General features: G+C 33.1%; 98 protein-coding genes, 1 tRNA gene and 1 riboswitch (2 of these 100 running past the window's edge). Of the genes, 65 read left to right on the forward strand and 34 right to left on the reverse strand.

The annotated features are described in order from the left end of the window. The 4 genes in view from mutY to gldD are tightly spaced (at most 46 nt apart) and all read left to right on the forward strand, a layout consistent with a single transcriptional unit that may run on beyond the window. Positions 1–424 carry the final stretch of an A/G-specific adenine glycosylase gene (gene mutY / locus ACM55H_RS07490; protein ID WP_416835927.1) on the forward strand. Its footprint begins 614 nt before the window's first position, so the window shows 424 of its 1,038 coding nt (coding positions 615–1,038); its start codon lies beyond the left edge, outside the window; the stop codon is at positions 422–424. Between the two features lie 46 nt (positions 425–470). Then, positions 471–911, forward strand: coding sequence for a single-stranded DNA-binding protein (locus ACM55H_RS07495; RefSeq protein WP_039108672.1), 441 nt, complete (start codon positions 471–473; stop codon positions 909–911). 23 nt (positions 912–934) lie between these two features. Next, a complete protein-coding gene (locus ACM55H_RS07500) occupies positions 935–2,230 on the forward strand; it encodes a gliding motility-associated protein GldE (RefSeq protein ID WP_416835928.1) in 1,296 nt (431 codons plus the stop codon). 6 nt (positions 2,231–2,236) lie between these two features. Next, positions 2,237–2,797 carry a gliding motility lipoprotein GldD gene (gene gldD, locus ACM55H_RS07505; RefSeq protein ID WP_416835929.1) on the forward strand — a complete coding sequence of 187 codons (561 nt, stop codon included), beginning with the start codon at positions 2,237–2,239 and terminating at the stop codon, positions 2,795–2,797. A gap of 100 nt (positions 2,798–2,897) precedes the next feature. On the opposite strand, the gene ACM55H_RS07510 is transcribed toward gldD, so the two are convergent. Next, the gene (locus tag ACM55H_RS07510; protein WP_416835930.1) at positions 2,898–3,281 is read right to left on the reverse strand and encodes a heavy-metal-associated domain-containing protein; all 384 of its coding nucleotides are present in this window, start codon (positions 3,279–3,281) and stop codon (positions 2,898–2,900) included. A gap of 106 nt (positions 3,282–3,387) precedes the next feature. Between ACM55H_RS07510 and ACM55H_RS07515 the strand changes: the two genes are divergently transcribed. After that, positions 3,388–4,254: a DMT family transporter gene (locus ACM55H_RS07515; RefSeq protein WP_416835931.1), complete on the forward strand. Its 867-nt coding sequence runs from the start codon at positions 3,388–3,390 to the stop codon at positions 4,252–4,254. Positions 4,255–4,349: 95 nt separating this feature from the next. Here the strand turns inward: ACM55H_RS07515 and ACM55H_RS07520 are convergent, their stop codons facing one another. Together ACM55H_RS07520 and ACM55H_RS07525 are read right to left on the reverse strand one after the other, a co-directional pair. Beyond that, positions 4,350–5,765 (reverse strand): M16 family metallopeptidase, encoded by a 1,416-nt coding sequence (locus ACM55H_RS07520; RefSeq protein ID WP_416835932.1) that lies wholly within the window; start codon positions 5,763–5,765, stop codon positions 4,350–4,352. Between the two features lie 13 nt (positions 5,766–5,778). Beyond that, on the reverse strand, positions 5,779–7,104 hold the full coding sequence (locus ACM55H_RS07525; protein ID WP_416835933.1) for a M16 family metallopeptidase: 1,326 nt from the start codon (positions 7,102–7,104) through the stop codon (positions 5,779–5,781). 264 nt (positions 7,105–7,368) lie between these two features. Here ACM55H_RS07525 and rplU point away from each other — a divergent pair, with 264 nt between their 5' ends. Both rplU and rpmA read left to right on the forward strand, forming a co-directional pair. Next, positions 7,369–7,794 carry a 50S ribosomal protein L21 gene (gene rplU, locus ACM55H_RS07530; RefSeq protein ID WP_039108679.1) on the forward strand — a complete coding sequence of 142 codons (426 nt, stop codon included), beginning with the start codon at positions 7,369–7,371 and terminating at the stop codon, positions 7,792–7,794. A gap of 23 nt (positions 7,795–7,817) precedes the next feature. Further along, the gene (gene rpmA / locus ACM55H_RS07535) at positions 7,818–8,084 is read left to right on the forward strand and encodes a 50S ribosomal protein L27 (RefSeq protein ID WP_035669638.1); all 267 of its coding nucleotides are present in this window, start codon (positions 7,818–7,820) and stop codon (positions 8,082–8,084) included. A gap of 300 nt (positions 8,085–8,384) precedes the next feature. On the opposite strand, the gene ahcY is transcribed toward rpmA, so the two are convergent. Next, positions 8,385–9,701 carry an adenosylhomocysteinase gene (ahcY, locus tag ACM55H_RS07540; RefSeq protein ID WP_039108681.1) on the reverse strand — a complete coding sequence of 439 codons (1,317 nt, stop codon included), beginning with the start codon at positions 9,699–9,701 and terminating at the stop codon, positions 8,385–8,387. A 252-nt stretch (positions 9,702–9,953) separates the two neighbouring features. Here ahcY and ACM55H_RS07545 point away from each other — a divergent pair, with 252 nt between their 5' ends. Continuing rightward, positions 9,954–10,625, forward strand: coding sequence for a 4'-phosphopantetheinyl transferase family protein (locus tag ACM55H_RS07545; RefSeq protein ID WP_416835934.1), 672 nt, complete (start codon positions 9,954–9,956; stop codon positions 10,623–10,625). Between the two features lie 38 nt (positions 10,626–10,663). Here ACM55H_RS07545 and ACM55H_RS07550 read toward each other — a convergent pair whose 3' ends face one another. From ACM55H_RS07550 to ACM55H_RS07560, 3 genes are all read right to left on the reverse strand, one after another. Beyond that, a complete protein-coding gene (locus ACM55H_RS07550) occupies positions 10,664–11,053 on the reverse strand; it encodes a group III truncated hemoglobin (RefSeq protein ID WP_416835935.1) in 390 nt (129 codons plus the stop codon). Continuing rightward, a complete protein-coding gene (locus tag ACM55H_RS07555; RefSeq protein WP_416835936.1) occupies positions 11,050–11,337 on the reverse strand; it encodes a hypothetical protein in 288 nt (95 codons plus the stop codon). The genes ACM55H_RS07550 and ACM55H_RS07555 overlap by 4 nt, the downstream gene beginning before the upstream one ends. A gap of 75 nt (positions 11,338–11,412) precedes the next feature. Further along, positions 11,413–12,009, reverse strand: coding sequence for a Crp/Fnr family transcriptional regulator (locus ACM55H_RS07560; protein ID WP_416835937.1), 597 nt, complete (start codon positions 12,007–12,009; stop codon positions 11,413–11,415). Positions 12,010–12,103: 94 nt separating this feature from the next. On the opposite strand from ACM55H_RS07560, the gene ACM55H_RS07565 reads away from it, so the two are divergent. The 5 genes from ACM55H_RS07565 (at position 12,104) to ACM55H_RS07585 (ending at position 18,348) form a co-directional block, all read left to right on the forward strand. Beyond that, positions 12,104–12,823 carry a phosphoglycerol geranylgeranyltransferase gene (locus tag ACM55H_RS07565; protein WP_416835938.1) on the forward strand — a complete coding sequence of 240 codons (720 nt, stop codon included), beginning with the start codon at positions 12,104–12,106 and terminating at the stop codon, positions 12,821–12,823. Between the two features lie 14 nt (positions 12,824–12,837). Further along, positions 12,838–13,473 carry a nicotinamide riboside transporter PnuC gene (gene pnuC, locus ACM55H_RS07570; RefSeq protein WP_416835939.1) on the forward strand — a complete coding sequence of 212 codons (636 nt, stop codon included), beginning with the start codon at positions 12,838–12,840 and terminating at the stop codon, positions 13,471–13,473. Then, entirely contained in the window at positions 13,422–15,548 is a 2,127-nt protein-coding gene (locus ACM55H_RS07575; protein ID WP_416835940.1) for a DUF4301 family protein, read from the forward strand. The genes pnuC and ACM55H_RS07575 overlap by 52 nt, the downstream gene beginning before the upstream one ends. Before the next feature lie 2 nt (positions 15,549–15,550). After that, entirely contained in the window at positions 15,551–15,955 is a 405-nt protein-coding gene (arfB, locus tag ACM55H_RS07580) for an alternative ribosome rescue aminoacyl-tRNA hydrolase ArfB (protein WP_416835941.1), read from the forward strand. A 239-nt stretch (positions 15,956–16,194) separates the two neighbouring features. Next, entirely contained in the window at positions 16,195–18,348 is a 2,154-nt protein-coding gene (locus ACM55H_RS07585; RefSeq protein WP_416835942.1) for a TonB-dependent receptor, read from the forward strand. 59 nt (positions 18,349–18,407) lie between these two features. On the opposite strand, the gene ACM55H_RS07590 is transcribed toward ACM55H_RS07585, so the two are convergent. Beyond that, a complete protein-coding gene (locus tag ACM55H_RS07590) occupies positions 18,408–18,827 on the reverse strand; it encodes a Rieske (2Fe-2S) protein (protein ID WP_416835943.1) in 420 nt (139 codons plus the stop codon). Between the two features lie 163 nt (positions 18,828–18,990). On the opposite strand from ACM55H_RS07590, the gene greA reads away from it, so the two are divergent. From greA to ACM55H_RS07605, 3 genes are all read left to right on the forward strand, one after another. Next, a complete protein-coding gene (gene greA, locus ACM55H_RS07595; protein ID WP_039108693.1) occupies positions 18,991–19,467 on the forward strand; it encodes a transcription elongation factor GreA in 477 nt (158 codons plus the stop codon). 66 nt (positions 19,468–19,533) lie between these two features. Next, entirely contained in the window at positions 19,534–19,923 is a 390-nt protein-coding gene (locus tag ACM55H_RS07600; protein ID WP_039108694.1) for an HIT family protein, read from the forward strand. A 95-nt stretch (positions 19,924–20,018) separates the two neighbouring features. Beyond that, positions 20,019–21,191: a transglutaminase domain-containing protein gene (locus tag ACM55H_RS07605; protein ID WP_416835944.1), complete on the forward strand. Its 1,173-nt coding sequence runs from the start codon at positions 20,019–20,021 to the stop codon at positions 21,189–21,191. Here the strand turns inward: ACM55H_RS07605 and ACM55H_RS07610 are convergent. Beyond that, positions 21,183–22,337: a sensor histidine kinase gene (locus ACM55H_RS07610; RefSeq protein ID WP_416835945.1), complete on the reverse strand. Its 1,155-nt coding sequence runs from the start codon at positions 22,335–22,337 to the stop codon at positions 21,183–21,185. The two genes, ACM55H_RS07605 and ACM55H_RS07610, sit on opposite strands and share 9 nt — an antisense overlap. Before the next feature lie 175 nt (positions 22,338–22,512). On the opposite strand from ACM55H_RS07610, the gene ACM55H_RS07615 reads away from it, so the two are divergent. The 5 genes from ACM55H_RS07615 to ACM55H_RS07635 all read left to right on the forward strand — a co-directional run bounded on the left by ACM55H_RS07615 (position 22,513) and on the right by ACM55H_RS07635 (position 25,387). Then, the gene (locus tag ACM55H_RS07615; RefSeq protein ID WP_416835946.1) at positions 22,513–23,394 is read left to right on the forward strand and encodes a flavin reductase family protein; all 882 of its coding nucleotides are present in this window, start codon (positions 22,513–22,515) and stop codon (positions 23,392–23,394) included. A 24-nt stretch (positions 23,395–23,418) separates the two neighbouring features. Continuing rightward, a complete protein-coding gene (locus ACM55H_RS07620) occupies positions 23,419–23,796 on the forward strand; it encodes a DUF3127 domain-containing protein (RefSeq protein ID WP_039108700.1) in 378 nt (125 codons plus the stop codon). Between the two features lie 79 nt (positions 23,797–23,875). Further along, entirely contained in the window at positions 23,876–24,520 is a 645-nt protein-coding gene (gene aat / locus ACM55H_RS07625; protein ID WP_416835947.1) for a leucyl/phenylalanyl-tRNA--protein transferase, read from the forward strand. Positions 24,521–24,593: 73 nt separating this feature from the next. Next, entirely contained in the window at positions 24,594–25,094 is a 501-nt protein-coding gene (locus tag ACM55H_RS07630; protein ID WP_416835948.1) for an MOSC N-terminal beta barrel domain-containing protein, read from the forward strand. Positions 25,095–25,135: 41 nt separating this feature from the next. Further along, positions 25,136–25,387 carry an MOSC domain-containing protein gene (locus ACM55H_RS07635; RefSeq protein ID WP_416836083.1) on the forward strand — a complete coding sequence of 84 codons (252 nt, stop codon included), beginning with the start codon at positions 25,136–25,138 and terminating at the stop codon, positions 25,385–25,387. Here the strand turns inward: ACM55H_RS07635 and ACM55H_RS07640 are convergent. The 14 genes from ACM55H_RS07640 to rplM all read right to left on the reverse strand — a co-directional run bounded on the left by ACM55H_RS07640 (position 25,384) and on the right by rplM (position 36,626). After that, on the reverse strand, positions 25,384–26,094 hold the full coding sequence (locus tag ACM55H_RS07640) for a HesA/MoeB/ThiF family protein (RefSeq protein WP_416835949.1): 711 nt from the start codon (positions 26,092–26,094) through the stop codon (positions 25,384–25,386). The genes ACM55H_RS07635 and ACM55H_RS07640 overlap by 4 nt on opposite strands. A gap of 18 nt (positions 26,095–26,112) precedes the next feature. Further along, entirely contained in the window at positions 26,113–27,234 is a 1,122-nt protein-coding gene (thiH, locus tag ACM55H_RS07645; protein ID WP_416835950.1) for a 2-iminoacetate synthase ThiH, read from the reverse strand. Positions 27,235–27,326: 92 nt separating this feature from the next. Beyond that, positions 27,327–28,097 carry a thiazole synthase gene (locus ACM55H_RS07650; RefSeq protein WP_416835951.1) on the reverse strand — a complete coding sequence of 257 codons (771 nt, stop codon included), beginning with the start codon at positions 28,095–28,097 and terminating at the stop codon, positions 27,327–27,329. Beyond that, on the reverse strand, positions 28,084–28,716 hold the full coding sequence (locus ACM55H_RS07655) for a thiamine phosphate synthase (protein ID WP_416835952.1): 633 nt from the start codon (positions 28,714–28,716) through the stop codon (positions 28,084–28,086). Before ACM55H_RS07655 ends, ACM55H_RS07650 begins: the two co-directional genes overlap by 14 nt. Further along, a complete protein-coding gene (locus tag ACM55H_RS07660) occupies positions 28,709–29,464 on the reverse strand; it encodes a hydroxymethylpyrimidine/phosphomethylpyrimidine kinase (RefSeq protein WP_416835953.1) in 756 nt (251 codons plus the stop codon). The genes ACM55H_RS07655 and ACM55H_RS07660 overlap by 8 nt, the downstream gene beginning before the upstream one ends. After that, positions 29,437–30,036 (reverse strand): thiamine phosphate synthase, encoded by a 600-nt coding sequence (locus ACM55H_RS07665; protein ID WP_416835954.1) that lies wholly within the window; start codon positions 30,034–30,036, stop codon positions 29,437–29,439. The genes ACM55H_RS07660 and ACM55H_RS07665 overlap by 28 nt, the downstream gene beginning before the upstream one ends. Before the next feature lie 74 nt (positions 30,037–30,110). Further along, positions 30,111–31,934: a phosphomethylpyrimidine synthase ThiC gene (gene thiC / locus ACM55H_RS07670; RefSeq protein ID WP_416835956.1), complete on the reverse strand. Its 1,824-nt coding sequence runs from the start codon at positions 31,932–31,934 to the stop codon at positions 30,111–30,113. Between the two features lie 103 nt (positions 31,935–32,037). Then, the gene (thiS, locus tag ACM55H_RS07675) at positions 32,038–32,244 is read right to left on the reverse strand and encodes a sulfur carrier protein ThiS (protein ID WP_039108711.1); all 207 of its coding nucleotides are present in this window, start codon (positions 32,242–32,244) and stop codon (positions 32,038–32,040) included. 63 nt (positions 32,245–32,307) lie between these two features. Further along, positions 32,308–32,404, reverse strand: a riboswitch (TPP riboswitch). An 83-nt stretch (positions 32,405–32,487) separates the two neighbouring features. Then, on the reverse strand, positions 32,488–33,057 hold the full coding sequence (locus ACM55H_RS07680) for a DNA-3-methyladenine glycosylase I (RefSeq protein WP_416835957.1): 570 nt from the start codon (positions 33,055–33,057) through the stop codon (positions 32,488–32,490). 2 nt (positions 33,058–33,059) lie between these two features. Next, on the reverse strand, positions 33,060–33,713 hold the full coding sequence (locus ACM55H_RS07685; RefSeq protein ID WP_039108713.1) for a queuosine precursor transporter: 654 nt from the start codon (positions 33,711–33,713) through the stop codon (positions 33,060–33,062). A gap of 164 nt (positions 33,714–33,877) precedes the next feature. Further along, entirely contained in the window at positions 33,878–34,702 is an 825-nt protein-coding gene (tsf, locus tag ACM55H_RS07690; RefSeq protein WP_416835958.1) for a translation elongation factor Ts, read from the reverse strand. Positions 34,703–34,834: 132 nt separating this feature from the next. Further along, on the reverse strand, positions 34,835–35,611 hold the full coding sequence (rpsB, locus tag ACM55H_RS07695; RefSeq protein ID WP_416835959.1) for a 30S ribosomal protein S2: 777 nt from the start codon (positions 35,609–35,611) through the stop codon (positions 34,835–34,837). Between the two features lie 173 nt (positions 35,612–35,784). Continuing rightward, positions 35,785–36,171, reverse strand: coding sequence for a 30S ribosomal protein S9 (gene rpsI, locus ACM55H_RS07700; RefSeq protein WP_035669712.1), 387 nt, complete (start codon positions 36,169–36,171; stop codon positions 35,785–35,787). Beyond that, positions 36,171–36,626: a 50S ribosomal protein L13 gene (rplM, locus tag ACM55H_RS07705; protein ID WP_035669714.1), complete on the reverse strand. Its 456-nt coding sequence runs from the start codon at positions 36,624–36,626 to the stop codon at positions 36,171–36,173. Before rplM ends, rpsI begins: the two co-directional genes overlap by 1 nt. A gap of 326 nt (positions 36,627–36,952) precedes the next feature. Between rplM and ACM55H_RS07710 the strand changes: the two genes are divergently transcribed. The 3 genes from ACM55H_RS07710 to ACM55H_RS07720 all read left to right on the forward strand — a co-directional run bounded on the left by ACM55H_RS07710 (position 36,953) and on the right by ACM55H_RS07720 (position 39,356). Next, positions 36,953–37,978 (forward strand): LacI family DNA-binding transcriptional regulator, encoded by a 1,026-nt coding sequence (locus ACM55H_RS07710; protein WP_416835960.1) that lies wholly within the window; start codon positions 36,953–36,955, stop codon positions 37,976–37,978. A gap of 86 nt (positions 37,979–38,064) precedes the next feature. Continuing rightward, a complete protein-coding gene (locus ACM55H_RS07715) occupies positions 38,065–38,592 on the forward strand; it encodes an ankyrin repeat domain-containing protein (RefSeq protein WP_416835961.1) in 528 nt (175 codons plus the stop codon). Positions 38,593–38,594: 2 nt separating this feature from the next. Next, positions 38,595–39,356 (forward strand): T9SS type A sorting domain-containing protein, encoded by a 762-nt coding sequence (locus tag ACM55H_RS07720; RefSeq protein WP_416835962.1) that lies wholly within the window; start codon positions 38,595–38,597, stop codon positions 39,354–39,356. 65 nt (positions 39,357–39,421) lie between these two features. On the opposite strand, the gene polA is transcribed toward ACM55H_RS07720, so the two are convergent. Further along, positions 39,422–42,262 carry a DNA polymerase I gene (gene polA, locus ACM55H_RS07725; RefSeq protein ID WP_416835963.1) on the reverse strand — a complete coding sequence of 947 codons (2,841 nt, stop codon included), beginning with the start codon at positions 42,260–42,262 and terminating at the stop codon, positions 39,422–39,424. Between the two features lie 360 nt (positions 42,263–42,622). Between polA and ACM55H_RS07730 the strand changes: the two genes are divergently transcribed. From ACM55H_RS07730 to ACM55H_RS07760, 7 genes are all read left to right on the forward strand, one after another. Beyond that, entirely contained in the window at positions 42,623–44,146 is a 1,524-nt protein-coding gene (locus ACM55H_RS07730; RefSeq protein WP_416835964.1) for a hypothetical protein, read from the forward strand. 192 nt (positions 44,147–44,338) lie between these two features. Then, the gene (locus ACM55H_RS07735) at positions 44,339–44,527 is read left to right on the forward strand and encodes a hypothetical protein (RefSeq protein ID WP_416835965.1); all 189 of its coding nucleotides are present in this window, start codon (positions 44,339–44,341) and stop codon (positions 44,525–44,527) included. Positions 44,528–44,726: 199 nt separating this feature from the next. Then, positions 44,727–45,401, forward strand: a complete 675-nt coding sequence (locus ACM55H_RS07740) for a response regulator transcription factor (RefSeq protein WP_416835966.1) — start codon at positions 44,727–44,729, stop codon at positions 45,399–45,401. 8 nt (positions 45,402–45,409) lie between these two features. Further along, a complete protein-coding gene (locus tag ACM55H_RS07745; protein ID WP_416835967.1) occupies positions 45,410–46,747 on the forward strand; it encodes a sensor histidine kinase in 1,338 nt (445 codons plus the stop codon). Between the two features lie 101 nt (positions 46,748–46,848). After that, positions 46,849–47,040: a hypothetical protein gene (locus ACM55H_RS07750; RefSeq protein ID WP_416835968.1), complete on the forward strand. Its 192-nt coding sequence runs from the start codon at positions 46,849–46,851 to the stop codon at positions 47,038–47,040. Positions 47,041–47,265: 225 nt separating this feature from the next. Further along, complete coding sequence (locus ACM55H_RS07755) at positions 47,266–48,501, forward strand: metallophosphoesterase (protein ID WP_416835969.1); 1,236 nt, start codon at positions 47,266–47,268, stop codon at positions 48,499–48,501. Positions 48,502–48,574: 73 nt separating this feature from the next. Then, the gene (locus ACM55H_RS07760; protein WP_039108730.1) at positions 48,575–48,871 is read left to right on the forward strand and encodes a thioredoxin family protein; all 297 of its coding nucleotides are present in this window, start codon (positions 48,575–48,577) and stop codon (positions 48,869–48,871) included. An 11-nt stretch (positions 48,872–48,882) separates the two neighbouring features. On the opposite strand, the gene ACM55H_RS07765 is transcribed toward ACM55H_RS07760, so the two are convergent. Together ACM55H_RS07765 and ACM55H_RS07770 are read right to left on the reverse strand one after the other, a co-directional pair. Further along, complete coding sequence (locus ACM55H_RS07765; protein ID WP_416835970.1) at positions 48,883–49,524, reverse strand: polysaccharide deacetylase family protein; 642 nt, start codon at positions 49,522–49,524, stop codon at positions 48,883–48,885. A gap of 81 nt (positions 49,525–49,605) precedes the next feature. After that, complete coding sequence (locus ACM55H_RS07770) at positions 49,606–52,881, reverse strand: glycosyltransferase family 117 protein (RefSeq protein WP_416835971.1); 3,276 nt, start codon at positions 52,879–52,881, stop codon at positions 49,606–49,608. 252 nt (positions 52,882–53,133) lie between these two features. On the opposite strand from ACM55H_RS07770, the gene ACM55H_RS07775 reads away from it, so the two are divergent. Continuing rightward, positions 53,134–53,204 (forward strand) — tRNA-Gln (locus ACM55H_RS07775). Between the two features lie 115 nt (positions 53,205–53,319). On the opposite strand, the gene ACM55H_RS07780 is transcribed toward ACM55H_RS07775, so the two are convergent. Further along, entirely contained in the window at positions 53,320–54,144 is an 825-nt protein-coding gene (locus ACM55H_RS07780; RefSeq protein WP_416835972.1) for a universal stress protein, read from the reverse strand. 175 nt (positions 54,145–54,319) lie between these two features. Between ACM55H_RS07780 and rimP the strand changes: the two genes are divergently transcribed. The 7 genes from rimP to ACM55H_RS07815 all read left to right on the forward strand — a co-directional run bounded on the left by rimP (position 54,320) and on the right by ACM55H_RS07815 (position 60,325). Then, positions 54,320–54,784: a ribosome assembly cofactor RimP gene (rimP, locus tag ACM55H_RS07785; protein ID WP_039109423.1), complete on the forward strand. Its 465-nt coding sequence runs from the start codon at positions 54,320–54,322 to the stop codon at positions 54,782–54,784. A gap of 13 nt (positions 54,785–54,797) precedes the next feature. Further along, positions 54,798–56,051: a transcription termination factor NusA gene (gene nusA, locus ACM55H_RS07790; protein ID WP_039108733.1), complete on the forward strand. Its 1,254-nt coding sequence runs from the start codon at positions 54,798–54,800 to the stop codon at positions 56,049–56,051. A 112-nt stretch (positions 56,052–56,163) separates the two neighbouring features. After that, entirely contained in the window at positions 56,164–59,052 is a 2,889-nt protein-coding gene (gene infB, locus ACM55H_RS07795; protein ID WP_416835973.1) for a translation initiation factor IF-2, read from the forward strand. 75 nt (positions 59,053–59,127) lie between these two features. Beyond that, complete coding sequence (locus tag ACM55H_RS07800) at positions 59,128–59,334, forward strand: hypothetical protein (RefSeq protein ID WP_416835974.1); 207 nt, start codon at positions 59,128–59,130, stop codon at positions 59,332–59,334. A gap of 128 nt (positions 59,335–59,462) precedes the next feature. After that, a complete protein-coding gene (locus tag ACM55H_RS07805) occupies positions 59,463–59,681 on the forward strand; it encodes a hypothetical protein (RefSeq protein ID WP_416835975.1) in 219 nt (72 codons plus the stop codon). Between the two features lie 132 nt (positions 59,682–59,813). Continuing rightward, complete coding sequence (locus tag ACM55H_RS07810; protein WP_416835976.1) at positions 59,814–60,002, forward strand: hypothetical protein; 189 nt, start codon at positions 59,814–59,816, stop codon at positions 60,000–60,002. Continuing rightward, positions 59,999–60,325 carry a hypothetical protein gene (locus tag ACM55H_RS07815; protein ID WP_416835977.1) on the forward strand — a complete coding sequence of 109 codons (327 nt, stop codon included), beginning with the start codon at positions 59,999–60,001 and terminating at the stop codon, positions 60,323–60,325. The genes ACM55H_RS07810 and ACM55H_RS07815 overlap by 4 nt, the downstream gene beginning before the upstream one ends. A gap of 256 nt (positions 60,326–60,581) precedes the next feature. On the opposite strand, the gene ACM55H_RS07820 is transcribed toward ACM55H_RS07815, so the two are convergent. Continuing rightward, positions 60,582–60,971 carry an SPOR domain-containing protein gene (locus tag ACM55H_RS07820; protein WP_416835978.1) on the reverse strand — a complete coding sequence of 130 codons (390 nt, stop codon included), beginning with the start codon at positions 60,969–60,971 and terminating at the stop codon, positions 60,582–60,584. 217 nt (positions 60,972–61,188) lie between these two features. On the opposite strand from ACM55H_RS07820, the gene ACM55H_RS07825 reads away from it, so the two are divergent. The 10 genes from ACM55H_RS07825 to queG all read left to right on the forward strand — a co-directional run bounded on the left by ACM55H_RS07825 (position 61,189) and on the right by queG (position 74,808). Continuing rightward, positions 61,189–62,523, forward strand: a complete 1,335-nt coding sequence (locus ACM55H_RS07825) for a cytochrome c3 family protein (RefSeq protein WP_416835979.1) — start codon at positions 61,189–61,191, stop codon at positions 62,521–62,523. 29 nt (positions 62,524–62,552) lie between these two features. After that, on the forward strand, positions 62,553–65,609 hold the full coding sequence (locus tag ACM55H_RS07830; protein ID WP_416835980.1) for a TAT-variant-translocated molybdopterin oxidoreductase: 3,057 nt from the start codon (positions 62,553–62,555) through the stop codon (positions 65,607–65,609). Positions 65,610–65,647: 38 nt separating this feature from the next. After that, positions 65,648–67,051, forward strand: coding sequence for an NrfD/PsrC family molybdoenzyme membrane anchor subunit (gene nrfD / locus ACM55H_RS07835; RefSeq protein ID WP_035669766.1), 1,404 nt, complete (start codon positions 65,648–65,650; stop codon positions 67,049–67,051). Beyond that, entirely contained in the window at positions 67,044–67,568 is a 525-nt protein-coding gene (locus ACM55H_RS07840; protein WP_039108742.1) for a DUF3341 domain-containing protein, read from the forward strand. Before nrfD ends, ACM55H_RS07840 begins: the two co-directional genes overlap by 8 nt. Positions 67,569–67,576: 8 nt before the next feature. Next, positions 67,577–68,125 (forward strand): c-type cytochrome, encoded by a 549-nt coding sequence (locus ACM55H_RS07845; RefSeq protein WP_416835981.1) that lies wholly within the window; start codon positions 67,577–67,579, stop codon positions 68,123–68,125. Positions 68,126–68,152: 27 nt separating this feature from the next. Next, entirely contained in the window at positions 68,153–69,505 is a 1,353-nt protein-coding gene (locus ACM55H_RS07850; protein WP_416835982.1) for a quinol:cytochrome C oxidoreductase, read from the forward strand. Between the two features lie 19 nt (positions 69,506–69,524). After that, positions 69,525–70,679 (forward strand): cytochrome c oxidase subunit II, encoded by a 1,155-nt coding sequence (locus ACM55H_RS07855; RefSeq protein WP_416835983.1) that lies wholly within the window; start codon positions 69,525–69,527, stop codon positions 70,677–70,679. A 31-nt stretch (positions 70,680–70,710) separates the two neighbouring features. Continuing rightward, positions 70,711–72,507: a cytochrome c oxidase subunit I gene (locus ACM55H_RS07860; protein WP_039108749.1), complete on the forward strand. Its 1,797-nt coding sequence runs from the start codon at positions 70,711–70,713 to the stop codon at positions 72,505–72,507. A gap of 176 nt (positions 72,508–72,683) precedes the next feature. Continuing rightward, positions 72,684–73,706, forward strand: a complete 1,023-nt coding sequence (gene ruvB, locus ACM55H_RS07865; RefSeq protein ID WP_039108750.1) for a Holliday junction branch migration DNA helicase RuvB — start codon at positions 72,684–72,686, stop codon at positions 73,704–73,706. A 181-nt stretch (positions 73,707–73,887) separates the two neighbouring features. Next, complete coding sequence (queG, locus tag ACM55H_RS07870) at positions 73,888–74,808, forward strand: tRNA epoxyqueuosine(34) reductase QueG (RefSeq protein WP_416836084.1); 921 nt, start codon at positions 73,888–73,890, stop codon at positions 74,806–74,808. Between the two features lie 23 nt (positions 74,809–74,831). On the opposite strand, the gene ACM55H_RS07875 is transcribed toward queG, so the two are convergent. The 6 genes from ACM55H_RS07875 to ACM55H_RS07900 form a co-directional block, all read right to left on the reverse strand. Continuing rightward, positions 74,832–75,866, reverse strand: coding sequence for a LacI family DNA-binding transcriptional regulator (locus ACM55H_RS07875; protein WP_416835984.1), 1,035 nt, complete (start codon positions 75,864–75,866; stop codon positions 74,832–74,834). 239 nt (positions 75,867–76,105) lie between these two features. Further along, positions 76,106–77,125 carry a LacI family DNA-binding transcriptional regulator gene (locus ACM55H_RS07880; protein ID WP_416835985.1) on the reverse strand — a complete coding sequence of 340 codons (1,020 nt, stop codon included), beginning with the start codon at positions 77,123–77,125 and terminating at the stop codon, positions 76,106–76,108. Positions 77,126–77,258: 133 nt separating this feature from the next. After that, positions 77,259–78,929 carry a glycoside hydrolase family 13 protein gene (locus ACM55H_RS07885; protein WP_416835986.1) on the reverse strand — a complete coding sequence of 557 codons (1,671 nt, stop codon included), beginning with the start codon at positions 78,927–78,929 and terminating at the stop codon, positions 77,259–77,261. A gap of 111 nt (positions 78,930–79,040) precedes the next feature. Further along, positions 79,041–79,949, reverse strand: a complete 909-nt coding sequence (locus ACM55H_RS07890; protein ID WP_416835987.1) for a carbohydrate kinase family protein — start codon at positions 79,947–79,949, stop codon at positions 79,041–79,043. Further along, positions 79,942–81,273, reverse strand: a complete 1,332-nt coding sequence (locus ACM55H_RS07895; RefSeq protein WP_416835988.1) for a sugar porter family MFS transporter — start codon at positions 81,271–81,273, stop codon at positions 79,942–79,944. The genes ACM55H_RS07890 and ACM55H_RS07895 overlap by 8 nt, the downstream gene beginning before the upstream one ends. A gap of 53 nt (positions 81,274–81,326) precedes the next feature. After that, entirely contained in the window at positions 81,327–82,922 is a 1,596-nt protein-coding gene (locus ACM55H_RS07900) for a glycoside hydrolase family 32 protein (RefSeq protein ID WP_416835989.1), read from the reverse strand. A 196-nt stretch (positions 82,923–83,118) separates the two neighbouring features. On the opposite strand from ACM55H_RS07900, the gene ACM55H_RS07905 reads away from it, so the two are divergent. The 16 genes from ACM55H_RS07905 to sov form a co-directional block, all read left to right on the forward strand. Next, complete coding sequence (locus ACM55H_RS07905) at positions 83,119–85,125, forward strand: glycosyl hydrolase family 95 catalytic domain-containing protein (protein ID WP_416835990.1); 2,007 nt, start codon at positions 83,119–83,121, stop codon at positions 85,123–85,125. Positions 85,126–85,683: 558 nt separating this feature from the next. Then, a complete protein-coding gene (locus ACM55H_RS07910) occupies positions 85,684–88,656 on the forward strand; it encodes a SusC/RagA family TonB-linked outer membrane protein (RefSeq protein WP_416835992.1) in 2,973 nt (990 codons plus the stop codon). Positions 88,657–88,666: 10 nt separating this feature from the next. After that, on the forward strand, positions 88,667–90,181 hold the full coding sequence (locus tag ACM55H_RS07915; RefSeq protein WP_416835994.1) for a RagB/SusD family nutrient uptake outer membrane protein: 1,515 nt from the start codon (positions 88,667–88,669) through the stop codon (positions 90,179–90,181). A gap of 273 nt (positions 90,182–90,454) precedes the next feature. Then, entirely contained in the window at positions 90,455–93,772 is a 3,318-nt protein-coding gene (locus ACM55H_RS07920; RefSeq protein WP_416835996.1) for a VCBS repeat-containing protein, read from the forward strand. Continuing rightward, a complete protein-coding gene (locus tag ACM55H_RS07925) occupies positions 93,765–97,025 on the forward strand; it encodes a VCBS repeat-containing protein (protein WP_416835997.1) in 3,261 nt (1,086 codons plus the stop codon). Before ACM55H_RS07920 ends, ACM55H_RS07925 begins: the two co-directional genes overlap by 8 nt. A 40-nt stretch (positions 97,026–97,065) precedes the next feature. Further along, positions 97,066–98,421 (forward strand): vanadium-dependent haloperoxidase, encoded by a 1,356-nt coding sequence (locus tag ACM55H_RS07930; RefSeq protein WP_416835998.1) that lies wholly within the window; start codon positions 97,066–97,068, stop codon positions 98,419–98,421. After that, a complete protein-coding gene (locus ACM55H_RS07935) occupies positions 98,421–99,338 on the forward strand; it encodes a GyrI-like domain-containing protein (RefSeq protein WP_416835999.1) in 918 nt (305 codons plus the stop codon). The genes ACM55H_RS07930 and ACM55H_RS07935 overlap by 1 nt, the downstream gene beginning before the upstream one ends. A gap of 141 nt (positions 99,339–99,479) precedes the next feature. Then, on the forward strand, positions 99,480–100,787 hold the full coding sequence (locus tag ACM55H_RS07940; RefSeq protein ID WP_416836000.1) for an MFS transporter: 1,308 nt from the start codon (positions 99,480–99,482) through the stop codon (positions 100,785–100,787). Then, positions 100,780–101,955 (forward strand): glycoside hydrolase 100 family protein, encoded by a 1,176-nt coding sequence (locus ACM55H_RS07945; protein WP_416836001.1) that lies wholly within the window; start codon positions 100,780–100,782, stop codon positions 101,953–101,955. Before ACM55H_RS07940 ends, ACM55H_RS07945 begins: the two co-directional genes overlap by 8 nt. A gap of 1 nt (position 101,956) precedes the next feature. Continuing rightward, complete coding sequence (locus ACM55H_RS07950; RefSeq protein ID WP_416836002.1) at positions 101,957–102,895, forward strand: carbohydrate kinase family protein; 939 nt, start codon at positions 101,957–101,959, stop codon at positions 102,893–102,895. A 33-nt stretch (positions 102,896–102,928) separates the two neighbouring features. Then, complete coding sequence (locus ACM55H_RS07955) at positions 102,929–104,143, forward strand: MFS transporter (protein WP_416836003.1); 1,215 nt, start codon at positions 102,929–102,931, stop codon at positions 104,141–104,143. Next, positions 104,140–106,005 (forward strand): trehalase family glycosidase, encoded by a 1,866-nt coding sequence (locus tag ACM55H_RS07960; protein WP_416836004.1) that lies wholly within the window; start codon positions 104,140–104,142, stop codon positions 106,003–106,005. Before ACM55H_RS07955 ends, ACM55H_RS07960 begins: the two co-directional genes overlap by 4 nt. Positions 106,006–106,079: 74 nt before the next feature. Continuing rightward, positions 106,080–106,505, forward strand: coding sequence for a CBS domain-containing protein (locus tag ACM55H_RS07965; protein WP_416836005.1), 426 nt, complete (start codon positions 106,080–106,082; stop codon positions 106,503–106,505). A gap of 159 nt (positions 106,506–106,664) precedes the next feature. Further along, positions 106,665–108,953, forward strand: a complete 2,289-nt coding sequence (locus ACM55H_RS07970) for an NADP-dependent malic enzyme (RefSeq protein ID WP_416836006.1) — start codon at positions 106,665–106,667, stop codon at positions 108,951–108,953. Between the two features lie 90 nt (positions 108,954–109,043). Continuing rightward, positions 109,044–109,625: a Holliday junction branch migration protein RuvA gene (gene ruvA, locus ACM55H_RS07975; RefSeq protein WP_039108785.1), complete on the forward strand. Its 582-nt coding sequence runs from the start codon at positions 109,044–109,046 to the stop codon at positions 109,623–109,625. 21 nt (positions 109,626–109,646) lie between these two features. Then, positions 109,647–115,343, forward strand: partial view of a T9SS outer membrane translocon Sov/SprA gene (sov, locus tag ACM55H_RS07980; RefSeq protein WP_416836007.1) — the 5' portion only. The gene runs 1,464 nt beyond the window's last position; 5,697 of the gene's 7,161 nt are visible here — the first part of the coding sequence; the start codon lies at positions 109,647–109,649; its stop codon lies beyond the right edge, outside the window.

The following is a 115,343-nucleotide window of genomic DNA, read 5'->3' on the forward strand; positions in this document are numbered from 1 at the left end:
CGCTTTGCAGAAAAACAAAGTAGATCAATTGCCTGTAAAATCTAAGAAACTGAAAGTAAGGAATCGTTTTTTTAATTATTTGGTTGTCAATGATGAGAATGAAAACACAATAATTCAAAAGCGAACTGATAAAGGAATTTGGCATAATCTATATGAGTTTCCTTTGATAGAAACTGAAAAAGAGGAATGCTTTGGTTTTATTACGGAACGTATTCAAAAAGAATTTTTTACTAATAATGGGATTGTTAGTATAATGGAGTGTAATGAAAAGAGTATCATTCATAAACTGTCGCACCAACACTTGCATATCAAGTTTTGGAAAGTAAATATAAAAGGTACAATTGAAAACGGAATAGATGTTGCGTCTTTAATTACATTTCCTTTCCCAATTGTGATTCATAATTTTATTGAAAAGGATTTATAAAGTTTCTAAAAAAATGTATCTTTGAGAGAAATACGATTTAAATACCATGAACGGAACATTAAATAAGGTTATGCTAATTGGTCATCTGGGAGATGATGTTAAAATGCATTATTTTGATGGAGGAAATTGTATCGGTAGATTTCAATTGGCGACAAATGAAGTTTACATCAATAAAACAACCAACGAAAAAATTACTTCTACTGAATGGCATAATTTGGTTGTCCGTAATAAAGCAGCCGAGCTTTGTGAAAAGTACCTTTCAAAAGGAGATAAAATATATGTAGAAGGTCGATTGAAATCGCGTCAGTGGCAAGCGGAAGACGGTTCTACAAAACACACTGTCGAAATTCAGGTTACCGAGTTTACTTTTTTATCTACCAAAAAAGGAAATGAAGACAACAAATCTATTCAAAGTCCAGAATCCGTAAAAAATACTAACTTTGACCCGCAAAATAACGGTTTGCCAGTCAATGATTTACCGTTTTGATTGTTTAACTAATCTTTTTTAATTTGGACCCAGAGCCCAGTTTATTTTTTGCTTACGCCATAGACACTGACTTAGTGTTTGGTTTTGTTGGGATATTTGCCTTACTTTTTTGTTCTGCAATTGTTTCAGGAGCAGAAGTAGCATTGTTTTCGTTATCTCAAAAAGACATCGACGAAACGTTGAACGAAAATGTTTCAAAAGGAAAAATTATCTCGAATCTTTTAGAAAAACCCAAAAAGCTTTTAGCTACACTTCTTGTCGCTAATAATTTCATCAACATTGGAGTTGTAATCTTATTTTCATTTGTTGGAAAAAACCTGTTTGCAGCGGTAACTTCACCTATTTTAAAATTCATTCTTGAAGTAATTGTGGTTACTTTTCTATTGTTGCTTTTTGGAGAGGTTTTGCCAAAAGTGTATGCGAGTAGAAACAATATTAAGTTTGCCAAGTTGATTGCGTATCCTGTAGCGGCGCTTGATAAATTGCTTTCGCCAATAAGTTTGCCGATGCGCAAAATCACTATTTATTTGCACAATAAACTAGGGAAACAAAAGACAAATTTCTCTGTAAATCAATTATCACAAGCACTTGAACTGACAGATTCGGATGAAACAACTTCAGATGAGCAAAAAATATTAGAAGGAATTGTAAGTTTTGGGAATACGGATACGAAACAGGTGATGAGTCCCAGAATTGATATTTTTGCTTTGGAAATTGACGAGTCGTTTTCAGTTATTTGTCCAAAAATTATAGAAAAAGGATATTCCAGAATTCCTGTTTACCGTGACAATATAGATCAGATAGAAGGCGTTTTGTTTGTGAAAGATTTATTACCACACATAAATACGAGTGAATTTGATTGGAAGTCATTAGTAAGAGAACCGTTTTTTGTTCCTGAAAATAAAAAATTAGACAATTTGTTGAAGGATTTCCAAAGTATGAAAAGTCACTTGGCAATTGTAGTTGATGAATATGGAGGGACTTCTGGTTTGGTTTCTTTGGAAGATGTAATCGAAGAAATCGTTGGTGATATCAGTGATGAATTTGATGATGATAATATCAATTTTTCTCAAATTGATGATAAAAATTATCTTTTTGAAGGGAAAATAAATCTCAAAGATTTCTACAGAATTATTGATGTAGACGAAGAATTATTCGAAATTAAAAAAGGTGAAGCCGAAACATTAGCTGGATTTATTCTTGAGATTTTAGGAAATTTTCCAAAAAAAGATCAGAAAATCTCATTTGAAAACTGCCAATTCACGGTAGAAGCGGTAGATAAGAAACGAATTAAACAAATAAAAGTAACGATTGAATAATTAAAAATGTTTAAAAAAATAATCACTTTTTCAACTATACTACTGTCATTATTGAGCATTAGCTGCAAAGACGATGTTGTACCAAAACCATCCAGTTATTTGCGATTGGATTATCCGGAAGCAAAATATGTGAATTTCGAAAATGAATGTCCATTTGCTTTCGAAATGAATTCGGAGGCTGTTATCAAAGGGGAGAAAGATTGTGGATTTACTATTACGTATCCAAAAATGAAAGCCACTATTTATCTGACTTATAAGCCAGTAAATAATAATATCGCGAAATTATTGAAAGACGCTCAAAAATTGACTTATGAGCATGTGATAAAAGCAGATGATATATTAGAGCAGCCGTATTTAAATCCTCAAAAAAAGGTATATGGCATGTTTTATCAAGTGGATGGGAATGCGGCGACAAACTCTCAATTCTACGCAACAGATAGTACAAAACATTTTGTAACTGGTTCTGTTTATTTCTATGCAAAACCTAATTTTGACTCTATTATGCCAGCCGCAAGCTATGTCAAAAATGATATGCAAAGGTTAATGGAAACCTTAAAATGGAAATGATTTTTATAGAAAGTTTCAATAAAAACAATTTCTTATATGGTTCAATAAAAAAAGCTTCTCAATTGAGAAGCTTTTTTTTTATGAAATGAAATAATTTCGATTAGGACTTCATATTCGAAACCTTGTATGTTTTACCATCAGCAGTTGCCTCAACAACTTTAGTCAGGCTTTCAGGATTTTGAACCGTTTTGTCAAAAGTTACAGTTGCCAGTTTTTTATCAAAATCGACGGTAGCTTTTTGTACACCATCCAAATCAGATAATTCGCTTTCTATTGTTTTTGCACAACCAATCGCACAAGTCATCCCGTCTACTTTGAAACTGGCTGTTTGCAAATTAGCGGCTGCAATTTCTTTTTTAACTTTCGGAGCGGTAGTTTCTTTTGAAGCTGTTAGAGTTGTAGTGGCTTCTTCAGTGTTTTTTTTGCAACTTACAAATAATAGACCTGCAAGGGCTATCGCTGCTATTGATTTTGTGAAATTCATTTTTATTTGGATTTAAATTAAAGGTCTAATTATCAGCTGCAAAATTAATGAAAAAAAGAAGCCCTATTTCATAAAATTATTACAATTTTGGGGCAAAATTAGATTTATGAATGCAAGACAATTGAAATGGGTTTACTTGATGATTCTTGCCTTAATCTGGGGAAGTTCATTTATATTAATAAAAAAGGGATTAGTAGGTTTAACTGCTTTGCAATTAGGTTCTTTGCGAATCTTGTTTGCAGCGATTTTTTTGTTATTGATAGGGTTTAAAAGTTTAGTAAAAATTCCAAAAGAAAAATGGAAATATATTGCACTTACTTCGTTGTTTGGAACATTCACTCCTGCATATCTTTTTGCCATTGCCGAAACTGAAATTGACAGTTCCATAACCGCGATTCTTAATTCCCTGACTCCATTAAATACTTTGATTTTGGGAGCAATGGCTTTTGGGATAAATTTCAAAAGAAGTCAGGTTTGGGGCGTTTTTATAGGACTTGTAGGGAGTATGCTTTTGGTTTTTAATGGAGCAATAAACCATCCCGAACAAAATTATTATTACGCTATTTTGGTTATAGTCGCTTCTGTTTGCTATGCCATAAACGTCAATTTATTGAAAAAATATTTGCATGATTTGAGCCCGTTGAGTATTACTACCGGGAATTTCGCATTTCTGTTGTTGCCAACATTACTTATTTTATTTTTCTCTGGTTTTTTTGATGTAATTCATGTTAAAACGGTACAGCATTCGGTTTTGTTTATTATGATTTTGGGAGTAGTGGGAACTGGAATTGCTAATATTCTTTTCTTTAAGCTGATTCAAATGTCCTCGCCGGTTTTTGCTACTTCGGTAACGTATCTAATTCCAATAGTTGCTTTCTTTTGGGGATTATTAGACAATGAAATGTTGACACCAGTTCAGTTTTTTGGCGCTTTTATTATTTTGATTGGAGTTTACTTATCGGCAAAAAAGTAGTTTTCAGATTGCGGATTGCGGGTGATACAATAGTAAAAAAACAAAGGCTATCTTAAAGACAGCCTTTGTTGGTTTTTAAAATAAAACTATTGATTTTATTTGTAAACGGGTTTTTCTACCGAATTTCCATAATTATCAAAGTAAAATATTGGAATTTTTAGTTTTTCCAATCCTGGAATCACTTCTGATCCTTTTCCTGCAATAATTATTCGGGTATTGTCTAAAAGGAAATACTTGTTGGCAGCACGAAGAATATCATCTGGCGTTACAGCGTTTATGGTTTTGATGTAATTTTCATAAAAATCAGCGGGAAGATCTTCGGTTTCTATGTTTAAGGCATACCGTGCAATTGCCTGAGGTTTTTCTACCTGCATTACAAAGCGTCCTATATATCCTGCTTTTACACTTTTAAGTAATTCAGGAGATACCTTCTCGGTTCTTATTTTTTTAATTTCTTTGATGAATTCAACAACTGCACTATCGGTAACGGTACTTTTTACAGCAGATGTTGCTCTCAATTTAGTAACGTATTTTCCAGAGCCGATGATTGCATTTGCGCCATAAGTCCAACCATTTTTTTCTCTTAAATTCATATTGAGGTAACTATTGAAATCTCCGCCAAGAATATAAGTAGCAATAACTGCAGGGAAGAAGTCTTTGTCGCTCATTTTTAAATTCACCGTATTTACTAATGAAATCTCTGATTGAACTGCATTAGGGACATCAACAAAATTGATTTGGGTAAAAGGTACATTTTGGGGAGCGGCATAGGTTAGTTTTGGAGCGCTTCTTTTTTCCCATGAACCAAAAAGTTTTTCAACAATAGGTTTAACATCGTCATATTTAATATCTCCAATAATTACCAAATATCCATTTTCGGGAACGAAGTAGTTTTGATAATTGGATTCCACATCAGCAAGCGTTACGTTTTTAAGTGTTTCTTCGGTCATGTATTCGCCCGAAGGATGATTTTTTCCAAAGGCAAGCGCATCAACCACTCTGTTAGCAATTGCAGGAACGCTTTTTTCCTGAGCTTTGAGTCCTTCTAATAATTTGGCTTTTTCTTTGTCAAATTCTTCTTGGGTAAATTTTGGATGCAATGCTCCTGAAGCCATAAGTTCTAAGATTCTTCCTGAATATTTAGAAAGGGAACTGGCATAAGCGCCTTGCGAACTAAAATTGATGTTGGCGCCCAAAAAATCAATTTCTTCGTTGAAAGCATCTTTTGCAATTTTTACACTTCCGTTTCCTATTAGGTTATTGCATAATTCATCGACACCTTTTTTATTGCCTTCTGCAAATGGAGCGTTGTCTAATGCAAGATTAAAAGTTACTCTGGGTAATTTGTGATTTTCTACAATCATTACTTTTAAACCATTGTCTAAAGTAAAGGTTTGCGGTTTTTTTATATTTACGACTGGAGAAGTTCCAGGTTTTGGTTGTGGACGATTTTGTGCTTGCATGATTCCTGTTATGAACAAAATGAATAATAGAATAGTTGTTTTTTTCATGATTGAAAAGGTCTTAATTTCGAGCCTCCGCTTTTGAAGGAACATAATCCAAAATAAGTCTTTGATTTGGATTTAAATATTTGTTGGCTACATCTCTAATTTCTTCACGTGTTATGGAATGAAATAAATCAATCTCTGTGTTAATCAAATTCACATCGCCATAAAGCAAATAGTAAGTCGCTAGATTTTCGGCAATTCCTTCCAGGTTTCCATTCTTATTCACAAAACGATTGTCAAATGTATTTTTTAATTTTTGAAAATCTTTCTCCGAAATCAATTCGGTCTGGATTTTTACAATTTCCTCGTCAACTTCTTTTATTAAATCAGCAGAAGTGTGTGTTCCCATTGGTAGGCCATACAAAATATACATACCGTAATCTTCCTGACTAAAACCAACAGCATCAATTTGTAAAGCCATTTTTTTCTCGTCAACAATTTTCTTGTATAGTTTAGAACTTTTCCCGTCGCTTAAATAAGAGGATATTAAGTCCAATACTCTGGCGTCTCTCGTTTTCATCGAAGGAGTTCTGTAAGTAGCTACAACCATTGGAATCTGAATATTTGAATCCTCGTAGGTTGCTCTTATAGTTTGTGTAATAGGTTCTTCGGTGAAAATTTGTTTTTTTATTTCCTTCCCTTTTTGGATTGATCCAAAATAGCTCTGAATCCATTCTTTAGCTTTGTTTTTTTCGAAATCTCCTGCCACTACCAAAACTGCGTTGTTTGGAATGTAAAACTTCTTATTAAAAGCCTGGAATTCTTCTAAAGTGGCGGCATCCAGATGTTCCATCGAACCAATTGTTGTCCATCGATAGGGATGGTTCTTAAACATATTTTCTTTTACAGCGCCAATAATATTTCCATAAGGTTGATTATCGTAGCGACTTCTTTTTTCTTCTTTTATCACTCCGTTTTGAGTGTCAACGCCTATTTTATTGATTACGGGATGCATTAATCTTTCGGATTCCATCCAAAGTGCCAATTCTAAATTGTTTGATGGGAATACTTCATAATAATAGGTACGATCATCAGAGGTGTTGGCATTATTTATTCCGCCATTTGAAGTGACGATTTTGAACCATTCACCACGTTTAATATTTTCAGTTCCTTCGAATAAAAGATGTTCAAAAAAATGGGCAAATCCAGTTCTGTCCGGTGTTTCATCTTTAGAGCCAACATGGTACATGACAGAAGTTACTACCACTGGTGCTGATGGATCGTTATGTAATATGACATGCATGCCATTGTCTAAATCATATTCTTCGAAAGCTATTTTTTGAGCCGAAGCTATTCCTCCAAGCATAAGTGCAGTACTTAACATTATTATTAATTTTTTCATACGGATTAATACATTTCTATTTACAATAGATAAAAACGAAAAATATTTATACCTCAAAAATACCTTTTTTTAATCATGATTGTCTGATGATTTAAAGTTTCAGTTAATTTTAACAAATTTTGACTGGATAAATACTGTTTAGGAATATATAAAGTGTTGAAAAACAAACTTTAAAACAGATGAAGTATTTTTTTGCTTGAGGGATTGCAGGATAAATATTTAATTGTATATTTGCAACCTTAAAAATTATTAAAACAATTCAGTATGTATGCAATCGTAGAGATAGCAGGGCAACAGTTCAAAGTAAGCAAAGACCTAAAGGTTTACGTTAACCGTTTGACAAATGAAGAAGGTTCGAAAGTTTCTTTCGACAAAGTTTATTTGTTAGATGATAACGGTACAATCACAATAGGCGCCCCAGCTATAGAAGGTGCTTCAGTAGAAGCTAAAGTGTTACAACACTTAAAAGGAGATAAAGTTATCGTTTTCAAAAAGAAAAGAAGAAAAGGATACAAAAAGAGAAACGGTCACAGACAATATCTTACTCAAATTGTAATTGAAGGTATTACTGGTGTTGGTGCTAAGAAAGCAGCTCCTAAAAAAGCAGCAGTTGAAGCAACTACAGAAGAAGAAGTAGAAGCTCCTAAGAAAAAAGTAGCTAAAGCTAAAAAAGAAGATACACAAGAATAATAACAAAATAAAACTAATACGTCATGGCTCACAAGAAAGGTGTCGGTAGTTCTAAGAATGGTAGAGAATCAGAATCAAAACGTTTAGGTGTTAAGATTTTTGGTGGTCAAGCTGCTATTGCTGGGAACATCATCGTAAGACAAAGAGGTTCAAAACATAATCCAGGTGAAAACGTTTACATCAGTAAAGATCACACACTACACGCAAGAGTAGATGGAGTTGTTTTCTTCCAAAAGAAAAGAGATAACAAATCTTATGTTTCTATACTTCCATTCGAAGTTGAAGCATAATTGATTTTCTCAATTATTAAAAAACCCGTTTCGAAAGAAACGGGTTTTTTGTTTCCTCACCCCGGCCCTCTCCAAAGGAGAGGGAGGTGATAGACGAAATTGATAGGTTTTATTTTTTAGAATTTTTTGTTTTTATTCCTTTTCGAGTACTTCGTTTATTTGTTTGTGAAGTTCTGGGATTTTATTTTTAACAGCATCCCGACCCGTAGTTTTTACGAAGGGTCACGCCCAAAACCAAAAAACCCTCACATTTCTGCAAGGGTTTTATAAATCTGAAATCGCTAATCAGCAATCTAAAATCTAGTATCTGTAATATTCTGGTTTGAAAGGACCTTCAACTGGAACACCAATATAATCAGCTTGATCAACACGTAAAGTCTCTAATTCAACACCTAATTTAGCTAAGTGTAACATTGCTACTTTTTCATCTAAATGTTTTGGTAACATATACACGTCATTGTTGTATGCCGCGCTGTTTTTCCACAATTCGATTTGAGCTAAAGTTTGGTTAGTAAATGAGTTACTCATTACAAAACTTGGGTGACCTGTTGCACAACCAAGGTTTACCAAACGACCTTCGGCAAGGATAAGAATGTCTTTTCCAGCGATAGTATATTTGTCAACTTGTGGTTTGATTTCGATTTTTGATGCACCGTGGTTTGTGTTCAACCAAGCCATATCAATTTCGTTATCAAAATGTCCAATGTTACAAACAACAGTTTTGTCTTTCATTTTTTCGAAATGACTTCCCAAAACGATATCTTTATTTCCAGTAGTTGTGATGATAATATCAGCAGTTGCGATAACTGTATCTAATTTCTTAACTTCAAAACCGTCCATTGCAGCTTGTAAAGCACAAATTGGGTCAATTTCAGTAACGGTAACAATAGAACCAGCACCTCTAAAAGAAGCAGCAGTTCCTTTACCTACGTCACCATAACCACAAACAATTACTCTTTTTCCAGCTAGCATCAAGTCAGTTGCACGACGAACCGCATCAACTGCAGATTCTTTACAACCGTATTTGTTATCAAATTTCGATTTAGTAACCGAGTCATTTACGTTGATAGCCGGCATTGGCAATGTTCCAGCTTTTACTCTTTCGTACAATCTGTGAACACCAGTGGTAGTTTCTTCAGATAATCCTTTGATACCAGCAACCAATTCCGGGAAACGGTCAATAACCATATTCGTCAAATCTCCACCGTCATCAAGAATCATGTTCAATGGTTTTCTGTCTTCACCAAAGAATAATGTTTGCTCAATACACCAGTCAAAATCAACTTCGTTCAAACCTTTCCAAGCATAAACTTGAATTCCTGCAGCAGCAATTGCAGCAGCAGCTTGATCTTGAGTAGAGAAAATGTTACAAGAACTCCAAGTCACTTCAGCACCAAGAGCGATTAAAGTTTCAATCAAAACCGCAGTTTGGATTGTCATGTGCAAACATCCTGCAATACGAGCACCAGCAAGTGGTTGTTCGTTTTTGTATTCAGCACGAAGCGCCATTAAACCTGGCATTTCAGCTTCTGCTAGTTCAATTTCTTTTCTTCCCCAAGCCGCTAGAGAAATGTCTTTAACTTTGAAAGCCACAAAAGGCATAGTTGTAGTACTCATTTATAGTATATTTGTAATTGTAAAATTTTTTGCAAATTTACGTAATAACTTTAGAATTTTACTGTTTTCTAAAAGATTTATGAATTGTTTAATTCGCTAATCTTTTGAACATTAACGAAATAATTTCTTTAAGCTGAACTTGTTTCAGTTTCTGGAGCTATTTCCCGTTATTCGCTATATCTTTTTACACGCAAAAAAGCGTGAAAAAAGGATGCCGCTGCTACCGGGGCTAAAAAACAAAACCTGAACACGATGCCGCTTTTCAAAACCATAAACTTCAATTCCACCACCCAAATTCTCGTTTGGGAAGTAGCCGAATCCTATGCGGAGTTATTAGAGCAAGTGGTCTTAAATGATAGCAACCGCATACGGCTCGACGGAATGAAATCTGAAATGCACCAACGCGCTTTCCTTAGTGTTCGTAAATTATTGCAGGAAACGGGGCACACGGATTTAGATTTGTATTATGATGAATTTGGCAAACCACATCTTAATGGGGAGAAACATATTTCTATTACACATTCCCATAATTTTTCGGCAATAATCATCAGCGACAAGACCGTAGGAATCGACATCGAATTGCAAAGGGACAAAATCATTCGAATCGCAGATAAATTCTGTGACTCGGAATTTCAATTCTTATCCCGAAGTTTGGGTGTCGAAAATAAAGAGGAGTACATCAGGAAATTGACCGTGATTTGGGGTGCCAAAGAAGCCATTTTCAAAATCCGTAACGAAAAAGGAATCAGTTTCAAAGATCATATCAAAGTCAACTCTTTCGAACTAAACGTTAAACAAACTATTGCCGAACTTCACTTTGATAGTTTGGTCAAAAATTTCAAAATTCATTTTGAAGAAATAGACCCGAGCGATAGCGAACAGGAGAAGCAAAATTTCACCTTAGTTTATGCGTTTGAAAACTAGTGTTCTGAGTTCGTTTTTTTAGCCAAAAACTAAATAATTTACACTTTACTTCTGCTTTCAAAAATATTCATATAAAGAAAAGTACCCATTTTTCGGGCTCTTCGTTTCAGTATCTCGACATTTTCACCTTCAAAAAGTTCATCTAAAGTTTCAAACCATAAGTTCAGCCAAATGCCAAATTCATTAGGCGAAATCCGATGGTCAAAATGTTTGTCCACTTCGTTATGAGCCGCAATGGGATTTCCTTGGTATTTCTTTATCGCAAATAAATTCATTTCCCAAAAATCCGTCAGCTTTTCTAAATGTTCATCCCAATTGGTGATAGTTTCATTAAAAAAGAAACCGATTTCTTTGTCGGCTCTTATTTTAGCGTAAAATGAATGGACGAGAAGGGTTAAGTCGTCTCGGTTTTCAATTGTTTTTTTCATAATGCAACATTATTCAAAAAGATAAACAAAACGCTACAAAGCACGCTTGTAATGATGAGATTGAATACTAATTTATGGCTCATTTGTGATAATATAGAAGTGTTTACTAACATGCAAATTAAAACAATAATGGCTAATTGTGTCATTTGTAAAATAGAAGTGCCGTTAGAAAGAATGAACATTGCAGCTGCTGCACCAAGACAACTTTGTCCAATAACTGCCATTGTTGAAGAGCCAATAAAATTTTGTTCAAAATTTTCGAATGTTTTTTTATAGAGTGTCATAATATGTGAATTTTATATAGCAAATTTAGCGACACTTCTATCCAGTTTTTTATGACTTAAATCATAAAGCGAAAATTAACGGTACACTTTTCGGTTAATGATTTTCAAAGTTCCTTTTTTTTCTAATGATTTAATGGCTCTAATGACGGTTTCTACACGTAGTCCGGTTAAATCACCAATTTGCTGGCGGGTTAAATCAATTCGGTATCCGTTTTTATCTTCTTTGAAATTAAAATAAGCAATGGAATAATCAATTAATCGCAATACTCTATGTTCCGGTTCGTGAGTGGAAATCTCAGCCGCCATAACCGATTTATAATGCAAACGCTGCGCTAAATTTTCAATCACCTTTATAGATTCTGATGGATTTTCGTTTAGCAATTTCATAAAACCATCTTTTGAAATACTAAGGATTTCGGTATCTTCAACAGCTATTGCATTGGCTGGATAGGGCCGATTTAAAAATAAAGGTGGTTCTCCAAAACTTTGATTTTCATTAAAAAAACCTTGAATGAATTCACGACCATCATCGTTATAATTATTCATTTTTACTTCTCCGGAAAGTATTTGATAATAATGTATCGCTTGATTGCCTTCTTTGAAAATGGTTTCTGTTTTTTTATACGATTTTCTAATGGCGCCATATTTTTCCAATAATTCAGTAGCTATCATAATTGCAGTTGTTTTTTGTTCAGAATCCTGTAACAAATATAATTGATTCAAAATAGTTCTTAGACTTCAAAAAAACTTTTACTTTTACAGCTATATGAAACAAAAGATTTACAATCAACTACTCCAAGCCAAGTTGGAAAATAAAAAAATGTTGGCCATTCTTCTGGATCCTGATAAAGTGGTTTTGGAAAACCTGGATCTTTTAATTTCAAAAATCAATCATTCGCCAGCAACGCATATTTTTATTGGTGGAAGTCTGGTTACAACTAATATTCTAGAGGAGTTAATTGTAAAGATTAAACAAAATTGTGATTTGCCAATCGTTCTTTTTCCAGGAAATCCTTCCCAAATTTCAGATAAAGCAAATGCGATTTTATTTCTGTCGCTAATTTCAGGAAGAAATTCCGATTATTTAATTGAGCATCAGGTAAAAGCGGTTCCCATTTTGAAACAAACCCAACTCGAAATTATTTCTACCGGATATATTTTGATCGAAAGTGGCAATGAAACCGCCGTAGAACGCGTTAGTAAAACCAAACCATTAGACCGCAATAATATTGATTATGTAATTCAAACCGCACAAGCAGGTGAAATGTTGGGAAATAAATTGATTTATCTGGAAGCTGGAAGCGGTGCAAAACAAGCTGTTCCTCTCGAAATGATTAAAAAAGTAGCTCAAAATATTGAAATTCCATTAGTTGTTGGAGGCGGAATTGTAAATTTGCAAGGAATTCAAAAGACGTATGATGCAGGAGCTGATTTGGTGGTTATAGGAACCGCTTTTGAAAATGACTTGAATTTTTTTAATGAATAATTTAAAATATCCTAATGATAGAATACTTTTTTTCTCAATATGCAACATATTCAACATTAGATATTATTCTGGAAATTGTGGCAGTAATTTTTGGTTTATTCAGTGTTTGGTACGCAAAAAAGGATGATATTTTGGTTTTTCCAACAGGACTGGTAAGCACATTTATTTATGTATACCTATTATGGAAATGGACTTTATGGGGTGATATGATGATTAATGGCTACTATTTCATAATGAGTATTTATGGTTGGTACCATTGGACAAGGAAAAAAGGCGACACAGTCGAATTTCCAATTTCAGTAATTTCTAATCATGAAAAACGAATTGCCATAATTATCTTTATATTTACGGTCGCATTTGTGGTTTCTGTTTATCACTATTTTGATAAATTCACTACTTGGTATGCTTATGTTGATACCTTTATAACAGGTATTTTCTTTATAGGAATGTGGCTTATGGCCAAAAGGAAAATCGAGAATTGGATATTTTGGATTATTGGAGATGTCATTTCCATTCCTTTATATTTTGCAAAAGGTTTTACCTTTACAAGTTTTCAATATATAATATTTACAATTGTTGCCGTTTATGGCTATTTAGAATGGAAGAAAACCTTAAACAGCTCCAGCAAACTGGAACTATACAAATCATAAAAATTGCCCTTTTTGGCCCAGAAAGTACAGGTAAAACTACATTAGCAAAGCAACTCGCCGAATATTACAAAACGGAATGGGTTCCTGAATTTGCACGGGACTATCTTCAAGAGAAATGGGATGAAAATCACGGCATTTGCAATGTTAGTGACATGCTACCTATTGCTTACGGTCAAACAAAACTAGAAAACGAACGGTTATTGTCCGCCAATAAGTACCTTTTTTGTGATACTAATTTAATGGTTACTAAGGTTTTTTCAGAAGTTTATTATGACTATTGCGATCCATTATTAGACCAAGCGGCTCTTACCCACGAATATGATTTATTTTTCCTGACTGATATTGACGTTCCTTGGGAAAAAGATGATTTAAGAGATAGTCCTGAAGAAAGAGAATCAGTGTTTGCCGTTTTTAAGCAAGCTTTAATTGATAATAAGAAACCATTTATTACGCTTTCCGGAGATAAGGATTTACGATTAAACAAAGCTATTTCTATCATTGATGATTTGACAGAAGCTAGGAAAATGGGTTTTTCTTCTGTTGATTTCGTTCAAATTTATGAAAAGGAAATTCCATTGAAAAACATCAAAAAACAATTGAATTTTTTTAGAAACGGAATAGCAAAGAGTAATCTGGTAGGACCTGCAACCTTATTAAACGGAATTTTAAAAGTATCTGAAAGTGATTTTAAAGAAAAGGCAACTTTTTTTGATAAAAACAAATCAAATTTTAAACTGGAGAAATTTGTTCCTGCTTCTGGAGCGGCAAGTAGAATGTTTAAATTTTTGATTGCTTTTTTGAATGATTTTGATATTGAAAATGAAAGTATCAATGCCTATATAAACAAGAAAAAAGATACTGAGTTGTCTATTTTTATAGTTGGTTTAGAAAAATTTCCATTTTTTAAGACAATTGATAAGAAATTAAGAGAAGAATTCTCTGATTTTGAATCTCTTGACAAGGATAGTAAAAACTATTATTTCATAAAATTACTTTTAGCAAAAGATTTTTTTGATTTTGCCAATAAACCTAAAGGAGCACTTCCTTTTCATAAATATCAAAAGCGTATTGTAACCCCTGTTGAAGAGCATCTTCATGAGTGCATTTATTATGCAAGTTCGAATAACAGTTCAAATATGCATTTTACAGTGTCAGAGGCGCATTTGGGTCAATTTGAAACCATAATTAATGCCATTAAAAGTGAAGCCGAAAGAAAATCAGAAACAGCAATAAATGTAAGCTATTCGTATCAAAATAAGAATACGGATACCATTGCAGTAGATTTTGAGAACAATCCATTCAGAGATGAAAATGGAAGATTGTTTTTTAGACCGGGAGGTCATGGTGCTTTGATAGAAAATTTAAATCAACTAGATGCCGATATTGTATTTATCAAAAATATCGATAATGTAATTCAAAACAATATCGAAAAAACCGCAAGGTATAAAAAAGCATTAGCAGGAATCTTAATGGAATTGCAAGAACAAATTTTTAAGTATTTGCACGCAATCGATACTAAAGAAATCCAAGAAGAATCTATTGATGAAATATTGCTTTTTTTGGAGGAAAAATTAAATATTAGAATCCCATTCGATTTTTATAAACTTAGTTTTGAAAATAAAATAATCGAAATAAAGTCACTTTTAGACAAACCTATACGAGTTTGTGGAATGGTAAAAAATGAAGGAGAAGCTGGAGGTGGACCATTTTGGGTAAAAGATGATGAAGGGACTATTTCGTTACAAATTGTAGAAAGTTCTCAAGTTGATTTATCGGATGAAAATCAAAAAAATATTCTTAATGCTTCCACTTATTTTAACCCTGTAGACTTAGTTTGTGGAATTAAAAATTACAAAAAGGAGAAGTTTGATTTGACTCAATTTGTAGATCACAATAGTGGTTTTATTGTGGAGAAAACTACTTTTGGAAGAGCAGTTAAATCATATGAATTACCTGGTTTATGGAATGGAGCTATGGCAAATTGGATTACCATATTTGTCCAAGTTCCTTTAATTACCTTTAATCCGGTAAAAAGTGTAAATGATTTATTAAAATCAGCACACCAACCGCAATAAAATTGGAAAAAGAAAAAATCATATCAGAATTAAGTTTCAAAGCTGTTCGTAGTAGTGGTGCCGGCGGACAAAATGTAAACAAGGTTTCTTCTAAAGTAGTTTTGACTTTTGATTTGAAAAACTCACAAGCATTGACTGAAGAGGAGAAATTGCTACTGGAAACTAAATTGTCTTCAAGGTTAACAACGGATTTAGTTTTGATTTTAAACTGTGATGAAGATCGCAGTCAACTTAAAAACAAAGAAATTGTAATCAAACGATTTTTGGAAATTATAAAAAATGGCTTAATTGTTCCCAAAGAACGTAAACCCACTAAAATCCCAAAATCAGTTATTAGAAAGAGAATAAAAGATAAAAAGAGTGTGTCTGAAGTTAAGAAAAATAGGAAAAAACCAAATTTAGATTAGGTCATTTTTACTTTTATTTTCTAAAGTTTTAAACTTTAAACAAAAAAAACTACTTTTGCATCGTCTCAAAGGGGTGCTCTAAATAACGAGCTGAGATTATACCCAAAGAACCTGGACAAGTAATGTTGTCAAGGGAAAAAATGACAAAAAATAGCGTCTACACTATCATTTGTCATAGGAAACAATCATTTTAATTTAACAAAAGAATAATTCCCCCTTTTATTCGTAATTTTTTACGGATGAACACTTTATTTTATTTTATTGGCCACAAAGGCGCAAAGGCACAGAATCCAAGATTTTTGATGTCTGTTATCTTTTCTCTATTATCTATTTATTCCTTTTCTCAGGTCAAAGACACCACCAAGGTAAACCAACTCGATGAGGTCTTGGTTTCTGCAGTTCGTGTTACTTCAAAAACTCCGGTTAGTTTTAGTAATTTAGATAAAAAAGAACTCAAGTTCCGAAACTTAGGACAAGACATTCCTATTTTGATGAATTATTTACCGTCTGTTGTTACTACTTCTGATGCTGGAAATGGAGTAGGATACACTGGAATCCGTGTTCGTGGTAGCGATGCGACAAGAGTAAATGTCACTATCAATGGAATTCCTTATAATGATTCTGAAAGTCATGGAACCTATTGGGTAAATATGCCAGATTTTGCTTCTTCTGTAGAGAGTTTGCAACTGCAACGCGGGGTAGGAACTTCAACAAATGGAGCAGGTGCTTTTGGAGCGAGCTTAAACATGTTGACGGATTCCTATTCTGATAAAGCAACGGGAGAAATTTCTAATTCTTTTGGAAGTTTTAATACTCAAAAACATACCGTGAAATTCAGCACAGGATTAATGAATGACCATTTTGAAATTGCGGGGCGTTTGTCAGCATTAAAATCAGATGGTTATGTTGATAGAGGAGCTTCTGACTTGAAATCCTATTTTCTTCAAGGAACTTATGTAGGGAAAACTACTTTGATTAAAGCGTTGGCTTTTGGAGGAAAGGAAAAAACCTATCAATCTTGGAACGGAATTGACGAGGCAACTTTAAATAGTGACAGAACGTTTAATTCAGCAGGGATTTTTACAGATGAGTTAGGTAATATAAGATATTATAATAACGAAACGGATAATTACCAACAAGATCATTATCAATTGCATTGGAACGAAAAAGTATCCAGTAATTGGAGTACGAATTTAGCTTTTCATTATACTAAAGGAAAAGGATATTATGAAAATTATAAAGAAGACGCTGACTTCTCTAGCTATGGATTAACTCCAATAGTTATTAATGGTGCAACAATAAATACTACCGATTTAATTCGTCAAAAATGGTTGGATAATGATTTCTACGGAACTACATTTTCTGCAAATTATGCAATTGAAAAACTGGATATCATTTTTGGAGGTGGTTATAATAAATATGAAGGGAGTCATTTTGGAAAAGTAATATGGGCAAGATACGCCTCCCAGAGTGAATTGGGAGATCATTATTATGATGATTTTGCAACTAAAACTGATGGTAATGTTTTTGCAAAAGCAAATTATCAAATAACGGACGGAATAAGTTTATTTGGAGATTTGCAACTTAGAAATGTACATTATAAAGCTGATAGTCCAGAAACAGGTTCAGTAAATGATAACTTTAATTTCTTCAACCCAAAGGCGGGATTGAATTTTGATATCAATGCTAATAATAAGCTATACTTCTCCTATGCAAGAGCCAATCGTGAGCCAAACAGAACGGATTATGAAGGCGGAAATGCTAAACCAGAAAAGTTGAATGACTTTGAATTAGGTTGGAGATATGTTGCTGATAAAGTGAAATTCAATTCGAATGTGTATTATATGGCCTACAAAGACCAGCTGATATTAACTGGGAAATTAGATGATGTAGGAAGTCCAATTCGTTCTAATAGCGAAAAAAGTTACCGTTTAGGACTGGAAGTTGATGCTACAATTGCGGTGTCGAAACAATTTATCATCCGTCCTAATTTTACTTTAAGTGCGAATAAGAACATTGATTTAGCAGTTGAAGGGGAGCATTACGGAACTACTGATATTGCTTACTCACCATCAGTTATTGTTGGGAATATTTTGGTTTACAAACCTACAGAAAACTTTCAGATTTCTTGGATGCAGAAATTTGTAGGAGAACAATACATGAATAATATCGAATTACCAGCTGCAAAATTGGCGGATTACTTCGTTAATGATTTGAATATTGCTTACGAAATTAAACCAAAATCAGTTTTTAAATCAATTATTGTGACTGGTTTAGTAAACAATGTTTTAGATAAGAAATATGTTTCCAATGGGTATATGTGGGATGTTTATCCGTACTATTATCCACAAGCTGGAATTAACTTCTTGGCTGGGTTAACGCTGAAATTTTAGATTGTTATTGGGTTTAAAAACAAAAAATCCTGATAGTTTAGCTGTCAGGATTTTTTGTTTTAATTATAAACTCGAAGGACATTTCCATTAACTTCTACACGATATTGTTTTAAGGGATATTGTGCACCTCCTTGGGCTTGACCCGTAAACAAACTGTATTCTTTACTGTCACAAGAGCATAAAACATTGATTCCCTTTAGGGTCATAGTAGAGCAAGTGCTCAGTGCTTGATTAGGGCAAGCAGCATCAAATGCATTATAGCCACTTCCGGTATTGAATACAAATATCCCTTTGGCACCCACACCAGAATAATAAACTGCGTTACTTGGATATTGTAGAATTGAGTAAGCGGGCAAATTCATATTGAGATCTAAAGTAAAAGCGTAATTTGGGATGTATGGGTTTTTATTGTTAAAACCATTGTCACTGCAACCAAAGAAAAAAGGAATAATCAGGGATACCAAAAGCAGTTTTTTCATTATTCAAAATATATTAAAAGAATTAGCGAAACAAATTTAATTTATTTAACTTTGAATTATATATGATTAACATATATTTATAGGCTAAAAAAATTAATAGTATCTTTGTGGAAAGAAATCCCGTCCTGATGGGATTTTTTCTATTTATATAAATGACGAAATTATGAGCACAGTATCTTATTACACCGCGGAAGGATTAAAGAAGTTAAGAGAAGAATTAGATTATTTGAAAAGTGTAATGCGTCCAAAAGCATCTGCAGATATAGCTGAGGCAAGAGATAAAGGAGATTTGTCTGAAAATGCAGAATATGATGCAGCTAAAGAAGCACAAGGAATGCTTGAAATGCGAATCGCAAAACTGGAAGAAGTTCATTCTAACGCTCGATTAATTGATGAAACACATCTTGATCTTTCTAAAGTATTGGTTTTGTCGAATGTGAAAATCAAAAACCAAACCAATGGAATGGAAATGAAATACACGTTGGTTGCCGAAAGTGAAGCGGACTTAAAAACAGGAAAAATCTCTGTAACCTCACCAATTGGTAAAGGTTTACTTGGTAAATCGGTTGGTGAATTTGCTGAGATTACGGTTCCTAATGGTGTTTTGAAATTCGAGATTTTAGAAATTTCTCGCGACTAAATAGTTAAAGACTCAATCGGTAATTGATTAACCGATTCAAAAATTAACCAATTAACCAATTCCATAATGTCAAGTATTTTTACTAAAATCATAAACGGAGAAATTCCTTGTTATAAAATCGCAGAGGATGAACATTTTTTGGCATTTTTGGATGTAAATCCAAACGCAAAAGGACATACGCTTTGTGTCCCAAAACAGGAAATTGATAAGATTTTTGATATAGAGGATGATTTATACATTGGACTAATGCAGTTCTCAAAAAAAATAGCTGTTGCATTAGAGAAAACAGTTCCATGTAAAAGAATAGGAATGGCCGTTATAGGACTAGAAGTTCCTCATGCACACGTTCATCTTATTCCTTTAAATGAAATGGATGAAATGCGTTTTCAAAATAAAGTGTCTCTTTCAAAAGAAGAATTTGAAGCTTTGGCAAAAAGCATTCAAACCAATTTATAATAGTTGCACCAATAAAATAAATTGGTACGGTTTTCGTTTAGAAAGGGAATAGGTGAAAATCTATTCCCTTTTAATTTATGAGTCTATTCGGTAAGATGAAAAACATTTATTTAACTCTTTCTTTATTTTTATCCGTTTTAAGTTTTGGTCAAGTTAACTCAGGATTTGGTTTGATTGACAATAAAATGGCGGCTATTTCCACAAGTTCTACTAATTCTACTGCGGCTATCGCTAATTATATAAATGCCAATTTCAAAACAGATATGGATAAAATCCGTGCGGTTTTTTATTGGACGGCATCAAATATCAGCTACGATGTTGCGAATATGTATGCTGTGAATTTTAATGAAACTCCCCAAGACAGAATCATAAAAGCATTAAAAACAAAGAAAGGTGTTTGTATTCATTATGCTGAAGTTTTTAATGAGATTTCGAATAAAATAGGAATACAATCCTACATAATAGAAGGGTATACCAAACAATATGGGAAAGTGGCAAACTTGGCTCATGCCTGGTGTGCTGCAAAAATTGATAATAAGTGGTATTTGTTTGACCCTACTTGGGGTTCAGGGTATGTCAATAATGGGAAATTTATTAAAAAATTGAATGAGAATTATTTTAAAGCGGAGCCGAGTAAATTAATCTCTTCCCATATTCCATTTGATTATTTGTGGCAGTTTCTAAATTACCCAATTACAAATAATGAATTTTATGCGGGTACAACTCAAATTAATAAATCAAAGAAATTTTTTGATTTTGAAACCGAAATTACCAAGTATAATAAATTGCCTGAAACGGATAAATTATTTGAGTCTGCGGCAAGGATAGAAAAAAATGGGGTGCTGAATGCTATGATTTTAGAGCGTCTGGAAGGAAAAAAGAAAGAGTTAGCTTATTTACGACATAATGCAAATATTGAAAAATTGAATTCAATAGTCGCCGATTTTAATGAGGCAGTTATCCTATTGAACGACTTTGTTCATTACAGAAATAATAAGTTCAAGCCCACTTTTTCAGACGATGAAATAAGCCGAATGATTCAAACGCCAAAAGAGAAATTAGTTAAATGCCAAGATGCTATTTATAATATTGGAGCTGTTGGGAATGAGAATGCATCTAATTTAGCTTCGATTAAAAAATCCATTAATGAGGTATTGGCACAAACCGAAGAACATCTATTGTTTGTTCAGGAATATTTGAGTAAGTCAAAAATTGCCAGAAAATTGATGTTTACGAAGGTTTCTTGGTACGGAGTTCCGTTAAACTAAATCACTTTTTTTAAAACTCACTTGCATTGTCGTTCCTTTGCCTATTTCGGAACCCAGTACTTTGATGGTTCCTTTGTGGTATTCTTCCACAATTCTTTTGGTTAAAGAAAGTCCTAAGCCCCAACCCCTTTTTTTAGTTGTAAAACCGGGTTCAAAGATAGTTTTGAATTGTTTTTTCTGAATTCCGCCTCCGGAATCGATAATGTTTATTTTTACATAATCGCCATCTTGCTCTATTTCTAAAGCTAATTTTCCTCTGCCTTTCATGGCGTCGATAGCATTTTTTACTAAATTTTCTATCGTCCAACTGTGTAAAGTAGGGTTTAACGATACCATTATTGGTGATTTTGGTGCTTTAAAGGAAAATTCAATTTGTTTCGAAAACCGAGATTGTAAATAGTCGTAAGACTGCAATGTTTCCGCTACAATATCTTTGTTTTCTAATTTTGGTTCCGAACCTATTTTTGAAAAACGATCTGTTATAGTTTGCAGACGCTCAATGTCTTTTTCAATTTCGAAAGTAGTACTTTCATCTACATTTTCGGATTTCAGGAGTTCAACCCAGCCAATTAAGGATGAAAGTGGAGTTCCTATTTGGTGCGCTGTTTCTTTGGCCATTCCAGCCCAAAGTTTGTTTTGCGTGGCCATTTTTGTACTTCTGTAAAAGTTATAGACCAAGCCGCCAAAAAGCACTATGATTAGCACTAATGCAACGGGATAGTATTTTAGTTTATTCAGTAATGCGGAATTACCATAATATAAATTTTGAAATTTCCCGGGTACATATTCAATAACAATAGGCTCATTTTCATTTTTTAAATCGTGTAAAAATGCGTTTGCCTTAGATTTATTTTTCACAATGGCATCATCAATATTCACCGTATTTATAATGCTGTCTTTTTCTGTAAGTATGATGGGAATGGAAGTATTGTTACTGAAAATCTGAAGAGGAAGTTCTACATCCGTATTTTCGTCGGCATTAATCAGTGTTTTTTGAGCTTTTGCCCAAAGGTTCATTTTTAATCGTTCTTCATTTTTGAAGATTTGAAAAAAGGTATAGGTATTCCAAAGAATCAATGAAATTATTAAAAAGGAAGCAAAAATAATAATCCAACGGGTTGTATTTCTTCTTTCAGAAAACTGCATAAATTAAATTTTGAATTATAAATATAACGAAATAAATGCTCTAGTATTTTAGTTTTAATTAAAGAATTTTTTTTCAAAAAATTATATCCTATTTTTATTCTAAATCTCGATTACTACTTCTTAAACTTGATTCATTTGTCTACTTTTGTATCTTTCGAAGATAAATTAAAAATATATGATTAGTATTGATCCTAAAAGTATTGAAACAGCTAAGTTGCAAGGCTATTTGCAAAGCTCTGTTGGACCAAGACCTATCGCTTTTGCAAGTACTATTGGTGTCAATGGAATTCCTAATGTATCGCCTTTTAGTTTTTTCAATGTGTTCAGTGCTAATCCGCCAATACTTATTTTTTCACCAGCAAGACGGGTTCGTGATAATTCGATTAAACATACTTTAATCAATGCCGAAGCAACTCGGGAAGTAGTAATCAATGTGGTGAATTATGATATGGTTCAACAAACTTCTCTGGCAAGTACAGAGTATGCTGATGGAGTAAATGAGTTTATAAAATCAGGTTTTACGCCGATTCCTTCCGAAGTTGTAAAGCCTTTCAGGGTTAAAGAATCGCCAGTTCAATTTGAATGCAAAGTCACTCAGATTATTCCTTTGGGAAGTGAAGGAGGCGCAGGAAATTTGATTCTTTGTGAAGTGTTGCGAATTCATATTGACGAATCTATTTTGGACGAAAACGGAGCAATTGATCAGCATAAAATAGATTTGGTTTCAAGATTAGGCGGCAATTGGTATTCCAGGTCAAACCAAGGACTTTTTGAAGTGCCGAAACCATTGTCAACACTAGGAATAGGAGTGGATGCAATTCCTAATTTTATAAAAGAAAGCACTGTTTTTAATGGAAATGATTTAGGTATGTTAGGTAATATTGAAGCCTTGCCTACAATGGAAGAAGTTAGTATATTTGTAAAACAAAATTTTGCTGTGAAAGGTGTTTTAAGCTCCGATGATACTATAAAAGTACATTTAGAAGCTAAAAAATATTTAGATAGTAATGATGTGTTTTCAGCATGGAAAGTACTTTTGGCTGAAAGAAAAAAATAGAGCAAAACAATTAAAACATAGAAGATGGAAGTTACAGGAAAAATTAAAATGATCGATCAAACTAAAGAAGTTGGATCTGGAGGTTTCAAAAAAAGAGATGTAGTTGTTACTACTGATGAGCAGTATCCACAACATATTCTAGTTCAGTTTGTTCAGGATAAATGTGACTTATTGAACGGTTTTCAAGTAGGTGAAGCTGTAAAAATTGATATTAATTTAAGAGGTAGAGAATGGACAAATCCTCAGGGAGAAACTGTTTATTTCAATACTATCCAAGGATGGAGAATAGGAAAAGTTCAAGCTGAAGCTCCTTCTGCACAAATGCCACCTATGCCAGCTGCTGAAGCATTTGCACCAGCAACAAACTTAAACGAAGAAGAAGCAGACGATTTACCATTCTAAATCATTTGATTTTCTATTGATGTAGTAATCAAACCCGACAGCTATCTTTTAACTGTCGGGTTTTATTTTTTAATAAAGAATGTATTATTTAACTGCAGCACTATTCTTTCCTCCAGTTTCTCAGACTAATTCTACGGGTATTCTTGCTCTTGGAGGAGATTTGTCTACTGAGCGACTACAGCTTGCTTATACGAATGGGATTTTCCCATGGTTTGAAGATGGGGAACCTATTACATGGTGGTCACCTAATCCCAGAATGGTTTTGTTTCTGGATGAATTGATTGTTTCCAAGAGTATGCGCAACATTCTCAATAGGAATATTTTCAAGGTTACGTTTAATCAGAATTTTAGGGACGTAATCTCTTATTGTCAAAACATAAAACGCAATGGTCAAAACGGAACTTGGATTACCAATGATATGATTGAAGCTTATTGCAAATTGAACGAATTAGGTATTGCTAAATCAGTAGAAGTTTGGCAAGATGATGAGTTGGTAGGCGGTTTATATGGTGTCGATTTAGGACATGTTTTTTGTGGAGAAAGTATGTTTTCTACAGTTTCGAATGCTTCAAAAGTAGCTTTTATCGCTTTGGTAAATCAATTGAAAAGGGATAATTATAAATTGTTAGATTGTCAAGTTTATAATCCTCATCTGGAAAGCTTGGGCTGTAGAGAAATTGACAGAGAAGAATTTATGAGTATTTTGAATGTTTCTAAAAAGTAAGTTTCGTTATCTTTCTTTAATTCTTGAATTTGAAAAATAAGTATTTTTATAGCCAACTAAATTTTAATATGTAATGGACAATATTCTTTTTATTAGCGAGATCTACATCTATCCCATTAAAAGTTTAGGAGGAATTAGTTGTCAAAGTGCCAGGGCTGAGGAAATGGGTTTTGAAAATGACAGAAGATGGATGTTGATTGATGAAAACAATCAATTTATAAGTCAAAGAGAGCATCCTATTCTCAGTCAATTTCAACCTCAAATTTCAGATGGTAAAATTGAGATAACGTATCTAGGTAAAAAACATACTTTTTTTATAAATGAAAGTATAAATAATCCAATTTCAGTGGCAGTTTGGGATGATCAAAGCGAAGTTTTCGAAGTTAATAAAATAACCTCCGATTGGTTTAGTGAATGTCTCGGTTTTACCTGTAAATTGGTAAAAATCATTGAAATTGGCGATAGAAAACATAAAAGCAAGGCATTGAATGTTACTTTCAATGTTAGCCTAGCCGATGGTTATCCGTATTTATTAGTTGGGAGCGAAAGTTTAGACCATCTAATAAAAAATTAAAAGATAAGATTACTGTTGCAAGATTTAGGCCTAATATTGTTATTAATAGTGCCCTTGCCCATGAAGAGGATGATTTTGGGATTATAAAAATAGGAGATGTTACATTCCAAAATGTAAAACCTTGCGGCAGATGCATAATGGTCAATAATGATCCATTGAAAAGTATTGTGCTAAAAGAACCTTTAAAGACATTAAGCAAATACCGAAAAGTGGATAATAGTGTTCTTTTTGGAACCAATTTAGTATGTCTTGAAAAAGGAATTGTTAGCGTAGGAGATGTTTTGAGTTTTTAGAATTTAAGTTTGTTGAAATTCCAATCCAAGCTATTAAATAGTACCAATTCATTTTCTAAAGTTGGTAAATCCATAATCAGTTTCAAAGTTTCATGCGCCATCATCGTGCCGATAATTCCCGGAAGTGTACCTAATACGCCATTAAAATTACAATTGGGGACGTCTTTTGGATTTGGTGGTTCAGGGAATAAGTCACGAAGATTTTTATTTCCATTATGATTGAAAACTGCCATCTGTCCTTCAAAATTTAAGATGCTGCCATAGATCAATGGTTTTACTAACGCTACACAAGTATCGTTTACTAAATAACGGGTAGCAAAATTATCGCAACCGTCAACAATTACATCAAAATTTCCAATGATTTGTGTGGCATTTTCAATAGTTAACTTTTCTTCAAAAGCAATAATATCAATCAATGGATTTAAAGTTTCTAAGACTGATTTTGCGGTAATTGATTTTGATCGACCAACGTGTTTCTCCGTATATAGAATTTGACGGTGAAGGTTGTGTAATTCTATTGTGTCAAAATCTACTATTCCGATAGTTCCTACTCCAGCTGTTGCTATATATTGTAAAATAGGACAACCTAGTCCGCCAGCTCCAATCACTAGAACTCTAGCTTTCTTGAGTTTTTCTTGTCCCGAATCACCTATTTCCGGTAGCATCATTTGTCGGTTGTACCGTAAAAAATCTTGAATAATACTCATATTCTGCAATCTAAAATGTTAATCTATATTTGTATAACTTCTGTCCCAATCTTTCCAAACGGGTTCGTATCCTCTACTTGAAATGACTTTGGCAATCTCAGAAGCCGATCGTTCATCACTGATTTCAAATTGCTCCAATGATTGCGGATCAACAACATAACCACCAGGATTAGTTTTAGAACCGGCACTCATACTGGTTATACCAATTGGAATAATATTATCACGAAATTTTTCATTTTCACGGGTTGACATGGAGATTTCTAAATCTTCATTCCACAAACGGTAGGCGCAAATGAGTTGGGTCAAATCGGTATCATCCATGATAAAGTTGGGTTCAATAACTCCTTCTGCGGGTCTTAATCTAGGGAAAGAAACCGCATATTTAGTTTGCCAATACGTTTTTTGTAAATAATCTAAATGCAAGGCATTGAAAAAACTGTCCGTACGCCAATCTTCCAATCCTAATAAAACACCCAATCCAATTTTATGAATACCCGCTGTCCCTACCCGGTCCGGTGTTTCCAAACGAAAATCGAAATTAGATTTTTTTCCTTTTGTGTGGTATTGTTTATAAACATCACGATGATACGTTTCTTGGTATACTAAAATTGAATAGATTCCAGCGTTATGCAATTGCTCGTATTCTTCTGTTGACAATGGTTGCACTTCGGCTGAAATAGTAGAAAAATCGTTTTTTATTTGAGCAATTGTCTTTAGAAAATAATGAACGTTTACAGTATGATTTGCTTCGCCGGTAACCAACAAAACATGATCAAATCCCGCTTTTTTTAAGACCTCAATTTCTAGCGTAATTTCACTTTCGGTAAGTGTTTTTCGCTTGATTTTGTTATCCAAACTAAAACCACAATAGGTGCAAATGTTCTGACATTCGTTACTTAAATACAAAGGAGCATACATCTGAATCGTTTTGCCAAATCTTTTTTTAGTTAATTCATGGGCCTGTTGCGCCATTTGCTCTAAATAGGGTTGGGCTGCAGGTGAAATTAATGCCAGAAAATCATCGAGATTCCGCTTGCTTTTGGCTAATACATATTCGACCTCTAATGAAGTAGTGCTGTATATTTTGGTTTTAATGGTATCCCAATCGTAATTGTCAAAAACCGATTTAAAAGTGTTCATTGTTTATGTTGGTTATTTAGTAATCGTCATTTTATTATCCAGTTTAGGCTTCCTCTTCTTTGAGAGTCCCGAGGTTTCAGGAGGTCTGAGGATTACTCATGCAAAAACGCTGTTAAAGGACTCGAAGCTATCGCACGATTTACTTTTTGTGCTAATTGTGCCTCATAGGCTTTTCGACCTGCAATTACAGCTTCTCTAAAAGCCTCTGCCATTAGTATTGGATTTCCTGCCACTGCAATCGCTGTATTTACCAAAACCGCATCAGCTCCAAGTTCCATTGCTTTTGCAGCATCAGAAGGTGCGCCAATTCCTGCATCTATAATTACGGGAACTCTACTTTGTTCGATAATGATTTCTAAAAAATCAATGGTTTTTAATCCTTTGTTACTCCCAATCGGCGAGCCCAAAGGCATCACTGCCGAAGTTCCGGCGTCTTCCAAACGCTTGCACAAAACCGGATCTGCATGAATATAAGGCAAAACGATAAATCCTAATTTTGCTAATGCTTCCGTAGCTTTTAAGGTTTCGATTGCATCAGGCATTAAATATTTTGGATCAGGATGAATTTCCAGTTTAAGCCAATTGGTTTCTAATGCTTCGCGGGCTAATTGTGCAGCAAAAATGGCTTCTTTGGCATTTCTTGCGCCTGAAGTATTAGGTAATAAATTAATTTTCGGGTGTTTCAGATGTGCTAAAATAGCATCTGTTTCGGTTTCTAAATCAACACGTTTTAAAGCTACGGTTACTAACTCGCTCCCGGATGCTAAAATGGCTTCTTCCATCTGTTGATTGGAACCGAATTTCCCTGTGCCTAAAAACAAACGGGATTCGAAGGTTTTGTCTCCTATTTTAAATGGTAACATATAATTTGTCGTTAAGTTGATTGATAAGTTGCGATGCATTTTCGGTTTGTGTAATCAAACCGGAAACGGCGATTCCGTGAATTCCAGTTTTCATTAGACTTTCTACATTTTCAAGTGTGATTCCTCCAATGGCATAAATGGGGATTTGGATGTTTTTTGCCTTCATTTGACTGATAATCGAACGATAGCCTTCCAATCCTAAAATTGGACTTAGATTTTGTTTGGTTGTTGTAAATTGGAATGGCCCCAAACCAATATAATCACAATTTTCGGCTGTTCTTTGAAGTACATCTTCAAAAGTATTTGCGGTGCCTCCAATGATTTTTGTTTTTCCTAAAATGAGTCTTGCTTCTTCAATGCTCATGTCACTCAACCCTAAATGAACTCCATCCGCATCCAATTGCTTTGCTAAATGGACGTTGTCATTGATGATAAAAGTGGCTAAATATTCTTTGCATAACATTTTTGTGGCTTCCGCCAAAGTGAAAGCATCATCTGAATAATTTTTTTTGAATCTCATTTGTATCCAATCGCAACCATTATCCAATGCTTTGTGGATGTTGTATAATTGTTCTTCGACTGTGTTTCCTTGCGAAATGTATTGTAATTGGTTATGCATAATGATATCCTAATTTGGTTTGGTTAGATTGTAAATAGGTTTCTATATATTTTTTGGCATTGCTACATGCTGTTTTTAGGTCTTGTCCCAAGGCTAAATTAGCAGTAATAGCGGATGATAATACGCAGCCGGAGCCATGTTTTTCAAAAACTAAAGTGTTATTTGGCGCAAGTCTGAAAATATCATTTCCGGTATATAAATAATCGATACCAACTGCAAATGGATTATGACCTCCTTTGAGTAAAGTTGAACAGTATTTTGAAAGTTCAAGAGCGATTAAAACAGGATTTTTTTCTCCCGAAGACAATTGTAAAATCTCATTGTAATTGGGTGTTATTAAATCTATTTTTTTTAATATTTCTATTAAAATAGCTTGATTTTCGATGGTTATAAAATTGAATTCACTACTGGACTTCAAAACCGTATCCCAAATTATTTTTGTTTTTGGCGAAAGTTTTTTTATGACCAAAACAATTTCTCTTAAATAATCCAATGAAGGAATAATTCCAATTTTTACGGCTTTAATAGTATAGTTGCCGAACAATTTTTCCAATGATTTCAAAACAAAATCTAAGTCAGTCCATTCTATTTCGAAGAACTCATTTTCAGTTTGAATGGTATTGCCGGTATTTACAGCAAACCCATAGACGTGATGTTGCTCGAATGTTTTGGCATCTGCCAGAATTCCTGCGCCTCCAGAAGGATCAAAGCCTGCAATTGTTAATACGAAAGGGCGGTTTGCTGACATAGTTTAAAATTTTCTATTGGGTTGTTGCTGTTCCAAATGGTACCTAAAAGCGCCACATCTTCAAAACCATATTTCAATGCAGTTTTGATTCTCTCAGATGTAATTCCTCCTACTGCAATTAGTGCAGTTTTGTTGTTATTTCTTTGTTTTAATTCTTTTTCAAAATCAATATTCGAAATGTAATTTGGTTTAGAAATACTTTCGAAAACCGGTCCAAAAAATGCATAATCATAAACATTAGATAATTCTTCAAAGTCAGTCATGCTGTGAACAGAAGTAGTGAGTGTAAATCGGTTGCCTTTCCATTTTTTAAAACTTTCTTCGGGTGTTTCATTTCGTTTTTTTTCTGTAAAATGAATGCGATGTATTCCAAATGCTGAAGCCAATTGATGATGACTGTGTAAAACCAAATTTTGTCTATAATCCGATTTTATTTCCGATAAGAAAGCTTTGATTTCTGCTGTAGAAAAATCTGGTTTTCGAACATGAAACAACTGTAATCCTTCTTTGAAAAGTTGATGGATGAGGTTAATTTCATTCTCAATTGGAGTTGGATTTGAAATGACTATCATATTTAGTTTTAATGAAAGACAAAGAGATAATAGATGCTATTTTGTATCTATCATCTCCTTCGCCTATATTCTTTTTAACTATAAATTTCTTTTCCGTTTTCTACAAATTCTTGTGATTTCTCTTGCATCCCTTTTTCAGCTTCGGCAACATCACGAATTTCCTGTGAAATTTTCATAGAGCAGAATTTTGGTCCGCACATGGAACAAAAATGAGCCACTTTTGCGCCATCAGCCGGTAATGTTTCATCATGAAATTCTCGGGCAGTATCTGGATCTAATGATAAGTTGAATTGGTCTTCCCAACGGAATTCGAAACGCGCTTTGCTCAAGGCATTGTCACGGTATTGTGATCCAGGATGACCTTTAGCCAAGTCGGCGGCATGTGCGGAAATCTTATAGGTGATAACGCCATCTTTGACGTCTTTTTTGTTTGGTAAACCAAGATGTTCTTTTGGTGTCACATAACACAACATCGCGCATCCATACCAGCCAATCATTGCTGCACCAATAGCAGAAGTGATGTGATCATAACCCGGAGCAATATCGGTTGTTAATGGTCCTAAAGTATAAAAAGGAGCTTCATCACAATGTTCCAATTGTTTGTCCATATTTTCTTTAATCATGTGCATCGGTACGTGACCAGGACCTTCAATGAATACTTGAACATCGTGTTTCCAAGCGATTTTTGTCAGTTCGCCAAGTGTTTCCAATTCGGCGAATTGCGCAGCATCATTTGCATCTGCAATAGAACCGGGGCGTAAACCGTCTCCTAATGAGAAGGCTACATCATACTGTTTCATGATTTCGCAAATCTCTTCGAAATGGGTGTAAAGGAAGTTTTCTTTGTGGTGAAACAAACACCATTTTGCCATGATAGAACCACCACGGGAAACAATTCCGGTAACGCGGTTGGCTGTTAAATGAATATACCGTAATAAAACTCCGGCATGAATAGTGAAATAAGAAACCCCTTGTTCTGCTTGTTCTATTAAAGTATCGCGGAATACTTCCCAAGTTAAATCTTCGGCAACGCCGTTTACTTTTTCCAAAGCTTGGTAAATAGGTACGGTTCCGATTGGCACTGGAGAATTTCGGATAATCCATTCTCTGGTTTCGTGAATGTTTTTCCCGGTTGATAAATCCATAATCGTGTCAGCTCCCCAACGACAAGCCCAAACCGCTTTTTCTACTTCTTCTTCGATAGTCGAGGTTACGGCACTGTTTCCAATGTTAGCATTAATTTTTACCAAGAAGTTACGACCTACAATCATAGGTTCGCTTTCAGGATGGTTGATGTTGTTTGGAATAATTGCACGACCTCTGGCTACTTCGCTACGAACAAATTCAGGTGTGATTTTAGATTTTGGGGTATTAGCTCCAAAACTGTTTCCCCCATGTTGGCATTGCATCGCTTTGGTTTGTTCGTTTATTAGCTCTAAGCGTTGGTTTTCACGAATGGCAATATATTCCATTTCGGGAGTGATAATTCCCTGTTTTGCATAATATAATTGGGATACATTAGCTCCTTTTTTGGCACGCATGGGTTTGTGCAAATATTCAAAACGTAATTCGTTTAGTTTTTCATCGTTCAGACGCTTTTTTCCATATTCAGAAGAGATTTCAGTCAATTCTTCAACATCATTACGGTCCAGAATCCATTGTTCGCGGATGCGTGGCAATCCTTTTCGAATGTCAATTTCGATATTCGGGTCGGTGAATGGACCGGAAGTATCGTAAACGGTTACCGGTGGATTTTTTTCTATTCGTCCGTTAGATAATTTAGTGTCTGCCAATGCAATTTCTCGCATCGCTACTTTTATGGGATGAATGGTTCCGTCCACGTAAATTTTTGTAGAGTTTGGGAAAGGAGTTCTTGAGATTTTTTCTTCGTTATTCATGTTTTTTTAATTGAAAGATTTTTGATTAAAAAATTGAAAGATTGAAGAGTGGATTTGATAAATATTTTAATCCTTAAATCTTTCAATCTTTAAATTAAAATGTTTATCCGCCTTGAGTTGCTGAGATGATGAGAATGTCGTCGGTTTCTTGAATAGGATGGGAATTCCAGTTGGATTTTGGAATCACGGTATTGTTAATGGCTACGGCAATTCCGTTTTGTTTGATGGGAATTTCCAAGTCAAGAAGTGCCTGAACAGTAAGACTGTCAGTTGCAAATTGTTTTGTTTGATTGTTGATTTTGAGCTCCATTCCTTTTGAGTTTAGTATACAGTTATACTTTAGGAATGGCTACAATGACACATAAATGTGCGCAGAAGTCATCTTACTTTTCCCTACGCTAGTATGAACTAGATCAGGTTCAGAGGGTAATTCTCAGCCTACAATGTTGTAGACACCCCTAAAGTGTGGAGCAAAAATAGGATATTATTTAATACGTGATTCTTAAATTTTGTAAAAAAATGAAACTTTTCGAACTTGTTTTGTTATTGATTTTTAAAAAGTTACTGTTTTTTTCCAGCAATCTTCTACGTGATCATCGACCATTCCTGTTGCTTGCATGTGCGCATAAACTACAGTTGATCCCACAAATTTAAACCCGCGTTTTTTCAAATCTTTACTGATAGCGTCAGAAAGTGGAGTAGTGCCAGGAACTTCTTTCAGGGTTTTTCGATTGTTATTTATTGGTTTTCCTCCTGTAAATTCCCAAATGTATTTTGAAAAACTGCCAAATTCATCTTGTACTTTCATGAAGGCAACCGCATTTGAAACTGCTGCGCGAATTTTTAACTGATTGCGGATAATACCTGCGTTTTGAAGTAATTCCTGAATTTTATCCTCGGTATAAAGAGCAACTTTTTTATAGTCAAAATCATCAAAAGCTAATTTGAAATTTTCTCTCTTTTTTAGGATTGTAATCCAGCTTAATCCAGCCTGAAAGGTTTCCAAAATTAGGAATTCAAATAATTTTTGGTCATCATAGACGGGAACACCCCATTCTTCATCGTGGTATTTTTCGTAAATATCAATACCAACACACCATTTACATCTTGTTTTTTCTTCCATGATTATTCTGTTTCTTCTGATAAATATTTTTTTATTAAATGATGTCCTAAATAAATTAATGGAGTCAATAAAATAGCAATTCCTAATTTAAAGGTATAACCGATTATCGCAGAACTTAAAAAAGTGTCAAAGTTGATTTTTCCAGGTAACCAAAATGCAATTCCTAATACAATAAAGGAATCGAATAATTGTGAAACTACAGTAGAGCCTGTTGTTCGTAACCATATTTTTCGTTCTCCCGTTCTGTTTTTGAAAAACCAAAAAACGGTTACATCTATTAATTGGGAAACTAAAAATGCGATAATACTACCGGCAATAATCCACATACTTTGACCAAATACGGCATAAAATTGAGAATCATTTACAGGGCTAATTCCTTTTGCTGCGGGAACTAGTATGGCTAAAAGTAAAATGATAAAAGCATAAGCAATTAAACAAGCTGTAATATAAGATAGTTTTTTAACCCCTTTTTCTCCAAAGTATTCATTGATTAAATCGGTAGTGAGGAAAACTACTGGCCATGGCAAAATACCGATACTCATAACGAAAGGACCCACTTGTATCAATTTTCCACCAATCAATTCGGCTACAACTGCATTGGTAATGAAGATTCCTGCTAGGATTACGAACACAATATCTTTTTTGGATCTAAACATAAAAAACTATTAGTTTTCCAAATTTAGTATTTTAATTTCTTTTTAGATAATAAAAAAATCCCATCTTGTTTTTACAACAAAATGGGATTTTATATTTGGTTTAGAAAGCTCCTAAAATAAATTAGAGATTCTGAAACAGTCCCGAAACTTCGGGATAGAATAAATTATCCTAAAGCAGCTCTTTTGAAACCTGTAACGATAAGATCTTTATCTAAAGATTTAGCATAAGCAGCAACGCTCATTTTATTATCTTTAATGTAATCTTGGTTTACTAAAGTATTGTCTTTAAAGAAACGAGCCAATTTACCTTTAGCGATATTGTCTAACATTGCTTCTGGTTTTCCTTCTTGACGTAGGATATCTTTAGCGATTTCTATTTCTTTTTCGATAGTTTCAGCGTCTACACCACTTTCGTCTAATGCGATAGGTGACATAGCTGCAGCTTGCATAGCGATGTTTCTTGCTACTTCATCAGCACCTTCAATTTTTGCAGAAAGACCAACTAAAGTTGCAATTTTGTTTCCAGAGTGGATGTAAGACCCGATAAAAGCACCTTCTAATTTCTCAAAAGTTCTAATTTCTAGTTTTTCACCGATAACTCCAGTTTGCTCGATTAATTTATCAGCAACAGTAACTCCGTTGAAGTCAGCTGCTAAAAATGCTTCTTTAGTATCAAAAGTCAATGCTAAATTAGCCATTTCAGTAGCCATTTTTACAAAGTTTTCATTCATACCTACGAAGTCAGTCTCACAGTTTAATGTGATAACTACACCAGCAGTTTTGTCAGCATTTACAACAGCAATTGCAGCACCTTCAGTAGATTCTCTATCTGAACGGTTAGCAGCTACTTTTTGTCCTTTTTTACGTAGGTTTTCGATAGCTAAATCAAAATCTCCGTCTGCTTCAACCAAAGCTTTTTTGCAGTCCATCATTCCTGCACCAGTGATTGTTCTTAATTTATTTACGTCTGCAGCAGTAATTGTTGCCATGTTGTATTATTTTTTAAGGTTAAAAGTAAAAAATTCCAAGTTTCAAATCCAATTTCCAATTTTATTAAATTATCAACTTTAGGTTTCTAATTTTTTATGGAGAGGAATTAAAACTTGGAATTAAATGTTTATTTATTCTTCAGTTGCAGTTGGAGCAGCTGCTTCTACAGCAGGAGCTACTTCTACAGCTTCAGCAGTAGCTTCACCTTCTTTGTCAGAACCTCTATCAGAAAGTCCTTCAACGATTGCAGCTGTAACTAAAGATAAAATTTTATCAATTGATTTAGAAGCATCATCGTTAGATGGGATTACGAATTCAACCTCTCTTGGGTCAGAATTGGTATCCACCATTGCGAAAACTGGAATGTTTAATTTTTGAGCTTCTTTTATTGCGATGTGTTCCGCTTTGATATCAACTACGAACAATGCAGCTGGTAGTCTAGACATGTCAGCGATTGAACCTAAATTTTTCTCTAATTTAGCACGAAGACGATCCACTTGTAAACGCTCTTTTTTAGAAAGGGTCATGAATGTACCATCTTTCTTCATTTTATCAATAGTAGCCATTTTTTTAACAGCTTTACGGATAGTTACGAAGTTAGTTAGCATTCCACCAGGCCATCTTTCAGTGATGTAAGGCATGTTTGCAGCTTTTGCTTTTTCAGCAACGATATCTTTTGCTTGTTTTTTGGTAGCAACGAATAATATTTTTCTACCTGATGCAGCGATTTTTTTCAAAGCTTCATTAGCTTCTTCAATTTTTGCTGCAGTTTTATATAGATTGATAATGTGAATACCATTACGCTCCATATAAATGTAAGGAGCCATGTTTGGATCCCATTTTCTAGTCATGTGTCCGAAGTGAACACCTGCTTCTAGTAATTCTTTTACTTCTACTTTGTTTGCCATTTTGTTCTAGTTTACGTTCTGTTGATTAGCAATGAATAAATGGCGATTTCTCGGCTTTATACATTTAGATGCTAAACTATTTCCTACCTCAGTAGGAGAGCAACAACAACTGTTTTTTTAAATTCAATAATAAATGAACGATGTCTTGTCCCATTTGAACAAGACAGGTAATATTAACGTTTAGAGAATTGGAATCTCTTACGAGCTTTCTTCTGACCGAATTTCTTACGTTCAACCATTCTTGGATCTCTTGTTAATAAACCTTCTGGTTTCAATATTCCTCTGTTTTCAGCATTTACTTCACACATAACACGTGCTAATGCCATTCTTACAGCTTCTGCTTGACCAGTTGAACCACCACCGTAAACGTTAACTTTTACGTCAAAGTTGCTTACATTTTCTGTCATAGACATTGGTTGTAAAACTTTGTATTGTAAAGTTGCAGTTGGGAAGTATGTTTCGAATGCTTTTTTGTTTACAGTGATTACTCCTGTTCCTTCCGAAACATAAACACGTGCAACAGCGGTTTTTCTTCTACCGATTTTGTGAATAACTCCCATTACTTAAGATCGTTAAGGTTAACTGTTTTAGGTTTTTGAGCGCCTTGTTTGTGCTCTGATCCTACAACAACATTTAAATTTCTAAAAAGTTCAGCACCTAATTTATTTTTAGGTAACATCCCTTTTATTGCTTTTTCAACTAGTAATGCAGGGTTTTTTGATTGCAATACTTTAGCAGTTAAAGTTCTTTGACCTCCAGGGTAACCAGTGTGACGGATGTATGTTTTTTCATCCATTTTGTTACCTGTAAGGTTAATTTTTTCTGAGTTGATAACGATTACGTTATCACCGCAGTCCACGTGTGGTGTGTAACTTGGCTTGTACTTACCTCTTAAAATCATAGCGACTTTTGAAGCAAGACGACCTAAGTTATGACCATCAGCATCTACAACAATCCACTCTTTTGTAACTGTGGCTTTGCTTGCTGATTGTGTCTTGTAGCTTAATGCGTCCATAATATTTTTTTAATTAAACATTCCATCCCCAATAAAGGGGTTGCAAAAGTACAATTAATTATTTTAAATACAAATACCTTAAAAGAATATTTTTTATATGTTTTTGTGCTGATAATCAAATGTATATTTAGAATAAATTTAAGGTGTGTTTTTCGGATTATACTTATATTAGGTCTTTCAATAATTGTATTACATTTGTTGTCAAATAAAATTTGTATATTACACTTTTGTAAAAGCAGGTTTATATTACATAATAACTATATTTTTATACAAGAAAACAAATTAAATGATTCTTGTAATCATTAAAAAGCAATAAATTCCGATCTATGAAAGCTAAAGCAACTTTAAAACAAATTGCAAAAGAATTAAATGTTTCTGTTTCTACAGTTTCAAAAGCACTTAACGATAGTCCTGAAATTAGTGAATTGACAAAAATTAAAATTAAGGAATATGCAAAACTTAAAAATTATAAACCAAACGTTATTGGTTTAAATCTTAAAAATAGAAAAACAAAGACCATAGGTGTTATTATTCCTAATATTCTAAATTCTTTTTTTGCAAAAGTATTTAGCGGGATTGAAAAAATTGCGGATGAAAAAGGATACAATGTAATAATGTGTATTTCTAATGAATCATTAGATAAAGAAGCGCATACCCTTGAAATGTTGAGTAACGGGACAATTGACGGATTTATTCTATCGGTTTCAGAAGAAGCTCAAAAACTTCATGAATACAATCATTTCAAAGAAATCATTAATGATGGTACTCCTATAGTTATGTTTGATCGAATTGCCGAAGGAGTAGATTGTGATAAAGTTATAGTTGATGATTTTGATTCGGCTTTAAATTCTACCCAGCATTTAATAGATTTAGGGTGCAAGAATATAGCTTTGTTTTCTTCTGTAGATAATTTAAGCGTTGGTAAATTAAGAGCTGAAGGGTATCTTAAAGCATTGGCGGATAATAATATTCCTGTGAATGAGAATCTAATTATTCGTACAGATTCAGAGGATGATTTAAAGGATAAAATCGAGAATATTTTTGATAATAACAAGATTGATGGAATCTTTGCTTTGGAAGAAAATGACTCCGTGGCTGCATTGCGTATTGCTATTAAAAAAGGATATAAAGTACCTGAAGAAATTTCTATTATAGGTTTTGCAGATGGAATTCTTGCTTCCAGAAGATTATCACCAAGTTTAACCACGGTTAGTCAGCATGGTATTGAGATAGGGGAAGTTGCGGCTAAATTACTTATTGATAGATTAGAATCGAAAGAAGAGGATTTGCCGTATGAGACGGTTGTTATTAAGACAAAATTGAAAGAAAGAGAATCTACGAGAAATTTGTAGATTATTTTTTAAATTATTTTTTTATTTAGGTATCTTTTTTTTAACAAAAAAGATACCTTTATTGTTTATAATCAACTGGTTATGTTATGGTTAAATTTTACATTTTACTTATTTCATGCTTTTTCGTAAATACTACTTACGCCCAAGCAAAGCTTGATGTTTTTGATATTGGCAGAAAAGGAACCATAGATGAAGCGAAGGAACTATTCAAAACAAATCCAGAAGCATTTAATACCACAAACCAAGATGGTTTTTCCCCATTAATTTTAGCTTGTTATCGAAGCAATAATGAAGTAGCAAGATTTCTAATTGAAAATGGGAGTAATGTAAATGGTACCAGTAATATGGGAACTGCATTAATGGCGGCAGTTGTAAAAGGAAATTTTGAAATTGCTAAGTTACTCTTAAGTAAAAAAGCAGATGCTAATATTGCTGATACAAATGGAACTACTGCGTTGATATATGCCACAATGTTTAAAAACTATGATATTGTGAGTTTGTTGATTAAAGCAAAAGCTAATCCTGATTTTAAAGATAACAGAGGTAATTCGGCTACGGATTATGCCATACTTGCTAATGATGATAAATTAATAGAAATTTTAAAAACTAAATAGCTATGAAAAACTTTACTTTAACTGTATTTGCTTTTTTTATTATTTCGGTCATGTGTGGGCAAACTTTTACTACGGGTACAGTTGATTTATCAACTACATCTGGATTAGCATATTCTGCAAAAATTGATGTGTCTTCAACATTAGTTACTTTAACAATGGTTGGGCCAAGTGACAGGTATCTTGGGTTGGGTTTTGGAGTTGATTCCATGACTGATGGAGGGGATGTTGTAATATTTACGGGAAGTGCCTTAACAGACCGCACATTTCAAGGAATTGGGAATGTACCAGCATTAGATGTGACACAAAGTTGGACTATAACTTCTAATACAATTGCATCCGGAGTTAGAACATTAGTTGCCACAAGAGCTTTAGTCTCTTCGGGGAATTATACATTTAGCAATTCAGCTGGGGCATTAATGCTAGTTTGGTCAAGATCTGGTACGGCAAGTTTTAGTTTAGTTTCTCATGGTGCGGCAAATAGAGGAGCTCTTACAACTAATTTGATGCTAGGAAATCAGGATTTTACTGTGGAGTCTTTTAAGATGTATCCAAACCCAACTAAAGGATTTATGAGAATAGAACTTCCCGTGGCAATTACTTCGGGAGAAGTTAAAGTTTATGATAATTTAGGAAGAGTGGTTAGACGACAAAAAATCACCAACTTTGATAATGTCATTAATACTTCTGGCTTAACGATAGGATCTTATACTGTTGTCGTGAGAACGGATTATGGAAATGCCACAAAAACATTATTGGTTGATTAATTTATTATTTGCGTCTCAATAAGAAAGGGTCAGATTAATTTAATCTGACCCTTTCTTATTGAAATTTAATGTGCTTCCAACCAATCTTTACCGGCCCCTAAATCGACATCCAAAGGAACATCGAGTTTAAACGCATGCTCCATCTCGTATTTTATCATGGGTTGGATTTTTTCGAGTTCAGAATTATGAACATCAAAAACAAGCTCATCATGAACCTGTAGTAACATTTTACTTTTCCAGTTTTCGGATATTAGTTTTTCATGAATGTTAATCATCGCAATTTTGATAATGTCAGCAGCACTTCCTTGTATCGGGGCATTCACGGCATTTCTTTCAGCAGCACCACGAACAATAGCATTAGCTGAATTAATATCTTTCAAATAGCGGCGACGGCCAAGAATCGTTTGCACAAATCCATTTTCTCGGGCATATTCAATTTGTTCTTGTATGTATGATTTTAATCTAGGATACGTTTTGTAATAGGCTTCAATCAAAGCGGCACTTTCGGAACGGGAAAGCGAAGTTTGGTTACTCAATCCAAATGCAGAAACGCCATAAATAATACCAAAATTCACCGTTTTGGCATGGCTTCGTTGTTCACGGGTAACTTCTTCTAATGGAACATTGAATACTTTTGAAGCGGTCGATTTGTGAATGTCTTCATGATTTTGAAAGGCGGCAATCATGTTTTCTTCGCCACTCAATGCTGCAATAATACGAAGTTCTATTTGAGAATAATCGGCAGAAACAATCGTGTAATTTTCATCTCTTGCCACAAATGCTTTTCTAATTTGTCGGCCACGTTCGGTACGAATCGGTATGTTTTGTAAGTTTGGATTATTGGAACTTAAACGACCGGTTGCCGCCACAGTTTGCATATAATCGGTATGTATTCGATTCGTAATTTTGTCTACTTGGTTTGGTAAGGCCTCGACATAGGTGTTCTGCAGTTTTACCAATTGTCGCCAATCAAGAATATCTTTTACAATTGGGTTTTCAGCTGCTAGATAACTCAAGATTTCCTCACCAGTGGCATATTGACCGGTTTTGGTTTTCTTTTGTTTAACTCCACCAATTTTTAATTTGTCGAATAAAACATCACCCAATTGTTTTGGAGAAGCCAAATTGAATTTTTCACCCGCAGTTTCATAAATGTTTGCTTCTAATATTTTAATATCATCATCTAATGTTTTTGATAGTGATTTCAAGAAATCTACATCCACACGAATCCCTTCTTTTTCCATATCAGCCAGGACTTTTACTAATGGAATTTCAATTTCCTCAAAAAGTTTTTTGGTGCCGGTTTTGTCTAATTCCAAAGTGAATATTTCTTTGAGTTGCAATGTCACATCAGCATCTTCAGCGGCATATTCTTTAATTTCTTCCAATTCAATGTCGCGCATTGATTTTTGGTTTTTCCCTTTTTTTCCAATTAAAACTTCGATAGATTTTGGAGAATATTTCAAATAGGTTTCTGCTAAAATATCCATATTGTGGCGCATATCTGGATTAATCAGATAATGGGCAATCATGGTGTCGAATAATTTTCCTTCAACTTTAATGTTGTAATTAGAAAGAATTTTTAAATCGTATTTTAAATTTTGCCCAATTTTCTCAATACTTTCATTTTCGAAAAAAGGAATAAATTTTTCGATTAAAGTTTGTGCTTCTGTTTGGTTTTCTGGAAATGGAACATAGAATCCTTTTCCCTTTTCATAAGAAAAAGAGATTCCAACCAATTCTGCATGTAAGGCATCTAAGCCTGTCGTTTCAGTATCAAAACAGACAGCAGATTGATTTTGTAAATTTTGTAATAATAATTTTAGTCCTAAATCACCTTGAATAATCTGATAAGAATGTTCCGTGTTCTCTAGTGAATTATAATATTGATGACGTGTTTCTTCAGAAGTTTCATCTGCATTTGTACTTCCAAAAAGATCAAATTGTTCTTCATTCTTGGGTTGTGGTTTTTTATATAATTTAGCTTCGTCAACAGGATTGTTAGGTATTGTTGTTCCGCCTTTTTTAAATATTGTATCAAACTGCTCTGCCATTCTTCGAAATTCTAATTCGTTGAAAAGAGCATCTGTTTTCTCGACATCTGGAGTCGATAATTCGTAATCTGTTTCATCAAAAACAACTGGGCAGTCCAATAAAATAGTCGCCAAAGTTTTAGATAACAATCCTTTTTCTTTGTTAGCTTCAATATTCTCCTTCATTTTTCCTTTTAGCTTGTCAGTATTTGCCAAAAGGTTTTCCATCGTTCCAAATTCCTTTAATAATTTTTTCGCAGTAACTTCTCCTACACCGGGTAATCCTGGAATATTGTCGGCGGCATCTCCCATCATTCCTAGGAAATCAATTACTTGATCGGGTCTTTCGATTTCGAATTTTGCCAAAACTTCAGGAATTCCCCAAATTTCTATTCCGTTACCCATTCGAGCGGGTTTGTACATGAAGATGTTTTCAGAAACCAATTGTGCAAAATCCTTATCAGGGGTTACCATAAAGACTTTATAGTTTTGTTTTTCAGCTTGTTTTGCGATGGTTCCTATTAAATCGTCAGCTTCATAACCTTTGACTTCTATGATAGGAATGTGCATGGCTTTCAGTAAATCCTGGATGTATGGAATAGCAATTTTTATAGCTTCAGGAGTTGCATCTCGATGTGCTTTGTATTCAGGGAATATTTCATTTCTTAATTGACTGCCACCATTATCAAAAGCAACGGCTAAATGATCCGGTTTCTCTCTTTTTATTACATCCATCAATGAATTCATGAATCCCATAATGGCTGATGTGTCCATTCCTTTAGAATTGATTCGAGGATTTTTTATAAAAGCATAATAACCACGAAAGATTAAAGCATAAGCATCTAAAAGGAACAGGCGTTTTTGTTGTGACATGATTGTAATTTTGTATAATTTTCAAAAGTACAAAACTTGGCAGATAAAGAATAGAGAGTTTTGAATATTTCTTGTAAATCATTATTCTTCAGTTTTGGTAATCTAAAAATTGAATCTAACCGATTTTTAATCAAAAAATTATTTAAAGTTTTAACTGACCTGACTGAATTTGATTGAAAATAGTAATCAATATTAATTAGTTGTAAATATTTTTTAATTTGTAAGATTATAAATATATAATTATAAATAATAAGTATTTAATCGATAAAATAAGTATTTAAACGATATACTTCGTAGCTTTACTAAATAGAGTTAGCGTCTAATGATGTTCTTTATATTTAATCTTTTAATTCGTTTATTATGAAAAAAAATTACGCTGCTAAAAAGGTATTACATGCCTGTCTATTATTTTTCATGATAATAACGACAAATGTATTTTCTCAAGTGGGAATTGGAACAGTTACTCCTGATGCAAGTTCGGTTTTAGACTTAACGTCTACTACTCAAGGGATGTTAGCGCCAAGGATGACTACTGCGCAAAGGACTTCTATCGCTAGTCCTGCGAATGGTTTGATGGTATATGATACGGATATCAAGGCTCTTCAGTATTATGATTCCTCAACCTCATTATGGAATAAAATATATGGAGATAAAGATGGACGATTAAAGTTTAAGCGTATTAAATCTACGGATGTTTTAGCAACGGTTCTAGCTGCAGAAAAAACTGCGGGAGGTAGCACTAAATATCTTCTTGATACCAATACTTTGTATGAAATTAATGGTATTGTTAATGTTGACTTACCAATAGAATTGAATAATGCTTATATTGTTGGTGAAGATGCTGGAGAAGATAAATTAGTTAAGGCATCTGGGGATCTTTTTACAGGTACAACCGGAGGTTCTATTAAGATATTGACGTTGACAGCAACAAGCGGTAATGTTTTTAATGTTACTGGAACAGGGTCAATCGGGTCAGGGACACAAACACAAAGTCTAGTCTTAAGGGATTGTATCATTGCAAGTTCTTCTAATATAGGTAAAATTGAAAATTTCGCATTAGCTTTTGTAAGTATTGTACAGTATTTAGGAAATACTACTGGAATTATTTATAAAGATATCAGTAAAGTTTTGCTTAGTAATGCCGCTTGGTTTGGAAACAATTCTGGAACCTATGAAACATTTCAAGGAACTTTTGGTTTAGTTGAAAAAACAGGAGGATTTAGTGAAGTATACGGTGCGGTAGTTGGTCTTGATGTCTCCAGTAATCCAACAATTACAGGCGATGCAGTAATAGAATCAGCTGTTTTTACAGGTACACTTACAACTGGCCTATATATAAAAGGGTACACGGTTGGTAGTTATACAGGCTATAATTTTGATAATAGATGGGCAGTCAGGTGTGCAGGAGTCCCAAATGAAGGAGATGCATTTGCAACAGGATTTTTATATGACAGTAACAACACTACTTCAACAAGAACAACTGCTACTGCTCAAAGCACCGATTATAAAGTAATTACTAACGCGACAACTGTTTCTAATTTATATAGAGTTAAATCGGATGTTAGTGGAAGATTAACATATATAGGTAAAAAAACAAGAACTTTTCAAGTAAATGCCTCAATTTCATTTGCTGAAGTTTCTGGTGGAACAAATGCGACCTATGTTTATTATATAGCAAAAATTTCTAGCAATGGTACTACCGTTGTTCCTCTGCCAGAAACAGAGACTTATATTGATACCAATAGTGGTTTTGTGCAATCTTTTCCAGTTACGGGGACAGTTTCTTTAAATTCCAATGAATCAATAGAAGTTCATGTAAAAAGAATAAATACAGGTACAAAAATATATTTAGATGTATATTCGCTTAATTTGTCTTTGAAATAAAAATCAATGCATATTTATAATTTCAAGACTTCACTTTTTAATTAAGAGTGAAGTCTTTTTTTTGCTGTTAAGTCTTGAAAACTTAATAATAAGTTAAACTTTTCTGTGCAGGTAAATCTTCATTTTTTCTTCATAATGTAGGTATACATTTGGTCTATAAATAACAAATGAATAATTTAAATTTTAGAAAACATGAAAAAAGTATTGATGTTAGTTGCAATTATGTTAGGAACAAGTGTTATGGTAAATGCTAAAACAACTCCAACAAAAACAGGTCCTGCCAAAGAAGTGAGAATGGAAAAACATTCAAAACACAGAAAAGCGAGAGCGGAGAAAAAAGCGGCTGCTATTGGAGCAGAAACGTCTAAAGCAAAAAAATAATCAACATTTTTGTTTTGCTTTCTGAGTAATGCAAGATGAATTGCCAAGATGGCAAAACAAAAGGGTTAATTGTTGAAAAAGCTGGTAAATAAATTTATCAGCTTTTTTTATTACCAACTTTCAGTTAAATTTATAACTATTAAAACAGTTACATTTACATTATATGTTACTTTGAATAGTTTTACTACACAAATCATTTATGAATATTCTTATCGTTGAAGATAATGCTGAATTAGCTATTGAGTTGAAAGATTTTCTTTCTACGAGTGGCTATGTTTGTAAAATTGCTAAAAACTGTGCCACTGCATTAGAGGAAATTAGCAGCAATGATTATGATATTATGTTATTAGATCTTGGATTGCCCGATGGAAGTGGGTTTGAGATTTTAAAAACGGTTCGGAAAATACAATCTAAAATGGCTGTCATAATACTAACGGCTCGTGGCGAACTCGATGATAGAATTAATGGTTTACAGCTTGGGGCAGACGATTATCTTACAAAACCTTTTGCTTTGACAGAATTAGGAGCACGTTTATTTGCTATCATTAGGCGCATACATGGTTTTGTTGTTAATGATTTAAACATTCATGACTTTAGTTTGCAGCTTCAAGATTATAAAGTGCATTGTGATGGAATTCCAGTTAAACTGACCAAAAAAGAATTTGATATATTTCAATATTTGGTGTTAAATAAAAACCGCGTTATTACCAGATTACAATTAACGGAACATATTTGGGGTGACATTCTGGAGGTTAATTCTGATTCGAATTTTATTGATGTACATGTACGAAACTTGCGAAAGAAATTAGAAAAATACGCTGCTATTGAATGGTTTGAGACCGTAAGAAGTGTTGGTTACAGGATTAACGATTAAATTATTTTATGAAAATAAAACACCAATTAACCATCTTCAATGCTATAACCAGATTGCTTGTAATTTTGGTTTTATGGATGATGTTGCCTGTTTTAGTTGAAAAAGTGGTTTATAAACATATTAATAAAAGTTTATTAGAAAAAAAGCAGAAGTTTATTGAACATTTAGATAAGAAGGAAATCAATGATTTCATTGTTAGAAATGACTCAACGGAAACCTACGCAAGCTTTTCTACATTACATAGTGAATTTCTGCAATTATCCAGGTTGCCAATAAATTCCGAAGTAGATAAAACGGTTTTTATCAATGAGCCTCGAATAATTGAGGAAGAAAAAAGCGATTATAGGATTTTACAATATCAATTTCTTTATGAGAAAACACGCTATCAGCTTGAAATAGGCAGTAGCCTGAGCGAAGTTGAAGAACTAACTTTTACGATTCGATTTTTTGTCTTAATCGTGCTTGTCATAATTCTATTAGTTACTTTTTTGATGGATACTTTTTATATAGAATTTCTTTTGAAGCCTTTTTACAAAATTATCGATACTAAAATTCGTCGGGTAAATGAACCAGATACTTTTGATCATACGCCAATAAACTCCCATTCTGCAGATTTTCAGGAATTGGATATGGTTTTAAACCAAATGATGAATCGAATAAGCGAACTTTTCAAGAAAGAAAAACAATTTATTGCCAATGTTTCTCATGAGCTTTTGACCCCAATTGCATTATTAAAAAATAAATTTGAAAATTTACTTCAGAATGATTCATTAAACGACAGTGCTATTGATAAAATTGCCAGTTCTTTAAAAACGTTAGATATGCTCAAGAAAGTAATCAATAATTTATTGCTTATTTCAAGGATTGAAAACCATCAATACGAGTCTAATGAAATTATAAATCTAGGCGAATTACTTACTGATTTGAATGAAGATTTGAAAGATCGTATGGATGAAAAGGAATTGACTTTCACGATGAATCTTGAATATGATTTTCAGTTTATTGGGAATAAAACCCTAATTCATATTCTTTTATATAATTTGATGGTAAATGCCATTAAATACAATAAAAAAAATGGAAGCATTACCATTGTAGATGGATTTTTAGATTCCAATTATTTTCTGTCAGTTTCTGATACTGGAATTGGAATGAATGAAAATCAAGTAGATCAGATATTCAATAGATTTTCCAGAATTGATGCTAATGAAGAAGGGAATGGTTTAGGACTCGCCATTGCTGACAGTATTGCTCTTTTTCATCATATAATAATCGAAGTTACTTCAAAACTAGACGAAGGAACAACATTTCGTTTGCGTTTTCCGAATAATGAAAAACTTAATAAATAGTTAAAATTTACCTGAGCACTAAATCTTCATTAAATCTTCATTTAGCAGTAATACATTTGGTCTATAAATAAATCAAATTATTAATAATAAAATTCACAATCATGAAAAAAGTATTGATGTTAGCTGCAATGGTTTTAGGAACAACAGTAATGGTAAACGCTCAAGTAGCTCCGGCAAAAACAGCTCCTGCAAAAGAAGTTAAAGCTACTAAAAAAGCAGCTAAAAAAGCTAAAAAAGTAGAAGCTGCTAAAGCTGAACCTGCTAAAATGGAAGCAACTAAAGCCAAAAAATAATTAAATACTCTTATTTTACTTTCGTAAAATTGTTTGAATAAATTATAAAAGGTAGTTAGTAAAATAAATAGGGTTTAATTGAAAAAAAGCTGATAAAGAAATTTATCAGCTTTTTTTATAAAAAAAAGGTTGTTGCAATGTATTTGGTACGATTTTAGTTAAATTTTGATTAATAAAAACTAAAAGTATTTTCTTAATTTGTTATTTTGTATAAAATATTATAAAATGATTCTTCGCATACTATTATTATGTATTGTCCTTCTTATTATTGAGCTTTATGCATTTCAAGCATTACGAACCTTAATAAAGGTAAAATGGGTTTTGGTCTCTTACCAGATTATTAGTTTCCTATTGTTAATATTCATTGTTTACTCTTTCATGCAATTTGACCGTTCTGTAGGACAAACTAAACAAACAATGTTTACTATGGGTTTAGTGCTTCTAGTGTATGTTCCAAAAATGGTTTTAGCGCTTGTATTACTGGGAGAAGATATCTTTAGAATTGGAGCCGGATCAGTAAATTATTTTATTGAGAACAATGACAATATGACTTTTTTAGCTTCCAGAAGAAAATTTGTAAGTCAGATCGGATTAGGATTGGCAGCAGTTCCGTTTTTATCTTTGATATATGGTGTGACGGTTGGGAAGTACAATTATAAGGTTATTAAACAACGAATCTTCTTTCCTGATTTGCCAGATGCTTTCGATGGCTTTACGATTACTCAAATATCTGACGTTCATAGTGGAAGTTTTGATAATCCTGAAAAAATAAATTACGCAATAGATTTAGTAAATGAGCAAAATTCAGATATGATTTTGTTTACCGGAGATATTGTAAATACTGATGCCAAAGAAATGCATCCCTGGATTGAAACATTCAACCGAATAAAAAAACACGAATATGGGAAATATTCGGTTTTAGGGAATCACGATTATGGCGAATATGTAACTTGGCCATCTGAGGCGGCTAAAGAGAAAAATTTTCAAGACATAAAAAATCTATACGGACAAATTGGTTTCAAATTAATGTTGAATGAACATACTTTTATCGAAAAAGGGAATGATAAAATTGCATTAATTGGTGTGGAAAACTGGGGGCAAAATTTTAAGAAAGCGGGCGATATTAACAAAGCATCTGAGCATGTAAATAAAGAAGATTTTAAAATTTTGATGAGTCATGATCCATCACATTGGGATTACGAAGTGCAACATCATGAGAAAAACTTCCACCTTACATTATCTGGACACACACATGGAATGCAATTTGGGATTGAAATCCCAGGTTATTTCAAATGGAGTTTGGCTCAATATGTTTACACACAATGGGCCGGTTTGTATGAAAATATAGGTCGATATGTCTATGTGAATAGAGGCTTTGGCTTTCATGCTTATCCGGGAAGAGTCGGAATAATGCCTGAAATTACTGTCATTGAACTAAAAAAAGGCAAGGATGTGGCTTAATTCGTTTAAAATGTTACATTTGTAGAATAATTATCTTTTTTTAGTAAATTTAGAAAATTAAATTTTTGCTTTTATGTCAAAATTTGGAGAACTTATAAACACACAAATTCCTGTGTTGATTGATTTTTATACGGATTGGAACGAATCTTCTGTTTCAATGCATCCTGTAATTAGAGATGTTGCTGCTGCTCTTGGTGATAAGGCCAAAGTGATTAAAATTGACGTTGATAAAAATCAAGAATTAGCCGAAGCACTCCGAATAAAAGGTCTTCCAACACTTATGATTTATAAAGAAGGGTTAATGATCTGGAGACAATCTGGAGAGTTAGATGCCAACACTATTATTAGTATTGTTCAAGAACAATTTTAATAATTACTTTTTTATTCTATAATAGCACAAATAAAATTATTTTTTTCTAGATAGGCTAAAGTTCTTGGAAGTACATATTCTAAGTTTTTAAAAGCTTTTATGCTGTCATGAAAAACAATTATGCTTCCTGATTGTATATTGAATAATACGTTTTCTAAACATTCTTCCTTAGATAGCTTTTGATCAAAATCTGCGCTAAGTACATCCCACATTATTATTTTGTAGCCTAATCTCCGTATTTCTTTGGATTGGGCTATTTTCAACTTACCATAAGGAGGACGGAAGAGTTTGGGTTTTAGGTTGATTGCAAATTTTCGAATGCTTTTTTCACATCGCATGAAATTTTCTATGTATCCTTCAGTTGTCGTTTTCCAGCCATTTAAGTGATTGAATGTATGATTTCCAATCGCGTGACCTTCATTAATTACTTTTTTGAATATTTCGGGATGTTTTTCAATGTTATCTCCAATACAAAAAAAAGTTGCTTTTGCTTTGTGTATTTTTAATTCTTCCAAAACCCATTCAGTGATTTCCGGAATAGGGCCATCGTCAAAGCTGAGGTAAACTTTATTTCCAGTATTGGGTAAGTCCCAAACGTAATTTGAAAATAATTTTTTTATAATCCAACTCGTTTTTATCCAATGAAGTTTCATTTTTTTATTTTAAAAGTAAAAAAAAATAGCGACATTTTTCAATATCGCTATAGTTTATGATTGTCTTATTTTTATTTAATGTTATTCTTTCTCACGACCAAAACGTTCAAACATTTTAATATAGGTATTAAAAATCACTTTGTTTTTATTGTAAAAAGCAGAGTCACCACTTTCTTTCATTACGTGTAGTAAACCTCTGTAGCGCTCAATGTCAGTTATAATATCAATTGCAATACCGGTTTGATCAACTGGTGTAAGATTGATATAATAATTCAGGTTTTCTTTGTATTTAGTCATTAGTTTTTCAAGAAGTTCCTGTGCTTTTGCTTTTTCTCCAATATCATAATATCCTTTTGCAAATGGTTCAACCAAGGAATAATACCCGAATTTGTCCAAAGGCATTTTTGTCATAGCTAAATCGATAATGTTTTTAGCCTTGCCATTCTTTCCTTCTGCAATTAATTGATTCATCAATCGAGCAAGATTCATTCGGTACGTGATACTATTTCTTCGGGTTTCTGGATCGTGATAAATAGTTGGACTTTCGCTATTTCCCCAATCCCATTTCATAACGTTTGTGTACATTTTATCAGCATCAATTTGTCCCATTTCCATTTGGTTGTCATCTTTATTCAGTTTGGTTCTTATAGGGACTAATTTATAAACCATTCCGTCTAATTGAAGATAATTTTTCATCCAGATATAATCTTCATCATCAAAGGCACCACCACTAAAATAAATAGGCCTTTTCCAGTTGTTATTAGCTACAATATCAAGCATCATCAATCTGTTTTTGTATAGTGCATTTCCTTTGATGTCAATGTCTATATAAGGGACGATAGAGTCGTTGTATTTTGCAGAAACGACCTTGTTGTTGATAATAGTATTTTTGTCAATAGGAATTCGTATTTTATTGGTTGGATAAAAATGAATGGTTTGACCATTTTGCATTTCAACAGTAGATTTTGGATTCTTAATAAAATTGATGAAATCTTTTATTTCCCATCTAGTTTCTACTTTTGGAATATGCGCTACGTAATCCAGTTTATCACCTACATATTCGTCATGGACAAATGAAATAGGCAAAGGATCTGACTCGTATGTTTTAGTTTTCATTTGATCAATATACCAATCCGTCATGAAAAGACTAGTGTTTACTATTTTCACATCGGTTCTCACCTTTTCTATTTCTTGAGCATACCAAAGTGGAAATGTATCATTGTCGCCAATGGTAAATAATATTGCATCCTTATCGCATGAATTTAAATATGCTTTTGCCATCGCAACAGCGGTATATCTATTAGAACGATCGTGATCATCCCAGTTTTGAGATGCCATAAGTACAGGAGCTGCTAATAGACAGGATGCTATAAGTAATGGGCCGGCTATTTTTGGTGCCAAATATTTCTGTGCGCTTTCGTATAGCGCATAGACACCAAATCCTATCCAGATCGCAAATACATAGAAGGAACCTACTAACGCATAATCTCTTTCGCGGGGTTCAAAAGGTCTTTCGTTTAAGTAAATTTTCAAGGCTATTCCTGTGAATAAAAATAGTGCTAACAAGACGTAAAAACTCTTTAAATCTTTATTTGCATGATACATTAAACCGATAAGGCCAAGAATGAAAGGCAAAAAGAAATAGACATTTCGTCCCTTGTTATTCAATACATCTGATGGTAAATTATCTTGAGAACCTAAATGTAAATCATCAATAAATTTGATTCCACTAATCCAATTCCCATCTAAATTGTCATATTTTCCTTGAACATCACTTTGGCGTCCAACAAAATTCCACATTAAATACCTCCAGTACATATAACCGAATTGATATTCGAACATGAAACTGAAATTGTCAACAGTAGTTGGTTTTTCTATGATTAAATAATCGCCATAACTTTTCAAGAAGGAAACATAGCCGTCATTGTCAATTTGTTTTTGAGCATAAGCTTGTCTGAATTCTGCTACTGTTTTTTCAACTTCATTTTTCAACTGCGCAATGGCTTTGTTGTATTCTTCTTCGGTTAATTTACTTGGATCAATTCCGTATTTTGCTAAGTCATCTTCATACGGATAATCTGGATTAATCTTAAATTCTGGTGGGTTTGTGAAATTCATGTAATTCGCTACATGCTCCGTGCTCCACATTCTAGGTAAAATAGTTTTTTGATTATCGTCGCTATTTTGTTCAGCATTTTTGAAGTTATTTGTAATAAGATACTTGCCTGTTTTGTAGTCTCTTTCGTAGTTTGGAGCTTTGTCTAAATAAGGGTTTTTTTTATCTAATCCGGCAAAAGTTTCCGTGTACTGAGATCCGTAAAATAAAGGGTTTACACCATATTGTTCTCTATTGTAATAAGCAAGAACCTCTGCTGCATCCGAAGGTTTATTTTCGTTAATTACCGTGTTAGCATTCGCTCTGATAGGTAACATCATCCAAGTGGAAAATCCTATCAAAATAAACAATATGCATAGGATTATAGTATTGTAAAATATCAATCCTTTTTGTTTGGTGTATTTTAAGCCAAAATAAAAGAAAGCGATGAAGAGTAAGGCAACAAAAATAGTTCCTGAATCAAATGGCATTCCCATTTCGTTTACCATGAAAACTTCAGTTTTACCAAAGAAAGCCATTGTTAATGGGAGCAGTAATTTGAATATAAACAGCAATATGGCAATTACAACAACATTTGCAATAATGAAGTTTTTGACGGTAACGACTTTATAGTGTTTGAAAAAATAAAGAAAGCCAATTGCAGGTATTGTTAATAAAGCCATGAAATGCACTCCAAATGAGAGTCCAACAACTAATGAAATGATTAATAACCATTTGTTTCCTCTTGGTGTTTCCATGTCTTGTTCCCAGCGTAAACCCAGCCAAAATAATAAAGCAATAAATAAAGAAGCCATGGCGTAAACTTCTGCTTCAACCGCATTAAACCAAAAACTATCAGAAAAAGTATACGCTAATGCGCCTACAAAGGCACTACCTAAAACAACAATGTCATTGTTTTTATCATTTTCAGAAAATCTAGAAATCAGTTTTTTTAATAACATTGTAGATGACCAATACATAAAAAGTATGGTAAAGGCACTTGAAAAAACGGACATCATATTAACCATTAAAGCAATATGTTTATCATCTGAGGCAAACATCGCAAAAAAGGCACCCATCATTTGAAATAAAGGGGCTCCGGGTGGATGTCCAACTTCTAATTTTGCAGCTGTGGCAATATATTCTCCACAATCCCAGAAACTCATTGTGGGTTCAACGGTGAGTGTGTATGTTACTAATGCGATTCCAAATGTAAACCAACCAATAATCGTATTCCATTTATTGAAATTGAATGTTGCCATATTTCAGTGCTAAATTGTAGTTAAATTTTGAGTTACAAAGAAAATGTTTTTTTATGTAACGATGCGAGCATTAACAAAAATTTCTAAAAAACAAATATGGAAAACTAATGAATTGGTTTCTAGTGTTTTTGAAAAGTTTACAGGCTGTTTCTGTTCTTAGGGGAAATTATTTTCAATAAAAAGCGATAAAAAATTTGTGCAAATTAAAATTTGTTCTAAATTTGCACTCGCTAAGCAATAGCAAAGCAATGCTGGTCTATGGTGTAATGGTAACACAACTGTTTTTGGTGCAGTCTTTCAAGGTTCGAGTCCTTGTAGACCAACGTAAAGCCTCTCAATTTTTGAGAGGCTTTTTTTTTGGAAAAAAAGTAATTTTCTTATGGAAGTCCAAGTATATGATTTTTTGGATTTAATTTAAAGCTGTAGTGGGATTGAAGATTAAATCTTAAAAGTAATTACTGGTTTTATGGTATGGTTTACCAAGTCTTCGCTGATACTTCTGTTGAAAAAATGTACTAGTCCAGTTCTGCCATGTGTGCAAAGACCTATTAAATCCGCATTGACTGAATTTGAGAAATTGATAATTCCCTTTTCTACATTACCATCGTTAAAAATGTGCAAGGAGTAGTTTTGGATATTAAAGTCGGCAATAAAATCTTTCATTATTTTTTCGGAAGCTAAAGTAGTTTTGAAGCTATTAGGAGTGCAAATCATTACTAAAAATAGATTTGCATCAAAGATTTTAGTGAATTCTATCATTTTTTTGAAAGGCTTTTTTATTTCTTGCGAAAAATCAGAAGCGAAAACAAAATTTCTGGCTTCAAATTTACCGATATCTTTTTTGATGACTAAAACAGGGATGTCGGAAAGACGAACTACTTTCTCGGTGTTGGATCCAATGAGTATTTCTTCAATTCCTGATGAGCCATGAGATCCCATGATGATTAAATCGATTTTATTTTTTTTGCTGAATGATAATATGCCGTCTGAGGCTCTTTCGAAATGTACTGTTTCGCTGACTGAGAGGCCGTTTAAATAAGGCCGTTCTTTTATTTTTTGAAAGGTTTCGTTTGCTTTTTTTATAAATAACATTACTTCAGGAATACTACTTCCTCCGGAAATAGCATCGCTCATTTGACTTGGCAGCTCCAGCATGTGAAGTAAAAATATTTCGCAATTATTCTTTTTAGCAATTTGTGCAGCAACTTTTAATGCGTCTTCAGCATGTTCTGAAAAATCGGTTGGTACTAAAATTCGCTCCATAATCAATACGTATTAAATTATGTAAAAACAGTTATTTTAATGCTGTATTAAAGATAAGAAATATTTTAACAGCTAGTGTTTATTTTTAATTAATAAAAAAAACACTATATTTGCACCGTTATTTATTAAAATCTAGATAATGAGGGGACTAAATGTCCCCTCTTTTTATAAAAATATGACATTTAAAGAAAAAGTAAATACGTTATTGACCGAATGCCTTTCAGAAAAGGCATCAATTTTTTTGATAGACCTTACTATCACTGATGCTTTTAAGGTTATTGTGAATTTGGATGGTGATAACGGAGTAGCGCTTCAGGATTGCATCGATGTGAGTCGTTTTATAGATAATAACTTGGATCGCGAGGAACAAGATTACTCTTTAGAAGTAGCTTCGGTAGGGGTTGGGTCGCCATTGAAATTAGTAAGACAATACAAGAAAAATATAGGACGCACATTGATTGTGAAGACTGGTACAGAAATAATTGAAGCAGAATTAGTGGAAGCTAATGATGATTTTGTAATTTTGTCGTGGAAAGCAAGAGAACCTAAAAAAATAGGAAAAGGAAAAGAGACAGTTCAAAAAGAACTAAAACTACCTTACGCCGATATAAAAGAAGCAATTGTTACAGTAACATTTTAATTAAAGAATTCGCATGGAAAATTTAGCATTAATCGATTCATTCTCAGAGTTTAAAGATGATAAACTTATTGATCGTGTAACGCTTATGGCAATTTTGGAAGATGTATTTAGAAATGCATTGAAGAAAAAATACGGTTCAGATGATAATTTTGATATCATTATAAATCCTGATAAAGGGGATATGGAGATATGGCAGAGAAGAGTAATCGTTGCGGATGAAGATTTAGATTTTGATCATCTTGAAATTACTTTGACTGAAGCTAGAAAAATAGAGCCTGATTTCGAAATTGGTGAAGAGGTTTCCGAAGAAGTGAAATTAATTGATTTAGGAAGAAGAGCAATTTTAGCTTTACGTCAGAATTTAATTTCTAAAATTCATGAACATGATAACACAAATCTTTACAAACAATTTAAAGATTTAATAGGTGATATCTATACTGCTGAAGTACACCATGTACGTCCAAGAGTAGTGATTTTGGTTGATGATGAAGGGAATGAGATTATTTTGCCAAAAGAAAAACAAATACCTTCTGACTTTTTCCGTAAAGGAGATAATGTTAGAGGAATAATAGAAAGCGTTGAATTAAAAGGAAATAAGCCTCAAATTATTATGTCAAGAACTTCTGAGAAGTTTTTAGAGAAATTATTTGAACAAGAAATCCCTGAAGTTTTTGACGGTTTAATCATGGTTAAAAAAGTGGTAAGAATTCCTGGTGAAAAAGCAAAAGTAGCTGTAGATTCTTATGATGACAGAATTGATCCTGTAGGAGCTTGTGTTGGTATGAAAGGATCTCGTATTCATGGAATTGTTCGTGAATTAGGAAACGAAAATATTGACGTTATCAATTATACAAGTAACATTCAATTGTTTATAACGAGAGCATTAAGTCCTGCTAAAGTTTCTTCTATTAAAATAAATGAAGAGACAAAAAGAGCAGAAGTTTTCTTGAAGCTTGAAGAAGTATCTAAAGCAATTGGTCGTGGTGGACACAATATTAAATTAGCGGGTTTATTGACTGGTTATGAGCTAGACGTTATTCGTGAAGGTGATGTTGCAGGTGCTACAGCTGATGAGGATGATGTTGAATTAACTGAGTTTTCAGATGAAATTGAAGACTGGGTTATTGAAGAATTTGCAAAAATTGGTTTGGATACTGCAAAAAGTATCTTAAAACAAGATGTAGAAGATTTAGTAAGAAGAACAGACCTAGAAGAGGAAACTATTCTGGATGTAATGAGAATATTGAAAGAAGAATTTGACAGTTAGTCAATGTGTCTTCAACGATAAACATGCCACTTTACAATTAATTCTTGCTCGGTAGGTATCGAGTTGGGAGTAAAGTGAGGAATAACAAAAAAGGTAATAATAAAAAGGTTTTATGTCTGAAGAGAGAATTATTAGAATAAACAAAGTTTTAAGGGAATTGAATATTTCTTTAGAAAGAGCTGTGGATTATCTAAAAGATAAGGGGATTGCTATTGAAGCAAATCCAAACGCAAAAATTTCTGATGATGTATACAATGTCTTGTGCGGTCAGTTTGCTGGTGACAAAGGGAATAAGGAGGCTTCAAAAGAAGTAGGGGAAGAGAAAAGAAAAGAAAAAGAAGCTTTACGTTTGGAACGAGAAAAAGAAATCGAAGACAAGCGTAAGCAAGACGAAGAACGACTAAAACAACAAGAAGTTATCAAAGCGAGAGCTGTTTTAGCTGGACCTGTTCAGGTTGGAAAAATAGATCTCAATCCAAAAAAATCAATAGTTGTTCCTGCCCCTGTTAAGGTTGTTGAAAAAATCGAGACTCCTGTAGTTTCAGTTCCGGTTGAAAAACCTGCTATTGTAGAAGCTATTCAAAAAGAGCAAGTTCAAAAAGAACCTTCACAAGATAAACTTGTTTCAGACAAAAAAGAAGTTAAACCTATTGTTGGAATAAAAGAAGTAAAGAAAGAGCCTGTAAAAGAGGTTGTTTCTGAAAGTGTAAAAATTGAAAAAGTTGAAGAGGCTCCGGTTGATGAAACGATAACAACTCAATATCAAAAGCTATCAGGTACTACTTTAACAGGTCAGATAATTGATTTGTCTCAATTTAATAAGCCTAAAAAGAAAAAAGAAGAGCCTAAAATTACTCCAAATAAACCAGGTGCGCCAGGAGCTATAGGAGCTAATAATGCTAATAAAAATAAACGCAAAAGAATTGCTCCAAAACCGGGTGCTCCTAGACCACCTGCTACTCCTGGAGTTCCTGGAGCACCAAATCCGAACAAAATCACGCCTAACACAGGTGGTGGTGGTTTCAATGCGAACAGAAGTGCCAGACCTGGTTTTGTAAAAGGAAACAGACCTGCTATTGTTGCAAAAGTGGAGCCTACGGAAGAGGAAGTTAAAAATCAAATTAGAGAGACTTTAGAGAAACTACAAGGAAAAGGTGGTAAATCAAAAGCTGCTAAATATAGAAGAGACAAAAGAGATACGCATCGTCAGAAATCTGATGATGAGCAAAGAGCTCTTGACGAAGGAAGTAAAACTATTAAAGTTACGGAGTTTGTTACTGTAGGTGAAATTGCCATTATGATGGATGTGCCAATTACTAAAGTTATTGGTACTTGTATGTCACTTGGAATCATGGTTACCATGAATCAACGTCTTGATGCAGAAACATTGACTATTGTAGCTGATGAGTTTGGTTATGAAGTTGAATTTATTACTGTTGATATTGAAGAAGCAATTCAAGTTGTTGAAGATAAAGAAGAAGATCTAGTTTTCAGAGCGCCAATTGTAACAGTAATGGGTCACGTCGATCACGGTAAAACATCTTTGCTGGATTACATTCGTAAAGAAAACGTAATTGCAGGTGAGTCTGGAGGAATTACACAACATATTGGTGCCTACGGAGTAACTTTGGATAACGGACAAAAAATTGCATTCTTAGATACACCTGGTCACGAAGCGTTTACTGCGATGCGTGCGCGTGGTGCTCAAGTTACAGATATTGCTATTATTGTGATTGCTGCTGATGATGACATCATGCCACAAACTAAAGAAGCAATTAGCCATGCTCAAGCTGCGGGAGTTCCTATCATATTTGCTATCAATAAAATTGATAAGCCAAATGCTAATCCTGAAAAAGTAAAAGAAAGATTAGCAGGTATGAATTTACTTGTTGAAGATTGGGGTGGGAAAATTCAATCACATGATATTTCTGCGAAAGTAGGAACAGGTGTGAAGGAATTATTAGAAAAAGTATTGTTAGAGGCGGAATTATTAGATCTAAAATCTAACCCAAACAAAGCTGCACAAGGTACAGTTGTTGAAGCTTTCTTGGATAAAGGAAAAGGATATGTTTCTACAATATTAGTTCAACATGGAACCCTTAAAATTGGAGATTATATGTTGGCTGGAAAACACCATGGTAAAATTAAAGCCATGCACGATGAGAGAGGGAATATTGTTACTGTTGCGGGTCCTTCGACTCCGGTATCAGTTTTAGGTCTTGACGGTGCGGCAACAGCTGGTGATAAGTTCAATATCTTTGAAGATGAAAAAGAAGCAAAACAAATTGCTTCAAAACGTTCTCAATTGATGCGTGAGCAATCTGTCCGTACACAAAGACATATTACATTAGATGAAATTGGACGTAGAATAGCATTAGGTCAGTTTAAAGAATTGAACATTATCCTTAAAGGTGACGTGGATGGTTCGGTTGAAGCATTGTCAGATTCGTTCTCTAAATTATCTACTGAAGAAATTCAAATTAATATTATACATAAAGGTGTTGGAGCAATTACGGAGACTGACGTTATGTTGGCATCTGCTTCTGATGCAATCATTATCGGATTTAATGTTCGTCCTGCTGGAAATGCTAGACAATTGGCAGACAAAGAAGAAATTGATATCCGTTACTATTCTATTATCTACGCAGCTATCGATGACTTGAAAGATGCAATGGAAGGAATGTTAGCGCCAGAGATGAAAGAAGAAATTCTTGGAACTGCTGAAATTAGAGAGATATTCAAAATTTCTAAAGTTGGTTCTATTGCTGGAAGTATGGTTATGGATGGTAAAATTGTTAAAAATGCCAAAATGAGAATCATCAGAGAAGGTGTAGTTGTGTTTACAGGTGAACTGTTAGCGTTGAAACGATTTAAAGATGATGTAAGAGAAGTGGCTAAAGGATACGATTGTGGTATTCAAGTGAAAGGATATAATGATATCGAAGAAAGAGATGTTATTGAATCGTACCATGAAGTAGCTATCAAAAAGAAATTGAAATAAAATTTCAATATTTTATAATTAAAATCCCGATTCGTCGGGATTTTTTTATTTTTATAACATACTAAAAAATGAAACATGAATAAATTGCTTATATTATTTTTTCTTGCAGTTAGTACTGTTGTGTTTTTTCAGAATAAAACGGAATATCATAAAATATCTCTAAAAGACAAAAAGGATAAAGCGTCAGGATTCAATTTCTACATAGGAAATGTCTGCGATGGAAGACAGTTAAAGAAAATATCGGAACCGTTCAATAAGGAGGATTCAACAGAAACGTTTTAGCGAATTTTGAAAAACCTTTAACTGAATAATTTTTTGATTATCTAGTTGTTATTTGTCCAAAACAAGAAAATAATCCTAAAATTTCTATTCGTATTAATGATTTATATGTTTCAGAACTTACCCGAGCAATGTCTGAAACAGGATATGTAACTGTAGTAATTGATGTTATTGAGTCTAAAGACGGTATTGATTATATTGTTGGGACGTACACCGCTTCCGCAGAAAGCAACGGTATGGATGTTACCAATAAACACGATGAAAGATTGAAAAAAGTTTTACAGGAATGTTTTACCAATTATACGAAAACAAGCAATAATGATAAGACTTCTATAGTTTTTTTCTGTTGATCAGAATATTAAAAATAAAACGATAACTGCGATTCCTTTCAAGGGTATTTATTTGACTTATACCGATGTTTTAAACGAGATGCCACTTGATATAGTAATTTTGAAAGTGTAAATAAAAATGAAAGGTTTTATTTGCTTAATAAAACCACTAATTCTGAAGAACTGAATTATTACGGATTCAGTGATGGAGGAATTTTTTATATAAATGTTTCCAAGTATGCAAGTGCAAAATATTATACTAAAACCGAAATAATAGGAAGTAAGTATTACATAGAAAATGTAGTCTATAATCCTAATAATACCATTGCTATGGGGCAATGATTGGGTTAATTGGTGTTGCAATTGCTTCTTTTGCGGCAAATAGCTCATCAGTTCCGATGCTTATTGATTGTTATTCGGGACTGCCTTCTTTTTTGTCAAATAATGAAATAAAGGTAATGTTGATACCTTATCCGGAGCTTTTGAAAGGCTTTAAAAGCAGTAAGAAAAATAGTGAAGATATAAAAGCTATTCTTAAAAGCTGTTACCAAGAAGTCGTAGAAAAGACTTTCGCTAGACTCTTTTGTTTACGTTTTGTGGTGCTTGACGGTATCGATTGTATACTTAAATTAAAAGGCAAATTGCTGTGTTTGCAGTTCGGATAACAAAAAAGCAGTTGTTTTAAACAAGGGAACTACTGTTTTTTTATATAATTGTTTTTTCCTAAAATCAATATCTTGGAAATATAAAGTTATCGACATTACAGTATTTGATTATGCTGATATATTAATGGTCCGATAATAAGATTTTTATAAGCTCACCAAGGTGAGTACTTACTATAGGATAAAAAGAAAAAAGCCATTCGTAATGACTGGCTTTCTTATGTAAAAGTAATTATTTCGACAGATTAACGCTAATTTTTTATTTATTCGGCTTTATCAAAAATACATTTTTGTATTCTTTTCGAATGTCAATTAAATTACGTTCTGCTTCAATACGAGTTTTAAAATTTCCAACCCAAACTTTATAATTTGGAGTATTGAATACGATTGTTCCGTCCATATCGCCAAACTCTTGCTTGAATTCATTTAATGTGTTTTTCGCTTTTTCGCTATCGCCGCTAAATATTTGAACTTTATATCGGTCATTTACAGTGTTAGAAATGTTTGTTTTTCTTTTTTCATTTAGTAATTGTTCAAATTTAGAGTCTTGATTTACCGTGATATTTTGATCTTGTGCATTTATATAGCTACTAGTAAGGCACAAAGTGACGGCATAAAAAAAAGCTTTTTTGGGTGTTAAAATTCTCATAATGTGATAGTTTTTATGCAAAAATACTATTTAATGAATGAAACGAAATAATAAATATTATTTAGAATTAATATAAATTGAATTTAAGACTATTTTAAGGTTTTGAGAATAGTTCTTAAGTCGTATTTTTGTGCAAGTTTTAAAAGAATGTATTAGTTTTTTCTAATATTGTTAATAGAAAAAATCGTACCAATTTTAGTAGATAATCATTTATAATATGAAAAAGGTGGGTAACCATAATTCGATCTCAAGGAAATTATATTTAGGCTTAGGGCTAACGCTAATTTTCTCCCTAAATTCATTTGCGCAAACTGCGGCTCCTGCAGCCGTGCCAGCTACGACACCAGATGTGGCTGTTGCAAGTCAAGGTGGTGATCCTGTAAAAGGAAAAGAGCTTTTTAATGCAAATTGCGCTGCATGTCACAAACTAGATGCGAAGGCAACTGGTCCTATGTTACGAGGTGTTGCTGCAAAACATGAAATGGCATGGATTTACAAGTGGGTCCATAATAGTTCTGATTTGATTAAGTCAGGTGATGCAACTGCTGTAAAGCTTTTTGAAGAAAATAACAAATCTGTAATGACTGCTTTTCCTCAATTAGCAACGATAGATATTGATAATATTATAGCTTATACGTCAGAGCCAAAGGCTGAGGCTCCGGTTGCGGCTGGTGCTGCTGCGGTTCCAGGTGCTCCTGCTGCTGAAAGCGGTTTGTCTAATAACATTATATTAGGTGCTCTTGGTTTGGTTATGGCTATGTTGGTTGTAATGCTGTTTTTAGTGAATAATGTTCTGACTAAAGTTGCTAAGGCTAATGGTATTGAAGTAACTCCAAAAACTCCAACTACTCCAATTTGGAAAGCATTTGCTAGAAATCAATTTTTAGTATTGGTGACTTCTATCTTTTTGTTATTGTCTGGGGCTTATTTTGTGTATGCTTTCTTGATGCAAGTAGGTGTTGATCAAAATTACGAGCCAATTCAGCCGATTCATTACTCTCACAGAATACATGCGGGTAGTAATGGAATAAATTGTAAATATTGTCACTCTTCAGCTAGGGTGAGTAAGAATTCGGGAATTCCTTCTTTAAATGTTTGTATGAATTGTCATAAAAACATCGCTGAAGTTTCTGATACTACTGCTACTCCAGATCATAGTAAAGCTTTTTATGATGGAGAAATTCAGAAATTATATAAAGCAGTTGGTTGGGATCAGTCTACTCAAAAATATACTGGTAAAACAGAGCCGGTTAAATGGATTCGTATTCATAATTTGCCTGATTTTGTTTATTTCAATCACTCGCAACACGTTACCGTAGCGGGGATAGAATGCCAGACTTGTCATGGACCTGTTCAAACTTTTGAAGTTATGAAGCAATTTTCTCCTCTTACAATGGGATGGTGTATTAATTGCCACAGAAAAACGGAAGTTAAAATGGAAGGTAATGACTATTACACAAAAATTCATGAGGAACTTTCTAAGAAATACGGTGTAGACAAATTGACTGCGGCGCAAATGGGAGGTTTAGAATGCGGTAAATGCCACTATTAATCAAATTATTAAGATTTTAATATTTATATATGTCATCAAACAAAAAATACTGGAAAAGTGTTGAAGAACTAGACAAAAATAGTTCTATTGTTGAGGCGCTTAGAAATAACGAATTTGTTGAAGAAATTCCTACTGATGAATTTTTAGGGAATAATGATGCTTTGTCATCTTCGTCAACAACACGTCGTGATTTTTTAAAGTACGTTGGGTTTAGTACTGCAGCAGCTACGCTAGCAGCTTGCGAAGGTCCTGTTCATAAGTCGATACCTTATGTACTTCAGCCAGAACAAATCATTCCTGGAGTAGCAGATTATTATGCAACTTCGGTTTTTGATGGTTTCGATTTTGCAAATCTTTTGGTAAAAACACGTGAAGGGCGTCCTATTAAAATAGATAATAATACTATTGCTGGAGCAAAATTTAGTGCTAATGCTAGAATTCATGCGTCTATATTGTCATTATATGACAGTATGCGTTTAAAAGAGCCGAAAATTGAAGGTAAAAGTTCAACTTGGTCTGCTGTTGATTCTGCAATTAAATCAAGTTTGGTTGAAGCAAAAGCTAAGGGTGGTCAAATTGTACTTTTAACAAATACATTGGCAAGTCCGTCAACTGAAAAGTTGATCGGTGAATTCATTGGTAAAAATCCAAATGCTAAACATGTTGTTTATGATGCTGTCTCTTCTTCTGAAGCTTTAGATGCTTTTGAAGCGGTTTATGGTGAAAGAGCTTTAGTTGATTACGATTTCTCAAAAGCATCTCTAATAGTTTCTGTTGGTGCAGATTTCCTTGGAGACTGGCAAGGTGGTGGATATGATTCGGGTTATGCGCAAGGCAGAATTCCAAAAAACGGAAAAATGTCTCGTCATTTTCAATTAGAATCAAATATGACTTTGTCTGGTGCTGCTGCTGATAAGCGTTTGGCGATGTCTACTGCAAATCAAAAACAAGCATTAATTCATATATATAATGTTATAACTGGCTCATCTGTGGCAGTTAGTTTAGATGATAAATTTAAATCTGAAGTTAATAAAGCTGCTCAGCAATTAAAAGCTGCTGGTTCAAAAGGAGTTTTAGTTTCAGGGATTCAAGATAAAAATGCTCAATTATTAGTTTTAGCTATCAATCAAGTATTGGCAAGTGAAGCTTTTAGTGCTTCTGGAGCAAGACAAATTAGAAAAGGTTCAAACGAAAAAGTATCTCAATTAATCAATGAAATGAAAGCGGGAAGCGTTCATACTTTGATCATGAGTGGTGTTAATCCTGTTTATACTTTAGCAGATAGTAAATCATTTGTTGAAGGGTTGAAAAAAGTTAAAACATCAGTTGCTTTTTCTTTAAAAGAAGATGAAACGGCTGCACTTACTACAATCGCTGCTCCGGCTCCACATTATTTAGAGTCATGGGGTGATTTAAGTTTAACAAAAGGTACTTATAGTGTTACTCAACCAACTATTCGTCCTTTATTTGATACAAAACAATTTCAAGACGCTTTATTGTCTTTGAATGGTGTAGCAGGTACTTTTTACGATTATTTAAAAGCGAATGCTTCAACAATCGTTTCAGGGTCTACTTGGAATCAAGTTTTGCATGACGGTGTTTTCGTAGGTGTCGTTTCTGCTGCTTCTGCATCCTCTGTTGATTACTCTGGTGCGGCAAATGCTTTGGCTCAATCAAAAGCTTCTGAAGGATTTGAATTGATTTTATATACAAAAACTGGATTAGGGGATGGCCAACAAGCAAACAATCCTTGGTTGCAAGAATTGCCAGATCCAATTACCAGAGTTTCTTGGGACAATTATCTTACTGTTTCGAATGCTGATGCTAAGAAATATGCTTTATCTAATGAAATTGTAGCGAATGGTGGTTTGAATGGTAGTTATGCTACTATTACAACTACTGATGGTTTAAAATTAGAAAATGTACCAGTAATTGTTCAGCCAGGTCAAGCTGTTGGTACAATTGGTTTAGCTTTAGGTTATGGTCGTAAAGCGGCTTTGAAAGAAGAGATGCAAGTAGGTTTAAATGCTTACTCATTATATAAAGGTTTTAATAATGTTCAATCTGTAACATTGGTTAAGGCTGACGGAGAACATGAATTTGCTTGTGTTCAAGGTCAAAAAACTTTGATGGGAAGAGGTGATATTATTAAAGAAACCACTTTAGAAATTTTTAATACTAAAGATGCTGAGTTCTGGAACGAACAACCAATGGTATCTTTAGATCACAAAGAAGTTGAAGCTACAAAAGTAGATTTATGGGATTCATTTGATCGTTCTACAGGACATCACTTTAATCTTTCTATCGATTTAAATGCTTGTACTGGTTGTGGAGCTTGTGTAATTGCTTGTCATGCTGAAAACAACGTTCCGGTTGTTGGTAAAGCTGAAATTAGAAGAAGTCGTGATATGCACTGGTTGCGTATTGACAGATATTATTCTTCTGAAAGTACATTTGCAGGAGATAACGAAAGAAAAGAAAATATTGCAGGTTTATCAAGTTCATTATCTACATTTAATGAAATGGAAAAAGCAGGAGATAATCCTCAGGTTTCTTTCCAACCGGTAATGTGCCAACACTGTAATCATGCGCCTTGTGAAACTGTTTGTCCAGTTGCTGCAACATCTCATGGTCGTCAGGGTCAAAATCAAATGGCTTATAATAGATGTGTTGGTACTCGTTACTGTGCTAACAATTGTCCTTATAAAGTGCGTCGTTTTAACTGGTTCTTGTATAACAAAAACAGTGAATTCGATTATCATATGAATGACGATTTAGGACGTATGGTATTAAATCCAGACGTAAATGTTCGTTCTCGTGGAGTTATGGAAAAATGTTCTATGTGTATTCAAATGACACAAGCTACAATTTTAAATGCAAAAAGAGAGGGAAGAGTAATCGTTGATGGAGAATTCCAAACGGCTTGTTCAAATGCTTGTTCTACTGGAGCAATGATTTTTGGAGATGTGAATGATAAAGAATCTAAAGTTACTAAGTTAGCTGAAGATGAAAGAATGTATCATTTATTAGAGCATGTTGGAACAAAACCAAATGTGATTTATCATGTTAAAGTTAGAAATACCTAGTACAAAAAATAATTAATTAAGAATCAATATAAAGGATTATGTCGTCTCACTACGAAGCAACCATTAGAAAACCCTTAGTTATAGGTGATAAATCTTATCACGATGTAACTGTAGATGTAGCTGCACCTGTAGAAGGTAAAGCAAACAAACATTGGTGGATTGTATTTTCAATTGCATTAACCGCGTTTCTTTGGGGAATGGGTTGTATCATTTACACCGTGTCTACAGGTATTGGAACATGGGGATTAAATAAAACTGTAGGTTGGGCTTGGGATATCACTAACTTCGTTTGGTGGGTAGGTATCGGTCACGCAGGAACATTAATTTCAGCCGTATTATTGCTTTTCCGTCAAAGATGGAGAATGGCAATTAACCGTTCTGCGGAGGCAATGACCATTTTTTCTGTAATTCAAGCAGGTTTATTTCCAATTATACACATGGGTCGCCCATGGTTAGCGTATTGGGTTTTACCAATTCCGAATCAATTTGGTTCTTTATGGGTGAATTTTAACTCTCCTTTACTTTGGGACGTATTTGCAATCTCTACTTATCTTTCAGTTTCATTAGTTTTCTGGTGGACTGGTTTATTACCTGATTTTGCGATGTTGAGAGATAGAGCAATTACTCCTTTTAATAAACGTGTATATTCTATATTGAGTTTTGGATGGAGCGGTAGAGCAAAAGACTGGCAACGTTTCGAAGAAGTTTCTTTGGTTCTTGCAGGTCTAGCAACTCCACTTGTGCTTTCTGTACATACCATTGTATCAATGGACTTTGCTACCTCTGTAATCCCTGGTTGGCATACTACAATTTTTCCTCCTTATTTTGTTGCTGGAGCTGTTTTCTCAGGATTTGCAATGGTAAATACCTTGCTTATTATTATGAGAAAAGTTTCTAACCTTGAAGCTTATATTACTATTCAGCACATAGAATTGATGAACATCGTAATCATGATTACAGGTTCTATTGTTGGTGTTGCTTATATTACGGAGCTTTTTATAGCTTGGTATTCTGGAGTTGAATATGAACAATATGCATTCTTAAACAGAGCAACCGGACCTTACTGGTGGGCATATTGGTCAATGATGACTTGTAACGTTTTCTCTCCGCAGTTTATGTGGTTCAAAAAATTAAGAACAAGTATCATGTTTTCTTTTATTATTTCGATTGTTGTAAATATTGGGATGTGGTTTGAAAGATTTGTAATTATTGTAACATCGTTGCATAGAGATTATCTTCCGTCTTCATGGACTATGTTCTCTCCAACATTTGTCGATATTGGAATATTCATAGGAACAATTGGTTTCTTCTTTGTATTGTTTTTGTTATATTCTAGAACATTCCCTGTAATAGCACAGGCGGAAGTAAAAACAATATTAAAAGGAACAGGAGATAATTACAAAAGAGAAAGAGAAGCAAATAAAGATTTACATCATGAGTAATAAAGTAATATACGCCATTTATAATGACGATGATGTTTTGATGGACGCAGTTAAAAAAACACGTGCAGCTCATCATCATATTGAGGAAGTTTTTACTCCTTTTCCTGTCCACGGATTGGATAAAGCCATGGGTCTAGCCCCAACAAGGATAGCTATATGTTCTTTTATATATGGTTTAGTAGGTTTGTCTTTTGGTACTTGGATGATGAATTACATTATGATTCAAGATTGGCCTCAGGATATTGGTGGTAAACCAAGTTTTAGTTATATTCAAAATATGCCTTCTTTTGTTCCAATTATGTTTGAAGAGACTGTATTTTTTGCAGCGCATTTAATGGTTATTACTTTTTATATGAGAAGTAAGTTATGGCCTTTCAAACAAGCAGAAAATCCGGATGTTAGAACAACAGATGATCACTTTTTGATGGAAGTTGCTGTAAATGATAATGAAAGCGAATTGGTTTCTTTTTTCGAAGGTACAGGGGCGGTAGAAGTTAAAGTAATTGTAAAGAATTAATTGTCGATATGAAAAGTCTATATAAAATAACATTTGTAATTTGTATTACTATTTTAGTTTCGTCTTGTCATGATAATTCGAAGCCTAATTACCAATACATGCCTAATATGTATGAGCCAGTAAGTTATGAAACTTATGAAGAGTCAAATGCATTTAAAAACGGTAAAGAAGGTCAGCTTCCTCCAGTAGGAACAATAAATAGAGGTTTTGAGCCTTATGATTATGAGAATTCTACAGCTGGATATGATTTAGCCAAATTAAATCTAAAGTCACCGCTTGATTCAATCTCTGAAAAAGATGCTGAAAAATCTAAAGAATTGTTTGAAATTTATTGTGGTATCTGTCATGGTAATGAAGGAAACGGTAAAGGGAAACTAGTAACCCAAGGAAAATTTCTTGGTGTACCAAGTTATAAAGATAGGGTGATAACTGAAGGAAGTGTTTTTCATGTTCAAACTTACGGTTTAAATTCAATGGGGTCTTATGCGAACCAGTTGAATCAACACGAACGTTGGTTAGTAGCATCTTATGTTTTAAAACTGAAAGCTAAATTATAATTGTTGAACAAACTGATCGTAATAGATATGTATACATTTTCAAGTAAATTAAAAACATTTTCTTTTGTCTTAATGGCTGTTGGCCTTTTAGGAATTGGATATGGTTTTTTAACTGCACCAAAAGATATTCAAGAAGTTGAAAAGCTACTTGCTGCTGAAACTCATGAAGGACATGGGGAATCAAAGCATGAAGTTTCAACATCTTCAGCTGAAGCTCATACAGAAATTAGTAAATCTGATGAAGCTAAAGAAGCTGCTGAACACAAAGAACATGTTGCCCATGTTCTAACACAATTACAAAATAAACCATGGGCTGCATTATATGTTGCTTGTATTTTCTTCATGCTTATTGCTATGGGCGTTTTAGCATTTTACGCTATACAACAAGTAGCTCAAGCAGGTTGGTCTCCTGTTTTATTTAGAGTAATGCAAGGTATTACGGCATATCTTCCGGTTGGGTCGGTTATATTTTTCGTAATTCTTATCATTTGTGGGTTGCATATTTTTCCTTCTAATAGTTTGTTTATTTGGTTGGATCCAGAGGTTGTTGCTCATGATAAAATTATTGCTAATAAATCTGGTTATTTAAATTTTCCTTTTTGGATAGTTAGAGCTGCCATTTTTCTAGCAGGTTGGAATTTATATCGTTATTTTTCAAGAAAAAATTGTATTGACCAAGACGCCGCTTCTGATAATCTTTCTTATAAAAAGAATTTTAATATATCAGCAGGATTTTTAGTTTTCTTTATTGTAACAGAATCTATTATGTCTTGGGATTGGATTATGTCAATTGATCCACACTGGTCTAGTACATTGTTTGGATGGTACGTTTTTGCTAGTTTTTTTGTAAGTGGTATAACTATGATTACCATGGTTACTTTATATTTGAAATCTAGAGGATTCTTAGAAAATGTTAACACTAGTCACATTCATGATTTAGCTAAATTTATGTTTGGAATAAGTGTTTTCTGGACTTATTTATGGTTTTCACAATTTATGCTTATATGGTACGCTAATATACCTGAAGAGATAACTTATTTTGTAACAAGAATTCAATTATATAATCTTCCTTTCTTCGGTGCGGTCGTTATGAATTTTGTATTTCCAATTTTGATTTTAGTTAATACTGATTTCAAAAGAATAACTTGGATCTTAGTTATGGCTGGAGTAGTAATCTTATTAGGTCATTATATTGATTTCTTCAATATGATTATGCCTGGTACAGTTGGAGACAGATGGTTTATTGGAGTTTCCGAAATTGCTTCTGTTCTTTTCTTCCTTGGATTATTTATTTATGTTGTTTTTACTGCATTAACTAAAGCTCCTTTGTTACCTAAAAGAAATCCATACATAGAAGAAAGTAAACATTTTCATTATTAATATTTAAACAAAAAAACAGATGACAAGTTTGTTGGTAATTATAGTTTTAGTTTTATTAGCTGTTGCTCTATGGCAATTGACGAAAATATTCGACCTAACTCAGGTAGGTTCTAATTCGGACAGTTCTCAAGTGGCTACGGATAATGATAATAATGTTCAAGGTTATTTAATGTTTGGTTTCTTGGCATTCATTTATATTTTCACAATCTATGGATTGTTTAAATGGGGACCTTTAGTACTTCATACACCAGCTTCAGAACATGGTGCCCTTGTAGACAGTCTTATGAATATAACTTGGGTTTTGATATTTATTGTTCAGGCAATCACTCAAGTCTTGTTGCATTATTTTGCCTTTAAATATAGAGGTAAAAAAGATCAAAAGGCTTTGTATTTTGCTGATAATAATAAATTGGAAGCAATTTGGAGTGTTATTCCCGCAGTTGTACTAGCAGGTTTAATTCTTTACGGTCTTTATGCATGGACTAACATTATGTTTATTGATGACGAAGATGATACTGTAGTAATTGAATTATACGCACAACAATTTAAATGGACTGCTAGATATGCAGGAAATGATAATGTTTTGGGTAAAGCAAATGTTAGGTATATTGAAGGTGTTAATACACTTGGTGTTGATTTAGGAGATCCTTATTCTCAAGATGATATAGTTGTTTCTGAATTGCATATCCCTAAAGGAAAGAAAATACATTTTAAAATGCGTTCTCAGGATGTTTTGCACTCTGCTTATATGCCTTATTTTAGAGCTCAAATGAATTGTGTTCCAGGTATGGTTACTGAATTCGCTTTTACTCCAATATACACTACTTCTGAATATAGAGATTTACCTTTTATGATTGAAAAGGTTGCTAATATTAATGCTATAAGAACTAAGAAAAGTGCAGAGTTAGTAGCAAATGGAGAAACTGCTTTAGATCCTTACACATTTGATTATTTGTTGTTATGTAACAAAATTTGTGGAGCTTCACATTATAACATGCAAATGAAAGTTATAGTTGATACTCCTGAAGAGTATAAAAAATGGTTAAGCGAAAAAGCAACTTTAGTACAAGAAGTAAAAACTTCTAAAACTCCTGCTCCAGCAGAAGGAGGAACTGGGAAAGATTCTACAAGTACTAAAGATACTGCAGTTGTTGCTAAAATAGCTATGAAATAATATTATTAAGAAAAATTTAAAGTATACACATATGTCAGCAGAAGGTCACGATCACGGACACGATCACGAACACGAACATCACCATAAAGACACTTTCATTACTAAATATATCTTTAGTATTGATCATAAAATGATTGCCAAACAATACTTGTTGACAGGTATTATTATGGGAGTAATTGGTGTAGGTATGTCTATGCTTTTTAGAATGCAATTGGCATGGCCAGAGCAATCATTTAAAATATTTAATATATTACTTGGTGATAAATTTGCTCCAAACGGAGTTATGGCTAATGATATTTATTTAGCTTTAGTTACTATTCACGGAACGATAATGGTTTTCTTCGTTCTTACCGCAGGTTTAAGCGGAACCTTTAGTAACTTGTTAATACCTCTTCAAATTGGTGCTCGAGATATGGCATCAGGTTTTATGAATATGATTTCTTATTGGTTATTCTTTTTATCAAGTGTAATCATGATTAGTTCATTATTTGTAGAAGCAGGACCAGCTTCAGCTGGTTGGACTATTTATCCGCCCTTAAGTGCGCTTCCACAGGCTATTCCAGGTTCTGGAATGGGTATGACACTTTGGTTAGTTTCTATGGCTATATTTATCGCATCTTCATTAATGGGATCATTAAATTACGTAGTTACAGTTATTAATCTTAGAACTAAAGGGATGTCAATGACTAGATTGCCTCTTACTATCTGGGCTTTCTTTGTAACTGCAATTATTGGTATAGTTTCTTTTCCAGTATTATTATCAGCGGCTTTATTGTTAATTTTTGACAGAAGTTTTGGTACATCATTCTTCTTGTCTGATATATATATAGCAGGTGAAGTTTTACATTACCAAGGAGGTTCACCAGTATTGTTTGAACACTTATTTTGGTTCTTAGGACATCCTGAAGTATATATTGTATTATTACCGGCTTTAGGTATTACTTCTGAAGTTATTGCAACTAACTCTCGTAAACCAATTTTTGGTTACAGAGCGATGATTATGTCAATTTTGGCAATCGCATTTTTATCTACAATCGTTTGGGGTCACCATATGTTTATCTCGGGTATGAATCCATTCTTAGGATCTGTATTTACATTTACAACTTTGTTGATTGCTATTCCTTCTGCAGTAAAAGCGTTTAATTATATTACAACACTTTGGAAAGGAAATTTACAATTGAATCCTGCTATGTTGTTTTCAATTGGTTTGGTTTCTACTTTTATTACAGGTGGTTTGACTGGAATTATTCTAGGAGATAGTACTTTGGATATTAATGTTCACGATACGTATTTTGTAGTTGCTCACTTCCACTTAGTAATGGGTATATCTGCTCTTTATGGTATGTTTGCAGGTATTTATCACTGGTTTCCAAAAATGTTTGGAAGAATGCTTAATAAAAATTTAGGTTATGTTCACTTTTGGGTAACTGCGGTTTGTGCTTATGGTGTGTTTTTCCCAATGCACTTTATCGGTTTAGCCGGTTTACCAAGGCGTTACTACACAAATACTAACTTTCCATTATTTGATGATTTGCAAAATGTAAATGTTCTTATAACTACTTTTGCATTAATTGGAGGAGCTTTTCAATTGGTTTTCTTGTACAACTTTTTCAGTAGTATTTTCTACGGTAAAAGAACCGTTCAAAATCCTTGGAAATCAAATACACTTGAATGGACTGCACCAGTAGAGCATATTCACGGTAACTGGCCAGGTGAAATCCCTGAAGTGCACCGTTGGCCTTATGATTACAGTAATCCTGCTCATGATGAGGATTTTGTACCTCAAAATGTTCCAATGAAAGAAGGAGAAGAAGTCCTTCATCACTAAAAAAATAAAAATTCAAAAAGCCTCTACTGATACTGTAGAGGCTTTTTTATTTATAGCTCTGTCTAGTAGAGTATTTGTTTAACTAAATAGCTTTTTATAGTTATGATTATTAATAATTTTGATAAAGTCTTCTAAGGGAATTCTACTAAACTAAATACTTTCTTTATCTTTGTTACATGAATGAAAATTTAGATCCAACCACAAACGGTTATAATGCAGACGAGCTTGATCTTGAAAAAAGATTAAGGCCACTTTCATTCGATGATTTTGCCGGTCAAGACCAAATATTGGAAAATTTAAAAGTTTTTGTTCAGGCAGCAAATCAAAGAAATGAAGCACTTGATCATACCCTTTTTCATGGTCCTCCAGGTTTAGGAAAAACAACATTGGCTAATATCCTTGCCAATGAGTTACAAGTAGGTATAAAAATAACTTCGGGACCTGTTTTAGACAAGCCTGGGGACCTAGCTGGTTTATTGACAAATCTTGAAGAAAGAGATGTATTGTTCATTGATGAAATCCATCGTTTAAGCCCCATAGTCGAAGAATATTTATATTCAGCAATGGAAGACTTCAAGATTGATATAATGATTGAATCTGGGCCAAATGCTCGTACAGTACAAATTAATCTGAACCCATTTACTTTAATCGGTGCTACAACTCGTTCTGGACTATTAACTGCGCCCATGAGGGCCCGTTTTGGGATATCATCACGCTTGCAATATTATACGACCGAGTTATTAACCACAATCGTGGAGAGAAGCGCAGCTATTTTCAAAATGCCTATCACAATGGAAGCAGCAATCGAAATTGCAGGTAGAAGCAGAGGGACTCCTCGAATCGCTAATGCTTTATTGCGTCGTGTTCGTGATTTTGCACAAATAAAAGGAAATGGTAAAATAGATATTGAAATTGCTCGTTATGCACTAAAAGCACTTAATGTAGATGCTCATGGTCTAGATGAAATGGACAATAAAATACTTACTACAATTATTGAAAAGTTCAAAGGTGGTCCCGTAGGATTATCAACTTTGGCGACAGCCGTATCCGAAAGTAGTGAAACTATAGAAGAGGTTTATGAGCCATTTCTTATCCAAGAGGGTTTCATTATGAGAACGCCAAGAGGAAGAGAAGTCACTGATAAAGCTTATAAACATTTGGGTAAATTAAACACCAATATTCAAGGTGGTTTGTTTTAATTTCTTGGAGCTATTTACTTCGTCAGTTCGACGCTCGTGTCCTGCTATTCGCTAAATCTATGTCGTAAAAAACGAGATAGGATATCGCTTCAAACGAAGTTCACTGAACACCGATAAAAATAGAAGTTAAGTGTAGTAATCAGAGCTAGTATGTAATTGCCAATTTTAACTTTTTTTAGTCATAATTCAAAAATCTAAATATACAGAGTTCATTAAATCCGAAGCAAAACGCCTTGGATTTTTGGCTTGTGGCATTTCCAAAGCTCAGTTTTTAGAAGAGGAAGCTCCTCGTTTAGAAAATTGGTTAAATAAAAACAGAAATGGTGAAATGTCGTATATGGAAAATCATTTCGATAAACGTCTAAACCCGAAGTTGCTTGTTGATGATGCGAAAAGTGTGATTTCTCTTTTATTAAATTATTATCCAGAAAAACTTCAAAATCCAGATTCGTACAAAATTTCTAAATATGCTTATGGACAAGATTATCATTTTGTCATTAAAGAAAAGCTTAAAGAGTTTTTATTTTCTATTCAATCAACTATTGGTGCCGTTTCAGGGCGTGCATTTGTTGATTCAGCGCCAGTATTGGATAAAGCTTGGGCTGCAAAAAGTGGTTTAGGCTGGATAGGTAAAAACAGCAATTTGCTGACTCAAAAAGTAGGTTCCTTTTACTTCATAGCAGAACTCATTATTGATTTAGATTTAGAGTATGATAATGCTACATCAGATCATTGCGGAACCTGCACCGCTTGTATTGACGCTTGTCCCACCAAAGCTATTGTAGCGCCATATATTGTAGATGGAAGTAAATGTATCTCTTATTTTACTATAGAACTGAAAGAGAATATTCCTCATGAAATGAAAGGACACTTTGATGATTGGGTTTTTGGATGTGATGTCTGTCAGGACGTTTGCCCATGGAACAAGTTTTCAAAAGCACATAAAGAACCTTTGTTTAATCCAAATCCAGAATTACTTTCTATGTCCAAAAAAGATTGGAGAGAAATTACGGAAGAAACATTTAAAGTTGTGTTTAAAAATTCGCCTCTTAAAAGGGCAAAGTTCCAAGGGTTAAAGAGAAATATTGATTTTCTAGAATAACTTTGGGGTTTAGATTAGGCTAGTTAATCGGATTGTTTTTTTATAGAAGATTCTCTGATAATAATATTGGTGTTTAATTCAATTGTTCTTGGTTTAAAAGGAATTCCTTCTTTATGACAATTCATTTCTTCCAATAACAGATTGAAAGACTCAATTCCCATTTCATGGCTAGGCTGATCTATAGTGCTTAACTTTGGCGTAAGGACTTGTGACATAAACCAATTACTGAAACCAATTACTGCTACTTGATCAGGAACTTTAATTTTGTTGTCATTAAAATAAGATAAAACACCAACGGCTACCAAATCTGTAACAGCAAATATTCCATCAACATCAGGATGGTCTATTATTATTTGTTTTGCAAAATCTAATCCTTCTTGAAAGGTTACAGTTTCACAAGTATAGACTAATTTGGTGTCAAAAGGAATGTTGTTTTTTTCTAATGCTTTTTTATATCCAATATAACGGTCAATTGAATTTTGGGGATTTAAAGGCCCACGAATGTGAACAATTTTTTTGCAATTATTATCTATTAAATGTTGAACAGCATTAAATGCTGCTTTTTGATCATCAATAATTACTTTAGAACAAGAAATTAGTTTGTTGATTTTATCAAACATTACAAAAGGAATGTTTCTGGTGATTATTTCTTTTAAATGATCGTCATTATTCGACTCATTAGAAAGTGAAATGATAATTCCATCGACTCTTTTTTTAATCAATAGTTCTACTTGTTTTTTTTCTAAAGCAAGTGACTCATTTGATTGTAATATAATAACTAAATAGCCGTTTTTCTCTGCTTCATCAATAATTGCATTTACTACATTCGAAAAAAAATGATGAACAACTTCGGGAATAATTAATCCAATAGTTTTAGATTCTTTTGTTCTTAAATTTACAGCAAAACTATTAGGGGTGTAGTGTAGATTTTGGGCAAGATCAATTACAGCTTGTTTAGTTTTTGCACTAACATCAGGATAATTTTTTAAAGCTTTTGAAACTGTTGTTATTGAAATTCCGAGTTTAGTTGCTATTTCTTTAAGAGTGATGTCTTTCATGAATCGTATTTCTACTTATTTAATTTTAGAAAAATATTTTTCAGAAACGGTTTCCCTATAAGAATCAATGGGGTTTACCTTGTTTTATGTTTATGAAAAAGTATTATAACTTCAAATATTCTTCACCAAGATATTAATTTTTATTTTATTTCTGAAGTTTTTATCAAAATAAACAAATTAAGATGGATTAGTTAAATTAAAAAAAGGATGATTATTATTTTATTAAAAAAGCCTATTTTTTAAGTTGACTCTCTTTCTATTATACTAGTTTCTAATTCAATTGATTGAAAAATTACAGGAGAATTATTCTTTTTTAAATTAATTTCATCAAATAATATTGAGGCTGATTTTCTTCCAATTTCAAATCCAGGTTGGTCAACAGTCGAAAGTTTAGGACTCATTACTCTAGACATAAACCAATTACTAAATCCTAAAACGGCTATTTTTTGTGGAATTGCAATACCTACTTCATTGAAGTATTTAATAATCCCAATAGCTACTAAATCAGTAACTGCAAAAATTGCATCGATTTCCGGGTGTTCATTAACGATTTTTTTTGCATTTTCATACCCATTTTCAAAATCCATGTTAGTATCACATACATAAACCAAAGAGGAATCATAGATAATGTTATTGTCTTCTAAAGCTTTTTTGTAGCCTAAAAATCGGTCAATGGAATTCTGGGGTAAATAGGAACCTCTAAAATGGGCAATTTTTTTATATCCTTTTTTTATAAGATAGCTAACAGCATCATAAGCTGCTTTTCTATCATTAATAGTTACTTTAGAACAGTTGACAAGCTTTGCAATTTTATCAAAAAGTACAAGTGGTGTATTATGAGAAAGTATAGTCTTTAAATGCTCAAATTCACCAGTCTCATTTGATAAGGATATTAGGATTCCATCAACTCGTTTATTTAATAAAAGTTCAATTTGTTTTTTTTCGAATTCTAATTTTTCATTTGATTGTAAAATAATAACTAAGTAATCTCTTTTCTCAGCTTCTTCAAGAATTCCTTGAATTACATTTGAAAAAAAATCATGAACTAGAGTAGGGATTATCAAACCTATTGTCTTAGACTCTTTTGTTCTTAAGTTTACTGCAAAACTGTTTGGAGTATAATTTAGTTTATTGGCTAATTCTATTACTGCTTTTTTTGTCTTTTCACTTACATCTGAATAGCCTTTCAAAGCCTTTGAAACGGTAGTTATAGAAATTCCTAATTGGGAGGCAATTTGTTTGAGAGTGGTGTTATTCATATTTCATTACTCTAGATAGTAAAAGCCGAATAAAAAACTGCTTCTTGAAAAACGAATTTACAATTAATTTATTGTAATTCAATTTTCAAGAAGCAGTTTAATTTGAAATTACTGATTTTATATGTTTTTATTATTATTTGAGTTCCATTACAATAGCTTCGTAAGGTTTTAAAATATTGCTTTTTAGTTTTTTAGTTCCAGCGTAGTTGTCTAAAATAATTTTAGATTTAGCAGTTGAAATCCCTATTTTGTATGGGCTATTTTTATCGGTGAAATTTAATAGCACTAATAATTTTTTACCATCTAATTCTCTTGTATAGGCATATACGTTTGGATTTTCTCTATCTAATAGTGTATATTTTCCATAAACAAGTGTTGGTTCTTTTTTGCGTAATTGTACTAATTGTCTAAAATAATTCAATACTGAATTTGAATCTTTTTCTTGTGCTTCCGCATTCAAGGTCTTATAATTTGGGTTTACCTTTAGCCATGGTGTTCCTGTAGTAAAACCTGCATTTTGAGTTGTATCCCATTGAAATGGAGTTCTTCCGTTTTCTCTTGAAGTTTGTTTTTGTCCTTCTAAAAAAGCATTTAAATCGCCACCTTTATTTTTTAAAGCAATGTATTTATTACGGGTGTCCACATCATGATAATCATCGATTGAATTAAAACGAATGTTGTCCATCCCTAATTCATCTCCATAATAATAATATGGAGTACCTCTCATGGTCATTATAAAAGTAGAAAGCATTTTTGAAGAAATAGCTCTAAATTTTGGGGTGTCATTACCAAATTTACTGACCATTCTAGGTTGATCGTGATTGGCTAGAAATATAGCAAGCCATCCTTTATCTTTAAAAGCGTTGTCATATCTTGAAAAAATATCTTTGTATTTTACAAGGCCAAAATCTTTTAAATGTTTACCAATATCAACACTTTCAAAATGGTATGCCATATTTAATTCTTTTCGATCCGGATCTACAAAAAGCATCGCATCTTCAGGAGAACTTCCGGCACCTTCAGCAACAGTCATGATGTCGTATTTGCTAAAAACTTCTCGATTCATTTCTTGTAAATACTCATGTAAATGGGGACCTACACCATAATATTTTATGATATTTTTTTCGTATCCTTTTGGCAATTCTGGCCATGTAGTATCTTTAGAAGCAAACTGAAAAGCATCCATTCTAAAACCATCAATGCCTTTGTCTAACCAAAATTTCATAATATCATAAACTTCATTTCTAACTTTTGGATTTTCCCAATTTAAATCGGGTTGTTTTTGAGAAAAATAATGAAGATAATAAGAGTTGGTTTGTGCATCATATTTCCAAGCTTCACTATTTACATCAAAAAAGCTCCATCTATAAGGCGGTTTTCCTTTTTCAGCTGGCCACCAGTGATAGTAATCTCTATATGGATTGTCTCTTGAACTTCTGGATTGTTTGAACCATTCATGCTCGTCACTACTATGATTCACAACTAAATCCATGATGAGTTTAATGCCGCGTTTGTGCATTTCCTTTAACAAAAGATCAAAATCGGCCATAGTTCCAAAATCCTTCATGATTTCACGATAATTGCTAATATCATAGCCATTATCATCATTAGGTGAAGTGTAAATTGGATTAAGCCAAACAGCATCTATTCCCAGGCTTTTGACATAATCTAATTTAGATATAATTCCCTTTAAATCTCCAACTCCGTCTCCGTCACTATCCTTGAAACTTCTTGGATATATTTGATAAACAACGGCTTCTTTCCACCATTTGGAATCATTTTGTGGAGTTGTTTTTACTGACATGTTTTGTGCGAATGTGCCCTCAGATGAAAATAACATCAGAGCAGAAAATAAGTATAAAGAAAAAATCGGTTTCATGGTTGATTGTATTAATAGTGTCTGGATTAGTTAGAATTATTTTTTTGTAGGATTCATAAAATCATCAATTTCCTTAATAGATATTTTTGGATTTGCACCCGTATTTTTTGCTACTAAGGCTCCCATAGCACAAGCAAAATCAATTGCTTTTTGAGGTTCATTTGTGGTTAATAACTTGCTTAATAAAGAGGCTAAGAAGGAGTCTCCTGATCCTACAGTATCGACTACGTCTATTTTATAGCCGCTGTTATAATACATTTTTTCATTATAATATAAAACTGCTCCATGGCTTCCTTTGGTTACACAAATGTGTTTAGTGTTGGTGTGCTCAGCAATGAAAAGAATATTTTGTTCTAAGGAATGATAGGGGGAGTTTAGGAAACCACTTATTTCATATAATTCATCATCATTAAACTTTATAAAATCAGATTGTAACATCAAACTGATAAGTATTTCTTTTGTGTAAAACGGAGCGCGTAAATTTACATCAAATATTTTATATTTAGCATAGTTTATTAATTCTAATAAAGTCTGATAGGAGGTTAAGTCTCTGCAAACTAGGCTTCCAAATACAAAGGCGTTAGCTTTTTTTACCGTATTCTCTGCTTCGGGATTACATTCAATTTTGTCCCAAGCTACAGGATAATTGATAGTATAAGATGCAGAGCCTTTATCGTTCAATTGAACGAGCACTTCTCCGGTAGATAGGGTTTTATCTATTTGGATACTGTTTGTGGAAATGCCATTTTTTTTAATGTAATCTAGCATTTCTCTACCTATTTCATCATTCCCGACACGGCTTATTATTTGAGTTTTTACACCAAGTGAAGCTAATCTAAGAGCGACATTTAGAGGTGCTCCGCCAATTTTTTTGTGCGTAGGAAAAACATCAAATAATACTTCTCCAAAACATACAATACTGAGTTCTTTTTTACTATTATCCATTTTTAAGCATTTTATGTTCTAATTCTTCAAGTGATAATCCTTTGGTTTCTGGCATCATAAACAAAACAAAAACTAATTGCAATACCATCATAAATGCAAAAAACGCAAATATAGGCCAAGGGTTTTCTTTAAATATATCAATAACTACAGGTCCGGCCAAAGTTATTAAGGCCGCGAAAATCCAATGAATTCCTGTACCAAAGGATTGTCCATTCGCACGAACATTATTAGGGAATATCTCGGAGATAAAAACCCATATTACTGCTCCTTGTCCAATAGCATGAGAGGCTATAAATAACATAATAGATGACATTAATATAATAGGTCCCATATTGTTGTAAAAGGCTAAAGCTACCATGCCTAAACTGATAATATAACCTAAAGAGCCAATAATCATCAGTTGTTTTCTTCCTAAAACATCTATTAATCGCATTCCAGCAATAGTGAAAATTAGATTAGTTAATCCAATTAAAATGGAATTCATCAAAGATTCTTTTGACCCTAATCCTGCCATTTCCAATATCTCAGGAGCATAATATAAAATAAAATTGATTCCGGATAATTGATTGAAAAAGGCCAGTAAAAAAGCTAAAATAATTGGTAATTTGTATTTTTTTGAAAAAATGGTTTCTTTGATTGTTGAGTCAACTAAATCTTTTTTAATTTCATGAAAATTTTCTAAAGCCTCCTCTTTATTATAAATCATCTCAAGAACTTTCATTCCTTCCTTATCATCTCTTTTTTTTAAGATTAACCAGCGCGGACTGTCCGGAATTTGTAAAACTACAATGCTATAGATTAAAGCAGGAACTGCCACGATTCCTATCATCCATCGCCAGTCATTGGCTCCGGCAAAACCTTCGAATAAATAATTAGAGAAAAATGCAATCAGGATTCCAAATACGATATTGAATTGGAACAATGTTCCTAATTTACCTCTGTTTTCTGGAGTCGAAATCTCCGAAATATAGATTGGTGCTGCAACTGAAGAAGCTCCAACTCCTATTCCGCCAATAAAACGAAAAAAGGAAAAGATGTAGGGATTTGGCGCTAAGGCAGAACCTAAAGCCGATACTAAAAATAGGATTCCAATCCAAAATAATGTTTTCTTTCGACCCCATTTATCACATGGAATTCCTCCTAATAAAGAACCTAAAACTGTTCCCCACAATGCCATTGACATGATGAAAATGCCGTGAAACAACGGAGTGGTATGCCATAATTCTTTTATTGGTAAATTAGCGCCAGATATTACGACGGTGTCAAAACCAAATAAAAATCCCGCTACAGCTACGGTAAGAGACCAATTTCGAACGTTATTCATTATTTATAGTTTTTGGTTGTTAGTTTGGTTGTTTTTATTTTGATGAAAGGTTTCTAATTTTGCCAAATTCCTTTTATTTTGGATATTTCTATGTTTTTAATTTCTTGATTTTCATCAGATTGAATACTCAGTTTATTGTAAGGCTTTTTTGGGAAAATTTGCTCAGTGAATGTATAAATACCATCATTTAAGAAAATTTCTATGGAAGACCAATCTAAAATTACATGGTAGCTTATTGTTTTTGAAACAATATTTGGGGTTGAAGTCTTGTGAATTTCTTTTCCAAAATTGGCTTCGAAATTTACAATTCCGGAATGCCGTCTGTCGATGGAGAATGTTTTTTGTTTGGCATCATAATCAATTACTAAAGAATCTTTTGCATCGTTAGAAAACATCAATTTTAAATTCTTTGAATAGGCTTTAAACTTTATATCGGATTGATTTAGATTGTCGTAATTTATTGTAAGAGTATGATTTGCATTTAGCGATAACAAATCTTTAGATAGTTCTGTAGTAAATTGTTTATTTAGTTCTTCAACTGGAGTACTCTTTAGAATATAATTATTATTTAATTTTTCTAGTGAAAGTTCTCTTGGAAGTGTCATGGCGCTTCTCCAGTTTTTTGTCGGTGTATTTCTTGCATATTGCCAGTTACTCATCCAGCCAATAAAGAGGCGTCTGTTATTTGGGGCATAATTATAAGTTACTCCTGCATAATTATCTGCTCCATAATCAATCCATTTAGTCTCTTTTTGGACCGTGCGAAAAGTTTTTCCGTCAAAATCTCCTATGAAATATTGTGTCCCTGAACCACCATTTGGTGCTCCAGGATTAATGCTAACAAGTAATACCCATTTTTCTTCATTTGAATCGGCTACTTTTAGTTTGAAAATATCAGGACATTCCCAAACACCACCATGAGCACCATTATTTTTACCAAAATCACTTTCGAATGTCCAATTTATTAGGTTTTTTGAAGTATAAAATTGGGCATGATCTCCAGCGACTAAGACTAAATTCCAAAGATTGGTCGAGGTATTCCAAAAAACTTTGGGGTCTCTAAAGTCTTTTAGATCAGAATTTCCTATAATTGGATTTCCTTCGTATTTTAACCAAGTGTCTCCTTTGTCTAAACTGTAAGCCAGCCCTTGTGTTTGAAAGTTTGTTTTCCCCGCCTTTTCTCCTTCCATATTGTGATAGGTGAAAATTGCAATCATTGGTGGGTTTTCCTTAGTTCCCAATTTGGAACTGTTATTTTGGTCTATCACTGCACTTCCTGAAAATATAAGTCCTAGTTTATCAGGAAATAAAGCGATTTTTTTATGTTTCCAATGGATTAAATCCGTACTCGTTGCATGTCCCCAATGCATCGGTCCCCATACGATATCATTTGGATAATATTGGTAAAACAGATGATAGATGCCTTTGTAATACACCATCCCATTGGGGTCATTCATCCATTTTTTTTCTGGAGAAAAATGAAATTGTGGTCGAAAAGGTTCTTTGAATATTTTTGAAGAATCACTTTCTATTTTTTCAGAAGAATTAACAATAATGATAGCATTATTTTCTTCTTTTTTACAAGAAAATAACAATAATGAAGTCCCGAATAAAAATAAGATTAATGGAATAGTACTTGTGAACTTCATTTAAAAAACGGTTTATTTTTATATTATATCTATAAAAATAGAATTCTTTTTTTTAATTATTCAATTCGTAATAATCAAAAACGTTTTCGGTAAGTCGAAAACGTTTTCGATTTGGAATCAATGTACTATATCGAATTATATAATTATTTAACGAATTAATTATATAAGTTTGAAAATATTATTAAAAATTATAACTATGATTTCAAATTTTAAAAGCCTGTTCTTAATGTTTTTAGTATGTCAAGCTGTTTTTGGACAAACAAAATCAGATCAATGGCATTTATATGCAAACTCCAGAGAAAATTATTATGGAGTTGCTATGGCAAATGGTCAAATAGGAATTGTTACTGATGACACCCCTTTAAAAACAAAAGAGATATTATTGAATGGAGTTTATGATGGTAGTCCTGAAAACGGAATAAGCAGAATTGTAAGAGGAATTGAATTTTTAAACTTACGCCTTATTATAAACAATCAAGAAATAAAATCGGACAATATTGATAATTGGGCTCAAGTGGTTTCTATGAAAGAAGGAACTAGCACAACGTCATTTACATTTAAAGATTTTGCAAGTATTAATTATACAATTTTAGCCAATAGAGCAGTTCCATATTCTGCTATGGCAATTGTTGAAATTACTCCTAATAAAGACATCGAAATAGTAGCTAATAATTACATGGTTGTCCCTGATGAATTGAAAGATGCTAAAAGTCAGTTTAGAGTATTAAAGGATAATCAGTATTTAATGCCGGTTTTTGGAACAACTGCAAAAACATTAACGGGTAAATATACCGTTTCAGCATCTACTACATTTCTTTTTGACGGGCAAAGCGAAACATTGAAGCAAGTAGGAAATGAAGTTGGTTTTTCTAAAAAATTATTTAAAGGAAAAAAATATCGATTTGCTATTGCCGGAGGGATTTGTACTTCAAAAGATATTACAGATCCATTGAACGAATCCGAAAGACAACCTATTTATGCATTGCAACAAGGAATTGATAATTTATTGAATCGTCATAAAGATGCTTGGGCTGAGTTATGGAATACAGGAGACATTCAAATCGAAGGAGATTTAGATGCGCAACAACGGGTAAGATTCGCTTTGTATAATTTGTATTCCTATATACGTCCGGAAACAAGACAAAGTATTGCGCCTATGGGATTGTCTTCTCAAGGATATAATGGACATATTTTTTGGGATAGTGAACTTTGGATGTATCCTACACTTTTGGCACTGCAACCTGATATGGCAAAATCATGTCTGGATTACCGTTCGGACCGTTTGCAAAAAGCAAAGCAGAAAGCTACGATATATGGATATAAAGGAGCAATGTATCCATGGGAGTCGGATGACACAGGAGAAGAGGCGACACCAACTTGGGCTTTGACAGGAATTTTTGAGCAACATATTACGGCTGATGTTTCGATTGCGTTTTGGAATTACTATGCGTATACTCAAGACAAATCGTGGTTAAGAAAAGAATGGAACGTATTAAAAGAAACGGCTGATTTCTGGGTAAGTCGAGTAGTTAAGAATCAAGATGGAAGTTATTCTATTTTGAATGTTGTTGGTGCCGATGAATATGCACAACATGTCGATGATAATGCTTTTACAAATGCTTCAGCTATTGAATCGTTAAAAAATACGATTAAGGCAGCTACAATTTTGAACGAGCCAGTTGATCCAAAATGGGTAGCAGTTTCTGAAAAATTAGTAATTCATACAGAAAATGGAATTACTCAGAATTACAAAGGATATAAAGGACAGATTATTAAACAAGCCGATGTTAATTTATTAGCATATCCGTTACATATTATTACTGATAAAGCACAAATTGAAAAAGATTTGGAATATTACACTGAAAAAATCGATAAAAAAGATGGTCCGGCAATGGCTTCAGGAGTTTTGTCCGTTTTGTATGCCCGATTAGGGGATAAGGAAAAGGCCTATAATTATTTTGTAAAATCATATTTGCCAAATAGTCGACCTCCTTTTGGTGTGTTTTCTGAGTCAGCAAACAGTAATAATCCTTATTTTGCAACAGGAGCGGGTGCGATGCTGCAAGCCGTAATTTATGGTTTTGGAGGCGTTGAACAAACCGATCATGGATTGAAATATAATAAAGGGTTGTTGCCCAAAAAATGGAAGTCACTAAAAATAATTGGTTTGGGAATGGATAACAAAACAATTACAATAGAATAACAGTATAAAACAAAAATTTCCTGCCACGATTGCACTTTTTAATCTTTTTAAGAAATTGAAAGAGGTGTATTCGTGGCTTTTTTATGAAAATAGCTCAAAATTCTTCTTAAATAACCTCTTTTAAAATAAAATCATTACCATAAATAAATTCCTCAAAAAAAGGGGGATTCTTAATTAAGTAAGCCATCGGATTAGAAAGACTGCTAATTTTAGAATTAAAGGCTATCTGATAAATAAGTATGAAAAAGGCTTTTAGATTAAAGAATCTGCAGCGATTTTCGTTATAAAGCTTTTTTTTTGATATATGTTTAAATATTGAATATGGTAAATTGAGTCGAATTATGACAATGTGTTTTTTTTAACGCTTTTTTTTAAATTTTATATAATTTTAGTATTAATTTTTTGAAGTATTAATTTTAAAATCGAAAACGTTTTCGACTCAACGAAAACGTTATAGTTTGTAATTTTCTTAATTTTATCATAAAATTAGTATTATGTTTACCACATATTTTAAAACAAACCATTAAAACAAATTATTAACCAACTTATTTATTACGTATGAAAAATAGTCTATTAAAAGGCTTGATGGTGTTTCTAACGATGCTATGTACTAGTTTGACTTATTCGCAAGATGTGTCCGGTACGGTATCTGATGCTAGTGGTCCGCTTCCAGGGGCTTCTATATTAGTTAAAGGAACAACAAATGGAGCACAAACAGATCTCGATGGAAATTTTACTATCAAAAATGTTGGCTCAAACGCAGTTTTGATTTTTAGTTACATTGGTCTTAAAAGTCAAGAAGTAAATGTAGCAGGAAAAAGCTCAGTGAAAGTAATCTTAAAAGAAGACTCAGCTGAATTAAAAGAAGTAGTAGTTATTGGCTACGGTTCTGTTAAAAAGAAAGACGCGACTGGTGCAGTTGATCAAATTGGAGCTAAAGATTTTGATAATGTATCTTCTCCTTCGCCAGCTCAATTGTTGAGAGGTAAAGTAGCAGGTGTTCAGGTGACTCAGTCAAGTGGGGAGCCAGGAGCTGGGGTTGCTATTAGAGTTCGTGGAAATTCATCTATTCGTTCAGGAAACGGTCCATTAATTGTTATTGATGGTGTGCCATTAGATGGTGGAAATGTTTCTGGTGGTGGAGATGATTTATTAGGAGCGTCTTCAGCAAGAAACCCATTAAACTTTGTGAATCAAAATGATATTGAAAGTATAAGTGTATTGAAAGATGCTTCTTCTACTGCTATCTATGGTTCTCGTGGTGCTAATGGTGTAATTGTAATTACTACTAAAAAAGGAAAATCAAAAGAACCTCAATTAGCTTACAGTACATCAGTACAATTCAGCAAAATGGCTGGTAAATTTGGTGTAATGGGTGCAAATGAATTCGTTGCTGCCGGTGGAGTTGATAAAGGATCAAGAACTTATGATTGGAAAGATGCAGTTTTGCGTAATGGTTTTTCTATGAATCATGATTTGTCTTTTAGCAAAACAACTGAAAACTCTAATACTAGAGTATCTTTTGGTGCAGCTAATACAAACGGTATTGTTAAAAATTCAGGTTTAGATAAATACAGTGCTTCTGTTTATAATTCAAATGATTTCTTTGGTGGAGCTTTAAAAGTGGAATCAAGATTGATTTACGCTTCTATAAAAGATGAAACTACTTTGTTATCTAATAATGCAGGTTTTATTGGTAATTTAATTGGTACAGCATTGTATTGGAATCCTACATTGCCAATTTATAATACAAACGGTACTTATAATGTAGTAAGTAATACATATTTGAATCCAGTACAGTTATTAAATGCTTATAAAGATTACACTAATACTAATAAAGTTTTAGGAAGTATCAATACTACTTGGAAGATTAATAGTCACTTGAAATACCAATTCTTATTTGGTATAGAAAGTTCTAATTCTATTAGAAAAAGTCAACTATTGCCAACTATTGATATCTTGAATGTTGCTCAGGCAGCTGTTCCTGGTTCTACTCAAGTTAAACATGGTCAAGCTTCAATCAATAGTCAAAATAAGTTTAATAAAACTTTTGAGCATACATTGAATTACAATAATGACTTCGGTGATAACTTCAATTTAGATGCATTAGTAGGATATTCTTACTATGATTATACAGCTGATGGAAGTTTTTCAAGTGCTAAAGGTTTTGATATGGCTCAGACTAATTTGATTGATAATATCGAGGGTGGTCTTCAAAATGAATTTAGAGTTTCTTCTTATAGAAATAGAGTAGAATTACAATCTTATTTTGGGAGAGTAAATGCTACATTATACAAAAAATTAATTCTTACTGGAACTTTAAGATCTGATGGATCTACTAAATTAGGAGTAAATAATAAATACGATTATTTTCCATCAGTTGGTATAGCTTATAAAGTTGTAGACAACAAAGAAGGTATAGTAAACAGTTTCAAAATTAGAGGGAATTACGGTATTACAGGAAATCAAGAATTTGCTCCAAACTCAGCAATTTCAAGAGGGTCTTACGGAATCAACGGTACTTTGGGAGTAGATACTAATTCAAATGCTGATTTGAGATGGGAAACTACTAAGTCATATGGTGTAGGAACTGATTTCGAGTTGTTCAACAATAAATTGACAGGTTCATTGGATTATTTCCAAAGAGATACTAAGGATTTAATTTTCCCAGTACCTGCAGCAGCTACGCAACCAGGACCACCGTCTCCACGTTTCAAAAACTTACCTGGAAACTTAATCAACAAAGGAGTTGAGGTAGCTTTGAGCTATAAAGTAATTGACAAAGAAGATTTGACTTGGGATATCTCAGGAAATGCATCTTTCTTAAGCAATGAAGTTAAAAACTTTGCTGGTTTTATCTCTACAGGAGGATTGAACGGTCAAGGATTATCAGATGCTTATGCGCAGGTAATTACTAATAATCATCCAGCATATACTTATTACATGTATGAGTGGAGAGGGTATGATGCTAATGGGAATTCTATCTATGCTGATGCTTCTGGTAATGATACAGGTTTAGGTACTGCTGCTAAAAAATTATTGAATAAACAACCTTTACCAAAAATAAATGTTGGTTTCTCTACTAGTCTTACTTTTAAAGGATTTGATGCTAGTGCTTCTTTTTATGGTGCATTTGGTCATTATATCTATAATAATACAACTAATGCTTATTTCTTCAAAGGTGCTTTCCTTGGAGGTAGAAACGTTACTCAAGAAGCAGCAACTTCTCCTCAAGCACAAGGAGATCCAAACTCACCATCTACTAAATATTTAGAAAAAGGTGATTTCTTAAGAATGGGTAATTTAACATTTGGTTACACAGTTAAAGGAGATGTTTTAGAGAAATTTAAAATTAAAACAGCTCGTTTCTATGTTAATGCATCAAATTTATTTATAATTACAGGTTATTCAGGTTCTGATCCTGAGGTTGATACTGATAAATCATTGAATGGTGTACCTTCTGCTGGTATGGAGTATTTATCTTATCCAAGAGAGAAAAGTGTAGCTGTTGGGCTTAACGTAACATTTTAATTAAAAAACAATGAAAAGAAATAATATTATAAAAAGCATCTTATTTGCCAGTACAATTGTACTAGGAGTAAGTTGTACTAATCTAGATGAAGAAGTATTAGATGGTGTAGTTATTAACAATACTGCAGGAGGTACAGTAAATACTGCATCTTTATTAACTAATGCATACAATGGATTAAGAGGTTTTCAAGATCAGGACAAAATGTTCGCCTTAGATGAAATGTCATCTGATGCTTTAGTTGGACCTACTCGTGGTGGTGACTGGGATGATAATGCAAAATGGAGACAATTGCATACCCATACTTGGGCACCGGATAATAATGAGATTAGAGGAGCATGGAACTCTTTATTGTCAAACGTTTACAATTGTAATTTGGTTGTTGAAAACGGTACTGCATCTGAAGTAGTTCAAGCACGTTTTTTAAGAGCATTTTATTATTATAATGTAGTTGATTTATACGGTCAAGCACCTTACAGAGAAGCGGGTTCTTCATTGGAAGCGGATCCTAAAGTTTGGACTAGACAAGAAGCAACTGCTTTTATAATAAGCGAATTAGAAGCGATAGTTGGAAGTTTACCTGCTCGTGTTGCTGGTGATGCTAGTATTGCAAACAAAGATGCCGCGCACTTTTTATTAGCTAAAATATATTTAAACAAAGGGGTTTTCAATGCGGCTGATGCTGCTGGACCTTATGTTTTTGACGCAGCTGATATGACAAAAGTCGTTTCAAATGTTGATGCAATAAGTAGCTCTTTGGCAACTGATTATTGGGATAACTTTAAACCAGACAACAATACATCTCCAGAGATATTATTCTCTTCTAAAAATTTAAGAGGTGGTGCCGGTGGAGGTATTCAATCAAGATGGAGAATGGGTATGCATTACAATCAAACTCCTGATGGATGGAATGGTTTTGCTACTGTAGCCGAATATTACAACAAGTTTAATCCTAATGACAGACGTATTAAAAATGCAGATCCAGCGATTATTGCAGCTTTTGGTAACAATGTTGGATTTCAAGTTGGTCAAATGTACAAACCAGGTGGTGTAATTCCATTGCAAGATAGAAATGGTCATCCATTAGTTTATACTGCTGCATTAACTTTGATTACGGGCGGTGCTACTTTAGAAACTGCAGGTATTAGAAGTCAAAAATATATTCCGGATGTTACTAACTTAGGTACTCCAGAAAATGACTATGAATTGATGCGTTATTCTGATGCTTTATTGATGAAAGCTGAAGCTATATTAAGAGGTGGAGCAGGAAGTATTGGAACTATTATGACTGATATTGCTGCTAGGTCAGGTCAAGCTGCCTCTCCTGCAACTTTGGATGGCGTATATCTTGAAAGAGGTAAAGAGTTATGGTATGAAGGATGGAGAAGAAATGATATGATTCGTTTTGGGAAATTCCTTGCTGCAAGAGAATTGAAACCTTACGTATCTGATAATAGATATGCTTTGTTTCCTATACCAGCAGATGCTTTGTTTAATGCGAATTTAAAACAAAATCCTGGTTACTAATAGTTTACAATTAATTATGTTTTGAGTTAGTTATAAAGAGGGTATTTTAATACCCTCTTTTATTTTTTATTCTAACTAGTTTTTTTATTTTTTTTAATTTTATCGTAGTAGTTTTTTAGTAACTAAAAAGGTTAACAATCATTAGATTACAAGAAAAAACAAACCTTTTTTTAGTTTCAAAAACAACTATTTATTTGCAGTATTAATTTTTTTATATAATGAATTATATATAAATTGGTCAATTATAATTACCTAATCAAATAGTTTTTAAATATGCCTAATCGTATTATTTTATTTTTACTTCTAGTTTTAATTTTCTCCAATTGTTCTAAAGAAAATGCAACAAATGAGAATGCCCTATTCTCTAAATTAGAGTCTTCAAATACCGGAATTAATTTTGTAAACGAAGTTAAAAATGGTGCTGATATGAATATATTCAAATACCGAAATTTTTATAATGGTGGGGGTGTAGCTATAGGGGATATCAATAATGATGGACTTTCAGATGTGTTTTTTACATCTAATCTAGGGGCTGACAAACTTTATTTGAATAAAGGTAATTTCAAATTTGAAGATATTTCTAAGAAAGCAGGAGTCGAAGGAAATAAGTCATGGTCAACTGGTGTCGTAATGGTTGACATTAATGGAGATGGACTTCTTGATATTTATGTTTGTAGTGCTGGGAATAACATTAATTCAATAAGAAAAAGCCAACTTTTTATTAATAACGGTAACTTGACTTTTACTGATAAGGCTGAACAATACAATCTTGCTGACACTGGTATTACAACTCATGCCGCTTTTTTTGATTATGATAAAGATGGTGATTTAGATTGTTATATTTTAAATAACAGTTTTATTCCTGTGAGTAGTCTCAACTACTCCAATAAACGCGAACTCCGTGATAAAGATTGGGATGTTGCCGATATTCTTAAAGGAGGAGGAGATAAATTACTGAGAAATGACAATGGAAAATTTACTGATGTTAGTAAAGAAGCCGGGATATATGGAAGTCTTATTGGTTTTGGTTTAGGTGTTACCGTAGGGGATGTAAATGGAGATTTATATCCGGACATTTATATTTCAAATGATTTTTATGAAAGAGATTATTTATATATCAATAATAAAAACGGAACTTTTACGGAACAAATTCAAGGTTGGGCTTCTCATATCAGTCAATCTTCTATGGGTGCTGATATGGCCGATATAAATAATGATGGTAAAGCTGATATATTCGTTACTGATATGTTACCAGAACATGATGAACGCTTGAAGACTACAACAAATTTTGAAAACTATGATTTATATCTTAGAAAAATAAATTTAGATTTTTTCAATCAATATATGCAAAATACTTTGCAGCTTAATAATGGAAACAATCAATTCCTTGAAATAGCGAATTATGCCGGTGTTGCCAAAACAGATTGGAGTTGGGGAGCTTTGATGTTTGATATGGATAATGATGGTTACAAAGATATATATGTTTGTAACGGAATTTATCATGATTTGACTAATCAGGATTTTGTTGATTTTTTCGCAAATGAATTTATGCAAAAAATGATTGTTACTGGCAAAAAAGAACAAATAGAGACCATTATCAATAAAATGCCAAGTACACCAATACCTAATTATGCATTTAGAAATAATAAAAATCTAACATTTACTAATGAAGCCAAAAACTGGGGACTCGATACGCCAAGTTTTTCAAATGGAGCGGCCTATGGAGATTTAGACAATGATGGTGATCTGGATTTGATTGTCAATAATGTGAATATGGAAGCTTTTGTTTATAAAAATAATTCCGAAAAAAATAAAGAAAATCATTTTGTAAAAGTCAAATTGAAAGGAGATAACGAAAATAGATTTGGAGTAGGAAGTGTTGTTCAATTATTTTCGGGGAAAGAGATTTTAAGACAAGAGTTAATTCCTTCTAGAGGTTTTCAATCTTCAATTGATTATGTTATGACTTTTGGAATTGGAACTAAAAAAATAGATTCTTTGGAGGTAATTTGGCCTAACGGTAAATTTCAAACTATTAAAAAAATAAAAAATAACTGTACACTCAATTTGAATATTGCAGACGCAAAATCAAGTTTTGTTCCCAAAACAGACAAGTCGAAATCATTATTATCTGAAAAGAAAAGTCAATTCTTAGCAAACAAAGAAAATGATTATATCGATTTTGATTATGAAGGTTTGATTTCAAAAGAACTTTCACAGGAAGGGCCTTCACTTGATGTAGCAGATATTAATGGAGATGGAAATGAGGATGTTTTTATTGGTGGGGCCAAAGGGCAAGGTGGAAAAATCTATTTAAATAATGGAAACGATAATTATACAATTACTAGTCAAAAAGATTTAGACAGCGATGCCATTTATGAGGATACTGCCGCTAGTTTTTTTGATGCAGACGGTGATGGCGATCAGGATTTATTAGTTGGTTCCGGTGGGAACGAAAAATCAGATCAAGCGAATTACAAAAACAGATTGTATTTGAATAATGGAAAAGGAATTTTCACAAAAAGCAAATCCAATATTCCTACAACCAATAATAATGTATCCGTAATAGCTTCAAACGATTTTGATAATGATGGTGATATTGATGTTTTTATTGGTAGTCGAAGCGTTCCCGGTGTTTATGGGATTGATCCAAAGCAATTATTACTAGAAAATGATGGTAAAGGAAATTTCACGAATGTTACTGATAAAAAAGCTTTCAAATTGAATGAAGTAGGAATGATTACAGATGCAGTTTGGGAAGATATAGATAATGATGGTAAAAAAGATTTAATAATTGTAGGCGATTGGATGGCACCGCGAATATTCAAAAATACAGGAAGAAGATTAGCAGATTATAAATCAAATTTAACTGAATATAAGGGTTTTTGGAATGCAATCAGTTGTGTAGATTTGAATAATGATGGTAAGAAAGACTTGGTTCTTGGGAATAAAGGAACTAATATGTCTTATAAAGCCTCGAGTATTAATCCAATGCGATTGTTTATAAATGATTTTGATAATAATGGGACTATCGAGCAAATCGCAACTCGTTCTATTGATAATAAAGATATACCAATTCATTTAAAACAGGAATTAGCGAAACAAATACCCTCAATAAAAAAGAAGAATTTAAGTTATGCGGACTATTCCAAAAAATCATTTCAGGAATTATTTGCTCAAGATGTAGTTGATAATTCTATTCAAAAATCAGTGACTATTCAAGAGAGTGTAATTGCTATTAATAAAGGAAACGGAAAATTTGAGGTGAAAGTACTACCAAAAGAAGTTCAGTTTTCGTGTGTAAATACGATTTGTGTGGTAGATGTGAATAAAGATGGAATCTTAGATTTGATTTTGGGAGGAAATCAATATGAATTTAAACCACAATTTTCAAGATTAGATGCTAATTATGGCAGTGTTCTTTTAGGTTCAAGAAACGGTACTTTTTCATGGTTGCCTTACAATAAATCAGGATTCTTTATCAAAGGCGAAGTAAAGCATGTTAAAACAATAAAAAATAAGAATAACACTATTTCAATAATAGCTGTTGTAAATGATAATACTCCTAAAATATTTAAAAGCAATGAATAATTTTTTTAGAATAGGATTGGCTTCATTGCTAATTGTTAGTTGTTCCAAAAAACAAGATCAATTATTTGAAAAGTTATCTCCAGAAAAAAGTAACATCACATTCAATAATAAGCTCGATCCTTCAAAAAATATCTCTATTTTAGATTATCTCTATTATTATAATGGTGGAGGTGTGGCTCTTGGAGATATCAATAATGATGGTTTGGTTGATGTGTATTTTACTTCTAATCAAGGTAAAAATAAATTGTATCTAAACAAAGGCAATAATAAATTTGAAGATATTACTGCAAAAGCCGGAGTTGAAGGACAAAGTGATTGGAATTCGGGTACTATCATGGCAGATGTTAATGGAGATGGATATTTAGATATTTATGTTTGTGCGGTTGTTGGAATCAATGGCTTTGAAGGACACAATGAATTGTTCATCAATAACAAGAATAATACATTTACTGAAAGTGCAGCTGAATACGGATTAGATTTAGATAATTACAGTTCATCGGTTGCGTTTTTTGATTACGATAATGACGGGGATTTAGATATGTATTTATTAAATCATGCTGTTCATTCTGAATTATCATTTGGAAATGCTGAAATTAGAAATAAAAGAAGCTATGAATGTGGAGATAAATTATTTAGAAATGATAACAACAAATTTGTTGATGTAAGCGAGCAAGCAGGAATTTTTGGTGGAGCTAATGGATATGGTTTAGGATTAGCAGTTTCTGATTTCAATTTAGATGGTTATCCTGATATTTATGTTTGCAATGATTTTCATGAAGATGATTATTATTACTTAAATAATGGAGATGGTACTTTTACCGAAAGTTTAAAGAAGCATTTTGGTCATACCAGTAGATTTTCGATGGGTGTAGATGTTGCGGATATTAATCACGATGGCTTTCCTGATATAATGACCTTGGACATGCTTCCAGAAGATGAAAAAGTTTTGAAATCTTCATTAGGGGATGATAATGCACAGATGCTCAAAATGAGAACCGAGAAATTGGGGTATCATTATCAGTACACCAGAAATATGTTGCAATTGAATCAAGCTGGAAATCATTTTACAGAAACTGCTTTATTAAGTGGTGTAGCAGCTACGGATTGGAGTTGGAGCACTTTATTTGCTGATTATGACGAGGATGGTGAGCAAGATATATTTGTATGTAATGGAATTCCAAAACGTCCAAACGATTTAGATTATGTGAAATATTTTTCAAATGATCAGATTAAAAGTAAAATTAGTACCACTAAATTGCTGGATAAAGAAGCTTTAAAGAAGATGCCAAAAGGGAATGTGACTAATTATGTTTTCCAAGGGTCAAAAGATTTAATGTTCAAAAACAGATCGAAAGATTGGATTGAAAATGACTCAATAATTTCTAATGGAAGTGGTTATGCTGATATTGACAATGATGGCGATTTAGATGTTATTACTAATAATTTGAACAGTGTTGCATCAGTATATATAAATCAAACTAATAAAAATTCTAATTATTTAAAATTAAAATTGCAGTTTGAAGGAAAAAATACTTTCGGAATAGGCACCAAAGTAATTTCGTATTCTAAAGGCAAAAAACAATTCAAGGAACTACAAACTACAAGAGGATTTCAATCATCTTCTGAGCCTATGATTCATTTTGGATATGGTAAAACAAAAACTATAGATTTGTTAGTAGTTATTTGGCCGGATAAAACATACCAAACACTTAAGAATGTTAAAACCTGTCAAACATTAACCATAAAACCAAACAGTAATAGAAAGGTTTTCGATTATAATAAATTGCATCCTGCAGTTATTCCTGTTTTCAAAAAGGTTGTGAATAATTTAGGAATCGACTTCACGCATCAAGAAAATGATTATATCGATTTTGTTTTTCAAAAATTAATTCCTTACCAACGTTCAGATCGTGGTCCGGCAACGGCAATAGGGGATTTAAATGGAGATGGTAAAGATGATATTTTCTTTGGCGGAGCCAAAAATAAAAAAGCTGCTATTTATATTCAAAATCAAAAAGGATTTGCTAAAAAGTCTTATAACGAAATTGAAAATGACTCTGTTTTTGAAGATGCTTCAGCGATAATAGGTGATTTTAACAATGATAAAATTAACGATTTATTTGTGGCTTCCGGAGGCGGGGAAAATGCTTCTAATTTGCAAGACCGATTATATTTAGCCAATAAGGGACAATTAGTAAAAACGATTTTGCCAAATTTAGTTCAGAATGCTTCAGTTATAAAAATGTTCGATTATGATAAAGATGGTGATTTAGATGTTTTTATTGCTAATAATTCGATGAACAATAGATTTGGAAGTATGCCGGATTGTTATTTATTGAACAATAATAAAGGTGTTTTTTCTATTGTAGAAAGTAAAACTTTTTCAAAAATAGGAATGGTTACGGATGTTCTTTTTGATGATTTTAATAAAGATGGCAAAGTCGATATTATTGCAATAGGAGAATGGATGAAACCAACGTTTTTTGCAAATACAAATGGGAAATTCAAAGATGTAACTGAAACTGTTTTCCCTGAAAAAAGCAATGGATTATGGCAATCTATTATCCCTTTTGATATTGATAACGACGGTGATCAGGATTATTTAGTTGGAAATTGGGGAATGAATTCAAAATTCAAAGCTTCACAAGAGTTTCCTATGAAAATGTATTATGACGATTTTGATGGTAATGGTTCTTTTGAAACTATTGTGGCTAAAGAGAAAAATGGGAAATACTACACGACCTTGGGATTGGATGAATTAGCGGAGCAATTTAGTGGAATGCTTAAGAAGAAATTTAATAGCTATAAATCATTTGCCGGTAAAACATTAGAAGAGGTTTTTGATCCAAAAATGCTTGAAAAAGCAAAATTATATGAAGTACATAATCTGAAATCGGGCTATTTAAGAAACGATAAAGGGAAATTTACTTTTGTTGCTTTCTCTAATAAAATGCAAGTAGCACCAATTACCTGTTTTGTAAAATCAAATTTTGATTCTGATAAAAAAGAAGAAGTTTTTGCAGCAGGAAATTATTTTGGAGTTTCACCTTATCACAGCCGATTTGATGGATTTTCAGGAGCTTTAATAAAAAATGAAAAAACAATCTATTTAGGAAATCAAATTGGTATCGATTTAACTCAGAAGGCAGTTAAGCATTTGGATATTATCAATTTCAATGGAAAAAAATATTTGTTGATTACCATTAATAATAGTAAAGCAGAGGTTTATGAAATGCCAATGATTAAAAATTAATTTAAAAAATATTACAAACAAAATAATTAAACAAAATAAAATGAAATCTAAAATTTATCTTTTAGGACTTATAACGCTCTTTTTTATTTCTTGTAAAAAAGAGAATTCAATTAAGGTTACAGCAAATGATTACTGCGCTGCAGTGGATACAGTAACGGGAATTATGGTTCATGATATTTTTTCACCTCCCGTTGCGAGTAGAATTTACGTTTATCCTAATATTGCAGCCTATGAGATTATGGCTCAAAACAGTACTAAATACCAAAGTCTGCAAGGGCAATTAAAAGGATTAGATTCTATCCCTAAACTTGATCCGAAAAGTGGTGTTAACAAAAATTTAGCGGCGCTTGTTGCTCATATTGAAGTGAGTAAAATGTTAATTTTTTCTGAAGATGCGTTAGGAAAATACAGAGATAGTTTATACGAAAAATGGGAAAATGAGAATGCTAAGGAATTCCTGGTTTCTAAAGATTATGGCTTAAAAGTGGCTGATCGAATAAAAAAGTGGATGGGAAAAGACAATTACAAGCAAACCCGAACTTTTTCAAAATTTTCTGTTTATGCTAATCAACCAGGAAGATGGCAACCTACTCCACCAGCTTATATGGATGCAGTTGAGCCACATTGGGGTGAAATAAGAACGTTAGTTATGGATTCAGCTTCTCAATTTAAACCAATTGCACCTTATCCTTTTTCTACAGATAAAAAGTCTGCTTTTTACAAAGATGCTAAGGAAACCTATGATGTAGGAAATATGATTTCCGAAAAATTAATCCTTATGGAGAAAAATAAAAGTAATGTAATTCCAGAAGAATCCGCAATTTGCACTTTTTGGGATTGTAATCCTTATGCTACCGTAACCCAAGGACACATGATGTTTGCCAAGAAGAAAAACTCACCGGATGCACATTGGATGAATATAACTAAAATTGCGTTGAAAAAAAACAAATCTGATTTTGAAACTGCCGTTTTTGCTTATACCAAAACCTCGATTGGAGTTTTTGAAAGTATTATCAGTTGTTGGAATGAAAAATTTAGAAGTAATGTAGTTAGACCTGAAACCTATATTAATCAAAATATTGATGAGAACTGGAGGCCTCAATTGCAAACTCCTCCTTTCCCAGAATATACCAGTGGGCATTCAGTTATTTCTTCTTGCTCTTCACTGATTTTAACTTCTATTTTTGGAGATAATTTTAGTTACATTGATGATTCTGAAGTTCCTTTCGGCTTACCAAAAAGACCTTTTAAATCATTTAAGCTAGCTGCAGCAGAAGCCTCAATTAGTAGGTTGTACGGAGGTATTCATTACAGAGCAGCAATTGAAAATGGCGTTGCACAAGGTAATAATATTGGAAATTATTTGAATAAAAAATTAAAGATGCTTAAAAAATAATGATAGTCAGAAAAAAAATTATATTAGGATTTAGTGCAATTTTTTTAGTCTTTTTAATTTGGTATTTATTTATTAAAAAAAGTGATTATAGTATTTCATTTAAAGTTAATACTGCTACAGGAACTATTTTTCAGGGTATTCAAGAATGGTCTGAGATTCAGTTAGTAAATCAAAAAGAAAATTATACCACTCTGGAAAAGAAAAATTTTGATTTCATCAAACAAGAAATGGAAAAAGGGAATGTCCATATGGAATATACTTGGGAAATGAGCTCAATTGATGATTCGATAACTGCAGTGACAGTTGGTATAAAAGATTTAAATAATAGTTTATTCAATAGACTTACGGCTCCTTTTTACAGTACTAGTTTTAAAGTGGAGCAAATTAAAAAAGTAACTGATTTTAAAAACGGCTTAAACAATCATATAAAAAACTTTAGAGTCAAAATTGATGGTGAAGGTACTTCTGAAGAAACATTTGTAGCGTATTTAAACCTTACAAGTGTATTACAGGAAAAAGCACAAAGCATGATTGCCAATGATGGAATTATAACAGGTTTTTTACAACAGAACAATATTAAGATAATAGGAAGACCTTATTTAGAAATTGAAAGTTGGGATCTTGATAAAGAAACGATTAACTTTAATTATTGTTTTCCAATTGATAAGAAAACCAAAATTATCGAAAATGAGCTTGTTAAATTCAAAAAATTGCCAGCCATAAGAGGTTTGAAGGCTACCTATTATGGGAGTTTCAGGACTTCAGACAGAGCTTGGTTTGCATTATTGGATTATGCTAAAAATCATAACTACAAATTAGAAAATAAACCATTAGAAAATTTTCTTGCAAATCCTTTTAATGGAGGCGATGAATTAGAATGGGAAGCAAAAATAATTATTCCATTTGCAAAAAAATAAAGGTTAAAAATTTAGATTATTTTAACATTTCGAAAACGTTTTCGGTTATTCCGAAAACGTTTTTGTTTTAATTATGTATTGAATTGGGAATTTTAAAATTAAATTTAAAAAAAATTAACAAACCAATACATTAACCAAAAAATGGGAAGTAAAATAAAATTAGATTTTTGGCAAATTTGGAATATGAATGTCGGTTTTTTTGGTATTCAATATAGTTTTGGTCTGCAACAAAGTGCAGTTAATCCAATTTATGATTTTTTAGGTGCTAGCCCAGATCAAATTCCTTTGTTAAATCTTGCTGGACCCATGACAGGTTTATTAATACAACCTCTTATTGGTGCATTGAGTGATAAGACTTGGCACCCGAGGTGGGGAAGACGCAAGCCTTATTTTTTTATTGGCGCTATGATGTGTAGTCTTGCCTTATTGTTGTTTCCGTTTAGTAGTTCTTTATGGATGGCTGCGGGGTTACTTTGGATATTAGACGCAGGCAATAATACCGCAATGGAGCCTTATAGAGCTTTCATTGCTGATAAACTTGATGACGAGCAACTGCCTTTAGGTTTTCAGATGCAAAGTTTTTTTACAGGGTTGGGGCAAACCTTAGCCAATTTATCTTTATTTATATTTCCGCTGATTATAGTGGGAAAAACGGGTTCGCTGCCCACTTGGGTTTATGCTTCATTCTTTTTAGGAGCAGTTTGTTCTATTGGAACAATTTGGTGGAGTATGAAAACAACAAAAGAAATTCCACCTACAGCCGAAGAGCTTTTGTATATTAAATCAAATAAAGGCGGGGTATTCGATCCGCTGATAGAAATTTTTTCTGCAATTGGCGAGATGCCTAAAGTCATGTGGCAATTGTCTTTAGTCTATCTCTTTCAATGGTACGCTTTGTTTTGTTATTGGCAAAATTCTTCTAAAAGTATAGCTTTATCCGTTTGGGATGCTACCCCAAAAAGTAATCCTGAAGCTTATGAAGCAGCAGTTGGATGGACAGGATTAGTTAATGGATGGTATAATGTTGTGACTTTTTTGACGGCATTTGCATTAGTAGGATTTGCAAAAAGATACAGCCCCAAAACAGTGCATGCGTTTTGCTTGTTTGTAGCGGCAATTGGTCTTTTGGTTTTTCCACACATACATGATAAGAATTTATTGTTTTTTGCGATAACTGGTTTTGGTATAGGCTGGGCCAGTATGATGGGGATACCTTATTTAATGGTTGTTTCAGATATCCCAAAAGAAAGATATGGGGTCTACATGGGTATTATAAATATGATGATTGTTATTCCAATGATTATTCAAAATGTGTCATTTGGATATATCTTAAAGCATTTTTTGAATAATGATTCCCGATTAGCGATAACTTTTGCGGGTGTATTATTGATTATTAGTGCCGTATGTACCTTATTTATTAAAACCAAAAAACAAGAATTAAGTGAATGATTTAAATTATATAAAAGCAATTGAATTACTGCAAAGAGCATCTTCATCTGAAGGCTTTTTAGCAAGTGCTCAAGATATTTCTAATTATAAAAGAGTTTGGGCGCGCGATGGTGTGATTTGTGGATTAGCTGCTTTGGCTTCAGGAGAGAATGATTTAATTGAGACTTTTCGTAAAACATTAGAAACATTAGCCCACAATCAACATTATAATGGAACTATTCCATCAAATGTAATGACGAATGATGATGCTGTTGAAGTTAGTTATGGCGGTTTAGCGGGAAGAGTTGATGCTGTTACTTGGTTTATTATAGGGATTTGCCAATATGCTTTCTATAAAAATGATATCACTTTCGTGAAAAAATACGAAAGTAATATTCAAAAATGCTTGCAGCTCTTAGAAGCTTGGGAATTCAATAATAAACATTTATTGTATGTGCCTCTTTCAGGAAACTGGGCGGATGAGTACATAACTGACGGCTATGTTTTATATGATCAATTGCTTAGGATATGGGCACTGAAAAGTTATAATCATTTTGCAAAAAACAATGCGATTGCTTCTAAAATTGAAAAAATTACCGAGCAACTTGAAATTAATTTTACTCCAAATTCAGTTGGAGAGAAATACCACGAAAGAGCTTATAACGAAGCAAATATTCAAGAATTCATGCCTTGTTCTTTTTCACCGGCAGGTTATAAAACACAATTTGATGCTTTCGCCAATTCCTTGGCTTTGTATTTAAATATTGGGAATGAAGATTTCCAAAAAAGTATTTTGGAACATGCCGTGAAACTTTCTAATGAAAGACCTTTGAAATTAATACCGGCTTTTTGGCCAGCAATTGAAGAAAGCGATTTAGATTGGAATTTGCTCAAAAATAATTGCAAATATGAATTCAGGAATTATCCAAATGAGTTTCATAATGGAGGAAGTTGGTCCATGGTGAATGGTTTTTTTGGTTTGGCTTTGCTAGCCAAAGAAAAAAGAGAGGAAGCGACCCAACTTTTGAATGCCATAAATGAAGCAAATGCTATTGAAAATTTTAGCTTTTATGAAAATTTCAATAGTGAAACCAAATCGCCAAACGGAGTTCCGTTTTGTGCATGGAGTGGTGCAGCAGCAGTAATGTTGCATCAAAGTATACATACAAATTTTAAATTTTTAGTTTAAATTGGAAAAAACAATAGACATAATATGCGCAGGAGAAGTATTGATTGACTTTATTGGTCATGAAGTAAATACTTCAATAAACAGAACAAAAGATTATCACCGTTTTCTAGGTGGTTCACCAACAAACGTAGCAGTGAATGCTGCAAGATTAGGGTTGAAATCCGTATTAGTAGCCACTTGCGGTCAGGATGGTTTGGGAGAATATATTGTTCGAAAACTAAAACTAAATAATGTAATTACTTCCCAAATCAGAAAATCAGAAACTGAACCGACCTCCGTTATTTTTGTATCAAAATCTACTGGAACGCCAGATTTTATTCCTTACAGGGAAGCAGATTATCAAATAAAACAAAGTCAAATTCCAGAGGAATTACTGGAAAGTGCCAAAATCTTTCATACTACTTGTTTTGCTTTAAGCATAAATCCGGCTCGAACAACGATTCTAGAAAGTGCCAAAAAAGCAAAAGCATTGGGATTACAAACGAGTATCGATATTAATTTTTCGGAAAGAATATGGCCTGATAGAGAAGAAGCAAAACAAGTTTTAAGAGAATATTTGTCAACTAATCCTCTTGTGAAACTAAGTGAGGATGATTGTTACAGACTTTTTTCGGAAGCCAAAACTGAAGATTATATTTTCGAATATTTCCATGAATTAGGCGCTTCGACTATTTGCCTGACAAAAGGAAAAGACGGTGTAGTATTATCGGATAAAAATTTCGGAATGTTTCACCAAAAAGCCTCGCATATAGATGACATAAAAGATACAACAGGAGCAGGAGATGCTTTTTGGACTGGTTTTTTATACGCACAATTATTGAATAAAAATTTTGAAGAAACAATAACGATAGCTCAAAAATTAGCTGTTTTGAAGCTTCAAAATGTGGGGAGATTGCCAGAAGGAATTAATATTCAAGAGTATTTGAATACTGATTCATAAAAACTAAATTAACAGATTTTAAGAACTAGGAAAATGAAAAAAAACGCTGTCAAAATTGCGATGTATCTCAATTATTTTGTGTTTGCAATATTATTAAATAGTGTTGGGATTGTTATACTAAAATCGCAAGCAAATTATGGAGTAGATGAATTGCAAGCCAGTATTCTCGAAGCATTCAAAGATCTGCCTATTGCGATAGTTTCTTTTTTGATAGCGTCATTTTTGCCAAGAATAGGGTACAAAAGAGCCATGCTAATTGGTTTAGCATTGGTTTCCGTAGCTTGTGTTAATATGTATTTTGGAAATTCGTTTGACACCGCAAAAATACTTTTTGCAACTGTTGGAGTTTCCTTTGCTTTGATAAAAGTCTCCGTTTATTCCCTAATTGGGACAGTTACAGAAAATCAGAAAGAGCATAATAGTTTGATGAGTAGCATTGAAGGTGTTTTTATGATAGGAATTGCCTTGGCTTACTTTTTATTTCCTGCTTTTAATTCGGATATAAATCCAGACTCATGGTTAAATGTGTATTGGTTGTTGGCCGGAATTTCATTAATATCATTTGGATTTTTATTTTTTACCAAATTTGAAAATCAAACCGAAATTCCTGGAGTTAATCTGGTCGATGACTTTGCACAAATGTTCAAATTATTTGCTCAGCTTCTAACAATCGTTTTTGTAATTAGTGCTTTTTTGTTTGTAATGATAGAACAAGGGATAATGTCTTGGTTGCCTACATTCAATAGTAAAGTGTTGCATTTGCCACAAAATATTAGTATTATGATGGCGAGTATATTGGCAATTACTTTAGCCACTGGACGACTTTTAGCGGGTGTGATTACAAAAAAAATAAATTGGATTTGGGTGCTCAGTTTTTGTATTGTAATGGCCATGTTAATAGTTGTTTTTCTGCTTCCAAAAACAGTTGGGTTAGAGGTGAAAGAAATTAATTCACTTAGCGATATTCCATTAATAGGATTTGCATTTCCATTAGTTGGACTCTTTATTGCGCCGATTTATCCGCTTTTAAATTCGGTTGTTTTGAGTGCTTTGCCAAAGAAACTACACAGTTCAATGACGGGTTTAATTGTTGTTTTCTCAGCTCTTGGCGGTACTCTTGGATCTAGAATTATTGGTTATTTATTCAAAAATGAAGGTCCTGAAAATGCATTTTTCTATACTTTAATTCCAATGTCATTATTGCTTGTTTCATTTTTTATATTAAAAAAACTTACTTCTAAAATATGAATTTCTTAATTAACATAGACAAGGTATTTCATGAATTACTACTTCAGGAAGATACCGATAAAGATAAAAAAATCACTAAAGATGATAATGGACCTAAAAAGTTCACTTTAGTTGATGAAAACACAAAACAAGAAATTGTTATTGAGGGAACGTATCATTTGTCAAATTTACTTCAGGAATTAGCTTTATTAAAAGAAAACAAAGTGAATAAAGGGGAGATAGATTTGAGCCGTATTCAAGAAAATCCTGTAGAACGAATTTCGAGAAAAATTAGAGAAGACTATTGGAATGAATTGACCAGAACTATTGATAGAAAAGGTTTAGATCAAATTCTCCAGGACGAGAAAACGACCAATGAAGTTCCTACACTTTATGTTTCGGCGAAGGACAAGCAAGGTGTAGCCTATTTTCAGGAATTGGAAAAAGAACTTCAGAATTTTAAAGTAGGTATTTTGCCCGAAAATTTCTCGATGGAATATGTAGATACATTAAATAAAAAACCGGGTATTTTGGCTTTGGCTTTAGAGCAAAAAATATACAGTTTACAGGGAGTGCCTTTCGTGGTTCCCGGAGGAAGATTTAATGAAATGTATGGTTGGGATAGTTATTTTATTGGAGTTGGTTTGATTATAGATAATCAACTGGAAAAAGCAATGTCAATTGCCGAAAACTTTAAATATCAAATCATACATTACGGTAAGATTCTAAATGCGAATAGAAGTTATTACTTAACGAGAACACAACCACCTTTATATTCTTCATTATTAATTGAAATTGTAAAAAAGAAAGTACCTAGTTTAGAATGGTTGAGAAGTCATTTGGAAACAGTTATTTTGGAATATAATGCGGTTTGGATGGTTCAAGGAAAAAGATTAACGCCAACTGGTTTAAATCGATACAAAGCTGATGGAGTTGGAATGCCATTTGAAGTAGAACCTGGTCATTTTGATGATGTTTTAGAGCCTTATGCTAAAAAATACAATTTACCAATCCGAGAGTTTGAAAAACAATATTTAAACCGAACTCTTGTTGATGCGGAGCTTGACGTCTATTTTGTCCATGATCGTAGCTTGAGAGAAAGCGGTCACGATACTACCGATAGACTTATAAATACGTGTGCTAATTTAAACTCGGTAGATATCAATAGTTTTCTTTATAAATACGAAAAGGACATTGCGTATTTGATAAAAGAGTATTTCAATAATTTTTTCCAAGTTGGAGATGTAAAGTATACTTCTGAAGAATGGGAACAAAAAGCACTTTTTAGAAAAGAGAAAATTGATGAATTGTGCTGGAATGAAGAATCAAGCATGTATTTTGATTATGATTTTGTAAATAAAAGACAATTTCCATTTGAAGCAGCAACTACATTTTTTCCTTTATGGGCTGGGTTGTGTAATGAACACCAAGCTAAAAAATTAGTAGAAATAGCTTTGCCGCAATTTATAAAAACAGGAGGAATTACAGGAAGTACCAAAGCGAGTAGTGATAGTTTTTCAAAAGATGCTCCACAGCGACAATGGGATTACCCATTTGGTTGGGCACCACATCAAATGTTATTGTGGGAGGGTTTGATTAAATATAAATTCTTTAATAAGGCTCAAGAAATGGTCTACAGATGGTTGTGGTTAATCACTAAAAATGCGGTTGAATATAACGGAACCATTCCTGAAAAATTTGATTTAGAAATCAGTTCACATAAGGTTTTTGCTGAATATGGTAATGTAGGAACCGAATTTGATTATATTGCCAAGGAAGGATTTGGTTGGGTAAATGCATCGTATCAATACGGGTTGCAAATATTGAGTGACAATTTAAAACAAGAACTAAATAAGCTGACTTCGCCCGATGAATTATTTTAATGTGAAATAAATAAATAAATTGAGCATTTGAATACTATTTTTTTTAACTTTATAATAAATTAAACTTATTTATTATGACTGTTAATCAAATATTAAGCACAAAAGGAAAGGAAGTTTATTCCATACTTTCCACTAACACTGTATACGAAGCATTGACAGTGATGAGCGAAAAAAACATTGGAGCGATTCTTATCATCGAAGATGGGGTTTTGAAAGGTGTTTTGTCTGAAAGAGATTATGCCCGAAAAATTGTTTTGAAAGCTAAATCTTCAAAGAAAGCGTTGGTTCATGAAATTATGGAGGTAGCTGTAGTTACAGTAAAACCTTCCGATAATTTAGATTATTGCATGGAATTAATGAGTACTAAAAGAGTGAGACATTTGCCTGTTTTAGAAAACGATACTGTAATAGGAATTATATCCATAAGTGATGTTGTAAAAGCAATAATCGAAATCCAAAAAGATACGATTCAACATTTAAACTCTTACATTACCCAATAGAAGTAAATAGTCCAATTCATATAATAGCTGCGATTTTTTGCAGCTATTTTTATTTGTATGTACTGGTGCGAGTCTGTTTTTTTATAAAAGAATAGGATAAAAGCTAACTTTTTAAGCCAAGTCTTCTATCTTTGTATGATAGAATAAAATCTAAAAACAATGGACAAAAACAGCAAAAGAAGAGAAGCATTATTATACCACGCAAAGCCAACTCCTGGTAAAATTCAGGTAGTTCCCACTAAGAAATATGCAACACAAAGAGATTTATCTTTGGCTTATTCCCCTGGTGTAGCCGAGCCATGTTTAGAGATTGCAAAAGATGTTAATAATGTTTATAAATATACTGCAAAAGGAAATTTAGTTGCTGTAATTACTAATGGTACCGCGGTATTAGGGCTTGGAGATATTGGTCCTGAAGCATCTAAGCCAGTAATGGAAGGTAAGGGATTATTATTTAAAATTTTTGCTGATATTGATGTATTTGACATTGAAATTGGGACAAAGGATATTGAGGAATTTATCCAGACCGTTAAAAATATAGCACCAACTTTTGGTGGAATTAATTTGGAAGATATTAAGGCTCCGGAGTCTTTTGAAATAGAAAGAAGATTGGTTGAAGAGCTTAATATTCCAGTAATGCATGATGATCAACACGGAACAGCTATTATATCATCAGCTGCTTTGTTGAATGCCTTAGAACTGGCTAATAAAAAATCAGAAGATGTAAAAATGGTTGTTTCAGGAGCGGGTTCTGCTGCTCTTGCCTGTGCCGATTTATATGTTTTATTAGGAGTAAAAGTTGAAAATATATTGATGTTTAACAGTAAAGGAGTTTTGACGAAAGACAATCCTTCTCTTTCTGTTTTGCAACAAAAATATGCCAGAGACATAAAACCAATGAGTCTTGAGGAAGCATTAGTTGGTGCTGATATCTTTTTAGGTTTGTCGACAGGAGGGATTATGTCTCCGCAAATGTTGATGGGAATGACAGAAAATCCAATCGTTTTTGCAATGGCAAATCCAGATCCTGAAATTGATTATAATCTTGCTGTTGCAACTCGGAAAGATGTTATTATGGCTACGGGACGCTCTGATTTCCCTAATCAGGTGAATAATGTTCTTGGATTTCCTTATATTTTTAGAGGAGCACTTGATGTTCGTGCAACCAAGATAAACGAAGCTATGAAAATGGCCGCTGTAAAAGCGCTAGCTTTATTGACAAAAGAATCAGTTCCTGAACAAGTAAATGTTGCTTATGGGGCTACAAAATTAAATTTTGGCAGAGAATATATCATCCCAAAACCATTTGATCCAAGATTAATAACTATTGTTGCGCCTGCTGTTGCAAAAGCTGCGATGGATTCAGGAGTAGCGTTAAATCCTATTACGGATTGGAAAAAGTATGAAGAAGAGCTTTTAGATCGTTTGGGGAATGATAACAAAATGGTTCGTTTGATTACCAATAGAGCCAAAATGGATCCAAAAAGAATCGTTTTTGCCGAAGCAGATCAGTTGGCAGTTCTAAAAGCGGCTCAAATTGTGTTAGAAGAAGGGATTGGCTTTCCGATTTTATTAGGGAATAAAGAAATTATTTTAGAATTAAAAGAAGAACTAGGTTTTGATGCCGATGTTCAAATTATAGATCCTAAAATAAAAGAAGAGGAATCCAGAAGAAACAGATTTGCAAATACCTACTGGTCATCCAGACAAAGACGTGGAATATCGTTATTAGATGCTCAGAAATTAATGCGTGAAAGAAACTATTTTGCAGCCATGATGGTTAATGAAGGTGAAGCTGATGCATTGGTTACAGGGCATTCCAGAAGTTATCCGTCTGTTGTGAAACCAATGTTGCAACTTATTGAAAAAGCGCACGGTGCTTCTCTCGTTGCCACTACAAATATGATGATGACGGCCCGTGGGCCAATGTTTTTGTCAGATACGGCTATAAACATAAATCCATCAGCTGATGATTTGGCTAAAATTGCAATTATGACTGCAAAAACGGCTAGAATGTTTGGAGTGGAGCCAGTAATTGCAATGATATCGTATTCGAATTTTGGTTCTTCAACAAATGAAAGTGCTGCAAAAGTAAGAGAAGCAGTATCTTATTTGCATAAAAACCATCCTGATATGGTTATTGATGGAGAAATTCAAGCTGATTTTGCGTTGAATCCAGAAATGTTGAAAGAAAAATTTCCGTTTTCAAAACTAGCAGGTAAAAAAGTAAATACTTTAATTTTTCCTAATTTGGAATCGGCTAATATTACCTATAAACTTTTGAAAGAATTAAATAAAGTTGATTCAATAGGGCCTATCATGTTAGGAATGGGAAAACCGGTTCACATATTTCAATTAGGAGCAAGTGTAGAAGAGATGGTGAATATGGCAGCTATTGCTGTTATTGATGCTCAAGAAAAAGAGAAGAAAAAAATAAATATAGGGTAATGCTTCTTTGATGAAAAGAACATTTAAATAGATGAATTTAGTTAAATTATGTGCTAATTTTATTATATTTGGTGACATATATTATAAAAAATGATTGCACATATACAGGGAAAATTGGTAGAAAAAACACCAACACAAGTAGTTATTGATTGTGGAGGTGTTGGATATCATGTAAATATATCCTTACATACCTACTCATTGCTCCCCAATGCTGACTTTATAAAATTGTATACGCATCTTCAAATAAAAGAAGATGCGCATACTTTATTTGGTTTTGTAGAAAAATCAGAAAGAGAAATTTTTAAATTATTATTATCTGTTTCAGGTATTGGTGCAAGCATTGCTAGAACGATGTTGTCATCATTAGACCCAAAACAAATTACAAATGCAATTGCATCAAGTGATGTAGTTACCATTCAATCTATAAAAGGAATTGGTAGTAAAACGGCACAAAGAGTAATACTTGATTTAAAAGAAAAAGTATTGAAATTGTATGATTTAGACGAAGTTTCTATGTCACAAAGCAATACAAATCGAGATGAAGCGTTATCTGCTTTGGAGGTATTAGGTTTTGTTCGAAAAACTTCAGAACGAATCGTAGAAAAAATTGTAAAAGAGGATCCAGAGGCTTCTGTTGAATCGATTATTAAGAAAGCTTTAAAAAACTTATAAGGTACTCAAAACACGGATTATATGCATAAAATTTGTATTTTTTTGCTAGTCATATTTTGTGGTTTTGTATCGCAAGCTCAGGTAACACCGGCCGCTCAGGATACAATTAAAACTGGTTTCTCTACAGGGAAAGTTCAGTTAAAAGATCCTCAAAGTGTTCTTTCTGCGTACACTTATGATCCAGTTACAGACAGGTATATTTACACGAATTCTGTAGATGGATTTTCCATTAATTATCCCATTATATTAACTCCAAAAGAGTATGAAAATTTGGTTTTGAAAGAATCTATGCGAGATTATTTCAAGAAAAAAGTAGATGCTATTGATGGAAAAAAAGAAGGCAGTGAAGCCGCCAAAAAAGATTTATTGCCAAGGTATTATGTAAAATCAGGGCTTTTTGAATCTATTTTTGGAAGTAATACAATTGACGTAAAACCTACCGGATCAATAGAAATGGATTTGGGAATGCGGTATACAAAACAAGATAATCCGTCATTTTCACCAAGAAACAGATCGAATCTTTCTTTTGACTTTAATCAAAGGATAAGTATGAGTTTGATGGGGAAAGTGGGAACGCGACTGAATGTGAATGCTAATTATGATACGCAATCTACTTTTGCGTTTCAAAACTTAATTAAGTTAGAATATGCTCCTTCAGAAGATGATATTATTCAAAAAATTGAAGTCGGAAATGTAAGTTTGCCTTTGAATAGTTCTTTAATTAGAGGTGCTCAAAGTTTATTTGGAGTAAAAACACAATTAAAATTTGGTAAAACAACCGTTACAGGTATATTTTCAGAACAAAAATCCCAAACAAAAAGTATTGTTGCTCAAGGTGGAGGAACGATTCAGGACTTTGATATGTATGCGTTGGATTATGATAATGACCGACACTTTTTCTTGTCTCAATATTTTAGAAACAAATACGATTCTTCCTTAAAAAATTATCCTTTTATTGACAGTAGAGTTCAAATTTCAAGATTGGAGGTTTGGGTTACCAATAAGCAAAATAGGGTAAATACAACTACTGGAAACAATCTTAGAAACATTATAGCTATTCAGGATTTAGGGGAGGGGCAATTAGCCGGTTTGCAGGACAACGAAGTAGTGGTATTAGATCCAATTCCTTCAGTTCCTAATCCATTTTTTAATGTAACAACCGATTCTCCTACGGACAACTCAAATAATGATTTTGACCCTGCTAAAATAGGTAAAGTAGGTATAGATGCTGGTTTATTGAACAAAAACATACGTGAGATAGCAACATCTGGATCAGGATTTGAAGTTACTGTTAATGAAGGTGCAGATTATTCTAAATTAGAAAACGCTAGAAAACTAAATCCTAATGAATATACGTTTAATGCTCAACTAGGTTATATTTCATTGCAACAGCGATTAGCTAATGATGAGGTTTTAGCGGTTGCATATCAATATACAATTGGTGATAAAGTGTATCAAGTGGGTGAATTTGGTAATGATGGTGTAGATGCAACAGTAGTAACGGGTAATAGTAATACATCAAATCAAGCTATCATAACACAAAGCTTGATATTGAAAATGCTAAAAAGTAATTTGACCAATGTCAAAAACCCTGTTTGGAACTTGATGATGAAAAATATTTATCAGATTCAAGGAGCTTATCAAGTAAAACAGGAAGACTTTAGGTTTAATATACTTTATACCGATCCATCTCCTTTAAATTATATTAATATTGTTCCACCGTTACCATCACCGGATTTAGTAACAAGCACACCTTTGCTTAAAGTTTTTAATTTAGATAAACTCAATTACAACAATGATCCGCAAGCAGGCGGGGATGGTTTTTTTGATTTTATGCAAGGCTTGACGATCGATGCTCAAAATGGTAGAATTATCTTCACAACCAAAGAGCCTTTTGGAGAACTGCTTTTTTCTAAATTATCAAATGGAGGAGAAAGTTATGATGATGTAAATACCTATAATACCAATCAAAAGAAATACGTGTTTAGAAACATGTATCGAAACACACAATCAGGTGCTTTGCAAGATAGCGATAAGAATAAATTTTTATTAAGAGGTAAATATAAATCTACTGGTGGCGATGGAATCCCAATTGGTGCTTTCAATGTTCCAAGAGGTTCAGTTGTTGTTACTGCTGGTGGTAGGGTTTTGGTCGAAGGAATTGATTACAGCGTGAATTATCAATTGGGAAGAGTTCAGATTTTAGATCCTTCGCTTCAAGCCTCTAATACTCCTATCAATGTTTCTTTAGAAAATAATTCTGTTTTTGGTCAGCAAACCAGAAGGTTTATGGGCGTGAATGTAGAGCATAAAATTTCTGATAATTTTTTGGTAGGAGCGACTTTTTTAAAAATGACGGAGAAACCATTTACTCAAAAATCTAGTTTTGGTCAGGAATCTGTTAATAATACCATTTTTGGATTTAATACTAATTTCTCAACGGAAGTTCCATTCTTTACCCGATTAGTAAATAAATTACCTAATATCGATACTGATGTTCCTTCAAATCTTTCTATACGAGGTGAAATTGCATTTTTGAAACCGGATTCCCCAAAAGCAGATCAATTTCAAGGGGAGTCAACTATATATGTTGATGATTTTGAAGGATCTCAATCAACTATTGATATGCGTTCTCCGTATGCTTGGAGCTTGTCATCGACTCCAGAGAAAAACACCAGAAGCACCTATGATTTCAATGCTAGTGCCAATGATTTGAGTTATGGTTTTAAAAGAGCGAAGTTAGCATGGTACTCGATAGATCCTGTTTTTTATACTCAAAAACCATCTGGAATTACAAATGAAGAATTGTCTTTCAATACTACCAGAAGAATTTTTAGTGAGGAGTTGTATCCTTTGACTGATATAGCGCAAGGACAATCTCAAGTAGTTAATACTTTAGATTTAAGTTATTATCCTTCTGAAAGAGGTCCGTATAATAATAGTTCAAATGTGTCTACAAATCCAACTTCTAATTTTGGTGGAATTATGAGATCATTGAATTCTACTAATTTCGAACAAGGAAATGTAGAATATATTCAATTTTGGATATTAGATCCTTATGTGGGAAGTGGTGAAATACCTCAATCCAATACCGGTAAAATCTATTTCAATTTAGGAGAAGTCTCAGAGGATGTTTTGAAAGATGGGAAAAAGCAATATGAAAATGGACTTGGGCCAGATCAAATTATTTCAAAGCCAAATCCAGGAACAGCCAATTGGGGTGATGTGCCCGCATCGCAATCTTTAATTTATGCATTTGATACCAATGCGAATAATAGAACGAATCAGGACGTTGGGTTAGATGGTTTGGCTAATGCCAAAGAAGGTGCGATTTACAATAATTTTGCGTCAGAACAAGATCCTGCAGCGGATGATTATACCTATTATTTGAATGCTTCAGGAAATGTTTTAGATCGATATAAAAAGTATAATGGTGTAGACGGTAACTCAGCGGTTGATATTAACGATCCTAATAGAGGTTCTACCACGTTTCCAGATGTAGAAGATATCAATAGAGATAACACCATGAATACCATCAATGCATATTATGAATATAGTATTGATGTTAGACCTAATATGAATGTTGGGCAAAACTACATTACTGATATCAGAAATACTCAAGTCACATTGCCAAATGGAGCTACTACCGAAGCCAGATGGATTCAGTTTAAAATACCAGTTTCCCAACCAGAAAATACGATTGGAAATATCTCTGATTTTAGATCAATTCGTTTTATGAGAATGTTCATGACGGGTTTTAATGATTTGGTAACGGTTCGTTTTGGAGCATTGGATTTAGTGAGAGGAGAATGGAGACGCTATACAAATACGCTCGATTTTAATGACACAAATGTTGCTGATGACAAAACTAATTTGGATGTGTTAGCTGTGAATGTTCAAGAAAATAACGAAAGATGTCCGGTGAATTATATTACTCCACCCGGAGTAGTAAGAGAACAATTGTACAATAATAATACGGTTATTAATCAAAATGAACAGTCGTTATCTTTAAGGGTTTCTGGTAATGGACTGGAACCGGAAGATTCAAGGGCAGTTTTTAAAAATGTGAGTATTGACATGCGTCAGTTTAAAAAATTGAAAATGTTTTTGCATGCTGAATCTTTACCAAATGAAATTGCGCTTCGAGACAATCAAATGGTAGGTTTTATTCGTTTTGGAAATGACTTTACACAAAATTTTTATCAAATAGAAATTCCTTTAAAAGTTACTGTTCCGTCCTCATCATCAACTTCGGATTGTTCTGCATTAAGTGCCGAAGCAGTTTGGCCTGAAGATAATGAAATTGATTTGTCATTGGCATTATTGACACAATTGAAGATTCTGGCCATGAGTATTGACAAAAGTACGCTTCCACTGGATGGAATTTATTATCAATATGAAGACGATTTAGATCCTTCATTGGCAAACAAAAGTAATAAGTTGAGATTGGGTATAAAGGGAAATCCTAATTTTGGCCAGGCGCGAACTTTAATGGTGGGTGTTAAAAGTAATGAAACACACCAAGACATAAAAGGAGAAGTTTGGTTCAATGAGTTGCGTTTAGCTGATATGGATAATAAAGGTGGTATGGCGGCTGTTTTGAATGTAGATTCAAATTTTGCTGATTTTGCTACTGTTTCTGCAACTGGTAAAAAAAGTACGATTGGTTTTGGAGCATTAGAACAAGGTCCAAATGAGAGAAGTCGAGAGGATGCGAAACAATATAATATTGTTACTAATGTTAATTTAGGGAAATTATTACCTCCAAAATGGGGTGTTAATTTACCGTTCAATTACGCCATTGGTGAAGAAATGATTACTCCGGAATATGATCCTTTTAATCAAGATATTAAATTAAAACAGTTATTAAATAATACTGCGGATAAAGCTGAAAGAGATAATATTCAAAGTCGGGCAACTGATTATACGAAACGTCAAAGTATCAATTTTATCGGGGTTAGAAAAGAAAGAGGAGCAGAGCAGAAACAACACGTCTATGATGTTGAAAATTTTACTTTTTCTCAATCTTTTAATCAAGTGGAAAGACATGATTTTGAAATAGAAGATTACGTAGATCAGCATGCGAATTCATCTGTTGATTATGCATATACTTTTCAGTCAAAGCCAGTTGAGCCGTTCAAGAAAACTGCTTTCATGAAGAAAAGTAATTATTGGAAATTATTAAGTGATTTTAATTTTAACTATCTTCCGTCTAATATTTCTTTTAATACCAATATTATTAGACAATTCAATCGCCAACAATTTAGACAAGTTGATGTAGAAGGAATAGGCCTAGATCCATTATACAGAAGAAATTTTGCATTTAACTACCAGTATGGATTTAATTTTAATTTGACAAAATCATTAAAATTAAATTATACGGCTTCTTCGAGCAACATTGTGAAAAGCTATCTAAATAAGGATAATGAGCCTATTGATAGTTTTACAATATGGGATAGTTATTGGGATATTGGGGATCCTAATCAGCACATGCAGCAATTGGTTTTAAATTACGAGATACCGATTAATAAAATCCCATTATTTAGTTTTGTAAAAGCTAATTATTCTTATACGGGTGATTACAGTTGGCAACGTTCTTCTAATGCTTTGTCACAAATAGAGATTGATGGCAGCAGTTATAACTTAGGAAATACGGTTCAAAATGCAAGTTCTAGTAATTTGAATGCAACATTCAATATGGATGCATTGTACAAGTAT

Origin of the sequence: Flavobacterium cryoconiti (genome assembly GCF_048158645.1) — a bacterium.
GTDB lineage: Bacteria > Bacteroidota > Bacteroidia > Flavobacteriales > Flavobacteriaceae > Flavobacterium > Flavobacterium cryoconiti.

Excerpts from the sequence above, each read along its gene's own strand:
- ACM55H_RS07495 (WP_039108672.1), top strand. The coding sequence starts at position 471 with ATGAACGGAACATTAAATAAGGTTATGCTAATTGGTCATCTGGGAGAT.
- gldD (WP_416835929.1), top strand. The coding sequence starts at position 2,237 with ATGTTTAAAAAAATAATCACTTTTTCAACTATACTACTGTCATTATTG.
- ACM55H_RS07510 (WP_416835930.1), bottom strand. The coding sequence starts at position 3,281 with ATGAATTTCACAAAATCAATAGCAGCGATAGCCCTTGCAGGTCTATTA.
- ACM55H_RS07515 (WP_416835931.1), top strand. The coding sequence starts at position 3,388 with ATGAATGCAAGACAATTGAAATGGGTTTACTTGATGATTCTTGCCTTA.
- ACM55H_RS07520 (WP_416835932.1), bottom strand. The coding sequence starts at position 5,765 with ATGAAAAAAACAACTATTCTATTATTCATTTTGTTCATAACAGGAATC.
- ACM55H_RS07525 (WP_416835933.1), bottom strand. The coding sequence starts at position 7,104 with ATGAAAAAATTAATAATAATGTTAAGTACTGCACTTATGCTTGGAGGA.
- rplU (WP_039108679.1), top strand. The coding sequence starts at position 7,369 with ATGTATGCAATCGTAGAGATAGCAGGGCAACAGTTCAAAGTAAGCAAA.
- rpmA (WP_035669638.1), top strand. The coding sequence starts at position 7,818 with ATGGCTCACAAGAAAGGTGTCGGTAGTTCTAAGAATGGTAGAGAATCA.
- ahcY (WP_039108681.1), bottom strand. The coding sequence starts at position 9,701 with ATGAGTACTACAACTATGCCTTTTGTGGCTTTCAAAGTTAAAGACATT.
- ACM55H_RS07545 (WP_416835934.1), top strand. The coding sequence starts at position 9,954 with ATGCCGCTTTTCAAAACCATAAACTTCAATTCCACCACCCAAATTCTC.
- ACM55H_RS07550 (WP_416835935.1), bottom strand. The coding sequence starts at position 11,053 with ATGAAAAAAACAATTGAAAACCGAGACGACTTAACCCTTCTCGTCCAT.
- ACM55H_RS07555 (WP_416835936.1), bottom strand. The coding sequence starts at position 11,337 with ATGACACTCTATAAAAAAACATTCGAAAATTTTGAACAAAATTTTATT.
- ACM55H_RS07560 (WP_416835937.1), bottom strand. The coding sequence starts at position 12,009 with ATGATAGCTACTGAATTATTGGAAAAATATGGCGCCATTAGAAAATCG.
- ACM55H_RS07565 (WP_416835938.1), top strand. The coding sequence starts at position 12,104 with ATGAAACAAAAGATTTACAATCAACTACTCCAAGCCAAGTTGGAAAAT.
- pnuC (WP_416835939.1), top strand. The coding sequence starts at position 12,838 with ATGATAGAATACTTTTTTTCTCAATATGCAACATATTCAACATTAGAT.
- ACM55H_RS07575 (WP_416835940.1), top strand. The coding sequence starts at position 13,422 with ATGGAAGAAAACCTTAAACAGCTCCAGCAAACTGGAACTATACAAATC.
- ACM55H_RS07585 (WP_416835942.1), top strand. The coding sequence starts at position 16,195 with ATGAACACTTTATTTTATTTTATTGGCCACAAAGGCGCAAAGGCACAG.
- ACM55H_RS07590 (WP_416835943.1), bottom strand. The coding sequence starts at position 18,827 with ATGAAAAAACTGCTTTTGGTATCCCTGATTATTCCTTTTTTCTTTGGT.
- greA (WP_039108693.1), top strand. The coding sequence starts at position 18,991 with ATGAGCACAGTATCTTATTACACCGCGGAAGGATTAAAGAAGTTAAGA.
- ACM55H_RS07600 (WP_039108694.1), top strand. The coding sequence starts at position 19,534 with ATGTCAAGTATTTTTACTAAAATCATAAACGGAGAAATTCCTTGTTAT.
- ACM55H_RS07605 (WP_416835944.1), top strand. The coding sequence starts at position 20,019 with ATGAAAAACATTTATTTAACTCTTTCTTTATTTTTATCCGTTTTAAGT.
- ACM55H_RS07610 (WP_416835945.1), bottom strand. The coding sequence starts at position 22,337 with ATGCAGTTTTCTGAAAGAAGAAATACAACCCGTTGGATTATTATTTTT.
- ACM55H_RS07615 (WP_416835946.1), top strand. The coding sequence starts at position 22,513 with ATGATTAGTATTGATCCTAAAAGTATTGAAACAGCTAAGTTGCAAGGC.
- ACM55H_RS07620 (WP_039108700.1), top strand. The coding sequence starts at position 23,419 with ATGGAAGTTACAGGAAAAATTAAAATGATCGATCAAACTAAAGAAGTT.
- aat (WP_416835947.1), top strand. The coding sequence starts at position 23,876 with ATGTATTATTTAACTGCAGCACTATTCTTTCCTCCAGTTTCTCAGACT.
- ACM55H_RS07630 (WP_416835948.1), top strand. The coding sequence starts at position 24,594 with ATGGACAATATTCTTTTTATTAGCGAGATCTACATCTATCCCATTAAA.
- ACM55H_RS07640 (WP_416835949.1), bottom strand. The coding sequence starts at position 26,094 with ATGAGTATTATTCAAGATTTTTTACGGTACAACCGACAAATGATGCTA.
- thiH (WP_416835950.1), bottom strand. The coding sequence starts at position 27,234 with ATGAACACTTTTAAATCGGTTTTTGACAATTACGATTGGGATACCATT.
- ACM55H_RS07650 (WP_416835951.1), bottom strand. The coding sequence starts at position 28,097 with ATGTTACCATTTAAAATAGGAGACAAAACCTTCGAATCCCGTTTGTTT.
- ACM55H_RS07655 (WP_416835952.1), bottom strand. The coding sequence starts at position 28,716 with ATGCATAACCAATTACAATACATTTCGCAAGGAAACACAGTCGAAGAA.
- ACM55H_RS07660 (WP_416835953.1), bottom strand. The coding sequence starts at position 29,464 with ATGTCAGCAAACCGCCCTTTCGTATTAACAATTGCAGGCTTTGATCCT.
- ACM55H_RS07665 (WP_416835954.1), bottom strand. The coding sequence starts at position 30,036 with ATGATAGTCATTTCAAATCCAACTCCAATTGAGAATGAAATTAACCTC.
- thiC (WP_416835956.1), bottom strand. The coding sequence starts at position 31,934 with ATGAATAACGAAGAAAAAATCTCAAGAACTCCTTTCCCAAACTCTACA.
- thiS (WP_039108711.1), bottom strand. The coding sequence starts at position 32,244 with ATGGAGCTCAAAATCAACAATCAAACAAAACAATTTGCAACTGACAGT.
- ACM55H_RS07680 (WP_416835957.1), bottom strand. The coding sequence starts at position 33,057 with ATGGAAGAAAAAACAAGATGTAAATGGTGTGTTGGTATTGATATTTAC.
- ACM55H_RS07685 (WP_039108713.1), bottom strand. The coding sequence starts at position 33,713 with ATGTTTAGATCCAAAAAAGATATTGTGTTCGTAATCCTAGCAGGAATC.
- tsf (WP_416835958.1), bottom strand. The coding sequence starts at position 34,702 with ATGGCAACAATTACTGCTGCAGACGTAAATAAATTAAGAACAATCACT.
- rpsB (WP_416835959.1), bottom strand. The coding sequence starts at position 35,611 with ATGGCAAACAAAGTAGAAGTAAAAGAATTACTAGAAGCAGGTGTTCAC.
- rpsI (WP_035669712.1), bottom strand. The coding sequence starts at position 36,171 with ATGGGAGTTATTCACAAAATCGGTAGAAGAAAAACCGCTGTTGCACGT.
- rplM (WP_035669714.1), bottom strand. The coding sequence starts at position 36,626 with ATGGACGCATTAAGCTACAAGACACAATCAGCAAGCAAAGCCACAGTT.
- ACM55H_RS07710 (WP_416835960.1), top strand. The coding sequence starts at position 36,953 with ATGAAAGCTAAAGCAACTTTAAAACAAATTGCAAAAGAATTAAATGTT.
- ACM55H_RS07715 (WP_416835961.1), top strand. The coding sequence starts at position 38,065 with ATGGTTAAATTTTACATTTTACTTATTTCATGCTTTTTCGTAAATACT.
- ACM55H_RS07720 (WP_416835962.1), top strand. The coding sequence starts at position 38,595 with ATGAAAAACTTTACTTTAACTGTATTTGCTTTTTTTATTATTTCGGTC.
- polA (WP_416835963.1), bottom strand. The coding sequence starts at position 42,262 with ATGTCACAACAAAAACGCCTGTTCCTTTTAGATGCTTATGCTTTAATC.
- ACM55H_RS07730 (WP_416835964.1), top strand. The coding sequence starts at position 42,623 with ATGAAAAAAAATTACGCTGCTAAAAAGGTATTACATGCCTGTCTATTA.
- ACM55H_RS07735 (WP_416835965.1), top strand. The coding sequence starts at position 44,339 with ATGAAAAAAGTATTGATGTTAGTTGCAATTATGTTAGGAACAAGTGTT.
- ACM55H_RS07740 (WP_416835966.1), top strand. The coding sequence starts at position 44,727 with ATGAATATTCTTATCGTTGAAGATAATGCTGAATTAGCTATTGAGTTG.
- ACM55H_RS07745 (WP_416835967.1), top strand. The coding sequence starts at position 45,410 with ATGAAAATAAAACACCAATTAACCATCTTCAATGCTATAACCAGATTG.
- ACM55H_RS07750 (WP_416835968.1), top strand. The coding sequence starts at position 46,849 with ATGAAAAAAGTATTGATGTTAGCTGCAATGGTTTTAGGAACAACAGTA.
- ACM55H_RS07755 (WP_416835969.1), top strand. The coding sequence starts at position 47,266 with ATGATTCTTCGCATACTATTATTATGTATTGTCCTTCTTATTATTGAG.
- ACM55H_RS07760 (WP_039108730.1), top strand. The coding sequence starts at position 48,575 with ATGTCAAAATTTGGAGAACTTATAAACACACAAATTCCTGTGTTGATT.
- ACM55H_RS07765 (WP_416835970.1), bottom strand. The coding sequence starts at position 49,524 with ATGAAACTTCATTGGATAAAAACGAGTTGGATTATAAAAAAATTATTT.
- ACM55H_RS07770 (WP_416835971.1), bottom strand. The coding sequence starts at position 52,881 with ATGGCAACATTCAATTTCAATAAATGGAATACGATTATTGGTTGGTTT.
- ACM55H_RS07780 (WP_416835972.1), bottom strand. The coding sequence starts at position 54,144 with ATGGAGCGAATTTTAGTACCAACCGATTTTTCAGAACATGCTGAAGAC.
- rimP (WP_039109423.1), top strand. The coding sequence starts at position 54,320 with ATGACATTTAAAGAAAAAGTAAATACGTTATTGACCGAATGCCTTTCA.
- nusA (WP_039108733.1), top strand. The coding sequence starts at position 54,798 with ATGGAAAATTTAGCATTAATCGATTCATTCTCAGAGTTTAAAGATGAT.
- infB (WP_416835973.1), top strand. The coding sequence starts at position 56,164 with ATGTCTGAAGAGAGAATTATTAGAATAAACAAAGTTTTAAGGGAATTG.
- ACM55H_RS07800 (WP_416835974.1), top strand. The coding sequence starts at position 59,128 with ATGAATAAATTGCTTATATTATTTTTTCTTGCAGTTAGTACTGTTGTG.
- ACM55H_RS07805 (WP_416835975.1), top strand. The coding sequence starts at position 59,463 with ATGTCTGAAACAGGATATGTAACTGTAGTAATTGATGTTATTGAGTCT.
- ACM55H_RS07815 (WP_416835977.1), top strand. The coding sequence starts at position 59,999 with ATGATTGGGTTAATTGGTGTTGCAATTGCTTCTTTTGCGGCAAATAGC.
- ACM55H_RS07820 (WP_416835978.1), bottom strand. The coding sequence starts at position 60,971 with ATGAGAATTTTAACACCCAAAAAAGCTTTTTTTTATGCCGTCACTTTG.
- ACM55H_RS07825 (WP_416835979.1), top strand. The coding sequence starts at position 61,189 with ATGAAAAAGGTGGGTAACCATAATTCGATCTCAAGGAAATTATATTTA.
- ACM55H_RS07830 (WP_416835980.1), top strand. The coding sequence starts at position 62,553 with ATGTCATCAAACAAAAAATACTGGAAAAGTGTTGAAGAACTAGACAAA.
- nrfD (WP_035669766.1), top strand. The coding sequence starts at position 65,648 with ATGTCGTCTCACTACGAAGCAACCATTAGAAAACCCTTAGTTATAGGT.
- ACM55H_RS07840 (WP_039108742.1), top strand. The coding sequence starts at position 67,044 with ATGAGTAATAAAGTAATATACGCCATTTATAATGACGATGATGTTTTG.
- ACM55H_RS07845 (WP_416835981.1), top strand. The coding sequence starts at position 67,577 with ATGAAAAGTCTATATAAAATAACATTTGTAATTTGTATTACTATTTTA.
- ACM55H_RS07850 (WP_416835982.1), top strand. The coding sequence starts at position 68,153 with ATGTATACATTTTCAAGTAAATTAAAAACATTTTCTTTTGTCTTAATG.
- ACM55H_RS07855 (WP_416835983.1), top strand. The coding sequence starts at position 69,525 with ATGACAAGTTTGTTGGTAATTATAGTTTTAGTTTTATTAGCTGTTGCT.
- ACM55H_RS07860 (WP_039108749.1), top strand. The coding sequence starts at position 70,711 with ATGTCAGCAGAAGGTCACGATCACGGACACGATCACGAACACGAACAT.
- ruvB (WP_039108750.1), top strand. The coding sequence starts at position 72,684 with ATGAATGAAAATTTAGATCCAACCACAAACGGTTATAATGCAGACGAG.
- ACM55H_RS07875 (WP_416835984.1), bottom strand. The coding sequence starts at position 75,866 with ATGAAAGACATCACTCTTAAAGAAATAGCAACTAAACTCGGAATTTCA.
- ACM55H_RS07880 (WP_416835985.1), bottom strand. The coding sequence starts at position 77,125 with ATGAATAACACCACTCTCAAACAAATTGCCTCCCAATTAGGAATTTCT.
- ACM55H_RS07885 (WP_416835986.1), bottom strand. The coding sequence starts at position 78,929 with ATGTCAGTAAAAACAACTCCACAAAATGATTCCAAATGGTGGAAAGAA.
- ACM55H_RS07890 (WP_416835987.1), bottom strand. The coding sequence starts at position 79,949 with ATGGATAATAGTAAAAAAGAACTCAGTATTGTATGTTTTGGAGAAGTA.
- ACM55H_RS07895 (WP_416835988.1), bottom strand. The coding sequence starts at position 81,273 with ATGAATAACGTTCGAAATTGGTCTCTTACCGTAGCTGTAGCGGGATTT.
- ACM55H_RS07900 (WP_416835989.1), bottom strand. The coding sequence starts at position 82,922 with ATGAAGTTCACAAGTACTATTCCATTAATCTTATTTTTATTCGGGACT.
- ACM55H_RS07905 (WP_416835990.1), top strand. The coding sequence starts at position 83,119 with ATGATTTCAAATTTTAAAAGCCTGTTCTTAATGTTTTTAGTATGTCAA.
- ACM55H_RS07910 (WP_416835992.1), top strand. The coding sequence starts at position 85,684 with ATGAAAAATAGTCTATTAAAAGGCTTGATGGTGTTTCTAACGATGCTA.
- ACM55H_RS07915 (WP_416835994.1), top strand. The coding sequence starts at position 88,667 with ATGAAAAGAAATAATATTATAAAAAGCATCTTATTTGCCAGTACAATT.
- ACM55H_RS07920 (WP_416835996.1), top strand. The coding sequence starts at position 90,455 with ATGCCTAATCGTATTATTTTATTTTTACTTCTAGTTTTAATTTTCTCC.
- ACM55H_RS07925 (WP_416835997.1), top strand. The coding sequence starts at position 93,765 with ATGAATAATTTTTTTAGAATAGGATTGGCTTCATTGCTAATTGTTAGT.
- ACM55H_RS07930 (WP_416835998.1), top strand. The coding sequence starts at position 97,066 with ATGAAATCTAAAATTTATCTTTTAGGACTTATAACGCTCTTTTTTATT.
- ACM55H_RS07935 (WP_416835999.1), top strand. The coding sequence starts at position 98,421 with ATGATAGTCAGAAAAAAAATTATATTAGGATTTAGTGCAATTTTTTTA.
- ACM55H_RS07940 (WP_416836000.1), top strand. The coding sequence starts at position 99,480 with ATGGGAAGTAAAATAAAATTAGATTTTTGGCAAATTTGGAATATGAAT.
- ACM55H_RS07955 (WP_416836003.1), top strand. The coding sequence starts at position 102,929 with ATGAAAAAAAACGCTGTCAAAATTGCGATGTATCTCAATTATTTTGTG.
- ACM55H_RS07960 (WP_416836004.1), top strand. The coding sequence starts at position 104,140 with ATGAATTTCTTAATTAACATAGACAAGGTATTTCATGAATTACTACTT.
- ACM55H_RS07965 (WP_416836005.1), top strand. The coding sequence starts at position 106,080 with ATGACTGTTAATCAAATATTAAGCACAAAAGGAAAGGAAGTTTATTCC.
- ACM55H_RS07970 (WP_416836006.1), top strand. The coding sequence starts at position 106,665 with ATGGACAAAAACAGCAAAAGAAGAGAAGCATTATTATACCACGCAAAG.
- ruvA (WP_039108785.1), top strand. The coding sequence starts at position 109,044 with ATGATTGCACATATACAGGGAAAATTGGTAGAAAAAACACCAACACAA.